Source organism: Chryseobacterium sp. (assembly GCF_008014695.1).
In the GTDB taxonomy this organism is placed as follows: Bacteria; Bacteroidota; Bacteroidia; order Flavobacteriales; family Weeksellaceae; genus Kaistella.
The window spans coordinates 1-115,343 of record NZ_VOXE01000004.1 but is presented as its reverse complement, the minus strand read 5'-3'; the positions used below and the strand labels follow the sequence as shown (position 1 = coordinate 115,343).

Sequence of the window (115,343 nt, the reverse complement as noted above, 5' to 3'; positions counted from 1 at the left end):
GCGGTAAAAAAACAGAGCCGCGGCTTCAAAAGCGTCATTAAACTCGACAAAAACTTCCATATTTACGTGCACGGCGACCGAAAAATGATTGAAACAGGGCAGGACGAAAAAGGAAAATATTACCGCCTTTATTTTGAAGAGGAGAAATAGGAATTGGTTTCAGATTTGATGGCTTCTTCCTTAAAAACTTGATATGAAAACTTTTTTACGCTATTCCCCAAAATTTGATGAACTGACGGCAGAAGAAGAAATCCTCCTGGAAGAAGACGTTCAGCTTGTGGAAAAAGCCGTCACGGTTTCGCATAAACTGAACAGAAAAAAAATCGCCACGCGGAATGCCCATGCAAAAGCGTTCGGTTTTGTACGCGGCAGTTTTATGACGGTGGAAAATGATGCGGCAGATTTCTCAAAACTTCTGAACGGTGATGATTTGGGCGTCATTATCCGCTATTCACATCCGAATTTCTTTGTGACAAAAGGCGGCGGCGAATACCCGATTTACGGCTGTTCAGTAAAGATTTTTAACAGAGATGTTCCGGTAAGCGCAAAATTTCCGTTGGTGAATCTGCCGGTCTTTGTAACGAATTCCGTTTCAAAATTCCTGAAAATCCACATCAAAGCGAACCAGTTTTTTATTGCGGCCGGTAAATTTTTACCCTTGGCCATCTTTAAGATTCCCGGACTATTAAAAGCAGGTTTTAGTTTGTTTTTCGACCGGCAGATCCTTTCGATCCTGAACAATATGATGAAAGTGCTGGATATTGAAAAACAGTTTATTTCTGCATATGATTTCCATTCTGTCGGCTGTTTCCGGCTTGATGAAAAAGTGGTAAAGATCCGTATGAAACCTCATTTTATTCAGAAAAAACTGAAAGAAGCAAATGCTGACCAAACAAAGTCGTTGAAAGAATATTTCCTGACCCACGAACTGTCACTGGATTTTCAGGTACAGGTCGGAATCAGTGAAAGAAAAACGCCGGTAAACAATCTGCTGAAAAACTGGAAAGAAAAACACTCGAAATTCATCACGGTCGGAACAATCGTCCTGCCAAAACAGGATATTTCGCGTTACGAGACGATGGATTACGAAAATCTGTCTTTTAACCCTTTTGAAAATGCAGAAATCCTTCAGCCGATCGGAAGGATGCAGAAAATCCGCCAGAACATCTATAATAAATCGATCGCGACCCGTCAGTCGCTGAATCAACTGAAAAAATAATAAAAAAAACAGAAAAATGCCGGAAGGACCCTCAATCGTCGCTCTGAAAACCAAACTCCAGCGCTATAAAGGCAAAACCGTTACCGAAGCTTCGGGCTACGGTGAAATGGACAAATCTGCTATTGAAAAGGTGGAGCTTCTGGAAATTGACAGTTTCGGAAAAAACCTGCTTTTTGTCTTCAAGGATTTTTTTGTAAGCGTTCATCTGGGACTTTTCGGCAGCATGCTTATTAACAAGCGCAAGAAAGTGAATGCGAGTTTCGCTTTGCATCTTGCGGACGCCGAAATTAATTTTTACGTTACGAAAACCCAGTTTCACAAAGGAAAACCAAAGGACTTTTACAATTTCAAGACCGATATCCTGAAGAAGCAATTCGACGGCGAGTTCGTCCTCAAAACACTTCAGGAAGATTTTGCCGGTAAAATGATCGGCGACGTGCTGCTGGACCAGGAACTTTTTACGGGCGTCGGCAATATCATCCGCATCGAAGCGCTGTATCGCTCTAAAATTCATCCCGACAGTCTGGTGAAAGACATTCCTGAAAAAAAGCTGGTTTATCTCATTGAAACCGTGGTGAATTACGCGTACGAGTTTCTGGATCTCCTGAAAAACGATACCGTAAAGGAAGAGGCATTGATTTACGGTAAAAAAAACTGCCCGAAAGACAAAAGTTTACTTTTGGTAGAGGAGATGGGGAAAGTGAACCGTAAAACCTATGTCTGCTTGAAATGTCAGAAATTATTTAAATAATTCCGGAAATCGTAATTCCAAAAATTGCCCAACACTTCAATATTTCTTAAATTTGTGCTCCCTCCGGAGGCATCCGGAAAAATCTGAAACAATAAAAAAATCAATATGAAAGTAACCGTTGTAGGAGCAGGAGCAGTTGGCGCAAGTTGCGCCGAATACATTGCGATGAAAAATTTCGCCTCAGAAGTAGTTTTAGTAGACATCAAAGAAGGTTTTGCCGAAGGTAAGGCAATGGACCTGATGCAGACTGCTTCACTGAATGGTTTTGATACCAAAATCTCCGGAACAACCGGCGATTACAGCAAAACTGCAGGCTCCAAAGTAGCCGTGATCACTTCCGGAATCCCGAGAAAACCGGGAATGACGAGAGAAGAACTCATCGGCATCAACGCAGGAATCGTTAAAGAAGTGACTGCTAATCTGGTAAAACATTCCCCGGACGTTATCATCATCGTGGTTTCAAACCCGATGGATACAATGGCTTATCTGGTTCACAAAACTTCCGGACTTCCAAAAAGTAAAATCATCGGAATGGGCGGCGCTTTAGATTCTGCACGTTTCAAATACAGATTGGCCGAAGCACTGGATTGCCCGATTTCAGATGTTGACGGGATGGTAATCGCTGCACACAGCGACACCGGAATGCTTCCGTTAATGAGCAAAGCGACAAGAAATGGTGTTCCTGTTTCTGAATTCCTGAACGCCGAAAAACAGGCGTTTGTTGAGGAAGAAACCAAAGTTGGAGGCGCGACTTTAACCAAATTACTGGGAACTTCCGCATGGTATGCTCCCGGAGCTGCTGTTTCGGTTTTGGTACAGTCCATTATCTGCGACCAGAAAAAAATGATTCCGTGTTCACTGATGTTGGACGGAGAATATGGCGAAAACGATATCTGCTTGGGTGTTCCTGCAATAATCGGTAAAAACGGTGTTGAAAAAATTGTTGAGATCAGTTTAACTGACGAAGAAAAAGAAAAGTTTGCAACCGCTGCAAAAGCAGTGAGAGAAGTAAACGGAGATTTAAAATTCTAATAATTTTCCGGGGTTATCAGGACGCGCCTTTTAGGCGCGTCTTTTTTTTTGGAGCAACACGTTCAGGTGCTTTTCGGTGTGCGGTCCCGCTTTTCATTACAATCTTTTATTACAATCGGGGCTATAAGTTCGTTTCTGTCTATCTCTCGTCTTCATCATTCACACAAAATTAATACGCTCGGAAATTTAAAACCCTTAAATTTGTCCTCTCAAGATTTCCTCTAAAATAACAACAGAAGATGTTCAGAAAATTTCACATTATAGGACTGGTGGCACTTTCAGCATTGTCCCTGAATGCCCAGAAAATTAAAAATACCCAACTCGCAAGACCGAAACTTGTGGTCGGTCTCGTTGTAGATCAGATGCGTTGGGATTATCTGTACCGCTTTTACGGAAAATATGGTGAAGATGGTTTCAAAAGACTTTTAAACAAAGGCTATTCGCTGAATAATGTCCATATCAACTATGTTCCTACCGTTACCGCGTTGGGGCATACTTCAATTTACACAGGTTCAGTTCCTGCGATCCACGGAATTGCCGGCAACGACTGGACCGACAGAACCACCGGAAAAAATGTGTACTGTACGACCGATGAAAGCGTGCAGCCGGTCGGAACCACGAACACCAAAGTAGGAAGTCACTCCCCGAAAAATCTGTGGTCTACCACGGTTACCGATGAACTTCGTCTCGCTACGAATTTTCAGGCAAAAGTCGTTGGCGTTTCTTTGAAAGACCGGGCTTCCATCCTTCCAGCGGGACATAATCCGAACGGTGCCTACTGGTTTGACGATTCAAACGGAAATTTTGTAACGAGTTCTTACTATATGAAAGATCTTCCGCAGTGGATGAAAAACTTCAATGCTCAGAATTTACCGGAAAAACTTGTGGCAAACGGCTGGAACACCTTGCTCCCAATCAGTGAATACACCGAAAGTTCGCCGGATAATTCATCGTGGGAAGGGCTTTTGGGAAGTGCGGTAACGCCAACTTTCCCGTACAGCAATTTGGCGAAGGATTATCAGACGAAAAAAGACAATATCCGATACACACCGTTCGGAAATACTTTAACTTTAAAACTGGCAGAAGCTTCCATTGAAGGAGAAGATCTAGGAAAAGATCAGATCACCGATTTTCTCGCCGTAAATCTGGCTTCAACAGATTATGCAGGTCACAAATTCGGTCCGAATTCCATTGAGGTCGAAGATGTGTATTTAAGACTCGACCGGGATTTGGCAGATTTTTTCAAATATCTGGATGCAAAAATCGGAAAAGATCAGTACACGGTTTTTCTGTCTGCAGATCATGGCGGCGCTCATGCTGAAGGTTTTATGGAAGCGCATAAAATGGCTACCGGTTTCTTCGGCGAAAATGCAGAAAAAACATTGAACACATTGCTTAATACGAAATACAAATACGACAAGCTCGTCATGGGAATCGATAATTATCAGATTTATCTGGACCAGAATTACATGAAAGCCAATAATCTCAATTCCACAGAAGTCGCAGATTATCTGGTGGATGAACTTAATAAAGACCAAACCGTTCTGTTTGCCGTAAATCTTAAAAAAGTAGGAGAGGCACCCATTCCGGAACCATTGAAAACAAGAGTCATTAATGGCTACAACTGGCAGCGCAGCGGCGATATCCAACTGATCTCGCATGATTCCATGCTTCCGCCGTATTCAAAGACAGGAACAACACATAGCGTCTGGAATTCTTATGACTCCCACATTCCGCTGATTTTTATGGGTTGGGGAATCAAAAACGGCGAGAGCAACAAAGACTACAACATGACTGATATTGCACCCACTTTATCGTCACTGCTGAAAATCCAGTTCCCAAGCGGGAATATCGGCAACCCGATTGTGGAAGTTTTGGGAAAATAAGCGGAAACAATGAAGAAAATAATACTGAGTTTTATATTCCTCATCGCCGCGCAGTTATTCTCTGCACAGGGTGATACAAACTACGAAAAGACGTTGAAAGATTTCATGCTTTTCAAAAAAAATGTGAAAATTGATCCTAAAAATAAAAGTGTTCTGAATGTTCTGAATGCGATGTATGACGAAACTTTGCAGTCAGATGCGGGAATTTTGTCCGACAGAACGGCGAAGGAATATGACCGGCTGCTGAATGAGAGTAATGTTCCGAACCAACAGGTACTTTATCTTTATAAAAAATACCAGACTTATATCGCTGAAAATTCAGTAAACGGTAAAAAGCCTGATGCTGAATATCAGCTCAATCTCGTGAAGCTTTTGGCAGGCGAATCGATCTACTCTTTAGATAATCTTCCAAAAATCGTGGCTGTTTTTATGGCGGAATCACTGATTTCTTCAGGAAATTATGAAGCAGCAAAAAACAACATCGATCTGTCTTTAAAAAGGTATCCAGATTCCATTCCGCTGAACGTGTACAAATATTACCTGAATAAGGAAAACAATATAAAACTGAAGGAAAAACTTTTGAAAGAACATCCCAATCACTGGATGGTGCAGAGTTTCGTCAGATAAAAAAAAATAACCGCGGAAGCGGTTATTTTTCTTTATTTTCTTCTCCTTCTCCTTCTCCTTCTTCATCCTCATACTGTTCCAGAAAATAGGCAAAAGTAAAGCCTTCCGTTTCTTCTTCTGTATCTTCCAGAGTCAGGAGCAGATCTTCAAACGTTTCGAGTTGATCCACGCTCATATTCACAAACTCCAGATGAAGCGGAAGTTCTGCAAAGCCGGTGATAAAATCAGTCAGCGCATCCAGATTGTCACCGAAAAATTCCGGAAGCGTGATTTTTTCCTTCAGTTGGGCATAGAAATCTTCATAATCCCCGAGGTCGGTAAAGTCGATATGTATTGTTTTCATCGTATTTTCTTTGTATTTATTCTAAAATCATTATTTTTTATCTAACATCTAACATCTAACATCTAACATCTAACATCTAACATCTAACGTCTGAAATCTCCATCTACTGCTTTTCAAAACTTCTGTAATGATCTTTGGAAAGCCAGACGTCTCCGTTTTTGGTGAAAATGATGCGGTCTGCATTCCGGCTGCCACAATGGTAATTCACATCGGCTTCAAAATACTGTTCTCCTTTTGGCAGGTGCTTTTCGCGGTTGCTGAAGGTATCGCCGCCAATAGCACGGCCCGGCAAAACATTACATAAATTTCCTTCAGAGGCTATCCAACCCTTATTTCGTGCTTCTGTTTTCGTCATGTAATAATTAGGAAGTTTTTTGTGGACTTTCACATGATTAATAACGGTGTTTTCAGCAGTCAGTTCAGCAATATTTCCTGAAAAAGCAGTTTTTTCTGAAATATTTGGTTGCTGACCGGTAGTTATCTCTATGTTTTTCGAGTCTGAAGCTGTGTTTTTTTCCGCTTCATTGTTACTGAAAAGGTGCATGAGCAGAAAAGCCGAAAGCAGCCCGATAACAAAAAGCAGAAAGAGTCTTATTTTATCTTTGTTCATGGGTAATCTTAAATTCTGGATTGAGGTGTGGTAGTAATTATGAAGGGTTTAGGCTATTAATTCCGCCATTCTTCAGGAATGTCGCACACCGGGATCGGCTGAATTTTATGCTGCGCGGCTTTGTTCATTCTTTTAAAAATCTTATACACTTCGAGGTCTCTGCCGGAATAATCTGATTCATCCTTGGTTCCCCATTCTTTCTGTATTTTTTCAAGTTCCGGATAAGTCGCGCCAATTTGCTGCTCATCTGTTCTTTCCGTGTCCCAAAGCCCGTCCGTCGGAATGGCATTCTGTATGGATTCCACCAGATTCAGCGCTTTGGCAAGTTTATAGACTTCAGTTTTATAAAGATCTGCAATCGGAGAAACGTCAACACCGCCGTCGCCGTATTTGGTATAAAAACCGATTCCGAAATCCTCTACTTTGTTGCCGGTTCCGCAGACCAGAAGCCCGTTCAGCTGTCCGAAATAATACAGGGTCAGCATTCTGAGTCTCGCTCTTGTATTGGCCAGTGCAAGTTTTTCTGCCGGAAATTCCTCATCATTTACATTGAAGGACCGGTACAGCTCTTCAAAGGCAGGAGTAAGGTTCAGTGAAACCGCTTCCACATTCGGAAATTTTGATTTCAGGTCATTGATATGTTCCCAGGCGCGGTTCACCTGATCCTGTTTCTGGTGAATGGGCATTTCAATTAGAAGTGTTTTCAGTCCCGTCATCGCACAAAGGGTTGAGACCACTCCCGAATCTACGCCGCCGGAGACGCCCACCACATAACCTTTAACCCCTGCTGTTTCGGCATAATTTTTCAGCCAGTCTACTATTTTACTGATGATTTTATCTGTCTGCATGTCTTTTTTTAATTGAAAGTTTACGAGGTTGGAATAAGTTATCCCTAAAATTTTCCTTATTTTTGTGCCTTAAAATTTGATGTAAAAATAATGAAGTTTTTTAGATATGTATTGTTTTCCGCGGCTTTCCTTTCCGGACTCACTTCCTGCAAAAAAAGTTCCGAAAATCTCTGGAAAATCGAGATCGAAAGCCCGGTGCAGAAAGTGGAAATCACCGATATTTCCAAAGAATTCTATGACCAGAGCGTTCCTCTGGAAAGTTTCACCCAGAAATATCCGTGGTTTCAGGGCACCGTTTCTGATGAAGATTTTATTGTAAGGCGGAAGGATTCAACAGAAGCCAAAATTTATAAAACCGCCATTTCAAAAATTGATCAGGGGAAACTGAATGCCGATTTGGCACAGTTGTTTTCCCATGTGCAGTATTATTTCCCTGAATTTAAGGCGCCCAAAGTTTTCCTTTATTCCTCCTCACTGCAGGGTGCATTGGATCCGATTTTCTTTAAAGAGAAAGAGAATATGCTCTTCATTGATGTTACCGGTTTTATGGGAGAAAATAATTCCTACTACAAAGGACTTGAACTGTATTATCAGAAATCCATGAACCCTCAAAACATTGTGCCGAAAGTTGCAGGGATTTTAGCTGAGCATTGGGTGCCTGCCAATAAGGATTCCCAGAAATTTATTGATCAGATCATCTACAACGGTAAAATTATGACATTGCTCGATGCTTTTCTGCCGCAACTTCCCGATCATCTTAAAATAAACTATTCCACAGAACAGTACGAATGGGCGAAACAGAATGAAACCAACGTATGGACTTATTTTGTGGAGAATAATTTAATTTTTAATGATGATCCGCGCCTGAGTTCCAGATTTATTGCGCCTGGCCCGTTTTCAAAATTTTATACGGATGCAGACCGCGAATCTTCGCCACAAATCGGCATTTATACCGGATGGCAGATCTGTAAAAAATTCTTTGCCGAAAATCCGGACACAAAACTGACCGATTTTCTGAAAATGAACAACCAGGAAATCTTTACCAAAAGCCATTACAAACCCAAAAATTAATTTAAAGAGTTCATTGAATTGAACTCATTATCCAATTATTTTTTATGAGAAAGACCCAAATTACCATCGATATCGAACTGGATGAAAACCATGTTCCTGAAAAAATGATGTGGAATGCCGAAGACGGCGGAATTGAAGCTCAGGAAACAAAAGCCACCATGATTTCCGTTTGGGATGACAAGACGATGGAGGCACTCCGCATTGACCTTTGGACCAAGGAAATGCCGGTAGACCAAATGAAAATGTTTTTGCACCAGATTTTTATTTCTCTGGCAAATACGTACCAGCGGGCTACCGGCGAAGAAGACGTTGCCCAGTGGATAGAGGAAATTGCGGAAGAATTTGCACACAAATCAGCGATAAAAATGTAAACAAGGCCGTAAGCTTTAGGCCATAAACAACAAGCTTTTGTAAAAGGTTAATTTTTAATATCAACATCAATTGTATTTAGGTTTTAGCACTGAAAAAATCTGCTTAAAGCCTAATGCATAAAGCCATAAATTATGAATTTCAATACCAAAGTAATACACGGTGGTCAGCACCACGAACCTGCGACAGGTTCAGTAAATGTTCCCGTATTTTTAACGTCGACTTTTGCCCAGAAATCGCCCGGAGTTCATTCCGGTTATGAATATTCCAGAGCGGCAAATCCTACACGACAGGCATTGGAAGACAGTTTTGCAAGTATAGAAAACGGCGCGAGAGGTTTGGCTTTCGGTTCCGGTTTAGCGGCAATCGACTGTGTCCTGAAATTGTTGAACCCCGGAGATGAAGTGATCGCAGTAGATGATTTATACGGTGGAACCTACAGAATGTTCACAAGATTATTCGAGAAATATCAGCTGAAATTTACATTCGTCAATTTTGATGATGTTTCTAAGATTGCAGGTTTAATCAACGATAAAACAAAACTGATCTGGCTCGAAACGCCTACTAATCCTTTGATGAAACTTGTTGACATCAAGGCAGTAACGGATCTGGTAAAAGGAAAAGACATTTTGGTGGCGGTAGACAATACTTTTGCAACGCCTTATATCCAGCTTCCGCTGGATCTGGGTGCAGATATTGTGATGCATTCGGCTACGAAATATCTTGGCGGACATTCCGATGTGATTGCAGGAGCTTTGATCGCAAAAACAGCCGAACTTGGGGAAAAACTGCATTTTATTCAGTTTGCAAGCGGCGGAATTCTCGGTCCGCACGATTCTTACCTTGTATTAAGAGGGATCAAGACCCTCGCTTTAAGGATGCAAAGACATTCCTACAATGGTCTGGAAGTCGCAAAATATCTTGAAAATCATCCTGCGGTGGAAAAAGTGATTTATCCGGGCCTGGAATCCCATCCGCAATATGAACTCGCACAGCGACAGATGAAAGAACCCGGTGGAATGGTTTCATTTACCTTCAAATCCGGCAAAAAAGAAGATGCAGTCAGCTTTCTGGAAAAACTGAAAGTGTTCACGCTTGCTGAATCTTTGGGTGGAGTGGAATCGCTGGCCAATCATCCGGCCTTGATGACCCACGCTTCCATTCCTGAAGACAAACGTGCAGAATTAGGCATTACCGATGATTTGGTTCGTCTAAGTGTCGGAATTGAGGATAAGGATGATCTGATTGCGGATCTGGAAAAGGCTTTTTCTTAATGGTCCGAAAAGCGACAATTTCAGATTTAAGTCAGCTGTCGGAACTGTTTGATCAGTACAGAATTTTTTATCATAAATCTTCTGACATTCCTGCAGCCGAAAATTTTCTTCGCGATAGAATTGAAAATAATGACTCCGAAATTTTCGTAGCTGAACGTGAAGATCAGTTGGTCGGTTTTGTACAGCTGTATCCTATTTTTTCTTCTACAAGAATGAAGCGTTACTGGCTGTTGAATGATTTGTTTGTCAATGAAAATTACCGCGGAAATGGTTTTTCAAAAGAATTGCTGGAAGTATCCAAAACCCTTTGCAAAACTTCTGGCGCTTCTGGAATTTTGCTGGAAACAGGAAAAAGCAACGACATCGGAAACAAGCTCTATCCGGCCAGCGGCTTTGAATCGTATGATTCTGTAAACTTTTATGAGTGGACAAACCCTGAAAAATAAGCATCATAATTAATTTTCGATTTGGCGATGAACGATTTTCAAAAATATATCCAACGCTACCTGGATATGATTCCTTCCGATAGCTGGAAAGAAGAAATGCTGATTGCAGGAAACAAAACTTTGAATCTTTACGGAAACCTTTCTGAAAAGCAGGGAAATTTTGCTTACGCCGAAGGAAAATGGACCTTGAAAGAACTTCTTCAACACCTGATTGACGCTGAAAGAATTTTCGCTTACCGGGCGCTGCGTTTCGCCAGAAAAGATAAAACTGAACTTCCGGGCTGGGACGAAGAGGAATACGCAAAAAGTTATTTTTCTTCCACAAGAACACTGAAAAGTTTGATCATTGAATTTGAAACCGTGAGAAAATCATCCGTAATTTTCTTTGAAAGCCTAAACCAAGAGCAGCTTTCAGAAACCGGAATTGCCAATGGAAATGAGATTGCGGTCGGAACCATAGGCAAACTGATTGTGGGCCATAATATTCATCACCTTAATATAATGACCGAGCGGTATTTATTGAAGTTTGAAAATCAATGGTAAAGGGACTTAGTCCGTTCAAAAAAAGAGAATTACCATCGGCTTTAGCCGAAAATCATTATATTTGATTTACATACTGCACGATGCCACTATAATTTTAATACATGAGTTTTGGCTAAAGTCCCTGAAAAATTAAAAACGGACTGCAACCCGTTCCTATTGAACCAAAGGATGTAATTATCTCACCATAAGACCGGGCCTTCGTCCAAACTTATAAATTTGTTTCGAATACGCACTTTAAAGAAGCTACATCATGAACGAAATAAACATCATGACCTGTCCCTGTTGCTCCGGAAAATCCTATGAAGACTGCTGTAAACCCTTTCATTCCGGCGAAAAACACGCTCCAACCGCGGAAACTTTAATGCGTTCCCGGTTTTCTGCATTTGCCATTCCAAACGGTGAATATTTAATAAAAACCACGCTTCCGGACAATAGAAAACTGCACAACAAAGCAGATCTTCAGGAATGGGGTGAAATAAATGATTGGACAAAACTGGAAATTATCAATATTCCTTCTGAAAATCAGGTTGAATTCAAAGCGTATTGCACCGATGAAGACGGAAAGCCACAGGTTCATCATGAACTTTCGGTTTTTCTGAAAATCAGGGAGCGGTGGTACTACGTTTCAGGAGAGTTTTTGGATTGAATACAGCTGAGCGTTAAATTTCCGGTTTTTCGTTTTTCTTTTTCTGTCTGAGGACGTACAGATACAGACTTTCCACTTTCGTTCGCGCCCAGTCGGTTTTCCGTAAAAATTTTAAGGATGAATTAATGCTCGGATTATCGGTAAAGCATTTGATATTGATCTGCTCACCGAGCTTTTCAAAACCATCGTAATAGTCCACCAGTTCTTCCAGAATGGCATCCAGACGTTTTCCGTGCAGCGGATCCTTAGATTTCTCTTCCATATTAAGGACAAAAATAACGATAAAACTTCAGTTTAAGATTCAAAATTTTAAAACCCGTATTCTCATTCAATTATTTTAATTTTGCCTTTTCAATAGAAAATATTTATTCCATTAAAATGCAGAAAATCATCGAGATATTAAAATCAGGCGGAACCATCCTTTATCCCACCGATACCATTTGGGGAATTGGCTGCGATGCGACAAATCCGGAAGCGGTTCAGAAAATTTTTGACATCAAAAAGCGCGAACCGTCCAAATCATTCATCATTTTGGTAGAATCTGAAAAACGTTTGCAGGACCTTGTTGATGTGCCTGAAATGGCCTGGGAAATCATGGATTTATCCGAAAAACCGGTGACTTTAATCTATGACAATCCGAAGGGTTTGCCCAAAGAGCTGCTTGCCGAAGACGGCAGCATCGGAATCCGATGGGTGAAGGATGATTTTCTGAGAAAACTGATCACGAAGCTCAACAAACCTCTGGTTTCGACGTCAGCCAATTTGAGCGGACAGAAATCGCCAATGAAATTCTCCGATATTTCGCCGGAAATTGTAGCTGCCGTTGATTTTGCCGTGGAAGAAAACCGGGAAAAGGTCTCTGAATATTCAGGTTCTTCCATCATCAGAATCTGGAAGGATAACCGGATTAAAGTAATCCGTGAATAAAAGTTTTCTTTTTATCTGTTCGGCTAATAAAAAGCGCTCCAAAACTGCGGAAGATTATTTCAGCAAGAAATTCCCTGACCTCAATTTTAAATCTGCCGGAACAAACAGGAAAATCTGTTTCCAGGAAAACACGAATTACCTCTCAAAAACTGATTTAGAAGAGGCGGATATCGTTTTTGTCATGGAGCAGCACCACGAAAATTATATCTATAAAAATTTCAATAAGAAACTTTCTGCGCCAATTATAGTATTGCAGATCAAAGACCATTTTAATTATTATCAAAAGGAACTTATTGAAATCTTGGAAAAAAGGGTAGAAAAATATTTTTGAATTGTACCTTTGCCAAATTCTGTTTTTCCTTTACCAATTATGATCATCTCCCTTAATCAAAATAAAAATCTCAAACTTTTCAAACTGATTTCTGCTGTGGCAGAGAAAAACAACCAGTCGGTTTACATCGTTGGCGGTTATGTCCGCGACCTTCTCATGAAAAGAGAAATCCCTACCGATATTGATTTTGTGACAGAAGGTAACGGGATAGATCTTGCGAATGCCGTTGCGCAGGATATCAATCCAAAATTAAAAGTTTCCATTTTCAAAAACTACGGAACCGCTATGTTCAGGCATGAAGGCCTTGACCTGGAATTTGTCGGAGCGCGAAAGGAAAGTTATGTCGAACATTCCCGTAAACCTGATGTAGATGCCGGAACGCTTGAAGATGACCAGAAACGGCGTGATTTCACGATAAATGCATTGGCGATTTCGCTGAACAAAGACAATTTCGGAACCCTCATCGATCCTTTTGAAGGGATTGCAGATATTAAAAATAAAATCATCAGAACGCCGCTGGAACCGAGCCGTACGTATTCTGACGATCCGCTTCGCATGATGCGCGCGATCCGGTTCGCTTCAACTTTACATTTTCAAATCGAACAAAATTCCCTGAATTCCATAAAAAAAGAGTCAGAACGGATCAAAATTGTTTCAATGGAACGCATTATGGTTGAATTCAACAAAATAATGGTTTCCGAAAAACCTTCTGTCGGACTTAAACTGCTGGAAGAATCGGGACTTTTAGCACTCATTATCCCGGAACTTACCGCTTTGAAAGGCATTGAAGAAGTGGAAGGGCAAACCCACAAAGACAATTTCTGGCATACGCTGGAAGTGCTCGACAATATTGCAAAAAATACCGAAAACCTCTGGCTTCGTTGGGCAGCATTGCTTCATGATATAGGAAAAGCGCCAACGAAAAAATTTGTGGAAGGTGCTGGCTGGACCTTTCACGGACATGAATTCTTGGGTTCGAAAATGGTGAAAACCCTTTTCCACCGGTTGAAACTTCCGCTCGGAAGCGATATGAAGTACGTGCAGAAACTCGTAAAACTCTCTTCTCGCCCCATCGCGCTGATTGATGACGGCACATCTGATTCGGCGCTGCGAAGGCTGCTTTTCGATTCCGGGGAAGATTTGGAAGACCTTTTCACGCTCTGTAAAGCCGACATCACGACGAAAAATTCATACAAACAGGAAAAATTCAAGAAAAATTTTGAATATGTTGCGGAAAAAATAAAAGAGGTAGAGGAAAAAGACCACGTCCGTAATTTTCAGCCACCCATTTCCGGAGAGGAAATTATGGAATTATTTGACTTAAAACCCGGCCGCGAAATCGGGATCTTAAAGGAAAAAGTAAAAGAAGCAATCTTGGAAGGCGAGATTGGCAACGATAAAGAAGAGGCACGGAATTTCGTCATTAAAGAAGGTGAAATTCTGGGTCTTAAATTAGCATAAGTTTTTAAAAAAAATAAAAGCCCTTTCAAATCTGATTTGAAAGGGCTTTCTGTAATTGTTTTTAGAAATTATAATTCACGCCAAACGTAAAGTTGCGCGGTCTGGTATTATATCCGATCACATCAGTGTAGGAAGTATTGAACAGATTTCCGATATTCAGATAAGATTCTAGTTTTTGGGTGATTTTCTGGTTGATATTCAGATTAAAGAGATTGTAGCTATCCACAACCACATTTTTTATGGAAAAAGCGGAGGAATCATAGTATGCATCGTTCCTTTTCGAGACAAACTGATGACTGAAATTCACCCGCGTCGTTTTAAACGGAAGGATTTCAATGTAGGAGTTCACGCGCTGTTTCGGCTGTCTGAGCATCGTGGCTTCCTTGTCTTTTTCAACAAAACCGAAATTTCCGCCGAAATTCACCATTTCATTGATTTTGTACCGAACGCCGACTTCTAAACCTTTTACTTCATTTTCCTCCACATTCTGAAATTGGCCGGTGAAATCAGGAAAATTCACATAAGTAAAGACATCTTTTTCCTGTCTTTGGAAGAAACTCGTGCTGAAAAGTAGACTTCTGTCTTTTTTTCCGATTTCAAAATTGATGTCCTGAGTGGAATTGGTTTCAGGTTTCAGATCGGCATTCGGAAGGGTATAAGGCAGCGAGCCAAAATTCTGGTAAAGTGTTGGTGAAATAAATGCTGTCGCATGTGAAATTCCGAGCTTCCAGTAAAGCGTTTCCATTTCTTTTAAATAATAAGGATTGATGCTGTACACCAAATGATTCCCGTATTTGGAATGGTGAGAAAAACGCAGACCTGTATCCAAATGGAATGCTTTGTAATGAGATTGTGCCAAAGTGAAAGCTTCATAACTTGTAGAATACGTTTCTTTGTTGATCAGAACATCTTCCATTTCGGTACTGCCATACGGAACTGCACGGTTTCCCAAATTCTGCTTTTCATATACCAAACCGCTTGTAAGTTTGAAGTTTTCAGCGAACTGATGATGATTGTTGAGCTCTATATACACCTGTTCTCCGGTGTAAGAAAAACTGTCGTTGTACTCCTCATTCATTTTTGTCTGGCTGAGCCGTCTGTTTTTGGAATACCTTGAAAGCAGAGAGAATTCCCCTTTATCATAGAAATATTTTGAAGTATTGCTGAGGTAAAACTGGTAATCTTTATTGCGGTCCTCCGAATCGGCAAAAGCCCCCAAATCGTACTGAAAAAGATGATTCGTGTAATTACCGTCGAAAGTAGTCAGCCATTTTTCCTGTCGGTAGGTATAACTGCCGCCGATATTCTGTTTCTCGAAACCGTCTTTTTCGAAATTTTCGCCGGCTGCCGAGGAGATCCCTCTTGATTTTTCGTTCAGCCCTTTCAGCTGGAAGTAATGGTTCCCCTTTTTTAAACCTGCTGAAAAACTCTGTGCATACGTGTCAAAACTCCCGGCTCTGGCTCCGATATTCAATTGGAGCGGTTTTTCGGCGGTGTTTTTGGTTTTGATGTTGATGACAGAAACGGTTGCATTGCTTCCGTACAGAACCGATGAAGCTCCGTTCAGGATCTCGATGCTTTCAATGTTTTCGGCCGCGAAAAGTCTTAAATCGGAAACGGTGTAATCGTTTGCCGTGACATCTTTCAGCGGAATTCCGTCGACAAGGATCAGCACGTTGGCCGATTTTCCGCCGTTAATTTTTAAAGATTTGGGTTCCTGAGGATTGTTGAAATTTCCGCTGATCTGGATGCCCGAAACCTGATTCAGGATTTCATTCAGATTCTGCCCTTTAAACTTCTCAAGATCTTTTTTGGTGATCAGCTGCACATTTTTTCCGGCTTTATAAGCGGCTTGAGGGGCTTTGGAAGCGATGGTGACTTCCTGAATGGTGGATTCGTTTTCCTGTTGGGCAAAAATGGTTGAACTTACGACAAGCATTGCCCCAACAAAAATTAATTTTCTTTTCATTTGAAATAATTTTGGTTAAAGTTTACTTATCGGAAAAAATGCAGGTAAAGACTGAACAGACCTGTTCAGAAATTTCGCGACTCTTCCTCCGAAAGCGTTTAATAATCATTCTTTCGGCAAGGTCTCCTGACTTTCACTTTTGCTTCACCTTCCCGTTTCCAGTGGTTTTTTTGAAGCAGAATTTTTCAGTTTTCAACTTTTTGTTTGAATAAAAAGCTGAAAAAATCTGTGATTTACAGTTGCGGGGACAGTTTACGGTTTACACGTAATTCCCTTTTCCAAAAGTTTTGCGAAGTTATTAATTTTATTTGAAAAAAATGAGAATTTTATAAAAAACTTGAATCAAAAGAAAATGGCAGCAGGTCTCTTATCGATTTGGTCTTGAAAATTTCTCCATTCAGCGATGCAAAATAAATTTCAATCCCTTCTTTCTGTTTGGCTTCATACTCCAGAATCGACTGACGGCAGGCGCCACACGGCGGAATAGGAGGGGAGGAGACTGCATCTTTGGGCGCTCCGATCACGAAAAGCTTTTTGATTTTCACATTCGGAAAATTTGCGGAAGTCCAGAATATGGTCGTCCTTTCCGCACATAAACCTGACGGATAGGCGGCATTTTCCTGATTGCTGCCCGTAATGATTTCGCCGTTTTCCAGAAGAAGTGCGCAGCCAACATCAAAGTGAGAGTATTCTGAGTATGCGGTTTCACGGATTTTTCGTGCAGCATCAAACAGTTTCTTTTCAGTCTCATCCAGATGCGCGTAGCTCTCGATAGCTTCAAAATATATTTTAAGTTCTTTTTCCATTGATAAAAATCGGAAAGTAAAGGTAAATGTTTTTGTTTACGTGGCAAAAAGCCTGTTCTGCCGGTATTATTGGCTAATTATTTCAGAATGGCTAAATTTGTAATAAATAATAAAATCAATTAGAATGCTTTATACCCCTTTAAAACTCCGAAATATTGAACTGAAAAACCGTTGGGTGATGTCGCCGATGTGTATGTATTCATGTAAAGATGGTGTCGCGAATGATTTCCATTTCGTGCATTACGGGAGCCGCGCTCAGGGCGGAACCGGCCTGATTATGGTGGAGGCAACCGGCGTCGTTCCTGATGGCAGAATTACGAATAAATGCATGGGAATCTGGAATGAAGAACAGGCCGCTGCACTGAAAAAAATTGTAGATTTTGTTCACGGAAATTCAGAAAGTAAGATCGGAATACAGCTTGCTCATGCCGGGAGGAAAGGTTCTACGTGGAACGGAAAACAGATTTCGCTGGAAGAAGGTTGGAAAACCGTTGCACCTTCACCAATTCCGTATGAAGAAAGCGAAAGAATTCCGCATGAACTGACAGTGGAAGAAATTAGAGATCTGGTAAAAAGTTTTAAAGTGGCTGCAAAAAGAGCGATAGACGCAGGTTTTGACCTCATTGAACTCCACGCGGCACACGGTTACCTGATTCACCAGTTTCTGTCGCCCTTATCCAATGTACGAACTGATGAATACGGCGGAAGTCTTGAAAACAGAAGCAGGTTTCTGATGGAGATTGTGGAAGCAGTGAATGAATTGCTGGATGAGAACCATCCGCTTTTCGTAAGGATTTCCGGAACAGAATATGCTGAAAATGGCTGGGATCTTGACGAAAGTGTAGAACTTTCAAGAATGCTGAAACAGAAAAACGTGGATTTAATTGATGTTTCCAGCGGTGGAAATATTCACGGCGCGAGAATTTCGGTTTTCGACGGTTATCAGGTTCCTTTTGCTTCGAAGATTAAAAAAGAAGCTGAAATAAAAACTGGAGCAGTGGGAATGATCACATCTGCCGAACAGGCAGAGGAAATTCTGCAGAATGGAGATGCAGATCTCATTTTCATTGCACGCGAAATCCTGCGGAATCCTTATATCGCGGTACGCAATGCTTTTAAAACAGAGGAAAAATGCTTTTTTCCTGCACAATACGACAGAGCGAAAATTTAATTTTCAGCACTCATATTTTTTTTGTAAAATTGAGGAACATTTGAAACCCTTATGAACCTGGAAAAATACATGCTTCCCTGTCTCAACAAAAAATTCTTCGGCGTGGAATGTTTTGGATGCGGTGCGCAGCGTGCTTTTTTGTTGGTAATAAAAGGAAATTTCTCAGAAGCTTTTCATCTTTTTCCGGCCATTTACACGGTTATGCTTTTCTTCGGGTTTGTGGCTTTAAACTTTATCGACAAAAAAAGGAATTACGGAACAGCCCTGATTTCTTTGGCTGTACTGAATGCCGTGATTATGGTGGTTTCCTATTTTATCAGACATTTCACAACTTAAAACTATAAAACAAACAATTATGAATCAACAAAAATTACCAAATGCCACCGCTGTCCTCATACTGGGTATTATTTCCATTGTGGGTTGCTGCTTTTACGGAATAGGACTGATCTGCGGAATCATCGGCCTGGTCCTTGCCAAAAAAGATGAAGCCCTCTACAATGGAAATCCAACCCTGTATTCCGATTACCAGAACCTGAAAACGGGTAAAATCCTTTGTTATATTGGCCTTGCACTGAGTATACTCGCTGTTATCTTAATGATCGTAATGGGTGCAACACTTGGATGGGATGCAATGATGGATCAGCAATTAATGGAAGAAAGAATGAAAGATTTAATGGGACAGTAAGTAATAAGTTCCCCAAATTAAAGAGCCCGCAATTCCTAAAATTGCGGGCTCTTCGTTTATATATAGAGTAGGCTTATTTTCCTCTTTGCGGAGGATAGTTGGCCATAATTTCTGCAACAATTTCAGGAATCTGTATTTGTTTGGCTTTTGGAGAATCAACGGAAATCCCGCTTCCGATACCCTGCCACACCAGTTTCTGGGTACGTGTATCAATGAGATCAATAATCAGCGCTCCTTCGTTGTAATTGGAAGACCAGGTTCTGCTCATTCCGACTCCCCAACCGAAAGGTCCACCCCAACCGTACATTCCGTAAGGTCTGGAACTCTGAACATCCTGAATTTTTTTGTGGTTGGCTTTTACATTAACGATCAGATCCGGATTGTCGGAAACGCTTAAACCTTTTGTCTGCAACTGTCTTGAAACTTCGTTTAACACGCGGTCTTTGTCGATGTCATTCAGTTTCAGATCATCGATCCTTAATTTATAGGTTCTGTAACTGGTAAAATTGGCAGTTTCGGCATAATCAGACCTTACATTGAAGGGGCTGCAGGAAGTTAATCCTAAAGTTGCCGAGGCAAGAATCAAAAAAAGATATTTTTTCATGATGGTGTTATTTCTTATTTGGTTTTTTAAAGGTATCCGTCTTTTTATCATATCCGTATGGGCAGTGTTTACAGCCACTTTTGCAGCAGTAGCCGCGTTTGAGATGGTAGCTTTCCGTAAAAACTTTGTAACCCTGTCCGTTATAGTAAAAGTCTTCGTTCTCTTTGATGCTTTTTTCACTCATGGGTTAAATCAAAATGGCTGAAAATTTTATCTTTGTTCAATGATCATGGTTTGCCAAAGACTTCTCAAAAATACGAAAATTTCAGGGATCACTTTGTTCCCTTTTATCATTCTGAGAAAAGCGGAGGACCTACAGAACAAGGTACTCATCAACCACGAAAAAATTCATTTGCGTCAGCAGCTGGAACTCTTCGTGATTTTCTTTTATCTGTGGTATGTGATGGAGTATTATTACTGGTTTTTCCGGCTTGGAAACAGGTATCTGGCATATAAATCTATTTCCTTTGAGCGTGAAGCCTATGCAAAGGAAGAGGATCCGGATTATTTAGCGTCAAGAAAAATGTGGAGTTTCCGGAAATATATGGATACCTAACCTGAGTTTATTTTTTGAAAAAATTAGTTTTTTTCTTCAGTATCCTTAAATTCCGGAGAAAATTTTGCAACTACTGGTGGAAGTAAAATACTGCAAATCCCAATGATTGTGAGAAGTAAACTTTGAGGGATAAAATTCATAATGACCAGGAACAGACCACAGCTGATGAATAGTATTTTTAATAAATATTCTTTCACTAAAAAAGCTCCAATAATATAGAATGCACCAATAACAGAGAACATTGCAAATTTACTTAATTCCACAATAGTTTGGTCAAAGTCAAGAGACCAACTGCAAATTGTAAGTATGATGATCACTGCAAGCAAAGTCCTGAATATAGGAAAAAAAGCTGTTTTCATTGTTTAAATATTATTAAGTTTACTTGTTGATTTGTACAAATATATAAATTAAATCCGGCTATAGAAGTTCAGGTATTTAAGTTTAATAGTCTGCGAATTTCGTATTTAAAAGCCAAAAAAGGACATCCCCGGCTAAAACCTGCGTAGGTTACCACAAAAACACACAATAGGGGTGTTTTCTTCCAGATAGATTTTGATGTTACAGGCTGTATCATGTTTTTAATTGGGTTCAGGAAAGATTGGTACAATTAACTTAAACTAATATATTGTTTTTCAGAATTTGATTTCTGCCTTCGATAAAATGTTGAATTTCGTTTCTTTCAACATTCATTGCCGACAAATTGATCTTAAAAACACTTGTCTTTCTGAAGCTTTTGTTTGAGGTGATTTTGAACAGCGTTTTAAAAGAATCCAGACTGATACTTTTGTCGGCACAGATTTTTAAAAAAACCTGATTCTGCATTTCAATAATTTCGCAGGAATCGATTTTACTCCAGGGCAAGAACCTTTTCAGTAATCTGCTGTCAATAATCCCATCCGTTAAAGATATTATGATAACCGGTTTTTGTCTGAATACATTTCTGGACGCAACTACCAGACTGATTACTGATAGTAAAATGTTTAGGAAGCCGATCACTCGAAAAAAGATATAATCTGATTCTGCTGACTTTAAGCCAATTAAAAGACATATAATGCCCAAACCCAAAAGTTTCAGCATCGTGAATTTATTAACGTAAATATTGAGGTGTTCCTCCATATTGATTTAGTTTTTTATAAATGTTCAGTGATTCAAAATACTGCTGAAACTAAAAACAGGAACCTACTGATGCGTCTTCTTTATAGCATCCAGATAGATTTTCTTAATACTGGTTTTTTCTTCTTTTTCGCAGATTTTTTCAATTGCTGGCAGCAGATGTTTATTGTATAGTGTTTTCAGTTTCAGAATTTCGCCGAGTGCAAAAGCGGCGCTCCAACGCACAACGGTTCCATCATGTGTGGTATTATCAAGCAAATGGGTGATCGATTTTTCCAGTTTATCAGGAAATAAATGAGCGATATTGCCGGTCACTTTTGCGCTTTCCCATTTAATTCTGGGTGCTTTTTCAGTAAGGGTACGGGTTACAAATGTTAAGACGATTTCATCTGCAATATTGGGGTTTTGCTTGGTCGCATATTCGAGCGCCTCAATACACGTAGCTTTTGCAGGATCTTTCTGTTTTTCAGCAAACGCAATAAGCTCGTCAACGGGCAATGACTGATCTATGATCCAATTGCAGATTGTTTCGGTTTTTACTTTGGGCTTGAGGGTTTTATCTGCCAGAAGTTCATCAATGGTCATTTTTTATAGTATTTAATATGGATAAAAGGGTTTCAGTTTGTGACACTACGTTCAAAAAGTTTTTATGCTGGGCAAATCTAATTTTTTTTTTAATTTTTCAATTTCTTCTATCGTATATTTTTTTGAATAATCAATTTCCATTGATTTTGCATATTCCTCAACCGGCATTTGGATCCCTACAGAACGGCGGAGTTCATTTACTTTCTCTGGATTTTTAATGGGCCATATAAAATTGATCCATTCTTCTTTGTGTGTTTCTGGATCTATAATAAGTCTACCCGCTCCCTGAGTGCCGTAAATCTGTTCTTTTCCCTGATACATCAGCATTCTGTCTTTCATCATCGCGACATGCCGGGTTTGCACCTCTCCTTTTTTATTGGCTTGCTCAATCAACGGAAAATATTTCTCAATAATGGGAAGTTCTGAATGTTGGATAACGTACCAAACGGCAGTGTTTAATGTATCGCCGACGAGCGCTTTTCCGGGATATCCATACTTTTTAATAATTTTTTCAACCTTAACTAAATTCAGGCTGTCATTCTGTGCGGTTATTTTCCAGCTATTTTGGCGAAGATCCCGGTCTGATATATGATAGTAAGTTAAAATTTCTTTTTTCTTTCAGCGGAAATATCCGTCGTAAAAAGTTCCCTTAATTCCTGGTCAGATTTTAGAATTTGTGCCAATTCATTTTTCAAAGCGTCTTTCTGTTTAATCGTAACAGCGCACGAATTCAGGATGAGTAGTAATGCCGTAAAAATCAGTTTTTTCAAATAGTTATTTTTGTCTGTGTGATAGGCGTTCATAATTTATTAATTTCATTAAAAAGTTACTCCCCGGTCGTACCATCATGCGCCGCAAAACCATCCCGTATTGCAGCTTTCAGGATTTCAATGTCGATGTCTTTCAGCGTTTTGAATTTGATGCAGTATCCGGTCACACTTGCCTTGCCGATTTCTTTTCCGTATGTGCTTGCCAGGTAGCTTTTGTCATCGATTCCCATGATATAAACGGAAATTCCAGTGGTGTTGGCGCTCAGACCGATCTGATAAAACTCCCGGGTCTTTCCGTCAGCATAGGTAATGGTATACGATCCGTATCCGATATTGGGATTGGAAACCGTCTTGTTTTCACTGTTTTTTCCGTCAAGAAACCAGCGTTTGCATTCTGGTTTGATGTCCAGAATGGTCTGATGCAGTGTTTGCATTTCGCTGCGTTTTGGTTCGGCTTGACCAAAAATATAGGCTTTGATCTGTTCTTCTGTATTCATCGTATAAAATTAAAGGTTACCCAAATCTTCAAACAAATTTACTACAAATGACTAAAAAAGGGATACTTTACAGTCCCTCGCAATTGTTATTTTCTGAAATTTCCAGAGAATCTTAAAATCAAAGGAAAAATGAGGAACGGGATGCACAGCCGAAGGATCGTTGTGACGGACAGGGCATTGAACTTCTTTCCTTTTCGGTTGTTGTGCAGGTTCTTGCGCAAAGTATTAAACTGTTTTATTTCCTTTTCTTTCAAATCTAAGAGATAGTCCGATTTCTGCATGGGGAAGTGGACGGGAGACAGAAAATTCATCGCTAAATAGGTGTCGTGCCAATCACCTACCAACTGCTGTTGCTGATCAACAGCTGCAATATCTATTTTGATTTTATCCTGTATTTTTTTGGGCAGAGCCTCATAGATGTACAGAATCTTCTTTACTTTCTTTCTGTAACGGTGCAGCTTTCCCCTGTCGATATGCTGTAACAGGTTCTCGGCTTTTTTCCACTCTTTTTTAAAATATTGTATAATAATCTTTTTCTCCGGCAGGAGCTTCGGTAATTGAGTTTCATCACGAAAATACCTGATAAGCATAAGATGTTGTGGCCCATCATCAATAAATTTTTGACTCGCAATTTGTTCCTTATTTCTTAATTGGGTAATAATTTTTTCCGGAAGATTTGGAACCGTATCCAACAGTTGCAGATTAATCTGTATGGCCCTGACCTCTCCTGCCTGATGAAACAATGGCTTGAGCAACGCCGTGTCGTATTTACGTTGGTAAACCTTTTCAGCAAATGAAACCAGGGCCTTTATTTTTTTTATGTCCACCCTCAGGTGATGGAGCCGTTCGGATTTTTTATTTTTCACATAGGACAAAAGATCCCTTTCTATGGATTCCTGGAGGCTAAGAACGTAATGATTCAAAATATTCTTTTCCATCTCTCTTAAATTATTGAATGCATTCTTGGCTCACCCTGCTTAAAATGACCGATGCCACGGGTAATTGTCCTGACAATATGAGAATACAGGTAAAAATTATTTATGATCTACAATGAATTTTTATATCAAAACGCATGTCAGGAATTTTTACAACAGCTGCGAAGTATTTTCTGCTTTAAAGGTGAAGGTTTCGTATGCAATTTATATTAATTCTAAAACCTTCCGTAAAATTTAGAAATATTAAAATAATATTTAACCTCTTCGCCGTTGGGTTTTACAAGGGTTAGAATGTCAAAAGGCTGCTTTTTGTCGTCGAATGTCAGGCTCTGGCTTTTCATCTTACAACCGCCGCATTTTTCGCGCACTATTTCGTATTCCTTTGCAACGCTCGCGACTCTTATTGCTTTTTCCATTGAACTTCCGTCATTTGTAGTCAGGTCTTGAGTTGATGCACAACTCAAAAATGCAAAAAATATTGCTGGTGCAAAAAAGGGTTTCATAGTTTTCATGATGATGGGTGTTTAGTATTCAAAATTGATGTTAGTGTGCGAATGGGTGAAATGTGCTGAATCACAATTGTTATTTTTTTAAAGTGTTAATGATTTCATTTATTTCCTCATCAGATAAATTTCCACTTATTTGAATTCTACCATTAGGAATAACTGAAATGACGGTGGGTGCGGAAATTAATTTTTTATTCAATACAATTGCCACAGGTTTACCGATGTTGTTTTCGGTTAGTATTTTAATTTTTTTCGCACCCGCTCTGTTTAAAACGATGTCAATAACATTTTGGTCAAGATCATTTTTCAGCTTTTTAATTTCCAAAACTTCTTTTGTTGAGACAGTAGGTTTTGCAGCTAATTTTAGATCTTTTAATCGATCATTTTGAACGTTATAGTAAACCACTGAATAAAAGCCATCTTCTTTATCAACCGGAATGGGAATTTCCTTATTGTTTTCGGCTTCTGTACTGATTTTGTTGATTTTATCAATAATCGGTTGTAATTCATTTTGAATATCCCGAAAACTTTCAGTGTATTTTTTTTCTAAACTGTCATTGGAACTGAGGATTTTTGCCCCTGCAGAACTCTTGTAGAAGCTATAGATTTCATTGATTTCTTTCTCTGTGAAAACTTCTGAATATCCTTTTGACAGTCTTTGGGCAATCACTCCATCGGTCAGTTTTTTTTCGATGCTATTAAGCTTCAAACTGTCATCTTTATCTAAATTATATTTGAGAGGTTTTATGGTCATATCAAAAATATAGTATTTATACCCGTCAATAGTTCCCGTCATTTTTAAAATCTCATATATTTTCTGCTCTTTTGTTTGAGCAAAAGAATTTACGGACATTAATACCAGTAATAACTTTAGCGCTGTTCTCATATGAAATTAAGGGGTTTTGCTTTGTGGTTTTTTTGTCTATTCTATTTCACCTCCATTATTTAAGATGCTGCCATTTTTCTGAGAATCAATAAGGTCAAAATGTAGTAATTGTGAAGGGTATGGTGATAAATCTATATTCCGGTAAAAGGTTATACTGTTACATCAATCAATCCCTTACACTTCAATTAACTATAGTCTTTGCGCAACTCTTTATTTACAGGTAGATTTCAGGGTGGTTTTTCCATTTTCTTCAACCTGTCTATATCCGTTGTCTAACATCGGTTGAAAACTTTTTCTCCTGTATTCACGTAATGTCTGGTCATATCCGTAAATAAATTCCATTTCTTCAACCAGACTTGCGATGTATTTTTGTAAATATTTAGATTGCGAATTAAGAAATTATTATATAAAAATAGGCTTAAAATGAATAGTTTGAACTTTATTTTTTTCTTTTGTTGCCCTTTTTATAGTTCTTAACCATTTTTCCGAAATCTTTATCTTTTTTTCGTTTCTCTTCAATTGTGGATTCAAAATGCGTTTTCTCTGCTACCATTTTAAGGTAATTGTTGTAAGAAGCTTTGTCAATTTCTCCTTTTTCAATGGCTTCAAGAACTGTGCAGCCTTTCTCATTGGTATGCGTACAATCTTTGAATCTGCAATTCGCGGAAAGTCTTACAATCATCTCAAAAGTAGTTTCAAGTCCGCTTGTTGTATCAGCAATACCAACTTCCCGCATTCCGGGATTATCAATTAAGATTCCCCCATTTTCAAGCATGATTAACTCTCGATGACTTGTAACGTGTTTTCCTTTATTCGTACTTAGACTTATTGCATCAGTCCTCATTAAAATTTTTCCGGAAAGATTATTTAAAAGAGTTGATTTTCCAACCCCAGACGATCCAAGCATACAATATGTTTTTCCTTTCTCGATGAGGGAATGTACTGCTTCGTATCCTTCCTTTGTTTCATTACTGATCGGAATAACAGGAACGTTTTGAATCCTAGTTGTTATACGGTCTACAAGTTCTTTAATTTGAATCTCCTCAATTAGGTCGGTTTTGGTAAGTAGAATGATTGGCTTAACATGTGATGAATGGCATATGGTCAGATATCTTTCCAATCTGTTCATATTGAAATCCCGGTCTGCCGCCTGCACTAAAAAGGCGTAATCAATATTAGTTGCAATAATTTGAACCTCTCCAAATTGTCCGATTGCCTGACGTTTGATCGTGGAATATCTCGGCAGTATGCTGTGAATAATTGCAAAATCAGATTCATTGGTTGTTAGAGCTACCCAATCGCCTACTGCCGGAAAAGCTGCACGGTTTTTGGCATTGAAACGCATATTTCCGGTTATCTCTGCTTCAAATTCTCCTTCCAGAGTCTTGACCATATAACGCTCCCGATGTTCAGAAATTACTCTGCCTATTTCGAAATTTTCAAAATGGTGTTCAATCCTGAAATTCTCAAAAGCATCCTGATATCCTAAATCCTCGAGTCTCATCTCAATTGATCTTAAATAGGTTCCTGACTCTTTACAGTCGTTATTTTGCCTGACCGCTAAAGCCATTATATTTCGCCTACCAGCCGGTTATTTAAATGACAATTTATAACTTTTATTTGAGATATCAGAGCAGTGTCTGATAAAAAGTAAAGCACGGATTGCCATTATAATGTTGAGTGCTAATGCCGGTTCAGCGACGTCTTCGGTCTTTATCTTCTTGAAAATAGAGGTGTAGGTTGCAGAAAAACAATATATCATTGTTGCGTTAAATGCACTTTTTCTGAGGATCTTGATTGTGCCATATCGCTTCAATTTCCTGAACAAATCCACTTGATTCGATAGGCAAGCGATCATTAAGACTCATTCCTGCTGTAAAATCCCAACCGTTAACATGAAATCTTTCATTAAATTAAAAGATTAAAAATATACCTAAAATTGTCGGTATTTGAGATAAAGCCGTACGCTGCCGCTAGAGGTTAAGAAGCCGAAAATACCGCATCAATTTTTTTTAACAGGGCGAAATGTTTGCGGCAGGCGCTCATAGCATTCCAACCTCTTTTAAAACTCCAGTAATCTATGCCCTTGGAGTGATTATACCTGGAAATTTGATAAAGGATGTTCCAGTGACCGGCAAGGATTTTACAGGCCTGAAAAAGGGTGTTGCCGTTACCGTAAACATGGTGGGGTTCACCACCGCATCCGTTGTATTCCAGAATTGAAAAATTTTTCCCCTCTTTCAGCTCTTCGATAGAGGAACACTTGATATCATAGCGCCCGTAAAAGAGCGTATCAGAATAGGAACTTATTTCATCAAATACTTTGATGAGCCGTTCATCCTTTTCATGTTCCAGACTTACAAGTTTACACCCGCGGCTGAGGTTAAGCGCATGGCTTAAACAGAATATTTCATCTTTCTTCAGGACGAGCTGGAGGTTTTCAGCATGCTTTGTCCGCATCTCATCCAGCCGGAAGCGGATTCGGGAATAGTCAGTCATTAATTCCTCCAGAGTAGATTTTCCGTCTCCTTTCACCTCTAAAAATTCCTTGCGTATAAATCCGGTAATGGTGCCGGTTTTTGCATTTGGGAAGCGGTAGTAGAAAACACTTACTTCCAAAGGATAGGTGACCAGCTCTTGCAACAGGTAATCAACCGGCATCATTTCATGATAGGATCTAAGCTCGGCGGGTGTTTTGATAATTCTGAACAGAAAACCCATTCTGCCAACCTCAGGTTTTACCACAAAAGGGTAACTAAAATCTGCGGCTATTGATTTTTCAAGTTCAGAGAATGGCATTTCGGCTGTTATACCGATGCTTTTAGGAAAACTTCCCGGTGGTAAATGCTTATAAATTGACATTTTTGTTTCACCTTCAAATCCCCCAAAAGCCAGCTTGGGATTGGAGGGGGTGAAAAACCAGAAAGACCCGGCGCGGATACAGTTCCATGCCCAGACTGGAACAATAGGAATGTATTTGATGCGCCAGTCCCATGTTTCCCAATGGGTGATTTTATAGATGGTATTGTTTAATGACTGAAATGTCTTCATTCTTTGAAACCTTTTTCGGCTAGTAAATGTGGGTTTAGGTTTCCTGATGGTTTTCCGGAGGAAAAATCAATAGGCAAGCGTCGTTTAAGCTGCTGAATGTGCAGGCTGCAAAAAGAATACCATCACTGCACTGAACAGGATGAACTGCCGGATTGTTCGAAGAGAGTTTAAATGAATAGTGGGGAATTGCCAACTCTGATAATATTAACCCGGGAAATTTCCCGGAACTGAGAACAACCGGACTGAAATTTCATCAAAATTTCTTTCAATAAGCAATAATTATGAAAAAAGGCAGAGCAGTAAGACGAAGCTTGTTTATTATCCCCAGCCAATGGCCTTACCTGCAGTTTTCATTATCCGTTAAACAATTTATTCCGTTTAATCGGCAATCCTTTTCTGAGTTTTAAAGCATGATAGAATGAAGGTACATCATTCGTCCATTTATTCAGAATTAAAATAATTACAATAATTTCAGTTCTGGTGATCAATCCAATCCAGAAGCAAAACTGAAATAATAAGACAGATTCACACTCAAGGATAATCTGAATAAGGGTGGCAAACAATATTAAGGTCCAGATTTTGGCGCCAATCGTATGCGTGGCTATTTCCTTCTTAAACTTAATAAAACTCACCAAATAGGTAAGGATCTCAGTTCCAATTAAAATGGAAAGGAATGTGAGATTGCTTTTATAAAATGCCGGACATAATAGATAACCTGAAACGGCAACACTCATAAAAAATATTTGATCCACTGTAGAATCAAGTCTTCTGAGTGTCTGGGTAGAGATGTTGAGTTTTCTGGCGATGATGCCATCGAAAATATCAGTTAATAAACCTACTGTCAGCAAAGTGATGATGATGAATTGATGGTCTTGGATTCTGAACCAGCTTACAGCAATAATGATAAAACCAATGAAGAGTCTGGAGAAAATTAAAATTTTTGGAAGGTGTTTTTTCATCAATATTTCTGCTACGGTTGTTGGTTGGTCGATTGCCGGCTTATTTAGTGAAATTATTTTCTCAGTTGTCTTCTGAAAAAATAAATGGCGCTTAACTGCATAATAGCGGCAAAAAGATACACAATTGGCAGCCCTGCCTTACCCATATGAAAGTAATCGTAAGCAATTAGAAGCGATAAAATGGCTTCAATCGCAAAAAAGCTAGTGTCGATCCAAGGGAATTTTAATTTAAGCGGTTGATGAAAAATGGCAATGCTTAAAAATACAATTCCGGCAATGGCAAAATAAATAGAGGAGTCATGACCACTTTCATACTTTTCGAAGGCATGAGTCAGAATGACGACACCCGCTAAAATATGGGTAACCTTTTTTAATTTTTCCTTCCGCTGACTGGATTTGCCTGAATTCATTTTGTGGTGATTAAAATTGGAGATAACAGTTGGTGTTTCTGTTGTGTTACATTTATAACAAGTCTTGTAAATATAACAAATGAAACAATTAGCGAAAAATTTATGAGGTAAATTTAACCCCGCTAATAGAAATAGTTTGTTACCTATAGTTGTTTTTAGCCCTTAACCGAAGTCATTAAGATTCTATTTCTCATATTTTACAAAATGTTGCTGAACAAATCTATTCCATCCTTTCTTTGTTTTAGATTCAACAGTCCAGTGAAATCCTTCTGTTTCATCAGGCCAAAACGCTTGTCTGGCAATACCCGCAGGCATATTCGCTTCAAATCCAAAAGCCAACTCATGAATATCGCTTACCTCTGAGAATTCTCCAGTTGAATTTTTGCCATCTGATGTGAAAGACCAAAAAGTAATGATTTTTGAATCATCTAATCCGATAATCGTATGATCCTCATAGTTTTTGTCTCCCAGAACCCATGTGATATCGGCAATAATGTAACTCTTACCCAGGGCATATTTGTAGCTTCTGATACACTCTGGGTTCATTCTGTCTTTGCTGCCTTTATTGCAGATCCAGTTACCGATTAATGGGTCGAAAACACCAAGTTTACCCCTTCCTTTTTTCCAGTTTACCATATTTTAAAAGTTTGGTGCAATATTAATGATTGTTATTTTTTCGAATCTTGGTATACACCAAGTTGAAACGAATGCGTAAAATTAATGCTAATAGAATGGTATAGGTTTTTTAGCGAGGTTGTGATAGAGTTTGCTGAAATTGGTAGGATTAATGTTTAAATACGATGCGATGTATTTATGTTGAACTACATTAAACAGTTCAGGTCTTTTACAAACTGTTTGAAAAAATCTTTCTTCTATGCTCAAACAGCTGAGTTCTAAATTTCTTTTTAGAACTGAACACAATATTTTCTCTGTCAATATTCTGTAAGCCCTTTCAATGTCTTTTGAGAGGTCAAAAAGGTTCATTAAATCTTCGTAATGAATAAATTCAACTAAGCTGTCTTCCATACATTCAATGCAGTAGATCGATTTATCTTGATTCGAAAATGAGTCAATGTCTACAGCAAACCTGTTTTTATAGGCAAAATCAATAACTTTTCTTTTTTCACCATTGTCAAAATAGGTCAGAAGCAGCCCCTTCCTTACAAGGTAAAGTTTGTCTTGAATCTCGCCGTCAATTAATATCAAATCTCCCTTTTTAAAGGTGTCAGACCCTACTTTACTTTCGAGTGATTTCCGGTCTGAACTCGAAATAGAAGAATAAAGATTTAAAATTTCAACCATTGTATGATGGATATATGAATTCAGTTTTTCAATGTAATTACGGTCTTTGTGCATTGCCCGCTAACTCCAAATATACGCAAAGCGCAATTGCACATTATATAAACTGGGATAAAGCCGATGAGTTTTTTTCAAAATATTGATTGTCAATTAATTATTTTTATTGAATTGAGTCATTCAACTTACTGAAAAATGAACTGCAATTGTACAGTACCTCAGTTTGAAGCATTCTTTATAAATCTATCAAATATCAGTTAACAAAAATTATGACAAGATGACAGAAGCCGTTAAGATTTTAATACCGTTTAGGGCCAGACTGCGGCCGGACTGTGGCCGGACTAAGGCCGGATTAGCAACCGTTTTAATGGATGTCAGAATGGCACGTTTGATACGCTGTGTCGTTGTGTTTTATTTTTTATAAAAACAAAATGATCCCGCTACAGTCGCATTCTCTCTTTTTCCTTATTTTAGCAGCCGTGAAAAAAAAATAATTTTTGAGCCCTTCGTAACCCATCTGCGAACCCATGGATAAAACACAACTCGTCATCACCGTAAAGACCCGGCTCACCGAAAAGATCAAACATCTGGAACTCCTTATTTCCCAGACCCGCGAAGCCAACACTGAAACCAAAAGTTCCATGGGCGACAAATACGAAACGTCGCGCGAAATGGTGGAGCAGGAGATCCGGAACCTGCAGCGCCAGCTTAACGAAACCCAGATTCAGCAAACTGCTGTAAAGAAACTTTTGCCTTCCGAAAGCAGTGCCTCAGATTTTGGGGCATTGGTAGAGACCGGCGCCGGACATTTTTACATCGCCACGGCGGTTGGGGAAATCCATATGGACGACCGGAAGATCATGACCGTTTCAACTGAAAGTCCGCTTGCAAAAGCCCTGCACGGAAAAAAGAAAGGAGAGTCCTTCACCCTGAACGGAATAACGCATACGGTAAAAAATATTTATTAAATTTGAACCATGTATTGGTGTAAATGAATTCATGTAAAAAGGATGAAATATGAAGGATGAAATGGGAACGCTGCGGATATCACTCTGTTATAACAGCGGGCTTTGTAGCCCTTCACCGCATCAGTAAACCAAAACGCCTTCAATTCATCATCCAAAATCCACAATTCAAAATTAACACTTCATCCATAATGCAAAATTAATTCCTTCATAACTCATAACTCATAACTCATACTTCATAATTCATCCCTCATCCTTCAAAATGCAAAACTACCTCTCCCTCCTTCAGCATATACTCGACAATGGTACCGATAAAACCGACCGTACCGGAACCGGCACGCGAAGCATTTTCGGTTATCAGCTCCGCTATGACCTGCGCGAAGGTTTTCCTTTGGTCACAACGAAAAAAGTACATCTGAAGTCGATTATCTATGAACTGCTCTGGTTCCTGAATGGCGACACGAATATCAAATACCTCACGGATAACGGCGTGAGCATCTGGAATGAGTGGGCCGACGAAAATGGTGACCTCGGACCGGTGTACGGGGCGCAGTGGCGGAGCTGGACCGGAGCCGACGGAAAAGTGATAGATCAGATTTCCGACGTCATCGATCAGATCAAGAAGAATCCGGATTCCCGACGCCTCATCGTTTCTGCATGGAATGTTTCGGAGATCCCGAATATGGCATTGGCGCCCTGTCATGCCCTGTTTCAGTTTTATGTCGCCGACGGCAAACTGTCGCTTCAGTTGTACCAAAGAAGCGCCGATGTTTTTCTTGGTGTTCCGTTCAACATCGCCAGTTACGCACTGCTGCTGCTGATGGTTGCGCAGGTCTGTGATCTGGAAGTGGGCGATTACGTCCACACTTTTGGCGATGTACACATTTACAACAATCATTTCGAACAGGTGAAGAAACAGCTCACCCGAACCCCGCGTCCCTTGCCGGTCATGAAACTGAATCCTGAGGTACGAGACCTCTTCAGTTTCAGGTTTGAAGACTTTACACTGGAGAATTATGATCCCTATCCGGGAATCAAGGCGCCGGTTGCAGTCTAAAATATAAAGTGAAGCCTGTCTTCACTTTTTTTGTAACGGTTCGCGGTCTTTTAAGACTAATTTTTCAACCAAATGACCACCATATGAACAGATTTACTGCTTTTTTAGCTGTACTGGCTTTCTGCTCCGGTTTTGCACAGACCTTCAACACCGAGAAAATGAATACCTTGATGAACGCTCTGGATCAGAACAAGAAATTCATGGGCAGTGTTGCCGTCTCCAAGGAAGGTAAAACCATTTATAACAGTGCATTCGGTTTTGCCGATGCTGAAAACAACATTAAAAATACCCCCGACACGAAATTCAGGATCGGTTCCATCAGCAAGACATTCACGGCAGTTCTTGTCATGAAAGCACTGGAGGAAAATAGACTGAAACTGGAGGATCCACTTTCAAAGTATTTTCCGCAGATTAAAAACGCTGACAAAATAACGGTCGAACAGCTTCTGAACCACCGCAGCGGCATTCACAATGTTACCGATCTGTCCGATTATCAGGTATGGAGCAAGTCGGCACAAAGTCATGAGCAGATGGTTACCCGGATTGTATCGGGCGGAAATGACTTTGAACCGGGAGCTGAGATGAGCTACAGCAATTCGAACTATATCCTCCTGAGCTATATTCTGGAATCCGTTTATAAAAAACCTTTTGCCAAACTGCTGGAAGAAAAAATCACAAAACCGCTCTCGTTAAAAAATACCTATTACGGCGGAAAGATCATTCCTTCGAATAAGGAAGCCTATTCCTATATTTTTGCAGAGAATTATGTAAGGGACGGCGAGACGGATATGTCAGTTCCATCCGGTGCGGGAGGAGTGGTTTCAACTGCAGCAGATCTTCTGAAATTTGCAGAAGGACTGTTTAATGGAAAACTCGTGTCTGCAGAAAGCCTTCACAAAATGATGAAGATGACGGACGGCTACGGCTACGGTCTCTTTACCGTGCCTTTTAATGAATCAACCGGCTATGGCCATAGCGGCGGGATTGACGGCTTCACTTCGGCACTCTATTATTTTCCGGATACCAAAACTGGTTATGCCATGATCAGCAATGGCTCCGCCTTCGATAACAACCGCATCTCCCTTGCCGCACTGAGTGCCGCATCGGGAAAGGATTTTGATATCCCGTCCTTTAAAACCGTGGCGGTGCCTGCAGAAGAACTGAAGAAACTGGAGGGCACCTATGCCTCACCATCATTACCGCTCAAAATTACCGTCACGGTGAAAAACGGTCTTCTCTTTGCCCAGGCTACAGGCCAGAGCGAATTTCCGCTTGAAGCCACCTCTCCGAAAACATTTAAATTCGACGCGGCAGGAATTGAACTCGAATTTGACGCTCCTAAAAAGCAGATGATCCTGAACCAGTCCGGGGCCAGTTATACCTTTACCAGAGAATAATGAAATCACTTAAAATCAACCTCGAAGAGCAGGCTTCTGTTGAAAAACTGGCTGAGCTTCTGATTCAGATCAAAGGCATCAGATCTGTAGAGATCATGGATGAGGCCCAAACGGAGAGCGACCTGAAAAAAGCCGTCACGAAAGGGAAAGAGCAGCTGAAAAGTGGTGATTTCGACGGCTTGGTAAATGACCTCTTCGATACTTTTTTAAACAAAAAACCTTAAATATTTATGAAAAAACTGATCATTTCCATTGGTTTGCTCGGGATTCTCTTCACCGGGAATGTCTTTGCCCAGACGGAAACTTCCGGCAGAACAGAATACAGACTGACGCACCAGAAATCTACCGAACTCAAGCATACGAAACTCAAAGTAAACTTCGATTATGCAAAAGAACAGATGAACGGAGAGGAGTGGCTCACGGCAGCTCCTTACTTCTATCCGTCGGATTCTCTTGTTCTGGATGCGAAAGCCATGCTCATCCACGAAGTGGCACTGGATAAAAACGGTACCAAAACGCCTCTGAAATATGAGTATAAGGGCGATAAATTAACGATCAGTTTAGACAAAACCTATAACCGCAACCAGGATTATACCGTATACATCAAATACACAGCCCGTCCGAATGAGGTGAAGACGCAGGGCAGCGCTGCGATAACGGAAGCCAAAGGCCTCTATTTCGTCAATGCACAGGGAAAAGATGCCGACAAGCCCACCCAGATCTGGACGCAGGGTGAAACTGAAGCCAGTTCGGCATGGTTCCCGACGGTAGACAAACCGAATCAGAAGACCACTGAGGAAATCTACATGACCGTTCCCGACAAATACGTGACCTTATCAAACGGAATCATGAAATCCTCCACAAAAGAAGCCAACGGAATGCGGACCGATCATTGGGTTATGGACAAAAAACATGCGCCGTACCTCTTCTTTATGGGAGTCGGCGATTATGCCGTGGTAAAGGACAAATGGAGAAATATTCCCGTGGATTATTATGTGGAAAAGGAATACGAACCGTACGCCAAACAGATTTTCGGGAATACGCCGGAAATGATGGAATTCTTCTCGAAAAAACTCAACTACGATTATCCTTGGGCTAAATATGCGCAGATCACCGCCCGCGATTATGTCTCCGGTGCCATGGAAAATACTACGGCGACCCTTCATCAGCAGTCGGCACAGCAGAAACCCGGCGACCTCATCGATGAAAACAAATGGGAAGACGTGATATCCCATGAACTTTTTCACCACTGGTTCGGGGATCTGGTGACGGCGGAAAGCTGGAGCAACCTGACCGTGAACGAATCGTTCGCGAATTATTCAGAATACCTCTGGAACGAATACAAATACGGAAAAGATTTCGCCGATTATACATTGATGAAAGCGGCGGAAGGTTATTTCCGCGACCCTTCAAACGTGTCGAAAGACCTCGTACGGTTCAATTACCATTCGCAGGAAGACATGTTCGACGGGGTTTCCTACAACAAAGGCGGCTCCACGCTGCACATGCTCCGCAATTATCTCGGCGATGATGCCTTTTTTGCGGGTCTTAACGATTATCTGAAAACCAACGAATACGGAACCGGTGAAGCACAGCAGCTTCGGCTTTCCCTCGAGAAAGTATCCGGAAAAGACCTGACGTGGTTCTTCAACCAGTGGTATTACGGCAGCGGCCACCCGAAAGTCTCTTCCACAATGACATTCGAACCGGTGAAAAAACAGGTGACGGTAACGGTGAGCCAAGACCAGGTGGGTGCCAGTTTCCAGTTTCCTCTGGCGATTGATGTGTATGAGAACGGCAAGGCTTCGCGTAAAAACGTGTGGGTGAGTGCAAAGGAAAAAAACACCTTCACGTTTCCGGTTTCCAAAAACCCTGAGCTGGTGAATATTAATGCAGACGGTGTTTTGTTGGGTGAATTCACCGATACCAAAACTCCGGAACAGTACGCGATGCAGTACACCGGGTCCAAAGAATTTCTGAGCCGCTACAGAGCCGTGGAAAATGCGGCCGAGAGCGCTGCTAAAAGCCCGGTTTCCCTGAAAACTCTGGTGGCTGCTCTGAAGGATCCAAACTTTAGAATTCGCATGAAAGCATTAAGCGGTCTGGATTTGTCGAAATCCGACCAGGCAAAGTCTGCTCTGGCTGAGGTGGAGAAAATGGCCGCAAACGATCCGAAAACACTCGTCCAGGGTGCGGCGATCTCGGCTTTGGCGAAGACAAAAGATAAAAAATACCTGCCTCTTTTTGAAAAAGGCATGAACGCCGTATCCAATTCCGTAAAAGCGAGTTCCCTGACCGGAATTTCAGCGTTGGATCCTGCAAGAGTCGTAGCATTGGCTGACAAGATCGATCTTGAAGGTGCAAGCGATGACTTGATTGCTGAACTGTTGCCGGTAATCGTGAAAAATAAGATTGAAAAGCAGATGCCCGCGATAGCGTCAACTGCGGCGTTCTATCCGTTCCTGAAGTTCCAGAATCCCGAACTGGGAAGTGCTGCAGAAGAAGGCTTCAACTGGATTATGAATTCCGACAACCTGAAGGCGACGGAAAATGTAACGAAAGTGCTGACTCAGGTAAAAAGCCAGATCGGAGAAAACCCACAGGCGAAAATGATGATCGTGCAGATCCTGAAAGACGGCCTCGCAAAGAAAATGGCAGTACTAAAAGCCAATCCATCGAGCCCGACCATCAATCAGCAGGTTGATCTGATCAACAAAGCGATTGAGGCATATAAATAATTGGATATTTACTAAATCAGAAGGCTGTTCCGGAAGGAGCAGCTTTTTTTGAGTTGAGTATTTAAGGGTAACTCAAATGCCACAGAACAAAGTCAGGAGACTTTTCGCAGCGGAATAGATACTATGTACAATGTCGTTATATAAACAAATAGGCTAATAAGTAAATAATTGGTCCTACTAAAAACAGTCAGTGGAAGCAAAAAAAATAAAATGTAAATTACATAATTTATAAACTTATTATTATTCAATCTGCGACCGAAGACGCAATAAATTAGAGGAAAAAAAATATAGATTACAACGATGCCAATCCAGACACCGAGATTTGGGGTCAGTACATTTTTCTTGCTAAAAATTTCATTCCCTGAACAACAAGACATTTTAGTGCATCTATATTTAAAATTAATAGAGCAAAATAAAATAGTTTGTACATTTTTTGAAATTAATTAAAAAACCTCACATGATTTCACAAATTTTCTTGAGGTCAATCTGCTTTACTTTTATCAAATATAGAAATTTATTTCGCGTATGGTTAGGGGTCTTTCGCGGCGTGGGGAGCAGCTGTATTTAGGGTTTATAAAACAATTTCTTCATTGTTATATTTAAATGGAATTCCCATTTCACGATAAAGTTTCCATTTATCATTTTCCTTTTTATAAAACAATACCGCTCTTCCTCCATCACTCTTTTTCTTTGCATCAGGTTTTTGTACCAGAATAACCATGGCTTTATCTTCAAAATAATAGATCCTTGATATTTTGAAACCACCAATGTAATTTTCAGATTTCATCAAAGGGGAGGTTTTGTCTATCTTGATAAGATGCTCTTTATTATGAAGTTTTGTAAACTCAAATTTTACAGGCTTTGTGGTGGGAATTGTACGGTAAAATTGATTTTCCCGCATTACAGAGTTTATAAAATGGTGTTCCTTAAAAACAAACAATGAGTCATCTAAACTATAATAATAATCACTTTTAAAAGTCTGGTTTAAATACATGTCCAGTTGTTTCTTATTGTACTCTTTACTTCCCTTTACGAGGTTTTTCAAAGAAATATCGTTTTCTGTATCATCAACAGTAATCCGGTTTTCAACAACATCCTGCAATATTTTATAGTCATCGTCATTCAATTTGCCTGAGTCACAACTGGTAAACACATAAAATGCACAGAAGGATAATAATACAGATATAAATATGCGTTTGCTTTTTTTCATAAAAGGTAATTAAATGGGAGTGCTTGTGTATATTCTCAGAAAGCTTTCATTATATTATCTCCTCACTCCGTTCTGTTTCTTAAAATTGTATTGAAGTCGTTGATGAATTGCTGCTCTCCAAAGATATCTGGAGGATATTTATTGATGTCAATTAAGATATTCCCGTTTTTATCATCAATCAAAAGCAAAACCGGTTGAGATTTTTTAACCCCATTGGGGTCGATATTTGTTTGGACTAACCATGTTCTGCCTGCATATTTTTTAATATTTATTGCTGTTTCGTTAATACGGTTTTTTGTTAATATTTCAATAATCTGATTTTCATTTAGAATAAACCCATCATTTTTGGGATATAAAATTGAATCTTTAATTTTATAATATTCATTTACCATTTCGTCATTCACATTTTTGAGTTCAAAATCATAAGTCGTGACAATAGCTTTTTTTGTGCTGTCTGCGACAAGGACAGAAATAAAAGGATCCCCAGTAAACATTAGTTCATATTCCCAAAAAGAACCAGAAGGCGTAATATGTTTACTAATGAATAACTTTCCCCCATTTCTTCCTGTCCTCATTTTCGTTGTTTGTGGAGTAATGTTGTTTTCTTCTAAAATTTTTATAAAACCTTCCAGATTCATTTTAAACAAAGCATCACCCAAACCTACTGAAGGAACTGCCTTATACTTATTAAATATTAAATATCGTTCACTGGATATTCTGTCAAAAAAGGTTTGTTTTCTTTTTGCTAAAACCCCTTTTTTTGTATAATAATCAGCAGTTTGCCAATCCAGGAGTACATAACTGATGCACCTCTGAAGAGGCACCGTATATTTGCTGCTGCCGGAAGAGCGCACAATTAAATAATTTTCTCTGCTAAATTGATTTACCAGTCCTTTATAGTAATACCAGTTCAATGAATCTTCATTTTTAATCGCCAGTTTCTTTATTTTCTGAGACAAAGCAGGTTTCTTTTCAAAAAGAGGTGCATTAATTGAATCAATGATACGTGCACATTTATTTTCTTGTGAAAAACAAAAAATGCTGATATGCATGAATATAAATAGAAAGGTTCTCATTTTAAAAATTTTAGATGATTAGCTTTGCACCAAGTTCCTAAACTAATTAGCGATTTGTGGTGACCAGTTTACTTTTCAACTTCTTGTGTGTTTTCCCAGGATAATATTCATCGAACATCCACCTCTTATTTCTTCTCTGTTAGTTTTAAAGCCTTTTTACACTGCTATTCCGTAAGAAGACCAACGCGAATACGCTGTATTTTTCCTGATCTGGGATTAATTTCCAATTCCCAACTTCGCCAATCGATATAAAAATTCACTCAAACCTTCCGCGTAGTCACTCCGCTTTGCTTAATCAAATATAGAAATTTATTTCGCGTGAGTCAGAAGCGTTTTGAAAAAGGCCGCGGGTATTTCTGATCTTCCCTCATGGTGATCAAACAAAGAAGGCTGCTCTTTCGAACAGCCTTCATTTTAGAGGTCAATTAATTTGACTTACTTTTTCACGGTCTTCATGATTTTTGTGCTGCCGTCTTTAAATTCAAGTTTCAGGAAGTAAATGCCTGCCTGCAGATCACCCAGGTGAAGCTGCACTTCAGGTTTTAAAGATTTCACCGTTCTGCCGGATGCATCTATCACGGTAATTCCATTCAGTTCCCGTGCGTTACGGATGTTCAGTACATCACTGAACGGATTCGGGTAAAGCTGGATTTGTTCTTTCGTTCCGGCCTCGGAAGTGCCGAGGGAAGAATCGTAGGCGGAGATTTTAAACTGCCCGGCTGTTGAATTGGAGTAGTTCCATATCGCGATCAGGAGAGTAGCCCCCGGAGTTTGTCCTGTTAAGCTGTACTTTGAGAAATTTCCGTCTGTAGAAGAATCGTCATCACAGCCTATTTGGGTAAGGGCTCCGCACGAGCCTGTAAAGATACTCAGTACGGTATCGGTTACGGTAGATCCCGAAACCGAATTGGTTTCAATTGTAAGATTTCCGCTTGCAGGAACCGTTACGGAATACCAAACTTCATTGAAAGCTGTAGCCTGACAGGAGTGCGTGGCACTGGTGTCGGATGTTGGAGTAGCACCAAGATTGTTCGCCGTTTGCATATTTTGGGCGAATGAACCTCCCGGAATAAGCTGAATTGGCGTTGCGCAGTTGTCATTGCCAGGAGTAGTGGCAAAACATGAGGAATTCGACCACGGACTCTTGTCCGTAGAGCTGCAGGAAGACCGAACCCACAGGCAATATCCGGTTCCGGGAGTTAAACCGGCGAGGGTAAATGTATTTAAATTGATACCGGTAAAAAGTGGTGCGGTAGCTGCAGTTGGGGCAGCCGACCCTGTTGGTGCATAATAGATTTCGTAAACCGGAGCCGGGACTGTTGCCGAAGGAGTCCAGGTGAAATCTGCAGAAGTGGCCTGTACGTTGGAGGAGGTGAGACCTGTTGGTTCCAGACACGTTGGAATGTTTTCAACAATGATATTGTCTATATAAATACCCCTAAATGTTCCGCCCATTCCGTGTTTAAAAGCCAGATATGCATCTGATCCCGCAGGAATATTTACTGTATAAGGTGCGAAAGTGGTGGTAAGTGATATTACAGAACCTACTGCAGTAAAAGTATTGGCATCTGCAGAATTGCTCAACGTTCCCAACTGGAGCGTGTAACCTGCTGTGCCCGCCCGGGCACTGAAACGTACTCTCTTACTACCGTCTGATAAACCCGCCGTCTGGGGGGAAACCAGCATGTGACTTCCGGTGGTGGCTGAAGAATTATAAAGGTAATAACTGTTTGGAGTGGTGGAAGAAGACCCACTGCTCACATATCCATAACCCGCAAATCCTGCTGTTTCCAGATACGACCAGCAAGCCGGTGCATTGTTATTGGTGGATGAACCAACAGAAGTGGTATCGAAATTTTCGGTATATGGGGCATTAAAAATGCCGCAGAGTGTAGTGAACTGGGTTCCGATACTTCCCCAAGGTCCCGGCGTTCCACAGTTAGACCGAATCCATACATAGTAGGTGGTATTAGAAGCCAGAGACGATAAAGTGGTTGAAGTTCCGGTAACGCCGGTTAGGGTAGCGGGGGTAGCATCAGTCGGCATCACATTCGTAGTGTTGTAATACACTTCATAGCTGGACGGTGTGCCTGTTGTAGGGGGCGTCCATGCAATCTGGGCCGAATTTACGGTTGGTGCTGACGCAACTAGAGCAGAAGGAGGCGCACACGTAACGACAGCATCAGCAGAAAATCCAAAAACATTCGCGACACCGGTTCCGGTTGCCGTTTTGGTTAGGGTGACACTCTGGATCAGTTTGGCCTGATTGGCCACATCAAGCGTAAGGGTATTCTGATAAAGACGAGGGTTGGTTCCGCTTCCGCTCTCCAGCACATCAGTAGTCCTTAAAACCCTTCCAAATCCCTGGATGGCGAAATTGGTGCCGTTGTACCAGTCTGATATGGCGACACCGGTGAAGGTTTGGGAACTGGCATCGGTAAAATTAACCACTACATCCAGAGTGGCCGTACCGCTGCCACTGGTTGAAAGCATGTAGAGTTTATAAGCGCGGGCCGGCGATGCAAATGTAAGTGTTCCGTTATTACCGGCTGCAGCAAGCCGCAGTGAATTGTTTCCACTGTAGGAGGCGAGTTGATAAGGCAAATTCGGCGTGGCTGCAACAGCAGAATTAAACTGCCCGGTAAGCGGAAGCCCGTAAGTAAGATCCGGACTGGCTGCAGTGGGTTTAAAATCCCTTGAGACAAAATTGTAGTTAACGCCATCCACATCCATCGTGGTAGAGGAAGCAGACGGACCTGTCCCGTTTGCAATAACATCGGCATTAAAGCCTGACTGGATTGGCCATGCTTGAAAAACCTGTGCATTCATGCTACAGAATCCCAAAACAAAAGCGAATGATAGCCCTTTGAGTAGTTTTTGATTCATAAAATAGAGTTTTTGGTTAAAATGTTTACGAATATACTCTATTTATGAACCATATTTTACAAATGCCGAAAAATTTAATATTGTTTTTTTATAAGATATTGCATGAGGCGTCTGCTGAAGGTATTTTGCCTTCAATCCAGTATAAGCCAAAAAGTTAGCTTTATATATGGTGCTATTCAATCTATAGGTTAAAAAGAATGAAGGACGAAATAATTTGTAATTTTTATAGCCTGCGAAGGATGAAAATGGGGGAATCCATCTTTTTTACTTAATTAGCATCCTGATAAATCGAATCCTGTATAATCAATTGTGGCGTATCAATTCATTTAACCAGAATGCTGTTCCGGAATTGGAATGCTCCAAAAAGTCAGACACTTTTTAGGGGCAGCTTTTTTTTGTTCTTTATCTGAAAATCTAGGCGGTGTAGCTCGTAAAGGCTTCTTCAAGGCTTTCAAATTTGCCCTTAAATTCTTCCACCGGGGAATCCTGAATAATATTGCCGTTGTGGATGAGGATAACCCTCGTACACAGCGCTTCCACTTCCTGCATAATGTGCGTGGAAAGAATGACCGTTTTTTCTTTTCCGATTTCTTTGATGACGTTCCGGATTTCAATGATTTGGTTCGGATCCAGTCCGTTTGTGGGTTCATCAAGTATGAGAAGGTCAGGAGAGTGAAGGATCGCCTGCGCCAAATCGACACGCTGTTTGTATCCTTTTGAAAGTTGGGAGATTTTCTTGGATTTTTCCGGCGTAATGCCCACGAGTTCGATGACTTCATCAACCCGTCCTTTTTCGATTTTATGCAGGTCGGCGACGTAAGAAAGGTATTCTTTTACAAACATTTCCGGATAGAGCGGATTATTTTCCGGCAGAAAACCGATGTTTTTCTTGCTAAGGATCTCATGTTCAGAGATATCGTTCCCGTTGAACACGATCTGGCCCTCATCAATTTTCAGTACCCCGGTAATGGATTTCATTAAAGTGGATTTTCCGGCGCCGTTGGGTCCCAGAAGTCCAATGATTTCGTTCCTGTCTATAGTGAGGTTAATGTCGTTCAGCGCGGTCTGTTCGCCGAACTTCTTTGTTAAACCGATGATTTGAAGAGCCATATTTGAAATGATTTATGCAAAAATAAAAAACCCACTCAAAAGAATGGGTTTTTATTTGAAAGAAGATTTATTTTTTATTTTTTGGAACTGTTTTTTTAGTGGTAGATGGGCCAGACTGCAAAAGCTTTGCAGTGCTTTGAGCCGAATTTGCCTTTTTACCAAAAATTTTATCGACCTGTTTTTTAGTCAGGAAATGGGTTTTCCCGATCATTTTTTTATTCTTGTTGATGTAATGGATGAATTGCACGGTGATCTGGCCGTAGTTGATTTCATAATGAAGGTCCAGAATATCGTTTGGAAGCTCCAGCGTTACATCTGAAGCCGGCATATCTATAAAGCCTTCTGAAATCAGGTTGTATAGTCCCTCGAAATCCTTATTCACATCCAGAAATGAAAAATTCCTGAAGGTATTCAGGTTACTGGTATTGATGTCCTGATAATTGAAGGTGTATTTGTTCTGTTTTTTATAAAGTCCGACAGAATTGTCTTTTCCCACTTCCACGAGTGACTCGTTTTTCACCACTTTAATCTGGGCAAAAGTAAGCAGTGAGAAAAAGAAGGCGAACAGAAATATTGTTTTTTTCATCATTGATTGTATTTGGTAGAACGGATCTTTTGGAGAAGCGCTCTACAAAAATAAGTTTTTTTTTAATATCGGCGCGGGAAGTTCCGGCTAAGTTCTTCATCTCATCTCAAAAAGAAATCCCGCAACTTGCCTGTTGTCAGGAAATTTGCGGGATAGTGACCCAGACTGGATTATCTTCAAACACTTTTATAGAAGACTTGGTTCGATTGAGTCAGATTAAACAAGAGTTCAAAAGTCATTATTCCAGTGAATGTTTTATTAATAAGGATTTACCCCAGTAGCAATATACTTTCAAAAATCAGGAAGAAAAGTAATTCGCACATTAGTTCTTTATTTGGCTTTGATGTTTTTGCGTCAGAATTGAAGTCCAACTCTGACGATAAAACTTATATGAATAAACCGTTCAATTTACCATGTCACAGCTTAGAAAATTCAATATGCTCGGGGAATTGATTAGCCGCGTAAGCGATTGAAATTAAATTTTTTGGAACAGACATTGATAGATTTCTGGATTATTACCGGCAAATTTCAAAAAAGTGTAGAAAAAGTTCCGGGAAAGGGCACAAATGCATCAGCCTTTGGCGATTGCGGTGATTGGTGGATTTCTAGTTGCTTTGTCTTTATTGTTTTACATCGTTACTAAATATAATAAATTTTAAAGAAACAGATCCAAAAACGAACTGATAAGTTAACAAGAACTTCTTTAAAGTTTAGCGTTTGTGCTTCGGAAAACATTCTATTTTTTGATAAAAAAAATCACAAGAAATTAAAATGAAATATACGCAGGTCCTGAAAAATTATGTCAAAGATTCTTCCAAATATTTACTGATCTCGATTGCTTTTTTTATAATTTCATTAGTGGTTTTTTTTGCCATTACAGATGAAATTGTTTTAGAAAAAGAAGGTGCATTTGATGAAACAATTTTTTTATTTTTCAAAAATTTCATCGTTCATCAGAGATTAAATCAATTGATGCTGTCCATCACAAATTTTTCTGCGCCAGAATTAATGATTTACGTATTTCCCATTGTCGTGGGTGCATTTTTTATATTTAAGAAAAAAAGAGAGTCTGTATTTCTTTTCATTTCAGGAGGTGGAGGTTTGTTGCTATTATCAGCATTTAAGAAAATGTTTGAAAGGACAAGACCGCCATATCCACTATTATATGCGGAAACAGGTTTTAGTTTCCCCAGTGGGCACACTACATTCAGTTTTATATTTTATGGGGCGATCGCTTATTTGGTGTGGGTTTCAGACATTCCAAAGTATTTAAAATTTGCAATGATATTATTTTTAATTCTACTGTCATTGTTCATTGGTATTAGCAGAATTTATTTGAGAGTTCACTTTCCAAGTGATGTAATTGCCAGCTTTGCATTAGGCTACAGTTGGCTTTTTCTAATAATATTTATTTCCAGGAAGTGGTTTCCAATAAAATAAATTAAAGAGGTGAAATAAATAAAAAGGATGATGATAATACAGGGATCCGAGGAATTCATTCTACATTAAAATGAAAGATCTCACGATCCAGTTTGCTTAAATTTAAAAAACAGATGCAGCTTTTAAAAAAAATAAAAGAAAAAGCCAATAAACTCAAGACCGAACTCGTCGTTCTGCATTTGGCTTACCAACATCCAGAAACTCCTTGGATACCCAAAGCACTGATTGTTTTAATAATCGGTTACGCTTTGAGTCCGATAGATTTAATCCCGGATTTTATACCCATAATCGGTTTGCTTGATGATCTGATTTTATTGCCCCTCGGAATTTATTGGACCGTAAAATTAATACCAAAAAACATTATTACGGAAAGCACAATTAAAGCAGTAACATACAACTGGGACAATGATAAAAATCTGAAAGCAGGTTTTATCATCGTAATGGTTTGGTGTGTAATTCTCTGTTTTACAATTTCAAAATTTATTTGAGGAAAAACAGGTCTTAGATTGTATTTAGAAAACTGCAGGTTTCATTAAATGTTTAAAAAACATTAAAGTTTTTCATAACACATAAAAATTCTGATTCTCCACAGATTGGCTTGGCATATTTGTATCAGAGATTGCAACAAATTCAATCCAAAAAATAAAAATATATCACAATGAAAAAGCCAATAGTTATACTGTCAATGATTTTCGTCCCTAGAGAAGGAACCATCACTACCCAAAAAAGTGAACAAAGACGGTTGTAACTCCAACGCTCGGACCTGATGGTACTGGTGTCGGTCATGTGTGTCGGGTCATGATATGTAAAGCTTTCATCAACTTAATACATTCATAATCAACGTGGAGTCAGATTACAAAAATAGTAAAATTAAAAACCATTAAAAAACCAATATGAAAACAACTTTATATATAAAAAATATGGTGTGCGACCGCTGTAATTCGGCGGTGATGCGAGAACTAAATGCTTTAGGCTACCAGATAGATTCTTTAGAATTAGGGCAAGTTGTATTGGATCAGGATACTCCAGTTGAGTTTACTAAACTGGAAAAGATTCTCCAAGAACTTGGCTTTGAACTCTTGATCGAGGAAACGGATGTCTTAGTAGAAAAGATAAAAACAGCAATTATTAATAAAGTTGAAAATCAAGACCATTCCAACCTTTCTACTTATTTAAGTTCGACTTTTAGTAAATCTTATCCTGTCCTGAGTAAATTATTTAGTTCAAAGGAAGGTATTTCCATCGAAAAATACAGGATTAATCTACAGATGGAAAAAGTAAAAGAAATGATCCAGTTAGGAGAATTGAATTTTTCAGAAATTGCCTATAGTTTAGATTATAACAATAGTGGACATTTGGCGAAACAGTTTAAAAATGAAACAGGTATGTCTATGACGGAATTTAAAAATCTTCGGAAGTGGGACAGAAGATCCATAGATGATATTGTGTAAGTAATAAACCGAATTATACCAAGGGATGGTAATTTGATATTCTACATTTGTATAGTAAGAAATAACTAACCGCAGACTTAAACATTTAAATTTCAAGGGTTTCCCTTTTAAGTAATGTAAAAATATCTGCATATCAATTTTACCAAGTAGATTTTGTTCTTAACAAAAGTAAATCTTGGAGGTAATAAAACCCAAGTTGCAATGAGCATCTAGGCTCCGACATTCGTCAGTAAACTTTTACGAAGAAATATACATTAGAGAAGAGATGATGTTATAATTCGAATTCGAAAGTTCTCTTCATAATTGATAGAATAAATTATTGTTCTCCACAATTCTATCAGCGGTCTTTTAATCGTGACATCATTGGTAGGACAATTTTGTATGAGTTCAATTGTTGTCTCAATATTTTGAAGCACACCCATTTAAAATAAACGAAGAGGAATTATACCAATAAATTTTTTAATTGTATAAATGCTTTTATTGTCATTTTGTATCTTTGTACAGTCTTATGAAAAAATATCTTGCCATAATGTTCACAGTCTTCTATTTCGGATTTTCATCCGGAATGGTTTACAATGTTCATTATTGTATGAATAAAGTTTCTACCTCATTTTCAACTTCCTCTGGTACTTGCGGAATATGTGGTAAAAGCAAAAAGAAAGACTGCTGCAAAGATCAGATTAAAGTTTTAAAAACGGATGTCGCTCAAAAGGCAGATATTTCATTTATTACGGATGCACCTTTTGTAGCCATCATTCCACAACTATTCTATGCAGATTTCTTAGCACCTGTATTAGAACGAAATCAGTTTTCAGTTCTGGTAAATGCGCCACCTGATAAGGCAGAATTGCCACTCTTCATTTCTTACTGTAATTTTAGAATTTAGAATAAAAACATCATTTTTCTTTTGAAGAATGGTTATTTAGCGTGTCCAGTTTTTTGGACTTTTCTTTATTTAAAACAATCTAAAATTATTACAATGAAAAAATTAATTTTCACCGCATTATTCTCAATATTTTCAATTTTAAATTTAACAGCGCAAACGACGGATATTTCAATTTCTAAATTGTACCAGAACTATATAAACATCAAAGATGCTTTGGTAACAGACAATTCAGACGCCGCCTCAAAAGCAGCGAACGAATTTATAAAATCTGCTTCGATGGTAGATTACAAAGTTTTGTCGGAAGGGAATCTGGACGTTCTACGAAAAGATGCTTCTACCATTGCTGAAAGCAGAAGTATAGAAACACAACGGGAATCTTTTGCAAAATTATCTGCAAATATGATTGCAGTTGCGAAAAATTTCAAGTTAGCAGATTCTTCTGTTTTTATTCTTTATTGCCCAATGCAGGACGCGTCGTGGTTAAGCGCGCAAAAAGAAGTTAAAAATCCTTTTTACGGCAGTGCTATGCTTACTTGTGGAAGCATGAAATCAGAATTAAAATAGTTCACATAAAGTCTTGTTTGCAACTTTATTAAAAATTTATTTATTCAATTCTTAATTTAAAGTAGAATTATTTTATCCTTAATGAGTTGTTCTACTTTAATAAAAGAATACCATTTTTAAGCAAATTTCTGATTTTAAATTCACCAAGTCAAAACATCACTGCTTCAATTTAAGCATCTTAAAATTATTAAATCCCAACCGAATTGTATCAATCTTCAACCAAATTATTATATGAAAAAAAGTGTTCTTGTATTAATTTTACAGATGAAATAAATACATTAAATATTAAAAAATGACAAATTTAAAAATTATAGCAACAGTTGCTACGGTATTTATAGTAAGTTTTACCGCCTTTTCCTGCAATGAAAATAAATCTTCTAAAGAAACCACAATGGACCACACCATGATGAAGTCTAGCGCAGCAGCAACAAATGGTACGCAATCCGCAAGTGCGAAACAGGTTTTAGCAGATTACATGTCGATTAAAGACGCATTAGTAGCAACCAATAAAGAAGATGCAGCAAAAGCCGGAATTGCTATGGGTACAGCACTGAACAGTTTTGATATGAGCACTTACACAGAGCAACAGCAAAAAACATTACGAGACATTATTGTAGATGCAAAAGAACACGCAGAACATATTTCTATGAGTGAAATTGATCACCAGCGGGAACATTTCAAAGCACTATCAAAAGACGTTACAGATATGATCGCAATAACAGGTGCAGAAGCCAAAGTTTACCAAATGTCCTGCCCAATGTATGATGGAGGAAGTAACTGGTTAAGTTCAAGCAGAGAAGTGAGAAATCCTTACTATGGTGATAAAATGATTGATTGTGGAAAAATGGAAAAGGAATTAAACTAGAATGAAAATTTTCAAGATCATAGCAGTGGTTTTATTAATCGCATTTGTTGGAATACAATTTCTTCCAAAACAAATTAATGAAAGCCAGACCACTTCAAAAGCCGACTTTTTGATGGTTAATAAGGTTCCGGCAAATATCAAGAATAAGTTGCAGACCTCCTGCTATGATTGCCACAGTAATAATACCAATTATCCATGGTACAGCAAGATTCAGCCGGTTGCAAAGTTTTTGAAAAACCATGTTATTGATGGAAAAAAAGAACTGAATTTCAGTGAGTGGGATTCTTTATCTGTAAGGAGGAAAAAAAGCAAACTGAAAGCAATAGTTAATCAGATCAAAGATGATGAAATGCCTTTGAATTCTTACACCATTATTCACAGAGATGCAAAGTTTACAAAAGCTGAAAAGCAGGAAATGATAGAATGGATGACACAAAAAAGAGACAGTTTATAAAATTTAAAAAAAAAATAAAATGAAAAATTTAAAATTAACTATAGCTACAGTAATGTTATTTGCTATTTCTATTGCAAACGCGCAACAGAAAAGTAAAATGCATCACAGTAAAATGGGTGTGAAAATGAGTAATGGTAAAATGATGTCTATGAAAAGCGATGCAAAAGCAGAGGCTATTTTGGGCGATTATTTTAGTTTAAAAGATGCTTTGGTAGGAGACGACAGTAAGAAAGCAGGAGCGGCAGGCGCTAAACTCGCCGTTTCGTTAAAGGCTTTCAATGCTTTAAAATATTCTGCAGCGAATAAAAAAGAATTGGCAGATATTATAGATGATGCCACAGAACACGCGGAACACATTTCAAAAAGCCCGATCGATCATCAACGTGAGCACTTTAAAACATTAAGCAAAGACATTTCAGATTTGGTTGCAATTACTGGAACTAAAGTAAAATTATACGAGCAATTTTGCCCAATGTATCAAAAAGGAAGCACTTGGTTGAGTAAAAGTAACGACGTTAAGAATCCATTTTATGGCAGCAAAATGCTTACATGTGGTAAAGTGCAGAGAACAATTCAATAAAAATCAATTATTTTGAAATTTGTTCTTTTTTAAATAAAAAAAGAAAGCGCAGATTTACCAGAAGAATATTTAAGTCCTGTTGAGAGAAGAGGTGATAATTTAATTAAACGAACCTCTTCTCTTTGTTAGGCACAAAAAAAATCATTATGAAAGATTGTTGCAAAACAGGAAATGAAGATGAACAGAAAAAAAGTGGTTTGAAAAAATGGTTCAACCACGGTTTATACGCATTCATCGGTGCAATTATTATCGGTGTTCTCGCATTGCAGATTTTTGGAAAGTAAATTCATAAAAACACGATTACAGGCTTGAAAAATTGCTCAAATCAATAGGAATAAAGAATAGGAAAGATATCTTTTAAAGTTACATTGGACGAAGAATGATTGAAAACGACACAAAAACTATTGAAGAAATTTTCTTGGACCAATTCTCAGCAATGCAGAAAAGGATTTAATTGTAAAATTTTAAGTATCAATCTTAGAAATCTTATAAAATGAAACAAAAAGTAGAAATATCAGGAATGTCTTGTGAAGGTTGTGTAATAGCGTGAAAAATGCACTTTCAAACCTTGAGAAAGTAGAATTTGTAGAAGTAACACTCAATCCACCTACTGCCATTATAACAAGTGAATTGACTTACACTGAAAACGAATTGTCAAAAGTATTAGCAAGTGCCGGCGATTACTCAATCGCAGAGAACGACCTGGATAAAAAGTCACCAAAATCTGATGGTTCTTGTTGCTGTTAAAATATTAAAATCAAAAGTGATTTATAGATAAAAATATAAATTTTCCGTAATAAAAAACTATGAAACATACTTACCAGATATTAGGAATGACCTGTGATGGATGCCGAAAACACGTAGAAGAAACCCTTTCAAAAATTGAAGGCGTTTCAAAAGTATCGGTTGATCTAGCAAAACAAGAAGCAGTTATCGAAACAAACGGCCATTTACAAATCGAAAAATATCAGGAAGCCTTAAAACAAGATGGTGGAACATACAGCATTCATAATGTAGGTGATCTGCCAAAAGCAGAGGCAGAAACCAGGAAAAAAGAAATTAAAAAAGAAAAAGGCAACGGAACTTTCTACTGCCCAATGCACTGCGAAGGGGAGAAAACCTACGATAAAGCGGGCGATTGTCCGGTCTGCGGAATGGATCTGGTAGAAGAACAAAAATTAAGCAGCTCGAATTCGGAACAATGGACATGTCCTATGCATCCTCAAATTATTAGAGATGAACCCGGAGCATGTCCGATTTGTGGAATGGATCTGGTGCCGATGGAACATGATATTTCTGCGGAAGAAAAGACCTATAAAAAATTATTAAGAAAATTATGGATTGCCGCTGGATTCACTTTACCCATTTTTTTAATGGCGATGAGTGAAATGATTCCTAACAATCCATTATATAATTTGATGGAGCAAAAATACTGGAACTGGGTTCAGTTTGCACTATCGATTCCAGTTGTTTTTTATGCAACGTGGATGTTTTTTGAACGTGCCTATAAAAGTATTAAAACCTGGAATCTTAACATGTTTACGTTGATAGGAATAGGCGCTGGAGCCGCTTTTCTTTTCAGTGTTTTTGGAATGTTTTTTCCAGATATTTTCCCAAAACAATTTAAAACCCATACCGGAGCAGTTCATGTTTATTTTGAAGCCGCCACGGTGATTTTAACTTTAGTCTTATTAGGACAAGTATTGGAAGCCAGAGCGCACAGTAAAACAAATTCCGCGGTTAAAGAATTATTAAAACTGGCACCAAACCGAGCTATCAGAGTTAAAGACGGAGTTGAAGAAGAAGTAACCATTGAACAAATAGTGATCGGTGACATTCTTCGTGTAAAACCAGGCGAAAAAATTCCCGTGGATGGTGCAATTACAGAGGGTGAAACTTCTGTAGATGAATCCATGATCACAGGTGAACCAATTCCCGTAACCAAAACAATAGACGACCAAGTAAGCAGCGGAACCATCAACGGTAATCAATCCTTTTTAATGAAAGCAGAGAAAGTGGGCTCAGATACGTTACTTTCTCAAATTGTGGAAATGGTGAATAATGCCAGTCGCAGTCGTGCCCCAATTCAAAAATTAGCAGATACCGTTTCGGGTTATTTTGTGCCAATTGTTGTACTAATTTCTGTTATTACTTTCATCGTATGGGCAATATTTGGTCCACAACCGGTTTATGTTTATGCTTTTGTAAATGCGATTGCAGTTCTTATTATAGCATGTCCATGTGCTTTAGGATTAGCAACACCAATGTCTGTAATGGTCGGTGTTGGAAAAGGTGCCCAAAATGGGGTGCTAATTAAAAACGCGGAAGCTTTAGAAAAAATGGATAAGGTAGATACTTTGATCATTGATAAAACAGGAACTATTACCGAAGGAAAACCAACCGTTGAAAAAATAGGAGTTTTCGGAGATCAATTTACAGAAAAAGAGGTTTTACAATTCATTGTTTCTTTAAATAAAATGAGTGAACATCCATTAGCAGATGCTACTGTAAAGTATGGAAAAGAACAAAATATAGAAATTATTAATGCTGAAAATTTTAGTGCAGTTACCGGCAAAGGTGTTGAAGGGAAAGTCAACGGCAAAAAAGTAGATTTAGGAAATGCCAAGATGATGGAATATGCCCAGGCTGAAATTACCTCTGAAATGGAAACTGAAGCCCAGAATTTTCAGAAACAGGGAAAAACTGTTTCCTATTTATCTGTAGATGGAAAAGTTGCCGGATATGTAGTGATTGGTGACAAAATAAAACCAACCAGTGCAAAAGCAATTAAGGCATTAATGGAAAAAGGGATTGATGTGATTATGCTCACCGGTGACAATCATGATACTGCTCAAGCGGTTGCGAAAGAACTTAATCTTGTCCATTTTAAAGCCGGAATGTTACCTGAAAATAAACTGCTTGAAGTAGAAAAACTTCAGAAAAGTGGAAAAATAGTGGCGATGGCGGGAGACGGAATTAATGATGCACCTGCTTTGGCTAAAAGCGATGTCGGTATTGCGATGGGAACCGGAACCGATGTCGCGATCGAAAGCGCAATGATTACATTGGTACAAGGCGATCTTCACGGAATTGTAAAAGCAAGAAACTTAAGTGATGCCGTGATGAAAAATATCAAGCAAAATTTATTTTTCGCTTTGGGTTATAACATTTTAGGAATTCCAATTGCAGCGGGCGTTTTGTTCCCTGTCTTCGGAATCCTTTTATCCCCTATGATTGCAGCCTTGGCAATGAGTTTTAGCTCCGTATCAGTAATCGGCAATTCATTACGTTTAAAAAACATTAAAATTTAAAAATAAAATAATGGAAAATTCAATGGACCACTCAAAAAGTAACGTGTACACCAAATTTGTTTTAATGCTTGCTGCCTCATTTGTAGCGATGTACATTACCATGTATCTCAATACCTATGAACTGGATCATGTTTATTTCAGCATGACCAGATTTTATATGGTATGTCTTGGAATCTCTGCTATGGCTTTGATCATGTTCTTTTTTATGCGAAAAATGTATCAAAATAAGCAGAAAAACCTTGGGATAATAGTGGGGAGTGTCGGTTTGTTTTTTGCGGCGCTAGGTTTGGTTCGCGCGCAAAGTCCTGTCATAGGTGATGTTCTTTGGATGAAAGGAATGATTCCTCACCATTCGATTGCTATTTTAACAAGTGAAAGAGCGGATATTAAAGATCCTGAAGTAAAAAAATTAGCACAAAGCATCATTTCTGCGCAGAGAAAAGAAATAGAAGAAATGAAAACAATGATTAAAAGATTAGAGAATGAAAAATAAAATACCCAGCTTTTTAAAATTATGCACGTTTCTTTTTCTGGTCGTGTCGGTTCAGGGATTTTCTCAGGACCACAACATGCACATGGAGAAAAAAGAGACTGCAAAAGAAGATGGCAGTGGCAAAATTTCTTTTGGAGGTAAAACAGTTCGTTATGATCTCTTTGTAAAAGACTCGCTCGTAAATTTCACCGGAAAACCAGCCAGAGCAATTGCCATCAATGGCAAATTAATGGCGCCAACTTTATATTTTACAGAAGGCGACACGGCTGAAATTTATCTGCATAATCAGTTAAAGGAAAATACTGGACTTCACTGGCACGGTGTTATTCTACCCAATGAAATGGACGGTGTTCCTTATTTAACTACGAAAGAAGTGAAACCTGGTGAAACGCATCTTTACAAATTCCGTATTTCTCAAAATGGTACTTATTGGTATCATTCTCATGAGGGAACTCAGGAACAGATCGGGATGAATGGTGTTTTGGTTTTTAATAAAAGAGATAGTCAGCCAAGTAAAAAGTTCGCGGCAGACATTCCGGTGATTTTGGGAGAGTGGACCGATGAAAACCCAAAACAGATCATGCGAAGATTGCACATGGATCGTGGAGATTATTGGGCCATAAAAAAAGGTACTGTTCAGAGTTATTCTGAAGCCATCGGAAAAGGACATTTCGGAACCAAATTGCTTAATGAGTGGAAAAGAATGGAAGCCATGGACGTGAGTGACGTTTACTACAATAATTTCCTAATTAATGGACAAATTTCTTCTAACTACAAAAACTTAAAAGCCGGAGATAAAGTGAGGCTTCGAGTAGCAAATGGCGCCTCTTCCTCTTATTTTTGGTTAAATTATGGCGGTGGAAAAATCACCGTTATTGGAACTGATGGTAATGAGGTAGAACCTGTGGATGTTGACCGTTTAATTGTGGGCGTTTCCGAATCTTATGATATTGAAGTTACTGTTCCGGAAAATAAAAGTTTTGAATTTCGTGCAACTTCGGAAGACCGGCAAGGTTATGCCTCACTTTATTTAGGAGACGGCGCAAAAGTGGATGCGCCAAACTTACCGAAACTGATGCTGTTTGAAGGCATGAAGATGATGAACGATATGATGTTAATGAGCGGCGACATGAAGCCGATGAGCATGACGATGGGTAACCAGGTGATGGATATGAATGAAGTAATGTATCCGGAATTGTCAGAAAGCCAGCGCATGAAAACCATGCATCACATGATGGAAATGATGGGAACGAAATCTGACATTAAAATGGATGATGGTAAAATGAACATGGATCACAGCGACCATGACATGGGAACTTCAGATGAAAAACCAATCAAGCGTCTTAACTATAATATGTTAAAATCTCCCTTCAAAACTATTTTGCCCAATGATAATGTAAAGGATTTAATGTTTACTTTGGAAGGCAACATGCGTAATTATCTCTGGACATTAGATAATAAAACGGTCGCTGAAAGTGATAAAATTTTAATTAAAAAAGGTCAGGTCGTGAGAATTACCATGTACAATAATTCCATGATGCGACATCCAATGCATCTTCACGGTCATGATTTCCGCGTAGTGAACGCTAAAGGGGAATATGCACCTTTAAAAAATGTAATTGACATTGCACCGATGGAAACTGTGACGATAGAATTTGCCGCAAATCAGGACGGAGACTGGTTTTTCCACTGTCATATTTTATATCACATGATGAGTGGAATGGGAAGAGTTTTCAATTATGAAAATTCAGCACCCAATCCACAATTACCGGATAAAGAAGCTTCATACCAAAAGTTCCTAAGCAAAAACCGAATGATCAATACCACAGCAATGTTGGATGTAGCATCTAATAAATTTCATTTTGAAAACATGACGATGTTAGGAGCAAGATGGTTGAATGTGAATGAATTACACAGTAATTATGATTTTACACATTACGAAGGAAGTGTAAAAGTGGGTCGGTTTTTAGGAAAATACCAATGGGCGATGCCTTATGTCGGTTTTAGAAGTAACAAAAATCATGATATGGCAAAAACCTGGTTCGGGCAAAATGTAATGCCGCAGAATCAAAATGTAGCCATTGCCGGAGTTCGCTACCTTCTTCCATTCTTGGTGATGGCCGATGCAAACATAGACCATAATGGAAAAGTACGTTTGGAATTAGGCCGAGAAGGAATTCCAATTTCACCCAGAATTCGTGGAAATTTTGCCGTTAATTCAGACAAAGAATTTGATTTTGGCTTAAAATATATCCTTCAAAAATGGGTTTCAGTTTCCACAAATTACGACAGTGAATATGGATTTGGAGCGGGTTTAACCTTCATGTATTAGATAAAAAATATCCAATAAAATTTTTAAATCCGTCTCCTTTTTAAAGTGGGACGGATTTTATTTTTAATGTTTTTCTATTACTTAAACAATTATAAAAATATGAAGCCTTGCGGTGAAGTAAAAATTGGGTGCAAAATTGTTATTAAGACGCTATGAACACTTTTGAGGGCATTAATTATATTATAAACTTAAAAAAAATTGCAAACAGAGCGCTTATACATTACAACCGACAAATTAATCTAAATGACTAAAAATCAATTACAATAAACAATAACACTATGGAAGATTCTAACAACAGCAAGCCCATTATTTATTGGTGTAATGGCGTAAATTGTAGGAAGAAAAAGGGGAAACTTTTAGATTTCTATGTAAAGAAATATAATCTGAAAAATATAATCGAAATTGAAAAAATGGATTGTAATAATAGATGCCAACAAGCTCCCGTTCTTCATCTTCATCCCGAAGATATATGGTTTTCGGAGAAAGATTTGGGAACAATCATCAAAAGGAATATTTTAAATAAATAAAATTTTCACATCTTTTTTTCCAAGAGACTTAATTTACCGTATGAAGATCTCAATTCCTGAAGGTGATGCTGAACAATTGTCGTCTGTGAATGGTAATGCTTTGAGCTTGTGGACTCCAGTTGTATAATTAATTCATTATAGATTGGCCTTTAATAGCGGTTTATTCTTTTTCTGAAATAGAAAATTTATTTACTGATGATGATGCAATTCTTTAAACTCTGCAGACCTAAATATTATTTTTTATGAAATATTTTTGCCGTAACCAAAAGGAAACCCGAACCAATAAAATCAGTGCTGGAACTTCGACTAAAGGACCAATCACTCCTGCAAACGCTTGCCCAGAATTCAATCCGAAAACTGCAATCGCTACTGCAATCGCTAACTCAAAATTATTCCCTGCTGCTGTAAATGCTACCGCTGTCGTTTTATCATATTCTGCTCCTGATGCTTTGGTAACGAAAAATCCAATGATAAACATTACCGTAAAGTAAGTAAGCAAAGGAACAGCTATAATCACAACGTCCATTGGTATTTTCACAATCAATTCTCCTTTTAGCGAGAACATTACTACAATGGTAAATAAAAGCGCAATTAAAGTTATGGGCGAAATTGTCGGAATGAATTTGTTGGTATACCATTCTTCGCCTTTTATTTTTACTAAAATAAGTCTGCTTAAAATTCCCATTACAAACGGAATACCTAAATAAATGGCGACACTTTCTGCAATAGTTCCGATTGAAATATCCACAATTGCACCATCAAAACCGAAATACGGAGGTAGAACTGTGATAAAAATCCAGGCATAAAAACTATAGGCAAAAACTTGAAAAATAGTATTTAAAGCGACTAAACCTGATCCATATTCGCTACTTCCTTCTGCAAGGTCGTTCCAAACCAAGACCATTGCTATGCAACGAGCCAAACCAATTAAAATAAGACCAACCATATATTCGGGATAATCTCGCAAAAATGTAATTGCTAAAACAAACATTAAAACGGGACCAATTATCCAATTAAGAATGAGCGAAATAGAAAGGATTTTTGTGTTTCTGAAAACCTTTGGCAATAATGAATAATTGACTTTTGCCAATGGTGGATACATCATCAAAATCAAACCGATTGCAATCGGAATATTTGTAGTTCCGCTACTAAATGAATTGATGATGTTTGGAAATGTTGGAATAAAATACCCAAGTCCAACTCCTATTGCCATTGCGACAAATATCCAAAGCGTTAGATTTCTATTTAGAAAACTTAATTTTTTTGAAGCCATTTTTTATGAATTTATTTGAGAGAAAACGTAAAACATTTCAGTTGCTATTTGCAGACTTCTTTCATTGTACTTTTCTGCTTGTTGTGGTGTATCGTCAAATACTTTTGGGTCTTCAAAAGTGATAGGAATTCGTTTTTCTGCGCCAAACACAATTGGGCAGGCTTCATTTGCAGAATCACAAGTAAGAACTGCACAAAAACCAGATTTTGGGTTAAAATCATCATTCAATTTCTTTGAAAATCCAATTATTGGATGCTCGTTATCTGCATATTTAATGGAATAAACAGGATTATCATTTTTAGAAATTGTGTTTATCTGAAAACCTGAATTTTGCAAAGTTTCTGCAACCATTGGAAAAAGTGCGGTTGCTTCTGTTCCGCCCGAATAACAAAATACGTTTCTGATATTGAAGTAGTTTGCCATTGTTTGCGCCCAAACTTGTGATAAATGACTTCTTCGTGAATTGTGAGTGCAGATAAAGTTGATACGGATTTCTTGATTTTTTGAAACCTCTGCCCAAATAAAATCAGTTAGCGGTTGTAAAACTGCTTTACGTTCGCTTGAAATGGTATGAGGTTTTAATTCTTTGATTAAATTTTGTATTTCTAAAAATAGAGTTCGCTTTGTTGTCTTCATTTTTTTGATTTTTTTTAGCAACAACCACTTCCGGGTGCACAAGAAGTTGCAGTTTGAATTTCAGATAAAATCTTTTTAGGTTTTTCAGCGTGAATGCCACATTGGTCTTTAGCCAAACAATCAGTTTGTTTAGATGTCAATAAGAAATGTTGCCCGTCAAAATCAAGTCCGAATTTTCCAATTGTATCCGCTTGGTATTCTACTTCGATTTCTAAATCTGCTATTTTTAAAACTTTTTCCGAAAGTTCAATGATGTTCAACAACTTTTCTGGATGCAATCTGTGGTCGTAATCATTTGCATTCCATAGTTGGAAATTTACGACTTCTTCTTTTCTTTCAGTTCCACCACAATCGATAAAATGTTTTGTGATTTTACCGACTTCTGTAACGTGAAAGTGATTTGGTACTAATTCTCCGTTTGGTAATTGAAAACCTATAGTTTCCAGTTCTTTTAATACTGATTTTACTTGTGATAATTTCATAACTTTATTCGTTTATTGCGATTATATGATCAATACATTCAAATTTTTTTAACAGCAATCTTGGCTTTCGGTTAAGTCTTGGTCTAGAAATTCAGTCATTACAGTTTTCATTGCTAACCAATTTTCATTATTAATACAGTAGCAAACACTTGTTCCTTCCACGGTTCCTTTGATCAAACCTAAAATTTTTAGTTCTTTTAAATGTTGCGAAATTGTTGGTTGGGCCAATCCAATTTCGTTTACCAGATCTCCGCAAATGCAAGCATTAATTTTAAACAAATGTTGTAAAATCGCTACTCTTGCAGGATGTCCGAATACTTTCGCAAATAATGCAATTTTATTTTGCTCTTCCGTAAACTTTTCTGTTTTTGAACTTCCCATTATGTTTTATTAATTGCAATATTACGATTAATGTAAATAAGAGCAAAATAAAATTTAGAGGAATATTTTTTATACTTCAAATAAATGGAGTTTTTTAAAATTTTTCTCCAATTCTTTCACCCATTTTTATTGTAGTTTCAAGACCTTTCGAGGTATTAACCAATAAATCATGATCGATTTTAATTTTGTTTTTCTCAAATAAAAGGACAACTGTCGAACCGCCAAATTTAAAATAACCTTTTTCTTCCCTTTTTTTAAATTCGTACCTTGATAAGTTTGAATCATACTTCCAACCATTGTTGCCCCAACTTCGATCATGACAACATTGCCAAAAACCGGACTTTTTATAACGCAGTACTCGCGCTTATTCAGCCAGAAGATTTCTGCTTTTTCACGCAGAGCCAAAGGACTTACCGAGTAGTAATTACCGTCAATTTTAATATTTGAACTTGCTGTGATTCCACTTACCGGAAAATGTGTTGGTCAGAATCCGAATGCGATTTCTCACTATCATAATGATTTTTCACAAAACCTAAAAATGAAAGAGAGTGTTCTTTCTTATTCGTACTATGCTTTACAAAATGCTGTATCAAGTTTGGAAATTTCAACATTTCACCCAATTCTGTATTGGCACACAGAAAAATAAGTAGAAATGATATCGAAATTATTTTCTTCAAGATTGTAAAAGAACAGATTTATGATAGAAGATGAAATAATATCAGGTGATTTTTTAGAATTTATTGAAGGATTTACTCTTTTTCGGATTGTCGAAAAATCAAGAATAATATAATTTCCGGTAGCAATTTTTTATTTAACTTTGCAAAGGTGAAGATTTTCAACTACATATTAACAGTTTATTTAGCAGTCTTGTTTAGTATGCCTTGTTCTGATAATGAACAAAGCACTTTTGAGGTGGCTACTACTAAAATTGAAAATGCGAAGGAAAACCATTCACAAAAACATAAAGACGATTCTTGTTCATCATTTTGCTCCTGCAGTTGTTGTGGTAGAAATGTGGTAGTATATCAACAAATTCCTGCCAACTTTATTTATCATTTTTCAAACGAATTCTATTCATCAGAATTTTTTCATATTCCAAATCCATACTCCAACTACTTTGGCAGTGTCTGGCAACCGCCTCAATTAGGTTAGTATCATTAAATAAAAATAACGGTTTGTACTCTTTTGCGAACTGGTAATTTTTGTTATCTAAATTTTACTTTAATCTAATTTTCTTTATCAATGCTAAATAAAATCATTGAATTCTCCATCAATAATAAATTGGTGATCGGGATTTTCACACTTGCTTTAATTATATGGGGCGTTATGTCCCTTCGAACTCTTCCCATAGATGCAGTACCCGATATTACAAATAATCAGGTGCAGGTAATAACATTAAGTCCATCACTGGCAACGCAGGAAATAGAACAGTTTATTTCTTACCCTATCGAACAGACAATGTCTACTATTCCCGAAATTCAGGAAGTGCGGTCTATTTCTCGCTTTGGTTTATCTGTAGTTACTATTATTTTTCATGACGACATAGATATTTACTGGGCACGCCAGCAAGTCTCTGAACGGCTTCCTGAAGCCAAAAGTTCCATTCCAGCCGGTCTTGGAAATCCGGAAATGGCGCCAGTTTCTACTGGTTTAGGTGAAATTTACCAATATACGGTACATGCTAAACCTGGCTTTGAGGATAAATATGATGCTACCAAACTGCGAACAATACAAGACTGGATTATTAGAAAACAATTACTAGGTACGCCGGGAATTGCAGAAGTAAATAGTTTTGGAGGTTTTTTGAAACAGTATGAAATTGCACTAAATATAAATCAATTACGGAGTTACAATTTATCTATTTCTGATATTTTCACAGCACTGGAAAAAAACAATCAGAATACTGGTGGTTCATATATTGATAAAAAACCCAATGCCTATTTTATCAGAAGCCAGGGATTGATCACAAGTCTTGCAGATATTGAAAGGATTGTAGTCAAAAATTCGGAGAGTGGTCTGCCTATAACCATCAGAGATGTTGCAAAAGTTCAGTTTGGGACTGCTACTCGCTACGGTGCACTTACCCGAAATGATAAAGAAGCAGTTGGTGGAATTGTAATGCTATTGAAAGATAATAATGCTTCTGAAGTAGTTGGGCGAGTAAAGGATAAAATAGACCAAATACGGAAAACTTTACCTGACGGTGTAGAGATAGAACCCTTTCTAGACAGAAGTGAATTTGTAGATAGAGCCATGAGTACTGTGCAAAAAAACTTAATAGAAGGGGCATTAATTGTAGTATTAGTTTTAGTTCTTTTTCTTGGGAATATTCGTTCAGGCTTAATTGTGGCTTCTGTAATACCTTTAGCAATGCTATTTGCCGTAGCATTGATGAAAGTTTTTGGAGTATCTGGAAACTTAATGAGTCTTGGGGCGATCGATTTTGGATTAATTGTAGATGGTGCTGTAATTATCGTGGAGGCAACCATGCATCACATGAGGAAGTTGAAAACAGGAAAAATTTCGCAGGGAGAAATGGATATTCAGGTTTCCGGTTCTGCAAAAAAAATGATGAACTCGGCAGCCTTTGGCCAACTTATTATTTTAATTGTCTATTTACCAATATTGGCTTTGGTAGGAATTGAAGGCAAAATGTTTCGCCCGATGGCACAAACGGTTTCTTTTGCAATATTTGGAGCATTAATTCTTTCGCTTACTTATGTACCGATGATCAGTTCGCTTTTATTGAGTAAGAATATTACGCATAAAAAGAATTTTTCTGATAAAATGATGGAAAAATTTCAGCGTATTTATGATCCGTTGATTAATGGTGCACTGCGATTTAAAAAAACTGTTTTGATTGTTGCAATTACGCTTCTCGGATTGTCAGCAGTTATTTTCAATTCTCTTGGTGGTGAGTTTCTACCAACGCTGGAGGAAGGAGATTTTGCTGTAGAAACAAGATTATTGGTAGGAAGTTCGCTGGAGCAGACCGTTGAAAAAATAGAGCAGGCATCAAGTTTATTAATGAAAACTTATCCGGAAGTGAAGGAAGTTGTGGGTAAGATTGGCGCATCCGAGATTCCTACAGATCCAATGCCTATAGAGGCTACAGATATTACGATATTATTGAAACCTAAAAAAGAGTGGACAAGTGCAGATACCCGGGAAGAATTAGCGGAGAAAATGCAGAAAACTTTAGAACAGGTTCCAGGTGTTACTTTCGGTTTTTCTCAACCTATACAATTACGGACCAACGAATTGATTTCAGGTGTAAGACAGGATGTCGGTATCAAAATTTTCGGCGATGATTTAGAAACGCTTTCAGATTTAGCAAAAAAAATAGGGGCGTTAATTCCCTCAATAGATGGTGCGGAAGATTTGTATGTAGAACAAGTGAGTGGTTTACCGCAAATTTCCATCAAATTGAACCGAGACAATATCGCCCGATATGGGTTAAATGTTGAAGAAATAAATAATGCAATTAACACTGCATTTGCTGGTGGTGTTGCCGGAACGGTATTCGAAGGAGAAAAACGTTTTGATTTAGTAGTTAGGTTAGAACAAGGAGAACGCCAAAGTATTGAAGATGTAAAAAGGCTCTTTGTTACTGCTAGTAATGGAAATCAGATTCCTTTGGAGCAGGTTGCAGATGTAAGTTACCAATTGGCACCCAATCAAATACAGCGAGAAGATGCCAAAAGGAGAATTATTGTTGGCTTTAATGTTCGGGGTAGAGATATTGCCTCTGTAGTAAAAGACGTTCAGGCAAAAATTGACGAAAAAATTAAAATGCCTACTGGTTATTTCATAACGTATGGAGGCCAATTTAAAAATCTGGAAGAAGCTAATAAGAGATTATCTATTGCAGTGCCCGTTGCATTGGGATTAATTCTTTTGCTGCTTTATTTTGCGTTTGGCTCTTTAAAATATTCATTATTAATTTTTACTGCAATCCCGATGTCAGCCATAGGTGGAATATTTGCCCTTTGGTTAAGAGGTTTACCTTTTAGTATTTCGGCTGGTGTAGGCTTTATTGCTTTGTTTGGTGTGGCGGTTTTAAATGGAATCGTATTAATAACAGAGTTTAATCAACTTAAAAAACAAGGAATGAAAGATATTAAACAAAGAATTCTCGCAGGTACTGCTATAAGATTAAGACCGGTTTTAATGACTGCTACCGTTGCATCATTAGGATTTTTACCTATGGCATTGGCAACCGGAGCAGGAGGAGAAGTACAAAAACCATTAGCAACAGTTGTTATAGGTGGTTTGTTCACCGCAACATTTCTTACACTTGTACTTTTGCCGGTACTTTACTCTTATGTGGAGAATATAAAACCTTCCCGACGTAAGTTGAAAAATACAAAAATTGCAGGATCAGCAACAATTATTCTTTTGTTTTTACTCTCAGGTTTTAATAATGGAGTTAAAGGTCAAATTACGACAAATTCATATTCATCTTCATCTTTAGGAACGATAGATTTGAATTCAGCAATTTCTGCTTCCCTGGAGTCCAATCCAAACACAAGGGTTGCAAAATTAGGAGAGGAATACCAGTCTGCATTAAAAGGTTCTGTAAAAGATTACGGAAAAACAAACATCAATCTTACTTTCGGACAGTACAACAGTCTTATTGCTTATGATAACAATATTACCATAAGCCAAAATATTCCTAATCCGGTTTATTTGAAAAGACTGACAGAACTGGCAGATGCAAATATAAACGCGTCCAAAATGCAGGCAGGGATTTATAAAAATCAGATAACCTATCAGGTAAAAAGTATTTATTATAGTTTACTCTACAGAAAAGAACAGAGAAAATTAAATGAGGATTTGATTACGCTTTACGAGAAAATACTTCGTGCCGCAGACATAAGATTCCGAACTGGTGAAACCAATATTTTAGAAAGATACAATGCTAATACCAGATTGCAGGAAGCGATTTCGCAAAAATTACAGACTGAAGAATATATAAAAATTCATCTGGAGCAACTGAAAAGATATACTGGAAATCAAACGATCGAAGATATCACAGACAAAACGCTTACTGAAAAATTTCTAGATGTATCACCACAGAGCGCAATTTTTAATAATAATCCAGACTTGCTTGCTTTGAAAAGCCAGATAGAAGTCGCTAAAGAAGAAATCAGAGTTGAAAAAAGCAGGTTACTTCCCGATTTTAGCGTCGGTTATTTTAATCAATCATTAGTTGGGAATTTTGAAAAAAATGGAGTTTCGAAGTTTTATGGAGTAGATAAAAGATTTCAGGGTGTAGAATTGGGAATAAGCATACCCATTTTTGCAAAGGCGCAAAAAGCAAAAATCAAAGCCGCAGAAATTAACCAGCAAATACAGGAAGCAAAAGTAGATGCATTTTCTTTCAGTCTTTCTCAACGGGGTTCTACACTGCTTTCGGACCTAAAACGGTTGCAAATCCAGATCAATTTTTATAGGGAAACAGCATTGCCACAGGCAAAGTTGCTTATTACAAAATCACAGCGTGCCTTTGAGGTTGGAGAAATGGATTATTACCAGGTTAGTCAATCCATAAACAACGCCGTGGAAGTCCAAAAACAATACATCGAAAGTTTAAATCAATATAATCAAACAGCCATCGAACTGGAATTAATTTCTGGTTTATAATAAATAATTAAAGTTCCAAAATCATGAGTAAATCAAAATATTTATATATCATCGTCTTAAGTTTTATGTTGTCAGCCTGTAATTCCGATAAAAAGGAAGAAACAGCAGTCACGGCAAATGTAGAAGTTCCGCACGATGCAAACAGCGTAGAATTTAGTGAAGCGCAGTACAAAAGTGTGGGAATGGAATTGGGAAATATAACCAATACTAATCTTTCCAATTATATCAAAGCCTCTGGAGCTATTGAAGTTCCACCGCAAAATCTGACCAGTATCACCTCTTCTTTTGGAGGTCATGTAAAATCCATGAACGTAATCGAAGGAAAATATATCGGTAAAGGTACTGTGGTAGCGACGATAGAAAATCCTGAATTTCTACAGATACAGCAGGATTACATGGAAAGCAGTAGTCAGATGTCCTATTTAAGACAAGATCTTGCACGCCAAAAAGAATTGGTGAAAGAAAATATTGCAGCCAGAAAATCTTTGCAGCGCGCTCAAAGTGAGTATAATAGTATGTCTGCAAGAGTTGCAGGATTACGGGCAAGATTGCAAGTCGCGAACATCAATCCGGCTTCTGTTGCAAGAGGAAATATATCTGCACGCGCCAATATTTATGCACCACAAAGCGGATACGTTACCAAAGTATACACCAACATCGGTAAATATGTTGGAACTAATGAGGTTGTCGCAGATATTGCAAATACAGGTAATATGATGGTAAAAGTGCAGGTTTTTGAAAAAGATGTTGCAAAAATAAACGTTGGTCAAATTATTCGATTTCAGGCTACTGGTGACGCCGAGGAAAAAACTGCTAAAGTTTATCTGATAGGGAAAGATATACACGGAGACAGAACTGTAGATGTTTTGGCAAGAATTCAGAATGTATCTCAAAATCTGTTGCCGGGGATGTTTGTAAATGCTATCATAGAACTTGGATCTGTGGAAACACCAGCATTGCCAGATGCGGCAATTGTAGGTTCCGGAGGTAAGAATTTTATTTTTATTTTAGAAAAAACTTTAGAAAAAACCAAAGATAAAGATGGGAATGAAAAAGAAAAACAATATATCTTTAGGAAGGTAGAAGTGCAAACCGGTGTAAGCGAAAATGGTTTTACCGCGGTTACTTTGCCTGCAAAATTTAACGATTCTGGCAAAGTGGTTTTAAAAGGCGCGTATGATTTGCTTTCTAAAATGAATAATATGGAAGAGGAAGAATAATTTTTATAAATTTAATTTTTTAAATAAATGATCAGTCTTTCAAATATTTTATTATTTGCACTTATTCCTGTTGCTACAATGCTTATAGGAGGTAGCATCGCTATCTTCAAACAGCCTTCCGGAAATGTGCGGAGTTTGATACTGCATTTTGCTGCAGGGGTAGTTTTTTCTGTGGTGGCTGTAGAAATTTTACCAGATGTAGTCAAAATCCATAAAGCAGTCCAAACAATCATAGGTTTTGCATTGGGGTTTTTGCTCATGATTTTAGTTAAAAAATTAACATCAAAAAGTGAAACTGTGGAAAATTCCACAGGTAGTATTCCTTGGGGTTTGTTAATTGCCATAGGGGTGGACATTTTTATCGATGGTCTGCTTTTAGGAATTGCCTTTCATGCAGGAAATACAGAAGGGATTTTACTCGCAATTGCATTAAGTTTAGAACTGTTATCCCTCGGTATCGCCACTGCGACAGAATTGGGAACCAAAAAGTTTTCTACTGGGAAAAAAATACTTTGGATTAGCATTTTGGCCTCATTATTCTTCATAAGTGCACTTCTGGGTGCGACGCTGCTTAATAATTTAAGCCACAGTGCGATGGAAATAGTCTTGTCTTTTGGTCTTGCCGCATTGCTATTTTTGGTTACCGAAGAATTACTGAAAGAAGCACATGAAGAAAAGGAAACTGTTTGGCATACTGCCGCGTTTTTTGGCGGATTTTTATTATTTATGATTTTAGGGATGTACGCATAGATGTTGAACTATTGAATGAGAATAGTTTTTATTTAAAGAATTAAATGGAGGAAATAGAAAAGGGTTGTATGAAGATGTAAAAGTTGATGAGATACACCTTTCAGATTATGTAAAATTGCTATCAGGCGAGAAAATAAATGGCAGGAATGGACAGCGAACGTGATGGATTTATTCACAAAGTCCTAAGTGAAATATTTTAAAATTAAAGATAAAGAACAGGCAATGGCTTGGGTAAATAAATAACATAAAAAATGGCAAAAAAGAAATTAAACTTACGGGATTTAGGTACGGAAAAGCATTCCGGGGAGCACTCCCACGATGATGGACATAATCACGATAATTCTGACAAAACAACGCTAAAAATGTTTTTGCCGGCCATTATCTCCTTCACTTTATTGATAGTTGCCATTGCACTGGATAATTGGATTACACAAAATTGGTTCACAGGTTGGGTAAGAATTGTCTGTTACATTGTCGCGTATATTCCCGTGGGATTACCAGTTTTGAAAGAGGCACTTGATAGTATGCGAAAAAGTGATTTCTTTTCAGAATTTCTTTTAATGAGCATCGCTACAATTGGTGCATTCGCAATTGGAGAATATCCGGAAGGTGTAGCGGTAATGCTTTTCTACGCTGTTGGTGAAGTTTTTCAAACCCTTGCAGTACAGAGAGCAAAATCCGATATCAAAACATTATTAGACCAAAGACCAGATGAAGTTACCGTTTTAAAAGATAACCAAGCAACAACTGTGAAGGCAGAATCTGTAGAAATCGGAGATATTATCCAACTAAAATCTGGCGAAAAATTAGGTTTAGATGGAGAATTGATTTCAGAAAAAGGTTCATTTAATACTGCGGCACTCACGGGAGAAAGCAAACCAGATTCCAAATCTAAAGGTGAAACCGTTTTAGCAGGAATGATAAACCTAAATACAGTGGTGCAAGTGAAAGTAACTACCGCATATAAGGATAGTAAACTTTCTAAAATATTAGAATTGGTACAAAATGCAACTTCACAGAAAGCACCCACAGAATTATTTATAAGAAAATTTGCAAAAATCTACACACCAATCGTGGTAATATTGGCTGTTCTCATTACCATAATTCCAATGTTTTTCGTACAGGATTATACTTTCAGCAAATGGCTTTACAGGGCTCTGGTTTTCTTGGTAATAAGTTGTCCTTGTGCATTGGTAATTAGTATTCCACTAGGATATTTCGGAGGAATTGGCGCTGCAAGTAAAAACGGTATTTTGTTTAAAGGCAGCAACTTTTTAGACGTTATTGCTACTATAAAGAATGTTGTGATAGATAAAACAGGCACAATGACGGAAGGTGTTTTCAAAGTTCAGGAAGTTATTATTCAGCCAGATTTTGATGAAAAAACAATTTTGGCGATGGTCAATAAATTGGAAAGTCAAAGTACACATCCGGTAGCAACTGCGATTCATAATTTTGTTGGAGAATTGGATTCAAAAATAGCATTGGAGAATGTAGAAGAAATTTCAGGTCACGGTTTAAAGGCAAACGTAAACGGAAAAGAATTATTAGTCGGTAATTTCAAATTATTAGACAAATTTTCTGTTAAATATGATTTAGACCCAAGTTCAATTGTTTATACTACCATCGCAATTGCGTATGATAATAAATTTGCTGGCTATTTGACCATCGCAGATTCGATAAAAGAAGATGCGCAAGATGCGGTTACTAAACTGCATAATCTTAATGTGAAAGTAACGATGTTAAGCGGTGACAAAACCAACGTCGTAGAACTTGTTGCAAAAGAATTAGGGATTGATACGGCTTTCGGAGATCTACTGCCCGAAGATAAGGTAGAAAAATTGAAAGCGATTAAAAGCAAAAGCGAGAGTGTAGCATTTGTGGGCGATGGCGTAAATGACGCTCCGGTCGTCGCACTTTCAGACGTAGGAATTGCAATGGGTGGATTGGGAAGCGATGCTACTATTGAAACCGCGGACGTTGTAATTCAGGATGATAAGCCGAGTAAAATTGCAATGGCCATAAATATTGGAAAGCAGACAAAAAAAATCGTTTGGCAAAATATCATTCTGGCATTTGCCGTGAAAGCCGTTGTTTTAGTTTTAGGAGCAGGAGGTTTGGCAACAATGTGGGAAGCGGTTTTCGCGGATGTTGGTGTGGCATTATTGGCAATTTTAAACGCTGTAAGGATACAGCGGATAAAATTTTGACGAAAGCATCGAGTAAAAAATTGATCACTTTATTATAAATCCTTATTTTAGCATTTGCTAAATAAACAAATTAACTACTTTTACAGGATGGATAATACTGAGTGCATTTATTGGTTTGTTTATTTTACCAAGGACTTTTAGTTTATTGACAGAATCGGTAGATATTTTATTAGAAGGGGTTCCGAAAGATGTAGATTTTTAAACCCTTGAAAAATACCTTGTAGAAAAAACAGAAGTTGGAGCCGTTCACGATTTGCACGGTTGGTCATTAACTTCTGGTGTAAATGCTTTAAATGGTCATATTATTATGAAACCAGACACCACTATTTCAGAAATGAACGATATATTATTTGCTATTAAGAAAGAACTAAATGCAACCTATAAAATTAATCATACCACATTAGAAGTTCCTATTGATAAAGAAGATTATACTCCAAATAATATCTCATTGTAAATACTAATAATTACCCTTAACAGTGGCGTAAAAATTGCTTATATGTATGACAATATTAACATAAATAACTTTAAAAATGAATAACCAGTTAAACTGTTGGAAATGTGTAGTAATGCTATCTTGTCTGTTAGGATTGGCTACGGGTTTTTCGGCGTAAATTTGCCACTCAAAAAATGAACAGGGTTATTGATGAAAAACATCTATAACCCTGTTTTTAGTTAAAAGTTAAAAAAATGAATCAGAATAAACAACACTGGGAAAAGGTATTTTCAACCAAAAGCCCAAATGAAGTGAGCTGGACCCAAGAATATCCCAAAACTTCAATGGATTATTTAGGAAATTTTAATTTGCCTAAAACCGCCAATATCATTGATGTTGGCGGTGGCGATAGTAATTTAGTAGATGCTTTACTAGAAAAAGGATATGAGAACATTTGGGTACTAGATATTTCTGCTACTGCATTAGAAAAAGCTAAAAAGCGATTAGGCGATAAAGCTGACCAAGTACATTGGATTGTTTCGGATATTACAGAATTTGAAACTGATGTTAAATTTGATTTCTGGCAAGATCGAGCAGTTTTTCATTTTCTTACAGATGATGAACGTATTCAAAAATATGCACATTTAGTAAGTCAATCCATCAATGAAAACGGTCATTTTTTATTAGGCACATTTTCAGAAAATGGACCTCTAAAATGCAGCGGATTAGAAATAAAGCAATACTCTGAAAGTCTGATGAGAGAAACTTTTTCCAGAAATTTCGAAGCTGTAAAATGCTTTACGGAAAATCATACAACACCATTTAATACCACGCAGAATTTTCAGTTTTGCGGATTTAAAAAAAAATAATAGTAATAGATGATATTTCATTTAAAAATCCTTACTCATTTTTATACTTGCAGGATTTTGTGAAATTGGCGGTGGTTATTGGTTTTGGTTAAAGGAAGGTAAGCTTGTTTGGTATGGCGTTTTTTGGGAATTATTTTAGCTTTGTATGGCTATGTGATGACGCTACAAGCCCAATCATTTGGAAAATTCTATAAAACAATTATTATTTCGCTGCTATATATCACTGCGCTTTAAATTTCTATATCTGAGTATCTCAAGCCGGTAAACATCGAAACATAAAAACGTCTCTGGATATGCAAATAAATTGATAAAACTTTTGGAAGTTGATAGTGAAAGCAAAGAATAGGATGATTTAGAAAAGACAGTCCAGAAGGTGATGTTCTCAGAACATGATACTTTCAAAAAGTTCAATTGATATTTGCAACAGCTTACAATAAAGGTGGATGTTATTGTTTTTAAGAAATTGCGGTAAGGTAAAGAATAACTATTTAAAAAAAATCTCACGATTCTCTTTCAAGAGATTTTCTTCAATCTCGTCTGATAACGCTGTATAAAATTTCTTTTAAGTTGTTCACTGAGAAAGGAACGGTTAGTCAATTGAATTACTTCATTCTCTTGAGAAGTTAAATTTTTGAAAATTTTGGATATTGTTTTTTCTGGTATTTCAGCTTTTTGACTTAACAAAATAAACCGCTCTTTTATTTTTCCTTTTGCAACGGATTTTGGTAAAAGACCATCGCTTAAAGCAAAATCGGCATCTTCAATATGAATTTTGGTATTGAGTAGATCATAAGCCGGACTTAATTTAAAATCACCTTGCTCTGTTTCTATTACAGAAAAGTTTTTTAGATGAGCATCTCCATTTGAAAATAAATAATTGAAAAGAATTAATGTGAAAAGTTTTGGTGCTTCTACTTTTGAGGCAGGTGCAAATTTTTTCAATGCTTCAAAAAGTTCCAAGTAATTTCCTTGATATTTGTACTGTTCACCGTGCGTTGCAGGTGATTTTTGCAATAGAGAAGCAAAATCCTCAACAGCTAATTTTTCCCCGTTTTTTTTGACATCAAATCTTTTCGTAAGATATGCGGGTTTTCCATTTTCAAAGAATATCAAAGCATTTTCCGCAGTTTCTATTTTAAAAATTTGCTGTGCGATTTGCATCGTGAGATGTTCGTTTGCTGGTGCAAACTCACTGTTTTTTGGAAGGTCTGAAATCGGCTTCAAAATGTATTGTCCGCGCTCATTTTCAGTCGTTAACCGTAATTTCGAATTTTCGATGAGCAATGAGTATTTTTCCTGAAAACCTGAAATAGAAATATGCAGTTGATTTTCATTAAATACCGACCGCTCTTTGGAATCTGATGGGGATGTGTAGGGTAGAACAGGACTGATTTTTTTACCGTCAAACATTTTCTTTAAAACAATCGGACTGTAAGTATCAAAACCTTTTGTGAGTTTTCCTGGACAATATTTTATTTTATGCTGATCCATTTTTAATTCTTTCAATAGTTATAGCTCCCACTGTATCTGTGTTTGCAGTAGTTAAAAGAATTCCGAAAGCATCGGATTCATCAATTTTGTAAGTTTGGCAAACCATTCTTTTATTAATTCCTTCTGGCAAAAGATGGTAGAAAAATGGGAATAATTCTTTAGAGACGAATTCTTTCTGTGTCTTAGGTAGCGTCAGGCTTATGGGAGGTTTATTGGTGTCCAACAGCCAATCCTGATCATATTGAAAAATGAAGCTGCCATCATCATTTTGCTTCAGCACTCCGGCTGGTTGACCTTTGTATAAGACTTTTGCGGATCTCATTGGTTAATGTTTTTAATTTCCAATTTAATTTCCAAACCTAAAGCATCGCAAATTTTTTGCAATGTTTCTAGCGTTGGATTTCCTTTTCCGCTTTCCAACTGTTTCAAGGTACGAAGTCCTACACTAGAAATTTCCGCAAGTGTTTCCTGCGTTACATCTAAAATTTTTCTCCGTTCTTTGATTTGTACTATTAAATCATTTAGTGTCATATATTACACTTTTAAGTACAAATATACATCATTATTTTAATAATTAAATCAGAAGTGTTATTTAATGCACTTCTTTAAGTTTAGTTTTGAAGTTTTTACAATTTGGACATTAAAGAGCTATTTATTGCACTTTTATATCTTTTTATTAATCCTCCTTCATTTCGTATTAAGGTCGCCCTTTTGCATAATTGATCGAAAAACAATGGCGTAAACGCCTAATTATTCTTCATTTCATTCTTACGATATAAACATAATTCTATGCTTAAAATAACAATATTATAATTTTTTCATAGCTTTAGCACACCAACAAATTTAAAATATGTACTATGAAACAAATTTCTATTGCAGCATGTTTGCTGTTCGCAGTGATGTATATTAATTTTTTAAATTAAAAAATGAAAAAATTATTAATAATTCTCTCATTATTTACTTTTTTAATAAAAGCCCAAAATTTCCCCTACACCCAACAATGGGGAAGTTATGTAGGAGGTAGTAGTACCGTATTAGACGATTATTATAAAGAAAATACTGGTTTTTTTGCCGATTCTCAAAATAATTTATATGTAAATGGAAATACCGATTTTTCCACCAACTATACTGCTTCCTATTACAACCAGTTTGTAATGGGAGGAGGTGCATTGGCAACTTTACCGGGAAATAATTATTATGGGGCCACATTTGCTTCCACAGGACAAATGCTGTATGGCAGTTATATTTCTAATGGCGGTAATGCTGTATTTACAACAGTAGAGCGTTTAATTGGCATTGACGGACAGGATAACAAATATTATTTCAAAAGCCAACCCGGTTTGGTATCCGGTCTTGCCACTCTTGGCGTTTGGCTCACCCAGTACACGAACACCAACAGTACCAATACCCTTACGTTAACAAAACGCAATGCGGCAGGTACACTTATCTGGACAACATATTTGCCAAACGTACCTAATGGCAATGGTAGTAATACCACCAATCAAGCATTTTCATTGCAGTTTGATGAGAACCAGAATATTTATATCAATGGACTTACGAGAGAAAATATTGCAGGGCTTGGAACACAAGGGGTGTTTCAGGAAAATTTCATTCCGTACAATATAGGAACTACTGAAATGAGTAATGATTATTTAGTTAAACTTAGCTCCGATGGGCAAAAATTATGGGCTACTTACAATGTAGCCGGTTTTGTAGATTTTGATTATTCTAACGGCCACCTTTACACTATTGGCGGTTACAATAATAGTATGCCGGGAAACCAAACCACTGCTGGAACGTTCCAACCTAATACGCCTGCAAAACAAGTATTGCAGAGTTTTAATGCTATGACCGGACAACGAGATTGGGGAACCTATTACGGGACTGCAAATACCCTTACGGATTTTGTAGGATTAATGGCTTATGATATTGAAGCCAATACCACAGGCATCTATGTAAGCGGAGATATCAGCGATACGGCAAATCCAACATATTACGGTACACCGGCTGCATTCCAACCACAGCTTTCCGGAAGCAGTGATTTGTTTTTAAGCAAATTCGATACTACCGGAAACCGGGTTTGGAGCACTTATTTCGGTAGCGCAGGAGAAGACGTTATTTCAAGTAGTGGAAACTTAACTATATTGGGAGACCGCATCGTATTCACAGGTAGTCAGCATGGGGCAGCATCGAATATTGCCACACCCGGTGCATTTCGCACCACACCTGCTAATGCCGGGGTTAATAGCAATGCCACTATGTTTTTTGCTGAGTTCAACAGTGCGGGAAACAGAATTTGGACATCGTATTTTGCAGGTCCTGCATCCAACGTTGGTTATGTTACAGAAAGGATAAATCCTGCATTCTTAAGTGATGGTTCATTGGTATTATGGGGATCAAGTAATGCTCCCACAGGGATCACAGCTGAAGGAGGGCAATATCAAACCATGACCAATCCCGTTTACAATTCCATATTCGGTTTTATTACCCGCTTTATTTACAAAGGAAGTATGGCGACTATAGAAACGGATGCGGCTGCGGATATGCAACTTTACGACAATCCAAACAACGGAGATTTCCGCATCACCGGAAGTATTTTTCAGAAAGAGAGTTGCAATATATTGATATATGATGCCACGGCAAGAGCTATATATCAGCAGAAACTTACCAAAAACAAAACGCAGGAATTTAATATCCAGCGCTATTTATCTTCAGGAAGTTATCTGATAGAAATCAAAGGCAAAGACGGCAATACACTAAAAGTATTTAAAATGATGGTGCAGAAATAGAATTTGATAGGTGATCGGAAAAACAATGGAGTAAATGCCTAAATGATATTTCAGTCCCAAAAATCCCGGTTCGGAAGAGCTGGGATTTTTTTTACCACTTTTCCGTAAGGTATTTCCTGTACCGTTTCGGGACATGCTGGATGTGAAATTTCATGTTTTTGCGCTCGTACTGTGCGTTTTTTCATTGTTTTTTCTTGAGGTTATGACCTTCTCCCACAAAGCCGTAACATCTAAAATTAGCGATTTTTCGATAATGTTATTAATGTGATGCAAAAAAATGGCGCCACTTGTCTTATAGTGGCGCCATTTGGCTTTAGTGACCCAGACTGGATTATCTTCAAACACTTTTATAGAAGACTTGGTTCGATTGAGTCAGATAAAACAGGAGTTCAAAAGTCATTATTCCAGTGAATATTTTATTAAGGGTTTATGCCAGTCGCAATATACTTTCAAAAATCAGCAAGAAGAATAATTGGCACATTAGTTCTTTATTTGACTTTGATGTTCTTGCGTCAGAACTAAAATGCAACTCTGATAACCGGCTATAAAGATTTTACAGAGATCGTGATCACGCTCATTATTGGAGCGATTTACAAAATCATCCACAGCCTTTTCTAATTCGTAAGGACTGTAGTAAGAATGCAGTTTTACAACTTTTTTATCGTTATATGGTAGCGTTAGATGTTTAGCTGAGTTTGCGGATGAGTGGGTGTTATATGATGCTGGCGTGGATTTCTTAAATTCTGCAGTATGATAAAGACAGGAAATCCTTTCTACCGGCGTCAGAATATTTCTTGCAAATTTAACATGTTGTCTTGCGCCTTAATATGTTCCCATACTTCGCTCCTCTTCTTAAAATTACTATAAAGCAATAGTCTTATATACTAGTGTTTAAAATAGATTTAACATTTATTTAAATCTTATATTTAATGATATATTATTGCTTATTCAAAAACTTGGTCTCAATTCTGTGCGAAAACTGTATTTTCTATTCCCTTTTTTCTATTATAAATTCAGAAATGCGTCTGTACCTTAAATTCAGATTTAATTCAGATTTATAAGTTAACTTGTTAAAAAATTTGTATGAAAATTTTACTAATCGAAGACGAAGAACAGCTAAGTAAAAGCATTTTGGTTTACATGAAAAGCGAAAAGTACGTTTGTGAGTTAGCAGAAGATTTTGAAGAAGCAAAAGAAAAGCTGGAATGCTATGATTACGACTGTATTTTACTGGACATTACCTTACCCAATGGCAATGGATTACATCTTCTGAAACAGTTGAAAGATGAAAAAAAGACGGATGGTGTTATCATTATTTCTGCAAAAAATTCTTTAGATGATAAAATCAATGGTTTACAGTGGGGTGCTGATGATTATCTGGCTAAACCTTTTCATCTTTCTGAATTAGGTGCGCGTATTTCAGCGGTGATTAGAAGGAGACAGTTTAAGGGAAATTCATCGATCTTGATAAACGATCTTGAGATTAATGCAGAAACGAAACTGATTTCTCACCACGGAAGGCCGATCGATTTAACAAGGAAAGAATTTGACATTCTATTATATCTTTCAGTCAATAAAAACCGCATAATCTCTAAAACTGCCATAGCAGAACATATTGCAGAAGACAATATTCAGTTTTTTGACAATTTTGATTTTCTATATGCACATATCAAAAATTTAAAGAAAAAACTGGCATTGGCAGGAGCTAAGGATTGCATAAAATCAGTATATGGAATGGGTTATAAATTAGAAGCATCATGAAGCTCACGCACTTTATTTCATTGCGCTACATCGGAGTGACGATTTTGGTTATGCTGATTTCCATTCCGCTTTTTTATATCGCCATTCAAAAGGTTTTGACTCAAAATATTGATGAAAATTTAGAAGCCCAGAAAACTAGTGTTATCAGGAAGCTTCAAAATTTACCGGCAGAAAACTTTATAACTCTTGATGACCGAATCAGTATTGAAAAAAATCCCGGACAACTTTTAGAGGAGCGAATTTTTACAAAGGATATTTATAATAAAGACGATGACGAAATGGAATCCTACCGGATTCTGGAATTTCCAATGAAAACCGAAAACGGCACTTTCAATGTGACGGTCCGCCAGTCTTTGGTAGAAAATGAAGACCTGATGAAAAGCATTCTGTATCTCCTTATTTCTGTTTTGTCCGTGTTGACCGTTACTCTTTTGCTGATCAATACACAGGTTAAAAAAAAAGTATGGAAACCCTTTTACCATACTTTAGAGGAGTTACAGAAATTCCGTGTTGATCATGCCGATGATTTAAATTTGGTACCCAGTAAAATCAATGAACTGAATGATTTGAATAATTCTTTGAGCAAACTGTCTGCAACAAACAAAAAAGTCTATCAATCACAAAAAGAGTTTACCGAAAACGCCTCGCATGAGTTGCAAACACCCCTCGCAATTGTACAGAATAATATTGAACTCCTTTGGCAAACGGATTTTATTTCAGAACAACAGGCTGAAATCCTAAACGATATTTCGAATGCCAATACAAGAATGAGCAAATTGAATCAGGCACTGTTACTTCTATCTAAAATTGAAAACAGACAGTTCACAAATATTCAGCCTGTTAACCTGAATCTTCTTGTAGATTCTTTTATTAAAAACTATAGCGAACAGATTAAATTTAAAAACCTGACCCTAAAAAAAGATTTTTCGAAAGTCCTGGTTGTGGAAATCGATTTTAGTTTAGTGGAAGTGCTGGTCGGAAATTTACTTTTTAATGCCTTAAAATACGCGCCGGAAAATAGTGAAGTGGAAATCATATTTAGCAAAGATGAAATGAAAATATCCAACAAAGCTGAAGGGATTGCATTGGATCCTGATAAATTATTTAAAAGATTTCAACGCCAAAGTACGCAGGAAAAAGGAACTGGTTTAGGTTTGGAAATCGCTAAGGAGATTGCAAATTCATTTCACTTAATTTTAAATTACAGTTTCGCAGAAAACAGACATCAGTTTATTTTAAAGCGGAAATAATCCATACAATCCTATCCTAAACCTGATAAATTCAGATTGTCCACAGAATTTCTGAGCAATTTTGAATCAAATTTTGATTCCAATAACGTATGGCTTTCCAGAAAAAACTAAAAATCTTGCTATTGCCGCTTTTGTTAATGGTCAGTTCACGCTTCAATGCACAGAACAGTAATACGCTTACATATTATTTGGAAACCGCCCAGCAAACCAATCCGGATTTACAGGATTTACAAAATAAGATCAGCATTACAGCAATAGACAGTGTGAAAATGCGTCGTGATTATGGTTTCAAGGTGAATGGCATCGCGGATGCTTCCTATTCTCCACAAATAAAAAATTGGGGCTATGACGGAAATTCCACTGTCAACGGAAATAATCTCGCACTTTTAGGCCGGGTTTCCCGGGATTTCGTCAGCAAAAAAAACTATCAGGCAAAACTCTATTCTTTTTCACTTACGGTTCAACAATTATTAAATCAGAAAAATCTCTCTGCACTTACACTGAAAAAGGCGATTACCGAACAATATCTTCTGGCGTATGAAAACCAGGAGCAAACGAAAATTGATCAGGAAATCATCCATATTTTTCAGCAGGAAGATTTAGTTTTAAAAACCCTAACTCAGAAATCCGTTTTTCGGCAGACCGATTACTTGACTTTTAAAGTAACGCAACAGCAAAATGAATTGCTCCAAAAACAACATCTTGCAGATTTTCAAAATAATTTTGGAGTGCTTCAATACCTTTCCGGAAATAATGAAAAAGTAGTTACCGACTTAGAATCGCCAGATTTTAATTATAATATTGAATCCGATTTTAAAGAAAGTGTGTACGCACAAACCTTTCGCACAGACAGTCTGAAACTGGTCAATGATATTCAGTTGATCAACTATGATTACCAGCCAAAGATTTCGGTTTTCGCTGATGGCGGTTATTCTTCAGCGTTGATCCAAACTCCGTACAAAAATTTCGGAATTAGCGCAGGACTTTCTTTAACGGTTCCAATCTACGACGGTCATAAACGGGAATTGTCTTTGGAACAGAAAAAAATAGAACTCGATACCCGGAAAAATTACAATGTATTTTATCAAAAACAATATGAGCAGCGAAAATCTCAAATTAAAGATCAAATTTTGCGATATAAAGAGATGGTCAGACTGGCCACAACGCAAATGAAATATGCGAAAACTTTAATTGAAGCTAATCTGAAACAATTGCCTACTGGCGACATCAAAATGGTCGATTTCATTCTGGCGATTACCAATTATACGGCTTTGAAGAGTGGCCTTTTACAGTACAAAATGCAGGTATTAAGACTTGAAAATCAATATGAAAATATAATTATACAATAATGAAATGCCTTAAAATAATTACCTTTTCTCTGTTTTCGATTTTAATGGTTTCGTGTAAGAAAAAGCCGGAAATCATGACGGATAACCCGACATTAACATCCGCAACCCCTGTTTCTGTGGCTTTTCCCACGGACACATTGTCTATTAATAATGATATTTCCATTAATGCGACGGCAACATACTTATTGAAATCTGATGTGAAATCGAATGCTACTGGTTACATCACCAATGTTAGAATTAAATTGGGTGACAACGTCCGAAGAGGACAATTTTTATTTTCGGTGCAAACCAAGGAATCGCGCGCATTGGGTAGCACAATTAATAACCTGGATCCTTCCTTTCGTTTTTCAGGAGTTACCTCGGTCTCCTGTCCTGCAACCGGATTCGTTAATTCTTTAAATCATCAGATTGGTGATTATGTGCAGGAAGGTGAAATTTTAGCAGGAATTACAGATGCCTCAAGTTTTGGACTTGTAATGAATGTGCCGTATGAATACCACGAAATGCTCATTAACAATAAAAATTTAGAAATTACTCTTCCAGACGGCAAAACCATTCATGGGCATATTGCAAAGCTTTTACCAGCAGTTGACCCGATTTCTCAGACCGAAAAAGTCTTGGTAAAACCGAATGAAAATGTTTCTGTTCCTGAAAATTTAATTGTGAACATCCACCTGAAACAACAAGACAACTCTACAGGATTGTTTGTCCAAAAAAGTGCAGTTTTAACTGATGAAATGCAAACTAAATTTTGGATCATGAAATTAAAAGACAATAGTACCGCAGTAAAAGTGGAGATCGTAAAAGGTACGGAAAATGAAAAGTACGTGCAGATCATTTCAGGAAATATTAATTTGAAAGATCGGATAATTACTTCCGGAAATTACGGCTTGGTAAATAATTCAAAAGTTCATATCGTCGACTAATTGTGAACATCTCAGACAAAAATATAATAATGGAATCATTTTTTGTAAAATATAAAAATCCACTTTTGGTCATGGTACTGCTTATTCTTCTAGGCGGTATTTTTTCCTATACCAAAATTAAATCTTCACTTTTCCCCGAAATCACTTTCCCAAAAATAAAAATCATTGCTGAAGCAGGAGAACAACCTGTCGACCAAATGACAGTAGCCGTTACCCGGCCTTTAGAAAATGCCGTGAAATTAGTGCCCAATCTGCAGTTATTGAAAAGCACAACAAGCCGGGGAAGCTGTGAGATTTCCGCCTTTATGGATTGGAATGCAAATATTGATTTAAGCCAACAGCAGATTGAAGCAAAAATAAATGAAATAAAAAACCAACTTCCTGCAAACATCAACATCACGGTAGAAAAGATGAATCCTTCGATTTTGCCTGTGATGGGTTATACGTTAACGTCCACTTCACTGTCGCCAATTGCGCTGAAACAACTTGCTCTTTATACCATAAAACCTTTTCTGTCGCAGGTTCTCGGCGTAAGTGATATTAGAATAATTGGTGGCGAAGACAAAGAATTTTGGGCAATTTTAGACCAAGTGAAGATGACGAGATTGGGTTTAAGCCCTAAAGATATTGAGACCGCGCTGAATGAAACCAATTTCATAAAATCAAACGGCTATTCTTCTGATTACAATTTTCTTTATTTAACACTTACCAATTCACAGATAAGAAATCTGGATGCTTTGAGTAATACAGTCCTAAAAAACGATGGCAACAGGATTGTTTATTTTAAAGATATTGCCAAAATTGAGGTTCATAACGCTAAACAATATATCAAAGTAAATGCAAACGGTACAGAGAGTATTCTAATTGCCGTCGTGCAGCAACCCAACGCAAATGTGGTTGATGTTTCCGCAGCGATGGAAGCGAAAATTGCAGATTTACAAAAAACATTGCCAAAAGATATCTTGATAAAACCCTATTACGTTCAGGCAGATTTTGTGAATAGTTCTATTAAAAGTGTTACAGATGCACTGTGGATTGGACTTTTATTAGCAATTGTGGTCGCCATTTTATTTTTAAAATCCTGGAAAGCGAGTGCGACTATTTTAATTACAATTCCGGTTACGATTTGTTTAACGATGGTCGTTTTGTATGCAACTGGCGCAACTTTTAATATTATGACTTTGGGCGCAATTGCTGCGGCAATTGGTTTGATCATTGATGATGCAATTGTAATTGTCGAACAAATCCACCGGACGCACGAAGAATTTCCTGAGGCAAACAGTAAAACTTTGGTACAGCGAGCAGTTAATTATTTGCTAAAAGCAATGGTCGGTTCCTCTTTTAGTACGATTGTTATTTTTCTTCCATTTATGCTGATGAGCGGCGTTGCAGGTTCCTATTTCAAAGTGATGACCGATACGATGATTATCACTTTAGTCAGTTCATTTTTTGTCACTTGGCTTTTATTACCTGTCATTTATTTGTTGTTATCAAAAGATAAAAAGAAAGTAAGAAAGACCGAACACCAAGATGTGAAAGAAAGGAAATGGGTAGGATTTTTTATAAGAAAACCGATATTTTCTTACGTTTTTATGGGCCTTTTGGTTTTGCTGACTGCTTTAATTATACCGAATATTTCCACCGGATTTTTGCCTGATATGGATGAAGGGAGCATCATTCTCGATTACAATTCCCCACCGGGAACGTCTTTGGAGGAAACCGATCGCGAACTTCGTGAAGTCGAAAAAATTATTAAAGCCAATCCTCAAGTGCAAGCCTACAGCCGAAGAACGGGAACGCAGATGGGATTTTTCATTACCGAACCCAACCGTGGTGATTATTTAATTAATTTAAAAAAAGACAGAACCCAAACAACGGCAGAAGTTACGGACGATCTTCGCTCAAAAATTGAAAAAACCGGTTTACCTTTAACCGTAGATTTTGGACAGGTTATTACCGATATGCTCGGCGATTTAATGAGCAGCGCGCAACCCATTGAGATCAAGGTTTTTGGAACTGATATTAATAAAATTCAGGATTATTCCCGGCAAATTTCTAAAATTGTAGAAAAAGTTCCGGGAACAGCCGATGTTTTTGATGGGATTTTGATTGCAGGTCCATCGATAGAAATTTCACCCAATTTTTCGGTTTTAGCACAATATCAAATTTCGCCACAGAATTTTCAATACCAAACGCAAACTATTTTAAGCGGAAATACAGTCGGAGATTTATTTGATCAAAACCAATTCACACCCATCAGGATTTTATACAATAATAAATCAAATGCTTCCGTTCAGGAAATTCAAAACAGTATGATTTCTTTGCCGAATGGCCAGCTGAAACCTTTGAAAGAATTTGCGAAAGTGTCGATTTTAAAAGGTTCGGCAGAAGTGGAACGCGAAGATCTGCAGAATATTGGCATTGTGAGTGCGCGTTTGGATAATGGAGATTTGGGCGGAACTATTAAAAATATACAATCAGAAATTGGTAAAAAAATTAAACTTCCAACAGGTTACACCATTATCTATGGCGGCGCATATGCGGAACAGCAGAAATCTTTCAGTGAATTACTTTTGATCTTATGTGTCTCAAGTTTACTCGTCTTTACGACCATTTTATTTCTATTTAGAAATCTAAAAGTTGCTTTTTTAATTTTGTTGGTTTCCATCTTAGGAATTTCCGGTAGTTTCATTTTGCTCTTTATCACAGGTACGCCTTTAAATGTTGGAAGTTACACCGGTTTAATCATGATGGTTGGAATTATCGGGGAAAATGCCATTTTCACATATCTTCAGTTTGAGGAAAGTCTGGAGGAAAAATCAAAAGAGAAAGCACTAATTTTTGCGGTCAGTACGAGATTACGCCCGAAACTAATGACGGCTTTAGGAGCAATTATCGCTTTGATGCCCTTGGCTTTGGGGATTGGAACAGGGGCGCAAATGCATCAGCCTTTAGCGATTGCGGTGATTGGTGGATTTCTAGTTGCTTTGCCTTTACTGTTAATTGTTTTACCATCGTTACTGAATAATATAAATTTTAAAGAAACATACAAAAGAACGAACTGATGGAGTTAACAAGAACTGCTTTAAATTTTAGCGTTTTTACTTCGGAACATTCTATTTTTTATTTAAAAAAATTACGAAAATTAAAATGAAATATACGCAGGTCCTGAAAAATTATCTCAAAGATTCTTCCAAATATTTACTGATCTCGATTGCTTTTTTTATAATTTCATTAGTGTTGTTTTTTGCCATTACAGATGAAATTGTTTTAGAAAAAGAAGGTACATTTGATGAAATAATTTTTTTATTTTTCAAAAATTTCATCGTTCATCAGAGATTAAATCAATTGATGCTGTCCATCACAAATCTTTCTGCGCCAGAATTAATGATTTACGTATTTCCCATTGTCGTGGGTGCACTTTTTATATTTAAGAAAAAAAGAGAGTCCGTATTTCTTTTCATGTCAGGAGGTGGAGGTTTGTTGCTATTATCAGCATTTAAAAAAATGTTTGAAAGGACAAGACCGCCATATCCACTATTATATGCTGAAACAGGTTTTAGTTTCCCCAGCGGGCACACTACATTCAGTTTTATATTTTATGGGGCGATCGCTTATTTGGTGTGGGTTTCAGACATTCCAAAGTATTTAAAATTTGCAATGATATTATTTTTACTTTTACTCTCATTCGTCATTGGTATTAGCAGAATTTATTTGAGAGTTCACTTTCCAAGTGATGTAATTGCCAGCTTTGCATTAGGCTACAGTTGGCTTTTTCTAATAATATTTCTTTTCAAAAAGTGGTTTCCAATAAATAATTAAAGAAGTGAAATAACTAAAAAGGCACGAAGATAGTACAAGGAACCATGTAATTTGATTCTACATTAAAATGAAAGATCTCACGATCCAGCTTGCTTAAATTTAAAAACAGATGCAGCTTTTAAAAAAAATAAAAGAAAAAGCCAAAAAACTCAAGACCGAACTCGTTGTTCTGCATTTGGCCTATCAACATCCGGAAACCCCTTGGATCCCCAAAGCACTGATTGTTTTAATAATCGGTTACGCTTTGAGTCCGATAGATTTAATCCCGGATTTTATACCTATAATCGGTTTGCTTGATGATCTGATTTTATTGCCCCTGGGAATTTATTGGACCATACAATTAATACCCAAAAACATTATCACGGAAAGCAGAATTAAAGCGATAACATACAACTGGAATAATGATAAAAATCTGAAAGCAGGTTTTATCATCGTATTGATATGGTGTGTAATTCTCTGTTTTACTATTTCAAAATTTATTTGATGAAAAACATGTCTGATATTTTAGTGTCCTGTCAGTAATTTTCGCCCTTGGAAAAGGAACCCTCACCCATACCTGAAGCATAGACTTTATGAGCGTTGTGCTCTCAAACGGAAGAAAGTTCCGCAGCTTTAATGTGATTGATGATTATAACAGAGAAATCGTTCACATTGAGGTCTGTTTCAATAACAGTCGAATCTTTTATGGTATTTCCTAAAGTTTTCTGTGCATAAAAACCTTGAATGCTGAAAATGAAAATTAGAATTAATGTATTTTTGACAGCACCATTCACAAGTGGAGATTTCTTTTTGGAGCGAAATGGTCTTTTAATTAGAAGTTTAAAATTGGCATTGTAAACAGGATTCATATGCGTATCAATTCCATAAACAATTTTTTTCTGGTTTAATCTTGAAGCCGTTTTGAAAATATGATCCCAAATGGAAAGTATGTCGCCATAATTGGCATCTGTATGCGGAAGTTTGTAGTGGTGATGAATGCTGTGGGAATTTGGCGTTACAAAAATTAAAGAAACAAATCGGTCAATATTTTCCGGCAATTTTATTTTCGAATGCGAAATTAGATTGGACGTGCTTTCCATTAATTGGAATAATATAATGATCCACGGTGAAATTCCTAGTACAAAAACGGTGATAATAAAGAAAGTTACGCGGAAAAAAGTTTCACCAGGATGTTCTCTAAAAGTCGTACTGATATCTACATCCATATCGCTGTGATGTACTTGATGGAACCTCCATCCGAGAGGAATTTTGTGCATTAGATAATGATAAATAAAATTGAAAAAATCGATTAGTAAAAAAGCAATCAGATAATAAGTTACACCATTTTTCTCTATCGGAAGATGGTATAAAAGTCCGAAAGAATAGGTGACGGTTTTTGCAGAAACAGACAATAAAATAACCGCGAGAATAATCTGGATGGGAATTACAAATATTAAAAATTTGGCATTTACCAATGTGTGGAGGTATTTGTCTTTCAAGGATTGCGACAGGGAAATACTCTCTAAAATCCAGAAAAAACAAAGGATAAATAGAAATAACGCGATTTGAATTCCGAAGGTGTGATTTTCAACAAAAGCAGTCATAGTGGTAAATTTTTACAGTTTTTATAATTAAACGCCAAAGTGTTAAGCCTTAAAAAATAAAATTTTAAACCATAAGTATTTAATTAAAATCTACTAAAATAAAGCGTTTTACCAATCCAACTAAATTTCCAGAAACCACGGACATATAATTTCCCGTTTTTTTGAATCTCTGCAAAAGTGTCCCAGGTTCTCCCACTTGAAGCATCGTAAATTTTTCCGTTTTCCCAGCGTTGGTTTTCTGAGTTGTAATTAAGATTTTCCAAAACATCCATGCCGATAATTTTTCTATTTCGTAAATCCTCTTCAGGATTGTGCGTGTCTTTTCTGGTATTCATCGGTGTCCCGCTTCCCAAACGTTCATCAAACCAAATCACTTTTGCCTTAAAATTATTTCCCTCTTTATAAACATTTACTGCCACACTTTTATCCGAAGAAATCCAGCGTCCCAAAACATCGTTTTTTGAAGTTTGTGCTGAAATTTGGATAGCAAGAAACAAAAGCAGAACTGAAACTGTTTTATGCATTGAGATTTTTAGAAATTATAATTGTACGCGAAACCCGCGGTTTTATTTATGTAAACTGGCGTTAAGGTAAAATGCCAGCCTTTTTTCAGCAAAACTTTATCGTATAAAACGTAGGAAAGTTTTGCAGAAGCGATACCGAAACCTGCGCCTGCAATTACGTCGCCCAAATAATGCTTGTTATTATACATCCGCAAAATTCCGGTCGCTGTGGCAACCGCATAGCCTGCGTAACCAATCCACGGATTATTCTTGTATTCCTGTCGAAGAAATTCTGCCGACGCAAAAGCAATCGCGGTATGTCCGGACGGAAAGGAATTATTTGCCGAAAAATCCGGCCGTGTTTCGTTGGTAATTTTTTTTAGTGGCAAAACAAAAGCCGTTGTAATCGCAACTGAAGTACCATAAATTAATGCAGCATCTTTCCAGTTGTGCTTTCCTTTTATGCCAAAAGCATTTAGGGCAAAAACTGCAACGCCCGGCGCAAGCTGGGAGTAGTTGTCGATTTTGTACTGGAAATTGGGATGGTCTTCCTGAATTTCAGCCGCAGTCGAATTATTTAGTTTTGGATTTCCTAAAGAAATAAATCCATAAGTTATCAATGCCGCCGGAATGATAAATTGTTTTACATTCAGTTTAACTTCGGAAATTCGCACACTGTCTTTTAAAGAATCATGTTGTGCAAAAGAAGTCTGAAACATTAAAATTAAAAACAGAAAACTAAATTTAATTGGAGGTGTAAGTTTTTTCATCAGACTAATTTTTAAGAAAATAAAAGGCAATCCATTTCTGAATTGCCCTGAGAAAAAATATTAATCTGCTTCCACATTTAATTTCTGAAAACTTCCATTTTCACTAAATAAAAGGTCGCCTTTGCTCACCTCCGCTTCATACACTACCGAACCGTCTGCTTTTACAATTCTTGCGGCTTCTTTTATTTTGCCATATTTTTTGCTTGCGATGTAGGAAACGACATTTTTAGGAAGTTCACTAACTTTCATAGAAGTTTCAGTTTCCTGTTTTGTCCCATTTGCGGTATAAGTCACCGACATGTCTTTGCCGTTTAATTTGAATTCTGCTTCGTACGTTCCGTTCTCATCGTCAAACTTCACTTTTTTCACCTGCGGATATTCTTTCTTAAAGGCATTTTTAACGGCAACCGGAGTTTCACCGCCTGTGGTCATTGACTGTGCTGTAATTGTTCCGGCAACCAGTGCGAAAACGATTGATAATGCTACTGCTGGTTTTTTCATTTTGAAATATTTTAGTGTTTTGGATTGAATTTGTTTCAATCTCTAATACAAATCTGCGGAGCCAATCTGTGGACAATCTGAATTTTCTAAATTTCTTTCACTGATTTTTATTTTAAAGGAAACCACTTTCTAACCACAAATACTACCAGAAAGAGCCAAGGATAACCAAAAGCAAATCCTGCGACTACATCACTTGGTAAGTTCACTTGTAAATAAATTCTACCAATTCTAATAGCAATTGACAATGAAATTAAAAAAAATCATTATTACAGTCCGTAAATATTTTGGGAGTTTCGAAACCCACCCCAGATAGTCGATTGCTCCGATCCAATTATCGTCAAAAAAAAAGATTAATTACAAAAAAAATCCTAAATTTGTAATGTTTTTACTAAATAATGTTCGGAAATTTAAAAATACTAATGCTGTCCCTAACACTTGCGCTATTTTTTGTGCCAGGTATTTCTTTGGCTTGCAGTAAAAAGGATAAGCAGGTTTTGAAAACTCAGGGACATGTTGAAACTTTCATAAAACAGTCATTCGCAAAGATTCATCCGACTTGCAACAGCGGCGATTGCGAAGACGAATGCTGTCATCCCACATCGCACAAGTGCCCAACCGACGGGTGCTCAGGAAACTGTAGTGGAAACCTTTGCAATTCATTTCAGTATACTGTTTTAACTGAAAGTAAATTTTTAGAGGATTCTAAAAATGCAGGCTTCAGTAACCATGGCGATAACTCTACTTTCTATTATCAGAATCCAACCTATTCCTGTGGAATCCATACCATTTGGCAACCGCCTAAAATAAGATAAAACTAGGGCTTGTAGCCATAGTTATGTTTTGTCGAAAGCTAACTTTAGTTTTCATCTCCTTTGTATTCCTAATTAATTTAAAAATTCAAACTGAAGCGGAGTTCGTGAATTCCATTTCTAAAAATGAATGTTATGAACAAATCAATGTCAAAAATATTGATGGTAATCACCGTATTATTATCAGCCATAAGCACTTATGCCCAAATTAAAAATGCAAAATCAGAAACCGTAAAAATATATGGCAACTGTGATAGGTGTAAAACAACGATCGAAAAAGCTGGGAATTTAAAAAATGTAGCCACAGTAAATTGGAATCAAGATACCAAGATGGCTACACTCAACTATGATCGTAAAAAAACAAATCAGGACGAAATATTGAAACGCATTGCTCTTGCAGGCTATGACAGCGAGAAATTTTTAGCGCCAGATGATATTTATGCAAAATTATCAGACTGTTGCCAGTATAACAGGGAACAAAAACCAGTTGCAAAAGCCAAAGATAATGGTATGGATATAAAAGCCGAACATGCCAATCACAATCCTAAAGAAATGGAAACTACAATTACGGCAACGACCCAAAATGCACCACAATTGAAAATTGTTTTTAATAACTATTTTTCAGTAAAAGATGCTCTGGTAAAAACCGATGCAACTTCCTCATCTGCAAAAGCCGCTGAATTGGTAAAGGCAATAAAAGCCGTAGAAATAACAAAACTCTCTACCGAAGAACATACCGTTTGGATGAAAGTAATGAAGGATTTAACAGCAAATGCAGAAAAAATTGCTACAGCTAAAGAGGTTTCAAAACAAAGAGAAGCCTTTGCCTTGCTTTCAAAAAATATGTACGAATTAACCAATGTGTCAAAACAGGAAACACCTGTCTATTATCAGCATTGTCCGATGTACAACAATGGCAAAGGTGCCAATTGGTTAAGCAAAGAAGAAGCGATTAAAAACCCTTATTACGGTTCTCAAATGCTTACTTGCGGCAGCGTACAGGAAACAATTAACAACAAATAATTCCCTATGGAAAACATGGAAAACAAGCACGACATGCAACATAGCCCTAAAAATGAAGGACATATCGGTAAACATTCTTTAGCAATGTACAAACGCTTTGCAATTATGGCGGTGGTAATGTTTGCAGCTATGTATTTTATAATGTATGCTATGATTGACGGTTTGAGTAATCTTATCCCCAACGTTAATAATTTGTATATGACCTTGCTGATGGTTTCTGCAATGTTGATTATTGAAATATGGATAATGAAGAGTATGTACGAAAACCAGAAAATCAATTGGGGTATTATAATAATTTCTGCTGCAACAGGTATCTTTTCGTGGTTTGGTATTCGGGAGCAAATAAATGTTGGCGACAAACAATTTGTGAAAGGTATGATACCCCATCACGCTGCCGCAGTCTTGATGTCGGAAAAAGCAAAACTTACCGACCCCGAACTGATACAACTGCAAAAAAACATACTCAAAACACAATCAGAAGAAATAGAGTTTATGAAGCGAAAGCTGAAAGAATTGGAAAATAAGTAAACAAAAAAAATACTCATTATTATTATTATTTAAAATCATTAAAATGAAAAATATAATTTTCTCCATCATAACAGTGGCTACAATTGCAGCATCCACAATTTCCTGCAATAAGTCATCAAATAAAAATACGGAAACAAAAGCAACTGATACAACTATAAATTCTGAAAACCTACCAGTAGCAAGCCCAATGCAAAGCGATACAGCAAGTTCTTTAGCAACAATGGACACCACGGCGAAAAAAGTTGAAAAACATGAAGTAAAAGACCAGGTTCAAAACTTCTCTACCACACCCATTGTAAAAGATTATTTGGCGTTAAAAAATGCACTTGTAGCAGATAATGATAAAGCAGCAGCCAATGCAGGTAAGCAATTATTGTCAACATTGCAAAAAGTAGATATGAAAGCCATCCCAGCCAACAAGCATAAAAAATATATGGACATAGCTGAAGATGCCAAAGAAAATGCAGAACATATTGGCGATAACGCAGGAAAGATAGGCCACCAAAGGGAGCACTTGGTGTCATTGAGTAATGATATTTCCGACCTTATCGTATTGTTTGGAACTACTCAGAAATTGTATCAGGACTTCTGCCCAATGTACAACGATGGTAAAGGGGCTATTTGGATTAGCGAAGCCAAGTCAATCAAAAATCCTTACTACGGAAGCCAGATGCTTAATTGTGGTTCGGTGAAAAAGAAGTTCTAAAAATGAAAAAAGTATTAAAGATAATTTTGGCAAGTGTGCTGTTTATTTTTATTGCTATGCAGTTCTATCAACCTGCCCTTAATGTAAATAAAGGGCGGGTTTACGCAACTGATTTTGCAAAAGCCTATAAAATGCCTGCCGAAGTAAAAAAGATGCTTCACAAATCTTGCTACGATTGTCACAGCGACAATACCAACTACGCTTGGTACGACTATGCGCAGCCTGTGAGAGCATTGGTGGAAAATCACATCAAAAACGCAAAGGATGATTTGAACTTTAACGAATGGACTTCATACGCAAATCGGAAGCAGGAAAGATTATTAAACTCAATAAAAAAACAAATTGAAACTAAAAAAATGCCTTTGCCGTCATACATATTGATGCATAAAAATGGAAAACTCAGTGATGAACAAATAAAGCTTTTAACAAATTGGTTAAAAGACCAGACATGACTTTCATTAAAAATAACAAAATACAATTTTAAAACCTAACAGCCGATTTAGCAATGGTTTCACGCTATAATTTCATTAAATACGTGATACTTCCACTGAAGCCGTTCATGCTGTAAATAATAATCACAATGAAAAAATATACCTGTCCAATGCACCCTCAAATATTGCAGGACGAACCGGGTAATTGTCCCCTTTGCGGAATGAAACTTCTCCTGCTGGGCGGTGCTTCAAAACATCCGTCCCACGAACATCATAACCAGTTTCATCATGCCCGGCATTCTCCTGATGGGGGCATAAGCGCTGATGGCTATAATAAACACGAGGGGCACCATACTTCAGATTTCCTGAAGAGATTCTGGATCACGCTGGCACTTTCTGTTCCGGTTCTCCTGCTTTCACACATGATTCAGCAATGGCTGGGTTTCACCATAGCATTCACCGGTGACAAATATTTGCTGCTGGTGCTGGGAAGTATTATTTACTTCTACGGCGGGATGCCATTCTTTAAAGGACTTCTGGGCGAAGTAAAAGCAGGCTCCATTGGAATGATGACGCTCGTCGCTTTGGCCATTACCGTTGCTTATGTGTATTCAGTAGCTGTGGTATTCGGTCTTAAGGGAATGGATTTCTTTTGGGAACTCGCTACGTTAATCGTCATCATGCTGCTGGGTCACTGGCTCGAGATGCGTTCACAGATGGCAGCTTCCAAAGCGTTACAGTCTTTAGTGGCGTTGCTTCCTAATGACGTTACCGTGGAGCAGAACGGACACCCCATCAAAATAAAACTGGAACAGCTCAAGAACGGAGATACCGTAATAATAAGACCGGGACAAAAAGTAGCCGCTGATGGGCTTATTACGGAAGGCAGTTCTTATTTAAATGAAAGTATGCTGACCGGCGAAAGTGTTCCCGTGAAAAAGGAGTCTGGCGGAAAGGTGATTGCAGGGTCTATCAATGGCGACGGTGCCTTGAAGATAAAAGCAACAGGGGTTGGAAAAGATTCCTATCTCAACAAGGTCATTAATTTGGTTCAGGATGCACAGGCAGCCAAATCCAATACCCAGAACTTAGCAGACAAAGTCGCCAAATGGCTTACCCTTATCGCAATTTTAGTGGGAGTAGGGACTTTTGCTTACTGGTATATAAGCTTAGGAGATTTGACTTTTGCATTGGAACGCATGGTAACGGTAATGGTGACAGCATGCCCTCATGCTTTGGGAGTGGCAATTCCTTTGGTGGTTGCTATTTCCACTACACTTTCAGCCACCAATGGTTTACTCATAAGAAACCGTACGGCTTTTGAAACAACCAGGAAGTTATCTACCATTATTTTTGATAAGACCGGAACCCTTACCAAAGGATCACATACCGTACAGAATATCATTCCTTTAACGGGGCGCTACTCGGAAAATGATTTACTCCAGTATGCAGCCGCAGTGCAGCAGAACTCCGAACACCATATAGCAAAGGGAATCATGCAAACCCTTGCCGAAAAAAAACTGGACTTATGGAAGTCAGACAGTTTCCGCTACATGCAGGGAATTGGAGTTACAGGAACCGTAAATGGTAAATTGGTGGTCGCAGCCGGGCCCAATTATTTTGCTCAAAACAATAAACAGATACCTGCTATTCCCGAAAAAATTAACCAGGATGCAGAAACCGTAAACTTTATTCTTATTGATGACGAGACTGTGGGTATTGTTTCTTTGGCCGATACCATTCGGGATGGCGCAAAAGAAGCCATTGACCAATTACGGAGTATGAATATAAAATCGTTTCTGCTTACAGGTGATAACGAAAAGGTAGCGTCAGCGGTAGCACAGCAGTTGGGCATGGATGGATATCTTGCCAATGTTCTTCCGCATCACAAATTGGAAAAAGTAAAAGAATTTCAGGACAAAGGGGAAATTGTTGCAATGACAGGAGACGGCGTAAACGACGCGCCGGCTTTGGCTCAGGCTGATGTCGGTATTGCGGTAGGTTCCGGAACCGATGTCGCTGCTGAAACTGCAGATATTATTCTGGTTAACAGTGATCCCCGAGATGTGGTCAAAATGATTGTCTTCGGAAAGAAAACCTATAATAAAATGATCCAGAACCTCATGTGGGCAGTAGGTTACAACGTCGTGGCAATTCCACTCGCTGCAGGTGTCCTGTATCCCGCATTTGTTTTGAGTCCAGCAATGGGCGCCGTACTGATGAGTATCAGTACAATAGTGGTAGCACTGAACGCCAGTTTATTAAAAATTAAATAATAAATAAAATGAAATATCTCCTTTCGCTCCTGCTGTTTATTGCGGTATCCGCAAACAGTTTTGCACAAAGTCCCAGGACTTTTTACACCTGCCCCATGCATCCACAGGTAGTGAAGTCAGCTCCCGGCGACTGTCCCATTTGTGGCATGACCCTGGTGAAGAAAACCGTTACCGTAAAAAAACCTGCAGCAAAACCTGCACCGGCTAAGAAACCGCAACCTGCAGCTGCACCCAAAAAGGCATTACCGGTTAAAAAAAATGTGGTGCAGAAACCGAAGGCTGTGCCTAAAGCTGTGGCAAAACCCAAGCCTGTTGTTAAAAAGCCAGCGCCTCCACGGCCTAAAGCGGTATCAAAAGAGCCGGAGCCTGTCACCGTCAAAACACCGGAACCCGCTGCTGCGGATCTCTATAAAAAACAAAATATAGCTGAGCAGTTCACGTGCCCAATGCACCCCGAAGTCATTTCAGACCAACCTGGCAAGTGTCCCAAGTGCGGCATGAATCTCGTTCCGAAAAAGGATAGTGAGGAAGACCATTCCGTACACGAAAATGCGCAGAAGGAGGGTGCACACAAAATGATCATGCCAGTACCCGCGAAAAATCTTAAAGGTGGTCGCAAAGTTACCTATCACCTTTATGTGAAAGACACTCTGGTGAATTTTGCGGGCAAACAGAAACGGGCCATTGCTGTAAACGGACAGATCCCAATGCCAAAACTCGTATTTTACGAAGGAGATACTGCGGAGGTCGTTGTTCATAATCTTATGGATGAAGAAACTTCATTGCACTGGCACGGTCTTCATCTTCCTAATAAAGAAGATGGGGTGCCCTGGCTTACCCAAAAACCTGTTCCGCCACATTCCACCTATACGTATTCGTTTCCGGTCATCCAGAACGGAACACACTGGTACCACTCGCATAGCGGTTTGCAGGAACAGATCGGGATGTATGGAATGCTCGTGTTGAAAAAACGGGCCGAAGATCCTGCCTTCCGTAGAGGAATCGATGATTTGCCCACAGAACACCTGATTTTGAGCGAATGGACCAACCTCAATCCTCACAACGTCCAGCGGATGCTGCATAATGCCAATGACTGGTTCGCCATTAAGAAAGGGAGCACTCAAAGCTATGCCGAAGCCATAAAGGAAGGGCATTTTAAAACCAAACTCACCAATGAATGGAAGCGGATGCTGGCTATGGATGTGAGCGATATTTATTATGATGCATTTCTTATTAACGGAAAAACTGAAAGCCAGCTGTCCCAGTATAAAGCCGGCGACAAAGTGAGGCTTCAAATCGCCAACGGCGGGGCATCTTCCTACTTTTGGCTCAATTACGCAGGGGGTAAAATTACAGTCGTGGCAAGTGACGGGGTGGATATTGAGCCGGTTGAGGTCGACCGCCTTATCCTGGCGGTTTCCGAAACGGTAGACATCGTAGTGGAGATACCGGAAAAGGACACCTCCTACGAACTCCTCGTTACACCCGAAGACCGCACAAAATCTGCTTCCGTTTATATTGGCGAAGGGATTAAGCAGCTGAAGGCACCGCTTCCGAAACTCAAATATTTTGAAGGGATGAAGATGATGAATGACATGATGAAAATGAATGGTGATATGAAGGATATGGGAATGAAGATGAGTTACCAGACCATGGATATGAATCAGGTGATGTATCCTGAAATGATTGCGGAGAACAATGCAGCAATGAAGATGAATGACATGGATACCGGCGATGGTCAAATGGATCATTCCGGGCACGCTAGGGCGGCTTCCGGCATCACCACATTGAATTACGGAATGATGAAATCGCCTTATGACACCTCCCTCCCGAAAGACCTGCCGGTACGCGACCTCAAGTTCACCCTTACCGGAAATATGAACCGGTATGTGTGGAGTATGGACGATAAAGTGCTTGCGGAATCCGACAAGATACTGGTAAAAAAAGGAGAGGTCCTGCGCATTACGCTCTTCAATAATTCCATGATGCGGCACCCAATGCACCTGCATGGTTTTGATTTCCGGGTTCTCAATAAAAATCGGGTGCAGGCCCCGCTCAAAAATGTACTGGACGTTATGCCCATGGAGACCGATGTCATAGAATTTGCGGCAAACACCGATGGAGATTGGTTCTTTCATTGTCACATTCTCTATCACATGATGGCAGGAATGAACCGCGTTTTCGCAGTGGGGGATACTCAGAACCCTTTGCTGCCGGATAAAGCTGCCGCTTACAGAAAGCTCCAGCGCGAAAGCAATATGTGGCATCTGATGGCCGAAAACGATTTTGCGACCAATGGAAATGATGGAATGGCGATGCTCTCAAATACCCGGTGGGAACTGGGGACAGAATGGCGATTGGGTTACAATGACCATCACGGCTACGAAGTTGAAACGCAACTCGGAAGATATGTAGATCGTATGCAGTGGCTGAAACCATTTATCGGGTTCAATTATCATTACAGAAAAATTGACAGGGAGAATATCGAAAAAAACCTTTTTGGACAGGCAAGCACTAAAGATGAAAGAAAAACTTTTAGCGCCGGGATCATGTACAAACTTCCAATGCTGGTAAACCTGCAGGCAGAATTATTTACAGACGGTATCGTTAGGTTCCAGCTCATGCGCGAAGACATTCCGTTAACACCGCGCTTGCGCGGGGCTTTTATGGTGAATACCGACAAAGAGTATATGGCAGGACTCAAATACCTCGTCTCGAAAAATTTCGGCATCTCTACCCATTACGACAGTGACATGGGATGGGGCGCTGGCTTAACAGTATCATACTGATTCTCTAAAATCCCGCTGTAAAGCGGGATTTTTGCCCTTCCACAATAAAGATGAAATCAATTCTGATGTGGTCATTTCGTCAGCGCCAATAGTCATGGATCCAGGGTTTTGTTACTAAACCCAACACCCCACCACTAACAGCTTTGCTCTTTGTTCTATTTTCTTTGCTCGAATCCCGTACATCGCAAGCGCCATCCGCCACCCCGCATCATCGCCTCAATTCGAAATCATCTCCCTCAAGCTATCATAAGGAGGCCTGATATAGATGCAGACATCTGGTGTTCCTGCTGATTCAGAGCCATATTTATTTTGCTGAGCGTTTCACTGCTGTAGCGCTCGCTTCTTTAGGTGATGTGATAAGATGCAGTATATTATACATTATTTATAATTCGTATTTGGATTTTACTTTCCAATAGATTTTAAAAACCAAATAGCCCAATAATATCCCTATCAGCATCGCTACAATAACATCTGAGGGATAGTGAACCCCGTTGTAAATACGGCTGTAAGCCACCAAAACTGCCCAAAACCCTAAAAACCATTTTAAAGGATCGTATTTTTTGGGAAGAAGCAGTATAAGGAAGGCAGCCAGTCCGAAAGCATTGGCGGAATGGGAGGATATAAACCCGTAATCGCCGCCAGGTCCGGCTTTGCTTAGGTGAATCAGGTTTTGCAGGGTGGGTTCGTGCGAAGGTCTTAATCTTTTTACATTGTTCTTGATCAGATGCGATGCTATTTGGTCGCAAAGCGCAATGAGGATACCAATGCTGATTAACACAGAAACACTTCTTTTTTTATATTCTCTAATGAGTATAAAAAGTATAAAGGCATAGAAGGGTATCCAGAATAATTTATCACTTGCCCAGTACATCACGGGATCAAAAAATGCGCTGTGTTTTGCGTTGAGGTACAGAAATAATTGGAGGTCGATTTGTTGTATTTGTTCAAGCATTGTAAACATTTAAAGGATAAGTACCAGGGTGCCTGTAATGATCAGTGCGGCACCAACTGCCATTTTTAATGTTAAAACTTCCTTAAGGATCACTAAAGAAAGAATAATGGTCAGCGCCACACTCAGCTTATCTACCGGGGCTACCTGCGATACTTTTCCTATCTGCAAAGCTTTAAAATAAAAGATCCAGGAAAGACCGGTGGCTACTCCGGAGAGACAAATAAACAGAAGGTTGTACTTTGTAAGCGAACTGACCGACTGAGCGCTCCCTTTAAAAAATACGATTGTCCAGGCGATCACCAAAATAATAACAGTCCGGATCGCTGTTGCTAAATCCGAATCAACACCTTTTATGCCTATTTTGGCAAATATTGCAGTAAGCGATGCGAATAAGGCTGATAATAATGCGTAAATCCACCACATAATTTTTTGGGTTATTTATTGTATTTTCAGATTCTGTTTTTATCCATGGGTACCACCATTACAGGGATAGGCGACCGGCCTATAATACCTTTGGCCACACTTCCCATCAGCAAATGCTCCAGGTCTCTGTTTCCATGTGTTCCGATAACGATAAGATCGGCTTGCCAGTCAATACCTGCTCTGATGATCTCATTTTTTGGAAGGCCTTGATGCACAAAGTGAAATACTTCATCGAGATCATTATACATTTTGATAAACTTGTCAATATAAAGCAACTCGCTGTTGTTGGCATCGAAAATGGGCTCCCCTTTCATTGTTTTCATGTTATGCTCAATCACAAGGCCAAACCCAATTTTACATATTATTTGAAATATGTTCTATTCTCTTTTCTATCAATAATAGAAACTGTTCCTGAAATGTTTCAGGCAAGAAGCTCTTTCTAATTACCTCTTTCCATTTTGGTACTACCTTTTCGAATTTTTTGAAAAGATTATCTACCGCCTTCTTTTCTATTCCCGCCTTCATCATCGACACTTCAAAATCTTTGCGTGTAATTTTGTTCTTTTTTCCGTTAAGGTTTAAAGCCATTTCTTCATGATCTTCTTCATTTACTAAGGTTGATGAAACCAAATCATAAGCAGGACAAAACGAATATTCTTTCCCGTACTTAATCAGTGAAAAATTTTTCAGGTGCATATCATTATTACCCGTAAGAAAACTGAACAATACCAATTCATAAAAATTTAACACATCAAGTCCTGAGTTTGCAGTGTAGCGTTTAATTGTTTTAGAAATCTGTTCGTAAGAACCTTTGTATTTGTGTTCTGTAAGTCTTTCTGTTAGTTGGCACATGTCTTCCATGTGTATTTTTCCGGTTTTGGTTCGGTCAGTCCTTTTGGTAATGTAGGCGAGCTCACCCGACTTCAGTCTGATGAGAGAATGCTCAACAGTTTTTATCTTACTGATTTGGGCAAGATGCATAGTTATATCTTCGTTTTCCGGAAGATTTTTGTAATATTCAGTTTGGGGTTTTAAGATAAAATCTCCCCATAATCCTACGATGGTGAATCTTCGTATACTGTTTTCTTCCTCATTAATTTCCAGAGATAGTTTAGGTTGTACACCCGTTACTGCCCTTTGGGTTTTAATAACACTGGTCGCGTATTCAAGAATGGTTTCCTGAGTGAGATCTAATATAGGAGGAATGGTTGTCCCAAAGAATTTCTTCGAACATTTGGGATGGTAGCCTGCTGTTCCTGCAGGACTTTGTAAATCATCTCCTTCAATCGGGTTATAGCAGAATAAGCACTTATTTTCCATCTTCAGTTATTTCTTCGATTGATACTGCCCCAATACAGTCGTGACATGTTTTAAGGAGTATTTCCATACGGTCTCGGGGATTGAGTTTCCAATTCTTTTGTGCAATTTCTAACAGCCAGCCTTCAGGTATTAACCCATCAAAAAATGGAAACAGAATCTTCTCGTTATAACGCTCTTCTATTAAGGGCAAAGTAAGACTAATTGGTTCTGCACCTTTTGAGATTAAATAATCGGTGTTGTACTTGAAGTGATAACCTTCGGAATCTTCCGTAAGAATTCCTGCAAGGTTGCCGTACATGAAGACTTTACCTTGTTTCATGATGAACTATTTTCGTTGGAGTTAATTCATGACCGAAGAGAGACAGCACAAGATTTACTTTATCCATTCGGATGGTTTCCTTCCCCTGTTCAAGATCCCTGATGAAACGCAGACCAACACCCGCTTTCAGTGAAAGTTCTTCCTGTGTAAGATTTTGAGATTTCCTTTTCTGTTTGACAAATTGACTGAGTGTACTCATGGTTATACCTTTTCGGGTATAAAAATAGCAAATTTTATTAAAATATACCTTATCGGGTATATAAATTGCTTAATATTATGAAATTATACCCGATAGGGACTATTACGCTTCCTTCCATTACTTTAAATAACTAAACACCTTGTTTAAAAATGTAAATGATTATTAATTTCATGGGTATGCTTTTTTTATCTATCCGATAGTTAATAAATTAATAATCAATGTTTTATATCTGAAATGATACTTTCCAATACTATATATGTTTTCGGTACTACGAAAAGGTAGTGACTTTATGTGATGCGAGTTTTTCAACTTTACCTCAATAAAAGTTGATCAACTGTTCATCTATTTTAACATCAAAAAAATCACTCTTATGAATATCGAAAGACCGGAATTTATCGCCTGGATGGAAAAGATCATAGAAAGGTTTGACCTCCTCAAAGAACAAATGGCAGCAACTCGTTCCCAGTTTATAGAAGTTGATGGCGAGCAGCTGCTCGATAATCAGGATGTATTGCAGCTTTTAAAAATCAGTTCAAGATCACTGCAGCGGTACCGCACCGACAAAAAGCTGCCTTATTATACCATCAGCGGAAAATTATATTATAAGCTTTCAGACGTCCACCAGCTGATCAGGGAAAGTCTGAACTCCTGATATACTAAAGTATAAGGACATCAACTGCCAAAGAATGATCTGAAATTCCAATACGGCGCATTGACGAGACCTTCCATCTACTTTTACGGCATTAAAGCAAACATAACGCGATGGAAAAGCTCAACCAGAACAGAAAAATCAAACCGGTATCGGATACACTGATGGTTCCGGACAACAGCATCAACGGTGTAGAGATGGTCAAAGACTTTGATAAGGATGGAAACCTGCGAAGGTTACCGCGGGACGAGAAGAAGGAAAATAACCAATTGATCAGTGGTGATAAACATGGTGACCTGTTCTCCAACATCTTTTCCAATTTTTACCGGCAGCTTAAAAATCCTGTGTATTTCAGCTTCCTCAAAGTGTCGGAAAATGATGCTGTCCATTCAGCCAAAGACTTTGGGCAGCATGTCGATCAGACATCGCCTGAACAAAAAAAGAAACTGAAGGAATATGAACTTCTACCCAAAGATACAAACCAATTAAAAAATCAGAATACAATGGAAAACAACACAGAAAATCAGGAATACCGTTTCCAGCCGGAACAGATCGACTGGAAAACGATGGAAAAATTCGGGCTTAATCAGGAAAAACTTGAAAAGATGAATGCAATGGATTCGCTGCTGAGAGGGTTTAAGACCAATACTTTAATTCCCATCACCATCGATCTGGGAACAGCAGTCAGTAGGATGGATGTTCGCTTGTCTCTCCAGACCGGAGATACGGGTGATGTGGCCGTTCATCTGCATGGCATCCGCAAAGAACCTAATCTCAATTTAAAATTTCTCGGTCACGAGTTCACCGAAGAAGACAAAAAAAACCTTAGAGAAAGCGGAAATATGGGAAGAGTAGTAGACCTGATCAATCCCAAGACTGATGAGATCATTCCATCAGTCATCAGCCGGGACCGTCTGACCAACGAACTCGTTGCCTACAGAGCAGAGTATATGAAAATCCCCGATGAGATCAAGGGCATAAAGCTTGATGATCAACAAAAGCAGACATTATTTGAAGGGAAGCCGCTTTATCTCGAAGGGATGACTTCCAAAAAAGGAGAGCCTTTCGATGCGACTGTACAGTTTAATGCGGATAAGCGCTATGTTGAATTTATCTTTAACAACAACCAGAGCCAGCAACAAACCCATCAGCAGGATCAATCCAATCAGCCACTTCAAAACAACAATGGGGAAGTCCCACGAGTGTTCAGAGGTCAGGAACTCGATGACAAACAATATGAAAAGTTCAAAGCAGGAGAAACGGTATATGTGGATGGATTGACTGACAGCAAAGGAAAAGCCTACCAAGGTTATATCACTTTTAACAAGGAGACTTCCAAAACAGAGTTTTCCTTTACCAATCCCAATAAGCTTAAAGAAAAAGCCCAGACTTCTGAAGATCATAAAACCCAGAAGGCGGTCAATTCTGATGGCAGGACCAATGAAGCGACCAGAAATGTCAAAGAACCGCTTGAACCCAAACAGCAGCAACCCGCCAATAAACAGCAGGAAGCCCAGCAGAAGAAACCTGTTAAATCGAGAGGGCGTAAAATCTAAAAAATCCAGCACATATGAAAGCCATTATCGCGGAAAAGCCCAGTGTCGCATATGAGATCGCACATCTGTTAAATGCCAATGAAAGAAAGGAAGGCTGTCTCGAAGGCAACGGTTACTGCGTCACCTGGGCATTGGGGCATCTGGTGTCATTGGGAACGCCGGAAGACTATGGTATAAGAGGCTTCGACAAAGCCTCTTTACCTGTCTTTCCTGATCCGTTCTTATTGGTGCCGAGACCCATAAAAAAGCAAAATCACCAAGGGTACCAACCCGATCCGTCCGCAATTAAACAATTAAAAATAATACAAAGTGTCATCAACCGATGCAGCAGTATCATTGTTGCTACCGATGCAGGGAGGGAAGGCGAGCTCATTTTCCGGTATATCTATCACTATCTCCAATGCAGCAAACCCTTTGAAAGACTATGGATCAGTTCTCTTACTGAAAAGGCCATAGAGGAAGGCTTTAAAAAGCTTCAGTCCGGTTCAGTTTTCGACGGTTTGTATGAAGCCGCAAAAGCAAGAAGTGAAGCAGATTGGCTGGTGGGCATTAATGCTACACAGGCATTAAGCATCGCTGCCCATGAAGAGCTATATTCTTTAGGAAGGGTACAGACCCCGACGCTGGCTTTGATCTGCAGGAGATTTATAGACCATAAGAACTTTACCAGGGCAAAATACTGGCAAATCCAGTTGAAGCACCGAAAGGAATATCTGGATTTCACCAGCCAATCCAAAGAACGGTGGGAAGATAAAAAGCAGGCAGAAAAAATTCTAAGATTTATTGAACGCGAGGGAAAGGCTACTGTTGAAGAGGTTTCCATCAAAACAGTTCAGGAATCATCTCCTGTGCTTTTCGACCTCGCAGCACTTCAAAAGGAATGCAACATGAAATTAGGATTATCAGCGGATGAAGTCTTGCGGACTGCACAGGGTCTTTATGAAAAGAGATTCATTACCTATCCCAGAACCGGCAGCAAATATATTCCCGAAGATCTTTGGGCAGAGATCCCGGAATTGGTGAGGATTCTGAATGCCGTCGATCAATTCAGATCGGCTGTTTCAACACTTAAATTCGGCAGCTTCAACAAGCGGATGGTGAATGATCAGAAGGTGACCGACCATCACGGACTGCTGATCACCACAAAAATACCCTCCGCATTGACAGCAACAGAAAAAGCCATTTATAATATGATTGCTTACCGTTTGCTGGAAGCCTTGTCAGAGCATTGCTCTAAACAGGTAAGTCACGTCACAGTTAAAGTACACCATTATGAATTCAGCATCAGGGGTTCAAAAATCCTGACGAAAGGCTGGCGGGCCATTAAAGGAATCCTTTCAGATAGCAAGAGCCATAGAAATAGCATTATTGATAATAATGGCAATACCTTGGAAGAGATGTTAATGGAACTTCCTGAATTGAAAATGGGGGATGAGCTTAAAATTTCAAAAACGGAACTGCTGGAAAAAGTAACCCAGCCTCCCAAACTGTATATCGAGGCTGATCTGTTGTCAGCAATGGAAAATGCGGGAAGATCCATAGAAAATAAGGAAGAGCAACAGATTCTGTCAAATATCGGTATCGGTACACCTGCCACCAGGGCCTCCATCATTGAAACACTGCTCAGCAGAAACTATATCATCCGAAAAAGTAAGGCTCTAGTACCAACCGAAAAAGGACTGAAAGTTTATGATCTTGTCAAAGACAAAAAGATAGGCAATGTACAAATGACCGCAGAGTGGGAGATGGCATTGGATAAGATCGAAAAAGGCGGGCTTACTTCAAAACAGTTCATCACCGATATCAAAGTCTACACAACAGAGATCACCAGCGAACTGTTGTCTTTGTCAATCCCTCAGGAAAATATCCCGGAACTAAAATGCCCGAAATGCCGACAGCACAATCTAATTATCAAGGACAAAATTGTAAAATGTCCAGATGACCAATGCAACTGGAGGCAGTTCAGAACCGTATGCGGTGTACAGCTGAATATCGATCAAATTTCTTCTTTAATAATGGAAGGTAAAACACCGCTCGTCAAAAATATGAGAAGCAGAAACGGTAAAAAATTTGATGCTTATATAATATTGGGTGATGATCTGAATACATCATTCCAATTCCCTTAGCTGCTGAACCCTTATAGTTTACAGTAACCCAAAAATCATTTTTTTTGTATCTTAGAAACAAAAATCATGAAAGTAGCCTTATGTTATCAGCATTCATCAGTCAAGATCAAATGGAATCTTCCTTTCCTTCCAAGAGTCGGAGAATCTTTATCTGTCTCTGAAATAATTTCGGAGGAACAAAACAGAAAGTTATGTGATAACAGAGATTTTTTTACGATTGCAAATATATCTTGGTTCCCTTCAAAAGACAGAAACAAGAATTTTATTGAAATCATGTTGGAATAAATATCTATGAATTAAATTTATAAATCCATTAAGAAATAATACCGGATATTGTTATTTGCCCAATTAAATTGGATATCAGATTTGAAAATAATAGCTTTATCATGTTTCACTTCCATTGATTTTTTCCATCCAGGTATAATTTCTGTATTAGCAGAATATTTTGTTCCATTCATTATAGGAAAAAATTTATACTTTTTCTTTGTGAATAGAGGTGTCTTACTCCCTAAAACAATAGAGTGTTTATAGGTAAAAAAAGAAAATGAATTTATTTTTTAATTTCCCGTTAATAAATGTTAAAGCATAATAAGGTCAGGTTACATAGCTAAAAGATATAGTGAATAAACGTTGTGATAGTGGGATCTAGTCAGAGAGGTGTTGAAAGAATCCAATTTAATCGTAGTTTTAATATTACACAATCCAAAGCTAAACATTGAAAGCTGTTTATAGCTAGGCTTCTTGTTGTAAAACATAAAAAGCTAATAATAATGCAACATAAAAAGCTAGTAATGATGTATCATAAATATGAATTGGAATAGAAAAATAAATCGAGTAGTGTAAAAATATTTGCATTTAATCGGAAAAATTCCGATTATTGCATTAAATATTTACAAATGTTAGCGTTGTCCAATCTTATCAAAAATTTTTCAGAGGAACCTTTGACAAGACAGATTATGCTTTCCTTGCTGTCAGATTACAAACGTCCGAACGACAAGATCTCGGAGATGGTAAAAGCTGGATATCTTAGAACAGTAAAGAAAGGACTATATGTGCCGGGATCAAAACTTGATATCGTGTCCCCTGAATTATTTCTGGTGGCCAATCACCTTAGAGGACCAAGCTATGTTTCATTGGAAGCCGCACTTTCACATTGGGCATTTATTCCGGAACGCGTATATGAGGTTACTTCGGCAACGACCAAAACGACCAAATCCTACAATACCGAGGTAGCCCGTTTTAGCTACCATCATCTGCCTCTTCCTTATTATTCTATGGGCATTGAACGTGTGAATCTCACAAAGAAACAAGCTGTTCTTATGGCGTCTCCGGAAAAGGCCATCTGTGATAAGATTGTGACGACCTCGGGAATATTATTGCGCAGTATTAATCAGGTCATCACATTTCTCACGGAGGACATGCGCATCGATGAAAATATGCTCACTAAGCTCAATATAGATGCGATTGAATCCTGGATTCAGGATGCACCCAAAAAAACAAGTTTAGAGATGTTAACAAAAACACTTAGAACCCTATGATCAAACAGTGGTTGCAAGAATACGATCCCAAATCCAAGCAAGATGTGTATGATGCACTGCGGGAAATTATGCAGGAAATTGCATTGGCGGGTCTTCAACGTGCTGGTTTTTTTGAAAAAGCAGCTTTTTATGGCGGCACTGCCCTGCGCATTTTCTACCATTTGGATCGATTTTCTGAAGATCTTGATTTTTCACTGTTGGAGCCGGACGAACAGTTTTCCCTTGAACCTTACTTTGAAGCGGTCGTCAAAGAATTTGAGGCTTTGGGCATCACGGTCAGCATTCAGGAAAAAAAGAAATCTACCGCATCCAATGTAGAGTCTGCATTTTTAAAATCAGGCACGGTGTGGAAAGAGCTTGTTTTGGAAGACGTTGTATCTCAGATGGGTGTAGGGAATCTGCCCAATGTAAAGATTAAGATCGAAGTAGACCGCAAGCCGCCTTTAGGTTTTGAAACTGAAGAGAAATTGTTGTTGCGACCCTTTTCATTTTATGTAAAATGCTTTAAAATGCCCAGTCTGTTTGCTGGTAAGATGCACGCTTTATTATTCCGGAAATGGATTAAAAGGGTAAAGGGAAGGGACTGGTATGACCTGGAGTGGTATATCAAAAAAGGAATTCCGTTGGATCTCGACCACTTTTTGCTGCGTGCTCAGGATACTGGTGACTGGCAGGGTGAAACCATCAATGGAGCGCAGGTTATTCAGCTTTTAGAAGATAAGATTAAATCGGTGAATTTTGACAGCGTCAAGGAAGATGTGATTCGGTTCATTCCCGACTCATCCGTGCTGGATCTATGGGGAGAGCAATACTTTTTGGACCTCATAAATAAAATAAAATTTCACCAACACTAACAAATCAATATGTGTTGACCTCCCGCCGATATATGGAACAATCTAATGTAGAGAAATTTGCTTTTTTTGACTGTTTTCAATGAACTCTTTTGGCGTTAAATTTCCCAGTGAGCCGTGAGGTCTGTAACTGTTATAATCCTCTTTCCAGACATCCAGCTTTTGCTGTGCATCTTCCAGCGATAAGAACTGTAAGCTCCCCATTTTCAGTACCGCTCAAAAGTAGAATTTTTTTTGATATATTATCCATAGCCTCCTGAAACTGACAATGATCAAAACTATATTGAGTTCATGATGAAACATTTTTAGCACAGACAAAAATCGGCAAAACCATTCAACTCTGAAAGTGGTCCAGCGGCAATACGTACAAGCGTTGAAGAAGCTGACGAAGCGGCTGCACATTTGTAATTCTATGTATCTTTGGGGGCAGGGGAGGCCTGCCCAAAACGTCAAGAGCAAAACCCTGTAGGCAAATGCTCCTTCACTGATACAGCAACGTCATGTTTGGTATTCCTCAGAAAAAAATTAAGAGCGGTGTTAACGGATGAAGTATTGAACGCTAAATTATCCGCTGCCTGAACTTTATATAATCACTTCAAAAAAGAACAAATACATCTCAATTTATGGAATCCACAGCAAAAACTGAAGCTCAAGAAACCGAGGCCATTCATAAAGATCACAAAGTGCAACGGGAACTGAACGAATTCCCGACCAAAGACAAGGATAAGAAAGGCGTTACCGCAAAAGAAAATGCATCTGCCTTTGTGGTCGCAGCCATTATATTTGTAGTATGCGGCGGATTATACTATCTGCTCGGGTGGAAGTATTTCCCGATCCAAAGCTCTTATATTCCACTTATTCAAAAAGTGGTATTGGTGGTTATGTTTATTTTATTTGTTTTGGTTTCGAACACGCTTCTGAAAAAACTGCTGACCCGCAAAATTGAAAATGCCGCCACTGCTTACAATTTAAGACGCATCGCTGATCTGTTCAGTGTGATGATCATTTTTGCCATTGTTCTTACGCTGCTTTTTGCCAACTGGTACGCCACATTGGTTTCATTCGGTATTGTATCGCTTATATTGGGTTTTGCACTGCAAAATCCTATCACCAGTTTTTTTGCATGGATATACATTCTCATCCGCAAGCCGTACGAAGTGGGTGACCGTATAAGAATAGGCAACGTATTCGGTGACGTGATTAATGTGAGCTATATCGATACCACTCTCTGGGAGTTTCATGGAGACTATTTATCGGGAGACCATCCCAGTGGCCGCATCATTAAATTTGCCAACTCCAAAGTATTCAGTGAATATGTTTATAATTATTCTTGGCCTTTGTTTCCATTTCTCTGGAACGAACTCCAATTATTTGTATGCTATGGAAGCGATCTGCAGTTTACGGGGGACACGGTAAAAAAAATAGTGCAGCAGGAAATCGGCGAAGCGATGATCCGCCGTGTGCAGCGGTTTAAAAATATTCTTGCCGATACACCTGTCGACGAATTGGAGGTTAAAGAATATCCGTCCATCATTCTGCGGGCACATGACAATGCATTTGTTGAAGTAACAGTGCGGTATCTGGTAGAACCTAAAAATTCGGGCAGGGTGAAAACCAAATTGTTCGGGATTATCATGGAAGAACTCGGTAAATTTCCGGATAAGGTTCAGTTTCCGCAGCAAAATATGCCTTAGCTGCAAATCTTCGCACCATCTGCGTTTAAAGAATCCGGGCTGACCGTGAGTGCCATTGCCAACAGATTTCTTAAAGGTAGCTGTCGCAATTCAACCGCGCTGACCGGTAAATGACACCCTTTTTTAGGGGCAAATAATCTGCGCTTGTTGATTTCTTACTGCACTTTTCAATCTTTGTCACTCTTTTTCCGGCTGTATTTTCTGCTGGATCACGTCTTCAATGTGCTCCTCCATTTTGTGGTCTTTGGGAAATCTGCTGAGGTAAAACGCTTCGTAATACGATTTAATAATGGCGGCAAAAGGGGTCGCCATCAGGGCTCCCAGGAAGCCGAAGGCTGAACCCATGGCAAGCAGAAGAAAAAGGGTCGATACCGGATGAATGTTCATCGTGGAGGAACGTAACTTTGGCATGACCATATCACCCATTATTTCGTTTAAGGCCAGAAAGAAAACGGTCACCCAAAGAGCTGTAACCGGATCTACGGTCAGAGCCACCAATATGGGCGGGATGGACATGATGTAAAAGCCGATCTTCGGAATCAATTCCGCAAACAGGGCGAGGGCTCCCCACACAAATGCTCCGGGCACATCCATTATGCTTAAAAATGTTGTCACCAAAACGGCTTCAATAGTTCCGCCGATTAAATTGGCCTTAATCCAACCCCCCAACATCACAGATGTTTTTGAAAGTGCAGCCACGGCTTTACCCCGCTGTGCCGGCGGAAACACCGACAGGTATAACTCAACGAGCGGGCGGGGGTCGGCCACCGCGTAGATCACCATACTGATAAAAACAATCAGTACCACCAATCCTCCCACTAAGGAAAGGGAGAAATTCCCGATCTTCACAAGCGCTTTCGGAACAGAGGGCAAGGATTCGGAAATACTTTCCGCATCGATTTCTATTTTTTTCTGTATATCCGGATAATCACTGAACCAGGAACTCACTGTGCCGGATAAACTTTTCCCGTACTCCGGTAAATCCCTGAACAGACCGGAGGTCTGTTCACTGATTTTCGGGCCGATGAACCAGCCCAATACGATGAGCGTCAACAATATCGTTCCGAATACCATTAAAGAACCCCATGCCCGTTTTACCTTCTTTTTCTCCAGCCAGGTTACGGGATTATTGATGATAAGAGCCAGCACTATGGCTAACAGCAGCAAAAGCAGCACACTTAAAATCTGATACAGAAACCATATCAGGATGACCAAACCTGCAGTCAGCAAGATCACTTTTACAAGAGATCTGTATAAATTTTCAGTGGTGTTTGATTGCATAGTTCCGTATTTTAGTTGTGTTTTTATTCTTTTTTTCTGATGAGTTAAACTGGCTGCTGAAAACCTTTTGTACAAACCGGTACGTTGACAGCACACTAAATAAATCACCGAGATTTAAACCAGATGCAGTAAAGTGAAGGGGTAAGATAATCCAATATTGACGTTGGGCTTACCTGCATACAAAAATGTTACCAATCGCTCCGGCATTTATCCGGCGTGTATTTTTGTAATTTTCATCAGTATTTTTTAGTGGTTAATGAAAGAATATTTCGGAATCCCGATTGATGATGATCGCTTTAACCCCATTTAGAGTTTCGCGGTTTGTTTCCAGGAATTCTTTTATTTTCTCATCTGTATCAATCAATTCCAGACAAATAGGATGGTGCATATGCGGAACTTCCGAATGATGGTTTTTGATATCCTCAAAGTTCAGATAGCCTGATTTTGCCTCAAAATACAGAGCCTGTTTAATGTCGCTTTCTTTGGCTTTTTTCAGTAAATATTCCTTCAGGGAGCTGTGCCACATTTTTTTCCAAAATCCGTGGGTTTCCACTTTCTTACCGAATTCAAAATAAATTCTCAAAACGCTGAATTTTTTACTCATGATCTTTTTTTTCGTGAATGATTTTACCTTCGTAATGGTGGTATCTGATATGTTTGGGCTGCCCTATGATCTGTTTTCCGTAAATACTGTTATGGCCTGAAAGCAGGTAGGAGACTACACAGGCAATTGCCATGTAGATACCGCTTTCGGCACCGAACAGTTCTATCCCCATCAGCATACATGCGAGAGGAGTGTTGGTTGCTCCTGCAAAAACGGCTACAAATCCCATTCCTGCCAGAAGACCTGTAGGCAAAGGAATAAAGACAGACAGCGCACTCCCTAAAGTCGCCCCGATAAAAAAGAGGGGCGTCACTTCACCACCTTTAAATCCGGCTGCAAGGGTAACGACTGTAAATGCCATTTTGAGAACAAAGTCATAGAATGGCAGTTGTTCTTCAAAAGAGTGTACGATCACTGGAATTCCGAGCCCTATGTATTTGGTTGTTCCTGCAATAAACACGGCAGCGGCCACAATTATTCCTCCGATTAAAGGACGCAGTGGCGGAAAAGAGATGTTGGATTTGAATAGCGCAGTGGCCCAATGGATGATTTTGCTGAATGAAGCGGCACAAAGTCCGAAGACAATTCCTGCCGCGATGCTGTAAAGGATCGGGAGGGCTTCTAATTTGGGAATAAAATCAATATGATAATGGGTATGTTGCACCTGCCAGAGGTCCGTTACGAGATCTGCAAGTATGGCCGCGGCAAAAGCCGGAAAAATGGCATCATACTTTATTTTTCCTATTAAAAAAACTTCCAGACCGAAGAGCGCACCCGCCAGTGGGGTGCCGAATACAGAGCCGAAACCTGCGGCAATGGCGGCGATCATCAGAATTTTCCGCTCCGGTGCCGAAAGTTTAAATGGTTTGGTAAATTGGTCTGCAATAGCACCTGCCATCTGTAAGGCTGTCCCTTCCCGGCCGGCTGAACCGCCGAAGAAATGGGTCGCAATGGTTCCGAGATAAACAAAAGGAGCCATCCTGAAGGGGAGGATTTCCCGGGGGTTATGAATACTGTCGATGAGTAGATTATTTCCTGCTTCAATATCCTGACCAAGATAATTGTAGAGCAGCCCAATAAGAAGCCCTCCGACCGGCAAAAAAACAATTAGCCATAAATGGTCTTCCCTGAAATCGGTCGCCCAGTTCAGCGACTGCAGAAAACCCGCGGAAACAGAACCTACACATATCCCGATAAGGGTACTGATCACGAGCCATTTTGCGACATAGATGATCGCGGGAAATTTCCGAAAAAACATTTTTGTTTGGAGCCGCGCTTTTCTGCTGCTGATTTTTGACTGTTGATTTTTAGTCATAATTATCCTGATTACATGTATAAACATTCTCTTAATCAGGCGTCATCAGCGTTTTACGGCGGTTGGGTAAGGAAGAACACCATTTCCTTCGGGAGCAAAAATACAAATTTATTTGAAAAACAGAATAAAATTACATTTTTTAGAAAAGAAACCAGAATGCTTCATTTAAGTGCTGAACCGTTTGCTGCGCTTTCCACCAAATATATTTATATTTGAACATGAATATTTATGATATAGCAGATCCGGAATTCAAAAAAGAGATTTCAGCGAGCCGCGATCTGAAACACTTTCCTGCAGGTTCGGTTATTTTGGATATTAATTCCTACGTAAATTACATTCCGCTGGTAATGTCGGGAAGTGTTAAGGTGGTAAGAACTGAAGAAGATGGAAGAGAAATCCTTTTGTATTACCTAACTCCCGGAGAAAGCTGTATTTCATCCATACTTTCAGGACTTGCCCAGGACACATCCAAAGTCAAGGCTATTGTGGAAGAGGATGCTGAAATTCTGATGCTGTCACTTTCAAAAGGCAAGGAATGGCTGACAAAATATCCGGAATGGTCTACTTTTGTTTTCCAGTTGTATCACAAGCGGTTTGAGGATTTGGTAACCATGGTAAACTCCATTGCTTTCCAAAAAGTAGATGTCAGACTTTTATATTTATTAGATCAGAAATCACAGCTGTATAAATCTAAAGAACTTTCTGTTACGCATCAGCAGCTTGCAGACGAGCTCGGCATTACGAGAGAAGCGGTAAGCCGCGTGCTGAAACAGATAGAAACCGAGGGCAAAATAAAACTTTCCCGAAATAAAATTACCCTTCTGTAACTGACATCACTGACACGGTGTTACAAAGACTGTACTTTTGCATCATTAATTTTAAATAAAACAACAATGTTAGATGCAATAAAAAACCTTTTCGGTATGGATAAAACCGATTATGCAGATCTTGTAAAGCAAGGTGCTGTTATTCTTGATGTAAGAAGCAAAAACGAATATGCTGACGGACATATTAAAAACTCCGTCAATATTCCTGTTGATCAGCTTCACAGCAACCTTTCAAAATTAAAAAATAAGGACAAACCGATCATTACGTGCTGCGCATCGGGAATGAGAAGTGCCACTGCAAAAACCATTCTCCAGAATAACGGTTACGGGAATGTACACAATGGCGGAGGATGGAGCAGTTTGAACGCTAAATTATCATATTAAGTGGATAAAACTGAAGGCGCACAAATTGTGGATGTGTGAACAGCAACTTGCAAAAAAATGGCAACGGAAATGCCCGATAAAGTTAAAATTGTAAGAATCAACGCCGATAAAAATACTGAGCTTGCAAAGCGATGAATGTTCTACGCTTCCGGTTTAAAACTGTACCGACATAGTGAAGTAGTTTGGGACAACCTTTGTTTTGTACCTGAAGAGGAAGTAAAGAAACCGCTTTCAAAATAAATAAATTACAATCTCTTCACGCTTTGCAACAGCTCTGAAGACCGGTCAGTTTCGGAAAATAATCATTGCTACGGTGAGTAATATATAGAAATAAGACTTGCGATTTGTTGCTTTATAATCTTAACCAAAAGGTATAATAAATGTATTTAATTGTTACTGGGTAGAGGTAACATAACGTTAAAAAATATGAAATTATCAATCGCCTACATCAATGATGTTCACGGCTATCTGGAACCGCATCCTGAATTGTTTTATGAAGGAGGAAAAGAAATCATTACCACTTCAGGTGGGTATTCCCGGATTGCTACCGTTTTAAAGGACTTACGCAAAAAGAACCCAAATACCTTGGTCTTTGACGGCGGCGATACTTTTCACGGTACTTTACCTTTGATTCAATCTAAAGGAGAAGCAGTAATTCCTGTTTTAAACAAAATGGGACTCAGTGCGATGGTAGGTCACTGGGATTTTGCCTATGGTCCGGAACAGCTGAAAAAGCTTGCGGGTCAATTAAATTATCCCATTCTGGGAATCAATGTGTACAAAGATGACGGTTCATTATTCCTTCCACCGTATATCATCACAGATGTGGAAGGGCTGAAAATTGCCGTTATCGGAATCTGCTCCAATATCATTGATAAAACAATGCCCGAACACTTCAGTGAAGGCCTGAAAATTACAGACGGAACAGAAGAATTACCGGTAATGGTTCAGCGGGTGAAAGCCGAAGGCGCACAACTTATTATCCTTCTTTCACACAATGGGTTTCCACAGGATGCAGAGTTGCTTTCAAAAGTTTCAGGCATTGATGTCTGTTTAAGTGCACACACCCATAACCGATTATACGAAGCGGTTAAAATTAATAATACTGTTGTGATTCAGTGTGGCTGCCATGGTTCTTTTGTCGGTCGTCTGGATCTTAATGTCGAACAGCAAACCATTGTCGATTACGGATATCAACTGATTACTGTCAATGAAGATATTGATCCTGACATTGAAATGGAAAATACCGTGTCCCAAATTATGCAGCCATTTCAGCATCTGAAACAGGAAATATTGGGCACAACCGGAAATGTATTACACCGGTACAACACCTTATCATCCACAATGGATGATCTTTTGCTGGCATCAATAAAATCAGTAAGCAAGGCCGATGTTGCTTTTTCAAACGGTTGGCGATACGGCGTTCCTATCCCCAAAGGTCCAATAACAAAATGGGATTTGTTCAACATCATTCCTATGAATCCCGAAGTTTCTACGCTCGATTTAACTGGAGGTGAAATAATAAGAATGCTGGAAGAAAATCTGGAACGCACCTTTTCTGCTGATCCCATGAAACAGATGGGGGGCTATATAAAAAGATGCCTCGGAATTTCCGTAAAGATGAGAATTGAAAATCCAAAACGGCACCGCATTCAGCAGATATTTGTCGGTGATGGAGTATTGGCAAAAGACCAGGTGTATAAAGCGGCATTTGTTACGGTGCAGGGTGTTCCTGAAGGATTGGGAATAAACAGGCTAAACCTGCCGCTAAAAGCGGTAGAAGCGATGGAAATGTATCTGAGTGAAAATAAAATCGGTAAAACGGGTGATCTTCAAACTTTTTCCCTGGTCTGAACACTAAAAAGGATCATTTGATGATTCACCCTGTAAAAAAAACAGGCCATATTACTGAACATCAGGCAAATGAATGAAATTTCCTGGCGTGGAAGAAGAACAGTAGCCATGATCGCATTTGGTTCCGGCGTGGTGAGTTTGCATTACGCTTCGTCCAGTAGTGATGATAAAAAGTAAAGCGGAAACACGTCAGGTCTACCCGTTATGTTTCCGCTCTGATTTAACCCCTTATATTGGGGTTTATTATTTTGATGATAGCTGTTTCTGTGATCAGGAAAAGTTCTGTCAGCCAGTCCCTTGAATCGTTAGGGCTTTACGACCGCCCATCCTTCATACTGCCGCAAAATGATTTCCCCATTTCCACTTGGGGTGTAACGTACAAAATCATACAGGTCCGCTTTCGGGATGTTTTTTTCCTTCAAAGTATTCTCGCACTGTACAAAAATAACGCCTCTTTCTTTCAGGGGAATCAGCAGTTTGTCGTATCCGTTCTTTTTTCTGTACAGTTCAACTCCGGGACCGAAAGCCAGCAGTTCCACATACAGTTTCCCTTTCAGGCGCGGGTCATCCATTGCATTACTGATGTTCCTGATGACTCCTTTTATTTTGGTTTCGTCGCTCTCATTCAGTACGTATAAAGCCCTGTATTCCGCTAACTGCGCTTTCACAGGCTTAAATTGATGCTTTTTATTTTGAGCGGTCATTGGCAGGCTGGTTAAGGTAAGAATGATGAAGAGTGTTTTAATTAAATTCAACATGATTATTCTTTTAAAAGTGCATTTATTTCTTCGTAAAATGAAGCCTTGCTGTAATCAGCCATTCCCGCATGATGCAGTCGTACCGCTCCGGTCTTATCCAGCACCACTGTAGTGGGCAGTGAGCCGCTGAAGTATACTTCCGGGATATTGCCTTCCGGAACCAAAAGCGGCAGTGTATAATTTTCCTTTTGAAGATAGGCTTTGCCTAAAGCCACCTCATCATCCAAATTCACGGTTAAAAATACAACATCGGGGTTGAACCGGTATTGATCATAAAATTTTTGGATCGACGGAAATTCCGCACGGCATGGCGGACACCAGGATGCCCAGAAATTGATGAATACCACTTTCCCCTTCAGGTCTGAAGTGCTGATT

General features: G+C 38.5%; 118 protein-coding genes, 4 pseudogenes and 2 riboswitches (1 of these 124 running past the window's edge). Of the genes and pseudogenes, 68 read left to right on the top strand and 54 right to left on the bottom strand.

Going from position 1 to position 115,343, the window contains the following annotated elements; genetic code table 11:
- The 6 genes from FUA25_RS11525 to FUA25_RS11500 all read left to right on the top strand — a co-directional run.
- On the top strand, positions 1–150 hold the final stretch of the coding sequence (locus FUA25_RS11525) for a nucleoid-associated protein (protein WP_147757377.1). Its footprint begins 867 nt before the window's first position; only the last 150 of its 1,017 coding nucleotides appear in the window; its start codon lies off the left edge, out of view; its stop codon occupies positions 148–150.
- Positions 151–193: 43 nt separating this feature from the next.
- Complete coding sequence (locus FUA25_RS11520; RefSeq protein ID WP_147757074.1) at positions 194–1,219, top strand: hypothetical protein; 1,026 nt, start codon at positions 194–196, stop codon at positions 1,217–1,219.
- Positions 1,220–1,235: 16 nt separating this feature from the next.
- On the top strand, positions 1,236–1,970 hold the full coding sequence (locus FUA25_RS11515; RefSeq protein ID WP_147757073.1) for a hypothetical protein: 735 nt from the start codon (positions 1,236–1,238) through the stop codon (positions 1,968–1,970).
- A gap of 105 nt (positions 1,971–2,075) precedes the next feature.
- A complete protein-coding gene (locus FUA25_RS11510) occupies positions 2,076–3,002 on the top strand; it encodes a malate dehydrogenase (protein WP_147757072.1) in 927 nt (308 codons plus the stop codon).
- Between the two features lie 239 nt (positions 3,003–3,241).
- On the top strand, positions 3,242–4,888 hold the full coding sequence (pafA, locus tag FUA25_RS11505; RefSeq protein WP_147757071.1) for an alkaline phosphatase PafA: 1,647 nt from the start codon (positions 3,242–3,244) through the stop codon (positions 4,886–4,888).
- A gap of 9 nt (positions 4,889–4,897) precedes the next feature.
- Positions 4,898–5,515, top strand: coding sequence for a hypothetical protein (locus FUA25_RS11500; RefSeq protein WP_147757070.1), 618 nt, complete (start codon positions 4,898–4,900; stop codon positions 5,513–5,515).
- Between the two features lie 22 nt (positions 5,516–5,537).
- Here FUA25_RS11500 and FUA25_RS11495 read toward each other — a convergent pair whose 3' ends face one another.
- The 3 genes from FUA25_RS11495 to nadE form a co-directional block, all read right to left on the bottom strand.
- A complete protein-coding gene (locus FUA25_RS11495) occupies positions 5,538–5,858 on the bottom strand; it encodes a barstar family protein (RefSeq protein WP_147757069.1) in 321 nt (106 codons plus the stop codon).
- A 103-nt stretch (positions 5,859–5,961) separates the two neighbouring features.
- Complete coding sequence (locus FUA25_RS11490) at positions 5,962–6,468, bottom strand: ribonuclease domain-containing protein (RefSeq protein ID WP_147757068.1); 507 nt, start codon at positions 6,466–6,468, stop codon at positions 5,962–5,964.
- A gap of 56 nt (positions 6,469–6,524) precedes the next feature.
- Entirely contained in the window at positions 6,525–7,316 is a 792-nt protein-coding gene (gene nadE / locus FUA25_RS11485; protein ID WP_147757067.1) for an NAD(+) synthase, read from the bottom strand.
- Positions 7,317–7,406: 90 nt separating this feature from the next.
- Here nadE and FUA25_RS11480 point away from each other — a divergent pair, with 90 nt between their 5' ends.
- The 6 genes from FUA25_RS11480 (at position 7,407) to FUA25_RS11455 (ending at position 11,665) form a co-directional block, all read left to right on the top strand.
- Positions 7,407–8,387 (top strand): gliding motility protein GldB, encoded by a 981-nt coding sequence (locus FUA25_RS11480; RefSeq protein ID WP_147757066.1) that lies wholly within the window; start codon positions 7,407–7,409, stop codon positions 8,385–8,387.
- A 44-nt stretch (positions 8,388–8,431) separates the two neighbouring features.
- On the top strand, positions 8,432–8,758 hold the full coding sequence (gene gldC, locus FUA25_RS11475; RefSeq protein WP_147757065.1) for a gliding motility protein GldC: 327 nt from the start codon (positions 8,432–8,434) through the stop codon (positions 8,756–8,758).
- A gap of 132 nt (positions 8,759–8,890) precedes the next feature.
- Entirely contained in the window at positions 8,891–10,030 is a 1,140-nt protein-coding gene (locus tag FUA25_RS11470; RefSeq protein WP_147757064.1) for a cystathionine gamma-synthase, read from the top strand.
- Complete coding sequence (locus tag FUA25_RS11465) at positions 10,030–10,476, top strand: GNAT family N-acetyltransferase (protein ID WP_147757063.1); 447 nt, start codon at positions 10,030–10,032, stop codon at positions 10,474–10,476. Before FUA25_RS11470 ends, FUA25_RS11465 begins: the two co-directional genes overlap by 1 nt.
- Before the next feature lie 27 nt (positions 10,477–10,503).
- On the top strand, positions 10,504–11,019 hold the full coding sequence (locus FUA25_RS11460) for a DinB family protein (protein ID WP_147757062.1): 516 nt from the start codon (positions 10,504–10,506) through the stop codon (positions 11,017–11,019).
- 250 nt (positions 11,020–11,269) lie between these two features.
- Entirely contained in the window at positions 11,270–11,665 is a 396-nt protein-coding gene (locus FUA25_RS11455; RefSeq protein WP_228411700.1) for a YchJ family protein, read from the top strand.
- A 13-nt stretch (positions 11,666–11,678) separates the two neighbouring features.
- Here the strand turns inward: FUA25_RS11455 and FUA25_RS11450 are convergent, their stop codons facing one another.
- Positions 11,679–11,927, bottom strand: a complete 249-nt coding sequence (locus FUA25_RS11450) for a VF530 family DNA-binding protein (RefSeq protein WP_147757061.1) — start codon at positions 11,925–11,927, stop codon at positions 11,679–11,681.
- 116 nt (positions 11,928–12,043) lie between these two features.
- Here FUA25_RS11450 and FUA25_RS11445 point away from each other — a divergent pair, with 116 nt between their 5' ends.
- Genes FUA25_RS11445 through FUA25_RS11435 form a run of 3 tightly spaced genes read left to right on the top strand, consistent with a single transcriptional unit; the run spans position 12,044 to position 14,384 of the window.
- Positions 12,044–12,592: an L-threonylcarbamoyladenylate synthase gene (locus FUA25_RS11445; protein ID WP_262712211.1), complete on the top strand. Its 549-nt coding sequence runs from the start codon at positions 12,044–12,046 to the stop codon at positions 12,590–12,592.
- Positions 12,585–12,923 carry a phosphotyrosine protein phosphatase gene (locus FUA25_RS11440; RefSeq protein ID WP_147757059.1) on the top strand — a complete coding sequence of 113 codons (339 nt, stop codon included), beginning with the start codon at positions 12,585–12,587 and terminating at the stop codon, positions 12,921–12,923. Before FUA25_RS11445 ends, FUA25_RS11440 begins: the two co-directional genes overlap by 8 nt.
- A gap of 39 nt (positions 12,924–12,962) precedes the next feature.
- Positions 12,963–14,384: a CCA tRNA nucleotidyltransferase gene (locus FUA25_RS11435; RefSeq protein ID WP_147757058.1), complete on the top strand. Its 1,422-nt coding sequence runs from the start codon at positions 12,963–12,965 to the stop codon at positions 14,382–14,384.
- A 61-nt stretch (positions 14,385–14,445) separates the two neighbouring features.
- Here FUA25_RS11435 and FUA25_RS11430 read toward each other — a convergent pair whose 3' ends face one another.
- Together FUA25_RS11430 and cdd are read right to left on the bottom strand one after the other, a co-directional pair.
- The gene (locus FUA25_RS11430) at positions 14,446–16,353 is read right to left on the bottom strand and encodes a TonB-dependent receptor plug domain-containing protein (RefSeq protein WP_147757057.1); all 1,908 of its coding nucleotides are present in this window, start codon (positions 16,351–16,353) and stop codon (positions 14,446–14,448) included.
- A 98-nt stretch (positions 16,354–16,451) separates the two neighbouring features.
- Positions 16,452–16,662, bottom strand: a riboswitch (cobalamin riboswitch).
- Positions 16,663–16,679: 17 nt separating this feature from the next.
- Complete coding sequence (gene cdd / locus FUA25_RS11425; RefSeq protein ID WP_147757056.1) at positions 16,680–17,159, bottom strand: cytidine deaminase; 480 nt, start codon at positions 17,157–17,159, stop codon at positions 16,680–16,682.
- 124 nt (positions 17,160–17,283) lie between these two features.
- On the opposite strand from cdd, the gene namA reads away from it, so the two are divergent.
- The 3 genes from namA to FUA25_RS11410 are packed head-to-tail and all read left to right on the top strand — an operon-like array spanning position 17,284 to position 19,015.
- Positions 17,284–18,330: an NADPH dehydrogenase NamA gene (namA, locus tag FUA25_RS11420; protein WP_147757055.1), complete on the top strand. Its 1,047-nt coding sequence runs from the start codon at positions 17,284–17,286 to the stop codon at positions 18,328–18,330.
- 51 nt (positions 18,331–18,381) lie between these two features.
- On the top strand, positions 18,382–18,666 hold the full coding sequence (locus FUA25_RS11415; RefSeq protein WP_147757054.1) for a DUF2752 domain-containing protein: 285 nt from the start codon (positions 18,382–18,384) through the stop codon (positions 18,664–18,666).
- Positions 18,667–18,685: 19 nt separating this feature from the next.
- Entirely contained in the window at positions 18,686–19,015 is a 330-nt protein-coding gene (locus FUA25_RS11410) for a CCC motif membrane protein (RefSeq protein WP_147757053.1), read from the top strand.
- Positions 19,016–19,088: 73 nt separating this feature from the next.
- Here the strand turns inward: FUA25_RS11410 and FUA25_RS11405 are convergent, their stop codons facing one another.
- Complete coding sequence (locus tag FUA25_RS11405; RefSeq protein WP_147757052.1) at positions 19,089–19,619, bottom strand: DUF4136 domain-containing protein; 531 nt, start codon at positions 19,617–19,619, stop codon at positions 19,089–19,091.
- Positions 19,620–19,626: 7 nt separating this feature from the next.
- The gene (locus FUA25_RS13275; protein WP_185146702.1) at positions 19,627–19,803 is read right to left on the bottom strand and encodes a DUF5522 domain-containing protein; all 177 of its coding nucleotides are present in this window, start codon (positions 19,801–19,803) and stop codon (positions 19,627–19,629) included.
- Between the two features lie 39 nt (positions 19,804–19,842).
- Between FUA25_RS13275 and FUA25_RS11400 the strand changes: the two genes are divergently transcribed.
- Positions 19,843–20,175 (top strand): hypothetical protein, encoded by a 333-nt coding sequence (locus tag FUA25_RS11400; RefSeq protein WP_147757051.1) that lies wholly within the window; start codon positions 19,843–19,845, stop codon positions 20,173–20,175.
- Positions 20,176–20,198: 23 nt separating this feature from the next.
- Here the strand turns inward: FUA25_RS11400 and FUA25_RS11395 are convergent, their stop codons facing one another.
- The 15 genes from FUA25_RS11395 to FUA25_RS11330 all read right to left on the bottom strand — a co-directional run bounded on the left by FUA25_RS11395 (position 20,199) and on the right by FUA25_RS11330 (position 31,189).
- Entirely contained in the window at positions 20,199–20,534 is a 336-nt protein-coding gene (locus FUA25_RS11395) for a hypothetical protein (RefSeq protein WP_147757050.1), read from the bottom strand.
- Between the two features lie 253 nt (positions 20,535–20,787).
- Entirely contained in the window at positions 20,788–21,291 is a 504-nt protein-coding gene (locus tag FUA25_RS11390; protein ID WP_147757049.1) for an STM3941 family protein, read from the bottom strand.
- Positions 21,292–21,354: 63 nt separating this feature from the next.
- Positions 21,355–21,873: a hypothetical protein gene (locus FUA25_RS11385; RefSeq protein WP_147757048.1), complete on the bottom strand. Its 519-nt coding sequence runs from the start codon at positions 21,871–21,873 to the stop codon at positions 21,355–21,357.
- Between the two features lie 51 nt (positions 21,874–21,924).
- Complete coding sequence (locus tag FUA25_RS13415) at positions 21,925–22,377, bottom strand: DUF6624 domain-containing protein (protein WP_317130285.1); 453 nt, start codon at positions 22,375–22,377, stop codon at positions 21,925–21,927.
- Positions 22,378–22,472: 95 nt separating this feature from the next.
- Positions 22,473–22,643 (bottom strand): hypothetical protein, encoded by a 171-nt coding sequence (locus FUA25_RS13355; RefSeq protein ID WP_228411698.1) that lies wholly within the window; start codon positions 22,641–22,643, stop codon positions 22,473–22,475.
- Between the two features lie 56 nt (positions 22,644–22,699).
- Positions 22,700–23,140: a DUF1801 domain-containing protein gene (locus tag FUA25_RS11375; protein WP_147757047.1), complete on the bottom strand. Its 441-nt coding sequence runs from the start codon at positions 23,138–23,140 to the stop codon at positions 22,700–22,702.
- A gap of 86 nt (positions 23,141–23,226) precedes the next feature.
- Positions 23,227–24,078 (bottom strand): CHAD domain-containing protein, encoded by an 852-nt coding sequence (locus FUA25_RS11370; RefSeq protein ID WP_147757046.1) that lies wholly within the window; start codon positions 24,076–24,078, stop codon positions 23,227–23,229.
- A gap of 212 nt (positions 24,079–24,290) precedes the next feature.
- Positions 24,291–24,587, bottom strand: coding sequence for a hypothetical protein (locus tag FUA25_RS11365; RefSeq protein ID WP_147757045.1), 297 nt, complete (start codon positions 24,585–24,587; stop codon positions 24,291–24,293).
- A gap of 70 nt (positions 24,588–24,657) precedes the next feature.
- On the bottom strand, positions 24,658–25,467 hold the full coding sequence (locus FUA25_RS11360) for a DUF2059 domain-containing protein (RefSeq protein WP_147757044.1): 810 nt from the start codon (positions 25,465–25,467) through the stop codon (positions 24,658–24,660).
- Positions 25,468–25,906: 439 nt separating this feature from the next.
- Positions 25,907–27,037 carry a ribosome small subunit-dependent GTPase A gene (rsgA, locus tag FUA25_RS11355; protein ID WP_228411697.1) on the bottom strand — a complete coding sequence of 377 codons (1,131 nt, stop codon included), beginning with the start codon at positions 27,035–27,037 and terminating at the stop codon, positions 25,907–25,909.
- Positions 27,038–27,447: 410 nt separating this feature from the next.
- Positions 27,448–28,518: a hypothetical protein gene (locus tag FUA25_RS11350; RefSeq protein WP_147757043.1), complete on the bottom strand. Its 1,071-nt coding sequence runs from the start codon at positions 28,516–28,518 to the stop codon at positions 27,448–27,450.
- 353 nt (positions 28,519–28,871) lie between these two features.
- The gene (locus FUA25_RS11345) at positions 28,872–29,477 is read right to left on the bottom strand and encodes a CDP-alcohol phosphatidyltransferase family protein (RefSeq protein ID WP_228411696.1); all 606 of its coding nucleotides are present in this window, start codon (positions 29,475–29,477) and stop codon (positions 28,872–28,874) included.
- A 53-nt stretch (positions 29,478–29,530) separates the two neighbouring features.
- A complete protein-coding gene (locus tag FUA25_RS11340; RefSeq protein ID WP_147757041.1) occupies positions 29,531–29,887 on the bottom strand; it encodes a hypothetical protein in 357 nt (118 codons plus the stop codon).
- A 183-nt stretch (positions 29,888–30,070) separates the two neighbouring features.
- Entirely contained in the window at positions 30,071–30,523 is a 453-nt protein-coding gene (locus FUA25_RS11335; RefSeq protein WP_147757040.1) for a hypothetical protein, read from the bottom strand.
- Positions 30,524–30,610: 87 nt separating this feature from the next.
- On the bottom strand, positions 30,611–31,189 hold the full coding sequence (locus FUA25_RS11330; protein ID WP_147757039.1) for a Crp/Fnr family transcriptional regulator: 579 nt from the start codon (positions 31,187–31,189) through the stop codon (positions 30,611–30,613).
- A gap of 521 nt (positions 31,190–31,710) precedes the next feature.
- Here FUA25_RS11330 and FUA25_RS11325 point away from each other — a divergent pair.
- The 5 genes from FUA25_RS11325 to FUA25_RS11305 all read left to right on the top strand — a co-directional run bounded on the left by FUA25_RS11325 (position 31,711) and on the right by FUA25_RS11305 (position 37,340).
- Positions 31,711–32,151 carry a GreA/GreB family elongation factor gene (locus FUA25_RS11325; protein ID WP_147757038.1) on the top strand — a complete coding sequence of 147 codons (441 nt, stop codon included), beginning with the start codon at positions 31,711–31,713 and terminating at the stop codon, positions 32,149–32,151.
- Positions 32,152–32,410: 259 nt separating this feature from the next.
- On the top strand, positions 32,411–33,205 hold the full coding sequence (locus tag FUA25_RS11320) for a thymidylate synthase (RefSeq protein WP_147757037.1): 795 nt from the start codon (positions 32,411–32,413) through the stop codon (positions 33,203–33,205).
- An 83-nt stretch (positions 33,206–33,288) separates the two neighbouring features.
- A complete protein-coding gene (locus FUA25_RS11315; RefSeq protein ID WP_147757036.1) occupies positions 33,289–34,602 on the top strand; it encodes a serine hydrolase domain-containing protein in 1,314 nt (437 codons plus the stop codon).
- Entirely contained in the window at positions 34,602–34,826 is a 225-nt protein-coding gene (locus FUA25_RS11310) for a hypothetical protein (protein ID WP_147757035.1), read from the top strand. The genes FUA25_RS11315 and FUA25_RS11310 overlap by 1 nt, the downstream gene beginning before the upstream one ends.
- A 6-nt stretch (positions 34,827–34,832) precedes the next feature.
- Positions 34,833–37,340, top strand: coding sequence for a M1 family metallopeptidase (locus tag FUA25_RS11305; RefSeq protein WP_147757034.1), 2,508 nt, complete (start codon positions 34,833–34,835; stop codon positions 37,338–37,340).
- A gap of 571 nt (positions 37,341–37,911) precedes the next feature.
- Here the strand turns inward: FUA25_RS11305 and FUA25_RS11300 are convergent.
- The 5 genes from FUA25_RS11300 to FUA25_RS11280 form a co-directional block, all read right to left on the bottom strand.
- Positions 37,912–38,550 carry a hypothetical protein gene (locus tag FUA25_RS11300; protein WP_147757033.1) on the bottom strand — a complete coding sequence of 213 codons (639 nt, stop codon included), beginning with the start codon at positions 38,548–38,550 and terminating at the stop codon, positions 37,912–37,914.
- A 62-nt stretch (positions 38,551–38,612) separates the two neighbouring features.
- Positions 38,613–39,626: a hypothetical protein gene (locus FUA25_RS11295; RefSeq protein ID WP_147757032.1), complete on the bottom strand. Its 1,014-nt coding sequence runs from the start codon at positions 39,624–39,626 to the stop codon at positions 38,613–38,615.
- A gap of 435 nt (positions 39,627–40,061) precedes the next feature.
- Positions 40,062–42,512, bottom strand: a complete 2,451-nt coding sequence (locus FUA25_RS11290; protein WP_147757031.1) for a fibronectin type III domain-containing protein — start codon at positions 42,510–42,512, stop codon at positions 40,062–40,064.
- 414 nt (positions 42,513–42,926) lie between these two features.
- Positions 42,927–43,622, bottom strand: coding sequence for an ABC transporter ATP-binding protein (locus tag FUA25_RS11285; protein ID WP_147757030.1), 696 nt, complete (start codon positions 43,620–43,622; stop codon positions 42,927–42,929).
- A gap of 67 nt (positions 43,623–43,689) precedes the next feature.
- Complete coding sequence (locus FUA25_RS11280) at positions 43,690–44,211, bottom strand: hypothetical protein (protein WP_147757029.1); 522 nt, start codon at positions 44,209–44,211, stop codon at positions 43,690–43,692.
- 768 nt (positions 44,212–44,979) lie between these two features.
- Between FUA25_RS11280 and FUA25_RS11275 the strand changes: the two genes are divergently transcribed.
- The 13 genes from FUA25_RS11275 to FUA25_RS11220 all read left to right on the top strand — a co-directional run bounded on the left by FUA25_RS11275 (position 44,980) and on the right by FUA25_RS11220 (position 57,111).
- The gene (locus tag FUA25_RS11275) at positions 44,980–45,648 is read left to right on the top strand and encodes a phosphatase PAP2 family protein (protein WP_147757028.1); all 669 of its coding nucleotides are present in this window, start codon (positions 44,980–44,982) and stop codon (positions 45,646–45,648) included.
- Between the two features lie 113 nt (positions 45,649–45,761).
- Entirely contained in the window at positions 45,762–46,136 is a 375-nt protein-coding gene (locus tag FUA25_RS11270; RefSeq protein WP_147757027.1) for a YkvA family protein, read from the top strand.
- Positions 46,137–46,541: 405 nt separating this feature from the next.
- Complete coding sequence (locus FUA25_RS11265; RefSeq protein ID WP_147757026.1) at positions 46,542–47,099, top strand: helix-turn-helix domain-containing protein; 558 nt, start codon at positions 46,542–46,544, stop codon at positions 47,097–47,099.
- Between the two features lie 508 nt (positions 47,100–47,607).
- On the top strand, positions 47,608–47,985 hold the full coding sequence (locus tag FUA25_RS11260; protein WP_410493478.1) for an HYC_CC_PP family protein: 378 nt from the start codon (positions 47,608–47,610) through the stop codon (positions 47,983–47,985).
- Positions 47,986–48,078: 93 nt separating this feature from the next.
- The gene (locus FUA25_RS11255; protein WP_147757024.1) at positions 48,079–48,549 is read left to right on the top strand and encodes a DUF3347 domain-containing protein; all 471 of its coding nucleotides are present in this window, start codon (positions 48,079–48,081) and stop codon (positions 48,547–48,549) included.
- 292 nt (positions 48,550–48,841) lie between these two features.
- The gene (locus FUA25_RS11250; RefSeq protein WP_147757023.1) at positions 48,842–49,414 is read left to right on the top strand and encodes a DUF3347 domain-containing protein; all 573 of its coding nucleotides are present in this window, start codon (positions 48,842–48,844) and stop codon (positions 49,412–49,414) included.
- A 1-nt stretch (position 49,415) separates the two neighbouring features.
- Positions 49,416–49,868, top strand: a complete 453-nt coding sequence (locus FUA25_RS11245; RefSeq protein ID WP_147757022.1) for a heme-binding domain-containing protein — start codon at positions 49,416–49,418, stop codon at positions 49,866–49,868.
- A gap of 19 nt (positions 49,869–49,887) precedes the next feature.
- Entirely contained in the window at positions 49,888–50,448 is a 561-nt protein-coding gene (locus FUA25_RS11240) for a DUF3347 domain-containing protein (protein ID WP_147757021.1), read from the top strand.
- A gap of 146 nt (positions 50,449–50,594) precedes the next feature.
- Positions 50,595–50,732 (top strand): hypothetical protein, encoded by a 138-nt coding sequence (locus tag FUA25_RS13270; protein ID WP_185146701.1) that lies wholly within the window; start codon positions 50,595–50,597, stop codon positions 50,730–50,732.
- Positions 50,733–51,254: 522 nt separating this feature from the next.
- The gene (locus FUA25_RS11235) at positions 51,255–53,759 is read left to right on the top strand and encodes a heavy metal translocating P-type ATPase (RefSeq protein ID WP_147757020.1); all 2,505 of its coding nucleotides are present in this window, start codon (positions 51,255–51,257) and stop codon (positions 53,757–53,759) included.
- 10 nt (positions 53,760–53,769) lie between these two features.
- On the top strand, positions 53,770–54,252 hold the full coding sequence (locus FUA25_RS11230; protein ID WP_147757019.1) for a DUF305 domain-containing protein: 483 nt from the start codon (positions 53,770–53,772) through the stop codon (positions 54,250–54,252).
- Entirely contained in the window at positions 54,242–56,584 is a 2,343-nt protein-coding gene (locus FUA25_RS11225; RefSeq protein ID WP_147757018.1) for a multicopper oxidase domain-containing protein, read from the top strand. The genes FUA25_RS11230 and FUA25_RS11225 overlap by 11 nt, the downstream gene beginning before the upstream one ends.
- 278 nt (positions 56,585–56,862) lie before the next feature.
- Entirely contained in the window at positions 56,863–57,111 is a 249-nt protein-coding gene (locus tag FUA25_RS11220) for a (2Fe-2S) ferredoxin domain-containing protein (RefSeq protein WP_147757017.1), read from the top strand.
- A 226-nt stretch (positions 57,112–57,337) separates the two neighbouring features.
- Here the strand turns inward: FUA25_RS11220 and arsB are convergent, their stop codons facing one another.
- The 5 genes and pseudogenes from arsB to FUA25_RS13485 form a co-directional block, all read right to left on the bottom strand.
- Positions 57,338–58,384 (bottom strand): ACR3 family arsenite efflux transporter, encoded by a 1,047-nt coding sequence (gene arsB, locus FUA25_RS11215; protein ID WP_147757016.1) that lies wholly within the window; start codon positions 58,382–58,384, stop codon positions 57,338–57,340.
- 3 nt (positions 58,385–58,387) lie between these two features.
- Positions 58,388–59,020, bottom strand: a complete 633-nt coding sequence (locus tag FUA25_RS11210) for a protein-tyrosine-phosphatase (RefSeq protein ID WP_147757015.1) — start codon at positions 59,018–59,020, stop codon at positions 58,388–58,390.
- 14 nt (positions 59,021–59,034) lie between these two features.
- Positions 59,035–59,502 carry a DUF6428 family protein gene (locus FUA25_RS11205; protein ID WP_076387908.1) on the bottom strand — a complete coding sequence of 156 codons (468 nt, stop codon included), beginning with the start codon at positions 59,500–59,502 and terminating at the stop codon, positions 59,035–59,037.
- A gap of 48 nt (positions 59,503–59,550) precedes the next feature.
- Positions 59,551–59,883 (bottom strand): ArsR/SmtB family transcription factor, encoded by a 333-nt coding sequence (locus FUA25_RS11200; RefSeq protein WP_147757014.1) that lies wholly within the window; start codon positions 59,881–59,883, stop codon positions 59,551–59,553.
- 94 nt (positions 59,884–59,977) lie between these two features.
- Positions 59,978–60,318 (bottom strand): annotated as a pseudogene (locus FUA25_RS13485) (phosphatidylserine decarboxylase).
- Positions 60,319–61,125: 807 nt separating this feature from the next.
- On the opposite strand from FUA25_RS13485, the gene FUA25_RS11190 reads away from it, so the two are divergent.
- The 7 genes from FUA25_RS11190 to FUA25_RS13480 all read left to right on the top strand — a co-directional run bounded on the left by FUA25_RS11190 (position 61,126) and on the right by FUA25_RS13480 (position 71,150).
- The gene (locus FUA25_RS11190) at positions 61,126–65,529 is read left to right on the top strand and encodes a CusA/CzcA family heavy metal efflux RND transporter (RefSeq protein WP_147757013.1); all 4,404 of its coding nucleotides are present in this window, start codon (positions 61,126–61,128) and stop codon (positions 65,527–65,529) included.
- 23 nt (positions 65,530–65,552) lie between these two features.
- Positions 65,553–66,749 (top strand): efflux RND transporter periplasmic adaptor subunit, encoded by a 1,197-nt coding sequence (locus FUA25_RS11185; RefSeq protein ID WP_147757012.1) that lies wholly within the window; start codon positions 65,553–65,555, stop codon positions 66,747–66,749.
- A gap of 27 nt (positions 66,750–66,776) precedes the next feature.
- Positions 66,777–67,499: a ZIP family metal transporter gene (locus FUA25_RS11180; RefSeq protein WP_147757011.1), complete on the top strand. Its 723-nt coding sequence runs from the start codon at positions 66,777–66,779 to the stop codon at positions 67,497–67,499.
- A 251-nt stretch (positions 67,500–67,750) separates the two neighbouring features.
- On the top strand, positions 67,751–69,709 hold the full coding sequence (locus FUA25_RS11175; protein WP_147757010.1) for a heavy metal translocating P-type ATPase: 1,959 nt from the start codon (positions 67,751–67,753) through the stop codon (positions 69,707–69,709).
- A gap of 307 nt (positions 69,710–70,016) precedes the next feature.
- The gene (locus FUA25_RS13265; RefSeq protein ID WP_185146700.1) at positions 70,017–70,163 is read left to right on the top strand and encodes a hypothetical protein; all 147 of its coding nucleotides are present in this window, start codon (positions 70,017–70,019) and stop codon (positions 70,161–70,163) included.
- Positions 70,164–70,396: 233 nt separating this feature from the next.
- The gene (locus FUA25_RS11170) at positions 70,397–71,011 is read left to right on the top strand and encodes a class I SAM-dependent methyltransferase (RefSeq protein WP_147757009.1); all 615 of its coding nucleotides are present in this window, start codon (positions 70,397–70,399) and stop codon (positions 71,009–71,011) included.
- A 37-nt stretch (positions 71,012–71,048) separates the two neighbouring features.
- On the top strand, positions 71,049–71,150 hold the full coding sequence (locus FUA25_RS13480) for a hypothetical protein (protein ID WP_410493487.1): 102 nt from the start codon (positions 71,049–71,051) through the stop codon (positions 71,148–71,150).
- Positions 71,151–71,524: 374 nt separating this feature from the next.
- Here FUA25_RS13480 and FUA25_RS11160 read toward each other — a convergent pair whose 3' ends face one another.
- From FUA25_RS11160 to FUA25_RS11150, 3 genes are read right to left on the bottom strand one after another with little or no spacing between them, the layout of a single operon-like run.
- Positions 71,525–72,502: a type II toxin-antitoxin system HipA family toxin gene (locus FUA25_RS11160; RefSeq protein ID WP_185146699.1), complete on the bottom strand. Its 978-nt coding sequence runs from the start codon at positions 72,500–72,502 to the stop codon at positions 71,525–71,527.
- Positions 72,489–72,824: a HipA N-terminal domain-containing protein gene (locus FUA25_RS11155; RefSeq protein ID WP_076387882.1), complete on the bottom strand. Its 336-nt coding sequence runs from the start codon at positions 72,822–72,824 to the stop codon at positions 72,489–72,491. Before FUA25_RS11155 ends, FUA25_RS11160 begins: the two co-directional genes overlap by 14 nt.
- A complete protein-coding gene (locus tag FUA25_RS11150; RefSeq protein ID WP_147757008.1) occupies positions 72,821–73,033 on the bottom strand; it encodes a helix-turn-helix domain-containing protein in 213 nt (70 codons plus the stop codon). The genes FUA25_RS11155 and FUA25_RS11150 overlap by 4 nt, the downstream gene beginning before the upstream one ends.
- 395 nt (positions 73,034–73,428) lie before the next feature.
- Between FUA25_RS11150 and FUA25_RS11145 the strand changes: the two genes are divergently transcribed.
- Positions 73,429–75,291, top strand: coding sequence for a T9SS type A sorting domain-containing protein (locus FUA25_RS11145; RefSeq protein WP_147757007.1), 1,863 nt, complete (start codon positions 73,429–73,431; stop codon positions 75,289–75,291).
- A 50-nt stretch (positions 75,292–75,341) separates the two neighbouring features.
- On the opposite strand, the gene FUA25_RS13405 is transcribed toward FUA25_RS11145, so the two are convergent.
- The gene (locus FUA25_RS13405; protein ID WP_262712210.1) at positions 75,342–75,476 is read right to left on the bottom strand and encodes a hypothetical protein; all 135 of its coding nucleotides are present in this window, start codon (positions 75,474–75,476) and stop codon (positions 75,342–75,344) included.
- Between the two features lie 898 nt (positions 75,477–76,374).
- Here FUA25_RS13405 and FUA25_RS11135 point away from each other — a divergent pair.
- The 8 genes and pseudogenes from FUA25_RS11135 to FUA25_RS13475 all read left to right on the top strand — a co-directional run.
- Positions 76,375–77,052, top strand: coding sequence for a response regulator transcription factor (locus tag FUA25_RS11135; RefSeq protein ID WP_147757006.1), 678 nt, complete (start codon positions 76,375–76,377; stop codon positions 77,050–77,052).
- Positions 77,049–78,302, top strand: coding sequence for a sensor histidine kinase (locus FUA25_RS11130; protein ID WP_147757005.1), 1,254 nt, complete (start codon positions 77,049–77,051; stop codon positions 78,300–78,302). The genes FUA25_RS11135 and FUA25_RS11130 overlap by 4 nt, the downstream gene beginning before the upstream one ends.
- Before the next feature lie 122 nt (positions 78,303–78,424).
- Positions 78,425–79,651: a TolC family protein gene (locus tag FUA25_RS11125; RefSeq protein WP_185146698.1), complete on the top strand. Its 1,227-nt coding sequence runs from the start codon at positions 78,425–78,427 to the stop codon at positions 79,649–79,651.
- Positions 79,651–80,577: an efflux RND transporter periplasmic adaptor subunit gene (locus FUA25_RS11120; protein ID WP_147757003.1), complete on the top strand. Its 927-nt coding sequence runs from the start codon at positions 79,651–79,653 to the stop codon at positions 80,575–80,577. The genes FUA25_RS11125 and FUA25_RS11120 overlap by 1 nt, the downstream gene beginning before the upstream one ends.
- 29 nt (positions 80,578–80,606) lie before the next feature.
- Entirely contained in the window at positions 80,607–83,642 is a 3,036-nt protein-coding gene (locus tag FUA25_RS11115) for an efflux RND transporter permease subunit (protein ID WP_147757002.1), read from the top strand.
- Between the two features lie 85 nt (positions 83,643–83,727).
- Complete coding sequence (locus FUA25_RS11110; protein ID WP_147757001.1) at positions 83,728–84,399, top strand: phosphatase PAP2 family protein; 672 nt, start codon at positions 83,728–83,730, stop codon at positions 84,397–84,399.
- A gap of 109 nt (positions 84,400–84,508) precedes the next feature.
- Complete coding sequence (locus tag FUA25_RS11105) at positions 84,509–84,883, top strand: YkvA family protein (RefSeq protein WP_147757000.1); 375 nt, start codon at positions 84,509–84,511, stop codon at positions 84,881–84,883.
- Positions 84,884–84,959: 76 nt separating this feature from the next.
- Positions 84,960–85,067: pseudogene (locus tag FUA25_RS13475) on the top strand (IS3 family transposase); the annotation flags it as partial.
- 240 nt (positions 85,068–85,307) lie between these two features.
- On the opposite strand, the pseudogene FUA25_RS11100 reads toward FUA25_RS13475, so the two are convergent.
- From FUA25_RS11100 to FUA25_RS13470, 5 genes and pseudogenes are all read right to left on the bottom strand, one after another.
- Positions 85,308–85,982, bottom strand: a pseudogene (locus FUA25_RS11100) (sterol desaturase family protein); the annotation flags it as partial.
- Between the two features lie 83 nt (positions 85,983–86,065).
- Entirely contained in the window at positions 86,066–86,506 is a 441-nt protein-coding gene (locus FUA25_RS11095; RefSeq protein WP_147756998.1) for a DUF2147 domain-containing protein, read from the bottom strand.
- An 8-nt stretch (positions 86,507–86,514) separates the two neighbouring features.
- Positions 86,515–87,255, bottom strand: a complete 741-nt coding sequence (locus tag FUA25_RS11090) for a phosphatase PAP2 family protein (protein ID WP_228411695.1) — start codon at positions 87,253–87,255, stop codon at positions 86,515–86,517.
- A gap of 60 nt (positions 87,256–87,315) precedes the next feature.
- Complete coding sequence (locus FUA25_RS11085) at positions 87,316–87,756, bottom strand: PepSY-like domain-containing protein (RefSeq protein WP_147756997.1); 441 nt, start codon at positions 87,754–87,756, stop codon at positions 87,316–87,318.
- Positions 87,757–87,863: 107 nt separating this feature from the next.
- Entirely contained in the window at positions 87,864–88,007 is a 144-nt protein-coding gene (locus FUA25_RS13470; RefSeq protein ID WP_410493486.1) for a hypothetical protein, read from the bottom strand.
- A gap of 693 nt (positions 88,008–88,700) precedes the next feature.
- Between FUA25_RS13470 and FUA25_RS11080 the strand changes: the two genes are divergently transcribed.
- The 6 genes from FUA25_RS11080 (at position 88,701) to FUA25_RS11050 (ending at position 96,318) form a co-directional block, all read left to right on the top strand.
- On the top strand, positions 88,701–89,588 hold the full coding sequence (locus FUA25_RS11080; RefSeq protein WP_228411694.1) for a DUF3347 domain-containing protein: 888 nt from the start codon (positions 88,701–88,703) through the stop codon (positions 89,586–89,588).
- 6 nt (positions 89,589–89,594) lie between these two features.
- The gene (locus FUA25_RS11075; RefSeq protein WP_147756996.1) at positions 89,595–90,116 is read left to right on the top strand and encodes a DUF305 domain-containing protein; all 522 of its coding nucleotides are present in this window, start codon (positions 89,595–89,597) and stop codon (positions 90,114–90,116) included.
- Between the two features lie 43 nt (positions 90,117–90,159).
- The gene (locus tag FUA25_RS11070) at positions 90,160–90,822 is read left to right on the top strand and encodes a DUF3347 domain-containing protein (RefSeq protein ID WP_147756995.1); all 663 of its coding nucleotides are present in this window, start codon (positions 90,160–90,162) and stop codon (positions 90,820–90,822) included.
- A 2-nt stretch (positions 90,823–90,824) separates the two neighbouring features.
- Entirely contained in the window at positions 90,825–91,274 is a 450-nt protein-coding gene (locus FUA25_RS11065) for a heme-binding domain-containing protein (protein ID WP_147756994.1), read from the top strand.
- A gap of 128 nt (positions 91,275–91,402) precedes the next feature.
- On the top strand, positions 91,403–93,529 hold the full coding sequence (locus FUA25_RS11060) for a heavy metal translocating P-type ATPase (RefSeq protein WP_147756993.1): 2,127 nt from the start codon (positions 91,403–91,405) through the stop codon (positions 93,527–93,529).
- A gap of 8 nt (positions 93,530–93,537) precedes the next feature.
- Positions 93,538–96,318 (top strand): multicopper oxidase domain-containing protein, encoded by a 2,781-nt coding sequence (locus FUA25_RS11050; protein WP_228411693.1) that lies wholly within the window; start codon positions 93,538–93,540, stop codon positions 96,316–96,318.
- Positions 96,319–96,700: 382 nt separating this feature from the next.
- On the opposite strand, the gene FUA25_RS11045 is transcribed toward FUA25_RS11050, so the two are convergent.
- The 6 genes from FUA25_RS11045 to FUA25_RS11020 are packed head-to-tail and all read right to left on the bottom strand — an operon-like array spanning position 96,701 to position 99,531.
- Positions 96,701–97,270, bottom strand: a complete 570-nt coding sequence (locus tag FUA25_RS11045; RefSeq protein WP_147756991.1) for a phosphatase PAP2 family protein — start codon at positions 97,268–97,270, stop codon at positions 96,701–96,703.
- Positions 97,271–97,279: 9 nt separating this feature from the next.
- Positions 97,280–97,693: an EamA family transporter gene (locus FUA25_RS11040; protein ID WP_147756990.1), complete on the bottom strand. Its 414-nt coding sequence runs from the start codon at positions 97,691–97,693 to the stop codon at positions 97,280–97,282.
- 26 nt (positions 97,694–97,719) lie between these two features.
- Entirely contained in the window at positions 97,720–98,016 is a 297-nt protein-coding gene (locus FUA25_RS11035; RefSeq protein WP_147756989.1) for a universal stress protein, read from the bottom strand.
- Between the two features lie 31 nt (positions 98,017–98,047).
- Complete coding sequence (locus FUA25_RS11030; protein ID WP_147756988.1) at positions 98,048–99,013, bottom strand: HipA domain-containing protein; 966 nt, start codon at positions 99,011–99,013, stop codon at positions 98,048–98,050.
- The gene (locus tag FUA25_RS11025; RefSeq protein ID WP_228411709.1) at positions 99,003–99,335 is read right to left on the bottom strand and encodes a HipA N-terminal domain-containing protein; all 333 of its coding nucleotides are present in this window, start codon (positions 99,333–99,335) and stop codon (positions 99,003–99,005) included. The genes FUA25_RS11030 and FUA25_RS11025 overlap by 11 nt, the downstream gene beginning before the upstream one ends.
- Complete coding sequence (locus tag FUA25_RS11020; protein ID WP_147756986.1) at positions 99,319–99,531, bottom strand: helix-turn-helix transcriptional regulator; 213 nt, start codon at positions 99,529–99,531, stop codon at positions 99,319–99,321. Before FUA25_RS11020 ends, FUA25_RS11025 begins: the two co-directional genes overlap by 17 nt.
- A gap of 370 nt (positions 99,532–99,901) precedes the next feature.
- Between FUA25_RS11020 and FUA25_RS11015 the strand changes: the two genes are divergently transcribed.
- From FUA25_RS11015 to FUA25_RS10995, 5 genes are all read left to right on the top strand, one after another.
- Entirely contained in the window at positions 99,902–100,183 is a 282-nt protein-coding gene (locus FUA25_RS11015) for a helix-turn-helix domain-containing protein (RefSeq protein WP_147756985.1), read from the top strand.
- A gap of 110 nt (positions 100,184–100,293) precedes the next feature.
- Positions 100,294–101,736: a DUF3945 domain-containing protein gene (locus tag FUA25_RS11010; protein ID WP_147756984.1), complete on the top strand. Its 1,443-nt coding sequence runs from the start codon at positions 100,294–100,296 to the stop codon at positions 101,734–101,736.
- Between the two features lie 14 nt (positions 101,737–101,750).
- Positions 101,751–103,862 (top strand): type IA DNA topoisomerase, encoded by a 2,112-nt coding sequence (locus FUA25_RS11005; protein ID WP_147756983.1) that lies wholly within the window; start codon positions 101,751–101,753, stop codon positions 103,860–103,862.
- A gap of 896 nt (positions 103,863–104,758) precedes the next feature.
- Positions 104,759–105,400 carry a hypothetical protein gene (locus FUA25_RS11000; RefSeq protein ID WP_147756982.1) on the top strand — a complete coding sequence of 214 codons (642 nt, stop codon included), beginning with the start codon at positions 104,759–104,761 and terminating at the stop codon, positions 105,398–105,400.
- The gene (locus FUA25_RS10995; RefSeq protein ID WP_147756981.1) at positions 105,397–106,254 is read left to right on the top strand and encodes a nucleotidyl transferase AbiEii/AbiGii toxin family protein; all 858 of its coding nucleotides are present in this window, start codon (positions 105,397–105,399) and stop codon (positions 106,252–106,254) included. Before FUA25_RS11000 ends, FUA25_RS10995 begins: the two co-directional genes overlap by 4 nt.
- A 42-nt stretch (positions 106,255–106,296) precedes the next feature.
- On the opposite strand, the pseudogene FUA25_RS10990 reads toward FUA25_RS10995, so the two are convergent.
- A pseudogene (locus FUA25_RS10990) lies at positions 106,297–106,440 on the bottom strand (integrase core domain-containing protein); the annotation flags it as partial.
- A gap of 434 nt (positions 106,441–106,874) precedes the next feature.
- Here FUA25_RS10990 and FUA25_RS10985 point away from each other — a divergent pair.
- Entirely contained in the window at positions 106,875–107,945 is a 1,071-nt protein-coding gene (locus tag FUA25_RS10985) for a mechanosensitive ion channel family protein (protein ID WP_147756979.1), read from the top strand.
- Positions 107,946–108,122: 177 nt separating this feature from the next.
- On the opposite strand, the gene FUA25_RS10980 is transcribed toward FUA25_RS10985, so the two are convergent.
- The 3 genes from FUA25_RS10980 to FUA25_RS10970 form a co-directional block, all read right to left on the bottom strand.
- Complete coding sequence (locus FUA25_RS10980) at positions 108,123–109,226, bottom strand: AI-2E family transporter (RefSeq protein ID WP_147756978.1); 1,104 nt, start codon at positions 109,224–109,226, stop codon at positions 108,123–108,125.
- Between the two features lie 253 nt (positions 109,227–109,479).
- Positions 109,480–109,830 (bottom strand): DUF190 domain-containing protein, encoded by a 351-nt coding sequence (locus FUA25_RS10975; protein WP_147756977.1) that lies wholly within the window; start codon positions 109,828–109,830, stop codon positions 109,480–109,482.
- Positions 109,823–111,145 carry a voltage-gated chloride channel family protein gene (locus FUA25_RS10970; RefSeq protein WP_185146697.1) on the bottom strand — a complete coding sequence of 441 codons (1,323 nt, stop codon included), beginning with the start codon at positions 111,143–111,145 and terminating at the stop codon, positions 109,823–109,825. The genes FUA25_RS10975 and FUA25_RS10970 overlap by 8 nt, the downstream gene beginning before the upstream one ends.
- A 29-nt stretch (positions 111,146–111,174) precedes the next feature.
- A riboswitch (Fluoride riboswitch) is annotated at positions 111,175–111,241 on the bottom strand.
- Between the two features lie 122 nt (positions 111,242–111,363).
- On the opposite strand from FUA25_RS10970, the gene FUA25_RS10965 reads away from it, so the two are divergent.
- The 3 genes from FUA25_RS10965 to FUA25_RS10955 all read left to right on the top strand — a co-directional run bounded on the left by FUA25_RS10965 (position 111,364) and on the right by FUA25_RS10955 (position 114,210).
- Positions 111,364–111,972, top strand: coding sequence for a Crp/Fnr family transcriptional regulator (locus tag FUA25_RS10965; RefSeq protein WP_147756976.1), 609 nt, complete (start codon positions 111,364–111,366; stop codon positions 111,970–111,972).
- Between the two features lie 66 nt (positions 111,973–112,038).
- A complete protein-coding gene (locus FUA25_RS10960; RefSeq protein WP_147756975.1) occupies positions 112,039–112,356 on the top strand; it encodes a rhodanese-like domain-containing protein in 318 nt (105 codons plus the stop codon).
- Between the two features lie 426 nt (positions 112,357–112,782).
- Positions 112,783–114,210 carry a bifunctional metallophosphatase/5'-nucleotidase gene (locus tag FUA25_RS10955; RefSeq protein WP_147756974.1) on the top strand — a complete coding sequence of 476 codons (1,428 nt, stop codon included), beginning with the start codon at positions 112,783–112,785 and terminating at the stop codon, positions 114,208–114,210.
- Positions 114,211–114,515: 305 nt separating this feature from the next.
- On the opposite strand, the gene FUA25_RS10950 is transcribed toward FUA25_RS10955, so the two are convergent.
- A complete protein-coding gene (locus FUA25_RS10950; protein WP_147756973.1) occupies positions 114,516–114,968 on the bottom strand; it encodes a DsrE family protein in 453 nt (150 codons plus the stop codon).
- Positions 114,969–114,970: 2 nt separating this feature from the next.
- Positions 114,971–115,343, bottom strand: a 373-nt coding sequence (locus FUA25_RS10945; protein WP_147756972.1) for a TlpA family protein disulfide reductase, incomplete at its 5' end; no start/stop codon positions are given.

Excerpts from the sequence above, each read along its gene's own strand:
- FUA25_RS11520 (WP_147757074.1), top strand. The coding sequence starts at position 194 with ATGAAAACTTTTTTACGCTATTCCCCAAAATTTGATGAACTGACGGCA.
- FUA25_RS11515 (WP_147757073.1), top strand. The coding sequence starts at position 1,236 with ATGCCGGAAGGACCCTCAATCGTCGCTCTGAAAACCAAACTCCAGCGC.
- FUA25_RS11510 (WP_147757072.1), top strand. The coding sequence starts at position 2,076 with ATGAAAGTAACCGTTGTAGGAGCAGGAGCAGTTGGCGCAAGTTGCGCC.
- pafA (WP_147757071.1), top strand. The coding sequence starts at position 3,242 with ATGTTCAGAAAATTTCACATTATAGGACTGGTGGCACTTTCAGCATTG.
- FUA25_RS11500 (WP_147757070.1), top strand. The coding sequence starts at position 4,898 with ATGAAGAAAATAATACTGAGTTTTATATTCCTCATCGCCGCGCAGTTA.
- FUA25_RS11495 (WP_147757069.1), bottom strand. The coding sequence starts at position 5,858 with ATGAAAACAATACATATCGACTTTACCGACCTCGGGGATTATGAAGAT.
- FUA25_RS11490 (WP_147757068.1), bottom strand. The coding sequence starts at position 6,468 with ATGAACAAAGATAAAATAAGACTCTTTCTGCTTTTTGTTATCGGGCTG.
- nadE (WP_147757067.1), bottom strand. The coding sequence starts at position 7,316 with ATGCAGACAGATAAAATCATCAGTAAAATAGTAGACTGGCTGAAAAAT.
- FUA25_RS11480 (WP_147757066.1), top strand. The coding sequence starts at position 7,407 with ATGAAGTTTTTTAGATATGTATTGTTTTCCGCGGCTTTCCTTTCCGGA.
- gldC (WP_147757065.1), top strand. The coding sequence starts at position 8,432 with ATGAGAAAGACCCAAATTACCATCGATATCGAACTGGATGAAAACCAT.
- FUA25_RS11470 (WP_147757064.1), top strand. The coding sequence starts at position 8,891 with ATGAATTTCAATACCAAAGTAATACACGGTGGTCAGCACCACGAACCT.
- FUA25_RS11465 (WP_147757063.1), top strand. The coding sequence starts at position 10,030 with ATGGTCCGAAAAGCGACAATTTCAGATTTAAGTCAGCTGTCGGAACTG.
- FUA25_RS11460 (WP_147757062.1), top strand. The coding sequence starts at position 10,504 with ATGAACGATTTTCAAAAATATATCCAACGCTACCTGGATATGATTCCT.
- FUA25_RS11455 (WP_228411700.1), top strand. The coding sequence starts at position 11,270 with ATGAACGAAATAAACATCATGACCTGTCCCTGTTGCTCCGGAAAATCC.
- FUA25_RS11450 (WP_147757061.1), bottom strand. The coding sequence starts at position 11,927 with ATGGAAGAGAAATCTAAGGATCCGCTGCACGGAAAACGTCTGGATGCC.
- FUA25_RS11445 (WP_262712211.1), top strand. The coding sequence starts at position 12,044 with ATGCAGAAAATCATCGAGATATTAAAATCAGGCGGAACCATCCTTTAT.
- FUA25_RS11435 (WP_147757058.1), top strand. The coding sequence starts at position 12,963 with ATGATCATCTCCCTTAATCAAAATAAAAATCTCAAACTTTTCAAACTG.
- FUA25_RS11430 (WP_147757057.1), bottom strand. The coding sequence starts at position 16,353 with ATGAAAAGAAAATTAATTTTTGTTGGGGCAATGCTTGTCGTAAGTTCA.
- cdd (WP_147757056.1), bottom strand. The coding sequence starts at position 17,159 with ATGGAAAAAGAACTTAAAATATATTTTGAAGCTATCGAGAGCTACGCG.
- namA (WP_147757055.1), top strand. The coding sequence starts at position 17,284 with ATGCTTTATACCCCTTTAAAACTCCGAAATATTGAACTGAAAAACCGT.
- FUA25_RS11415 (WP_147757054.1), top strand. The coding sequence starts at position 18,382 with ATGAACCTGGAAAAATACATGCTTCCCTGTCTCAACAAAAAATTCTTC.
- FUA25_RS11410 (WP_147757053.1), top strand. The coding sequence starts at position 18,686 with ATGAATCAACAAAAATTACCAAATGCCACCGCTGTCCTCATACTGGGT.
- FUA25_RS11405 (WP_147757052.1), bottom strand. The coding sequence starts at position 19,619 with ATGAAAAAATATCTTTTTTTGATTCTTGCCTCGGCAACTTTAGGATTA.
- FUA25_RS13275 (WP_185146702.1), bottom strand. The coding sequence starts at position 19,803 with ATGAGTGAAAAAAGCATCAAAGAGAACGAAGACTTTTACTATAACGGA.
- FUA25_RS11400 (WP_147757051.1), top strand. The coding sequence starts at position 19,843 with ATGATCATGGTTTGCCAAAGACTTCTCAAAAATACGAAAATTTCAGGG.
- FUA25_RS11395 (WP_147757050.1), bottom strand. The coding sequence starts at position 20,534 with ATGAAAACAGCTTTTTTTCCTATATTCAGGACTTTGCTTGCAGTGATC.
- FUA25_RS11390 (WP_147757049.1), bottom strand. The coding sequence starts at position 21,291 with ATGGAGGAACACCTCAATATTTACGTTAATAAATTCACGATGCTGAAA.
- FUA25_RS11385 (WP_147757048.1), bottom strand. The coding sequence starts at position 21,873 with ATGACCATTGATGAACTTCTGGCAGATAAAACCCTCAAGCCCAAAGTA.
- FUA25_RS11375 (WP_147757047.1), bottom strand. The coding sequence starts at position 23,140 with ATGAATACAGAAGAACAGATCAAAGCCTATATTTTTGGTCAAGCCGAA.
- FUA25_RS11370 (WP_147757046.1), bottom strand. The coding sequence starts at position 24,078 with ATGGAAAAGAATATTTTGAATCATTACGTTCTTAGCCTCCAGGAATCC.
- FUA25_RS11365 (WP_147757045.1), bottom strand. The coding sequence starts at position 24,587 with ATGAAAACTATGAAACCCTTTTTTGCACCAGCAATATTTTTTGCATTT.
- FUA25_RS11360 (WP_147757044.1), bottom strand. The coding sequence starts at position 25,467 with ATGAGAACAGCGCTAAAGTTATTACTGGTATTAATGTCCGTAAATTCT.
- rsgA (WP_228411697.1), bottom strand. The coding sequence starts at position 27,037 with ATGGCTTTAGCGGTCAGGCAAAATAACGACTGTAAAGAGTCAGGAACC.
- FUA25_RS11350 (WP_147757043.1), bottom strand. The coding sequence starts at position 28,518 with ATGAAGACATTTCAGTCATTAAACAATACCATCTATAAAATCACCCAT.
- FUA25_RS11345 (WP_228411696.1), bottom strand. The coding sequence starts at position 29,477 with ATGAAAAAACACCTTCCAAAAATTTTAATTTTCTCCAGACTCTTCATT.
- FUA25_RS11340 (WP_147757041.1), bottom strand. The coding sequence starts at position 29,887 with ATGAATTCAGGCAAATCCAGTCAGCGGAAGGAAAAATTAAAAAAGGTT.
- FUA25_RS11335 (WP_147757040.1), bottom strand. The coding sequence starts at position 30,523 with ATGGTAAACTGGAAAAAAGGAAGGGGTAAACTTGGTGTTTTCGACCCA.
- FUA25_RS11330 (WP_147757039.1), bottom strand. The coding sequence starts at position 31,189 with ATGGTTGAAATTTTAAATCTTTATTCTTCTATTTCGAGTTCAGACCGG.
- FUA25_RS11325 (WP_147757038.1), top strand. The coding sequence starts at position 31,711 with ATGGATAAAACACAACTCGTCATCACCGTAAAGACCCGGCTCACCGAA.
- FUA25_RS11320 (WP_147757037.1), top strand. The coding sequence starts at position 32,411 with ATGCAAAACTACCTCTCCCTCCTTCAGCATATACTCGACAATGGTACC.
- FUA25_RS11315 (WP_147757036.1), top strand. The coding sequence starts at position 33,289 with ATGAACAGATTTACTGCTTTTTTAGCTGTACTGGCTTTCTGCTCCGGT.
- FUA25_RS11310 (WP_147757035.1), top strand. The coding sequence starts at position 34,602 with ATGAAATCACTTAAAATCAACCTCGAAGAGCAGGCTTCTGTTGAAAAA.
- FUA25_RS11305 (WP_147757034.1), top strand. The coding sequence starts at position 34,833 with ATGAAAAAACTGATCATTTCCATTGGTTTGCTCGGGATTCTCTTCACC.
- FUA25_RS11300 (WP_147757033.1), bottom strand. The coding sequence starts at position 38,550 with ATGAAAAAAAGCAAACGCATATTTATATCTGTATTATTATCCTTCTGT.
- FUA25_RS11295 (WP_147757032.1), bottom strand. The coding sequence starts at position 39,626 with ATGAGAACCTTTCTATTTATATTCATGCATATCAGCATTTTTTGTTTT.
- FUA25_RS11290 (WP_147757031.1), bottom strand. The coding sequence starts at position 42,512 with ATGAATCAAAAACTACTCAAAGGGCTATCATTCGCTTTTGTTTTGGGA.
- FUA25_RS11285 (WP_147757030.1), bottom strand. The coding sequence starts at position 43,622 with ATGGCTCTTCAAATCATCGGTTTAACAAAGAAGTTCGGCGAACAGACC.
- FUA25_RS11280 (WP_147757029.1), bottom strand. The coding sequence starts at position 44,211 with ATGATGAAAAAAACAATATTTCTGTTCGCCTTCTTTTTCTCACTGCTT.
- FUA25_RS11275 (WP_147757028.1), top strand. The coding sequence starts at position 44,980 with ATGAAATATACGCAGGTCCTGAAAAATTATGTCAAAGATTCTTCCAAA.
- FUA25_RS11270 (WP_147757027.1), top strand. The coding sequence starts at position 45,762 with ATGCAGCTTTTAAAAAAAATAAAAGAAAAAGCCAATAAACTCAAGACC.
- FUA25_RS11265 (WP_147757026.1), top strand. The coding sequence starts at position 46,542 with ATGAAAACAACTTTATATATAAAAAATATGGTGTGCGACCGCTGTAAT.
- FUA25_RS11260 (WP_410493478.1), top strand. The coding sequence starts at position 47,608 with ATGAAAAAATATCTTGCCATAATGTTCACAGTCTTCTATTTCGGATTT.
- FUA25_RS11255 (WP_147757024.1), top strand. The coding sequence starts at position 48,079 with ATGAAAAAATTAATTTTCACCGCATTATTCTCAATATTTTCAATTTTA.
- FUA25_RS11250 (WP_147757023.1), top strand. The coding sequence starts at position 48,842 with ATGACAAATTTAAAAATTATAGCAACAGTTGCTACGGTATTTATAGTA.
- FUA25_RS11245 (WP_147757022.1), top strand. The coding sequence starts at position 49,416 with ATGAAAATTTTCAAGATCATAGCAGTGGTTTTATTAATCGCATTTGTT.
- FUA25_RS11240 (WP_147757021.1), top strand. The coding sequence starts at position 49,888 with ATGAAAAATTTAAAATTAACTATAGCTACAGTAATGTTATTTGCTATT.
- FUA25_RS13270 (WP_185146701.1), top strand. The coding sequence starts at position 50,595 with ATGAAAGATTGTTGCAAAACAGGAAATGAAGATGAACAGAAAAAAAGT.
- FUA25_RS11235 (WP_147757020.1), top strand. The coding sequence starts at position 51,255 with ATGAAACATACTTACCAGATATTAGGAATGACCTGTGATGGATGCCGA.
- FUA25_RS11230 (WP_147757019.1), top strand. The coding sequence starts at position 53,770 with ATGGAAAATTCAATGGACCACTCAAAAAGTAACGTGTACACCAAATTT.
- FUA25_RS11225 (WP_147757018.1), top strand. The coding sequence starts at position 54,242 with ATGAAAAATAAAATACCCAGCTTTTTAAAATTATGCACGTTTCTTTTT.
- FUA25_RS11220 (WP_147757017.1), top strand. The coding sequence starts at position 56,863 with ATGGAAGATTCTAACAACAGCAAGCCCATTATTTATTGGTGTAATGGC.
- arsB (WP_147757016.1), bottom strand. The coding sequence starts at position 58,384 with ATGGCTTCAAAAAAATTAAGTTTTCTAAATAGAAATCTAACGCTTTGG.
- FUA25_RS11210 (WP_147757015.1), bottom strand. The coding sequence starts at position 59,020 with ATGAAGACAACAAAGCGAACTCTATTTTTAGAAATACAAAATTTAATC.
- FUA25_RS11205 (WP_076387908.1), bottom strand. The coding sequence starts at position 59,502 with ATGAAATTATCACAAGTAAAATCAGTATTAAAAGAACTGGAAACTATA.
- FUA25_RS11200 (WP_147757014.1), bottom strand. The coding sequence starts at position 59,883 with ATGGGAAGTTCAAAAACAGAAAAGTTTACGGAAGAGCAAAATAAAATT.
- FUA25_RS11190 (WP_147757013.1), top strand. The coding sequence starts at position 61,126 with ATGCTAAATAAAATCATTGAATTCTCCATCAATAATAAATTGGTGATC.
- FUA25_RS11185 (WP_147757012.1), top strand. The coding sequence starts at position 65,553 with ATGAGTAAATCAAAATATTTATATATCATCGTCTTAAGTTTTATGTTG.
- FUA25_RS11180 (WP_147757011.1), top strand. The coding sequence starts at position 66,777 with ATGATCAGTCTTTCAAATATTTTATTATTTGCACTTATTCCTGTTGCT.
- FUA25_RS11175 (WP_147757010.1), top strand. The coding sequence starts at position 67,751 with ATGGCAAAAAAGAAATTAAACTTACGGGATTTAGGTACGGAAAAGCAT.
- FUA25_RS13265 (WP_185146700.1), top strand. The coding sequence starts at position 70,017 with ATGAAACCAGACACCACTATTTCAGAAATGAACGATATATTATTTGCT.
- FUA25_RS11170 (WP_147757009.1), top strand. The coding sequence starts at position 70,397 with ATGAATCAGAATAAACAACACTGGGAAAAGGTATTTTCAACCAAAAGC.
- FUA25_RS11160 (WP_185146699.1), bottom strand. The coding sequence starts at position 72,502 with ATGGATCAGCATAAAATAAAATATTGTCCAGGAAAACTCACAAAAGGT.
- FUA25_RS11155 (WP_076387882.1), bottom strand. The coding sequence starts at position 72,824 with ATGAGATCCGCAAAAGTCTTATACAAAGGTCAACCAGCCGGAGTGCTG.
- FUA25_RS11150 (WP_147757008.1), bottom strand. The coding sequence starts at position 73,033 with ATGACACTAAATGATTTAATAGTACAAATCAAAGAACGGAGAAAAATT.
- FUA25_RS11145 (WP_147757007.1), top strand. The coding sequence starts at position 73,429 with ATGAAAAAATTATTAATAATTCTCTCATTATTTACTTTTTTAATAAAA.
- FUA25_RS13405 (WP_262712210.1), bottom strand. The coding sequence starts at position 75,476 with ATGAAAAAACGCACAGTACGAGCGCAAAAACATGAAATTTCACATCCA.
- FUA25_RS11135 (WP_147757006.1), top strand. The coding sequence starts at position 76,375 with ATGAAAATTTTACTAATCGAAGACGAAGAACAGCTAAGTAAAAGCATT.
- FUA25_RS11130 (WP_147757005.1), top strand. The coding sequence starts at position 77,049 with ATGAAGCTCACGCACTTTATTTCATTGCGCTACATCGGAGTGACGATT.
- FUA25_RS11120 (WP_147757003.1), top strand. The coding sequence starts at position 79,651 with ATGAAATGCCTTAAAATAATTACCTTTTCTCTGTTTTCGATTTTAATG.
- FUA25_RS11115 (WP_147757002.1), top strand. The coding sequence starts at position 80,607 with ATGGAATCATTTTTTGTAAAATATAAAAATCCACTTTTGGTCATGGTA.
- FUA25_RS11110 (WP_147757001.1), top strand. The coding sequence starts at position 83,728 with ATGAAATATACGCAGGTCCTGAAAAATTATCTCAAAGATTCTTCCAAA.
- FUA25_RS11105 (WP_147757000.1), top strand. The coding sequence starts at position 84,509 with ATGCAGCTTTTAAAAAAAATAAAAGAAAAAGCCAAAAAACTCAAGACC.
- FUA25_RS11095 (WP_147756998.1), bottom strand. The coding sequence starts at position 86,506 with ATGCATAAAACAGTTTCAGTTCTGCTTTTGTTTCTTGCTATCCAAATT.
- FUA25_RS11090 (WP_228411695.1), bottom strand. The coding sequence starts at position 87,255 with ATGAAAAAACTTACACCTCCAATTAAATTTAGTTTTCTGTTTTTAATT.
- FUA25_RS11085 (WP_147756997.1), bottom strand. The coding sequence starts at position 87,756 with ATGAAAAAACCAGCAGTAGCATTATCAATCGTTTTCGCACTGGTTGCC.
- FUA25_RS11080 (WP_228411694.1), top strand. The coding sequence starts at position 88,701 with ATGAACAAATCAATGTCAAAAATATTGATGGTAATCACCGTATTATTA.
- FUA25_RS11075 (WP_147756996.1), top strand. The coding sequence starts at position 89,595 with ATGGAAAACATGGAAAACAAGCACGACATGCAACATAGCCCTAAAAAT.
- FUA25_RS11070 (WP_147756995.1), top strand. The coding sequence starts at position 90,160 with ATGAAAAATATAATTTTCTCCATCATAACAGTGGCTACAATTGCAGCA.
- FUA25_RS11065 (WP_147756994.1), top strand. The coding sequence starts at position 90,825 with ATGAAAAAAGTATTAAAGATAATTTTGGCAAGTGTGCTGTTTATTTTT.
- FUA25_RS11060 (WP_147756993.1), top strand. The coding sequence starts at position 91,403 with ATGAAAAAATATACCTGTCCAATGCACCCTCAAATATTGCAGGACGAA.
- FUA25_RS11050 (WP_228411693.1), top strand. The coding sequence starts at position 93,538 with ATGAAATATCTCCTTTCGCTCCTGCTGTTTATTGCGGTATCCGCAAAC.
- FUA25_RS11045 (WP_147756991.1), bottom strand. The coding sequence starts at position 97,270 with ATGCTTGAACAAATACAACAAATCGACCTCCAATTATTTCTGTACCTC.
- FUA25_RS11040 (WP_147756990.1), bottom strand. The coding sequence starts at position 97,693 with ATGTGGTGGATTTACGCATTATTATCAGCCTTATTCGCATCGCTTACT.
- FUA25_RS11035 (WP_147756989.1), bottom strand. The coding sequence starts at position 98,016 with ATGAAAACAATGAAAGGGGAGCCCATTTTCGATGCCAACAACAGCGAG.
- FUA25_RS11030 (WP_147756988.1), bottom strand. The coding sequence starts at position 99,013 with ATGGAAAATAAGTGCTTATTCTGCTATAACCCGATTGAAGGAGATGAT.
- FUA25_RS11020 (WP_147756986.1), bottom strand. The coding sequence starts at position 99,531 with ATGAGTACACTCAGTCAATTTGTCAAACAGAAAAGGAAATCTCAAAAT.
- FUA25_RS11015 (WP_147756985.1), top strand. The coding sequence starts at position 99,902 with ATGAATATCGAAAGACCGGAATTTATCGCCTGGATGGAAAAGATCATA.
- FUA25_RS11010 (WP_147756984.1), top strand. The coding sequence starts at position 100,294 with ATGGAAAAGCTCAACCAGAACAGAAAAATCAAACCGGTATCGGATACA.
- FUA25_RS11005 (WP_147756983.1), top strand. The coding sequence starts at position 101,751 with ATGAAAGCCATTATCGCGGAAAAGCCCAGTGTCGCATATGAGATCGCA.
- FUA25_RS11000 (WP_147756982.1), top strand. The coding sequence starts at position 104,759 with ATGTTAGCGTTGTCCAATCTTATCAAAAATTTTTCAGAGGAACCTTTG.
- FUA25_RS10995 (WP_147756981.1), top strand. The coding sequence starts at position 105,397 with ATGATCAAACAGTGGTTGCAAGAATACGATCCCAAATCCAAGCAAGAT.
- FUA25_RS10985 (WP_147756979.1), top strand. The coding sequence starts at position 106,875 with ATGGAATCCACAGCAAAAACTGAAGCTCAAGAAACCGAGGCCATTCAT.
- FUA25_RS10980 (WP_147756978.1), bottom strand. The coding sequence starts at position 109,226 with ATGCAATCAAACACCACTGAAAATTTATACAGATCTCTTGTAAAAGTG.
- FUA25_RS10975 (WP_147756977.1), bottom strand. The coding sequence starts at position 109,830 with ATGAGTAAAAAATTCAGCGTTTTGAGAATTTATTTTGAATTCGGTAAG.
- FUA25_RS10970 (WP_185146697.1), bottom strand. The coding sequence starts at position 111,145 with ATGACTAAAAATCAACAGTCAAAAATCAGCAGCAGAAAAGCGCGGCTC.
- FUA25_RS10965 (WP_147756976.1), top strand. The coding sequence starts at position 111,364 with ATGAATATTTATGATATAGCAGATCCGGAATTCAAAAAAGAGATTTCA.
- FUA25_RS10960 (WP_147756975.1), top strand. The coding sequence starts at position 112,039 with ATGTTAGATGCAATAAAAAACCTTTTCGGTATGGATAAAACCGATTAT.
- FUA25_RS10955 (WP_147756974.1), top strand. The coding sequence starts at position 112,783 with ATGAAATTATCAATCGCCTACATCAATGATGTTCACGGCTATCTGGAA.
- FUA25_RS10950 (WP_147756973.1), bottom strand. The coding sequence starts at position 114,968 with ATGTTGAATTTAATTAAAACACTCTTCATCATTCTTACCTTAACCAGC.